Below are 112829 nucleotides of genomic sequence, written 5' to 3'. Positions count from 1 at the left end.
CATGCGCGCGCCAACGACACCGACGCGCGCACGATGAGCGCGCTGATCCTGGCGGTGGATGCCGCTCGCGCCGCGGTGGCGGATTGCCGGCGGGACGGGGCGCCGGTGCGGGAACGGGCGGGGCGGGTGCTGTCGTGGCATCCGGCAAGCGGAGCCTGAGAACCATGCGCTGAAGCCGAGCAGCCTGACCGGATGGAGGGCTGCCGAGGGGGTTTTTCCGCCTTTCGGCTTTCAAGGCAGGATGTGAGCATGCCGGACGTCGCCGGTCTTTCAGGAGCATGGCACCCGGCATGAGAGTTCTTCTCGTCACCCATCCCGAGGTCACGATCGACCCGGCTGTCCCGGTGCCCGACTGGGGCCTGTCGGCACGAGGCCGCGAGCGCATGGCGGCTTTCTGCGCCCGACCCGAGGCGGCGAGCATCGGCCATGTCTTCGTCAGCAGCGAGCGCAAGGCGCGAGACGGAGCCGATATGCTGCACGAGCGACACGGGTGCCCCGTCACGATCGACCCGCGGCTGGGAGAGAACGACCGCTCCGCGACCGGCTACGTCGCGCCGCCGCGCTTTTGGGAGATCGTGGATCGCTTCTTCGCCGAGCCGGAGACGAGCGTTCTTGGCTGGGAGCGGGCGGTGGATGCGCAGGCGCGGATCAAGGCGGCGGTGCGGGATTGCATCGCCGCCCATGGCGACCGGGTCGGCGACGTGTGCATCGTTTCGCATGGCGGGGTCGGCACGCTGCTTCTGTGCGACCTGCTGGGCGCGCCCATCTCGCGGGACCGGGATCAGCCGGTCGCCGGGGGCGGCTGTTTCTTCGCCTTCGACGGCTCGGCATGGGTGCTGGAGCATGGCTGGCGCGACATCGTGCCCTCAGCGAGTGACCGTTAGGGCGAGCGGCTGAACGCTCGCGATCGGTCGTGACAGGGTCGCAAGCGGCCCATCGCATGCCCCGAGCTGAAGTAGATCGCGACCCTGGACCCGGCACAGGCCTCACGTGATCAGATGGTCGCGCCGCCGGAGCGCCGGGAACAGCCGGCCCCACAAGGCCGCCACGGCCAGCGTCGCGACGCCGCCCACCACCACCGCCGGCACCGCCCCGATGAAGGCGGCGAGCGTGCCGGATTCGAACTCGCCGAGCTCGTTCGAGGCGCCGATGAACACGGTGTTGACCGCCGCGACCCGGCCGCGCATCGCGTCCGGCGTCTCGCCCTGCACGAGGCTCTGGCGGACGTAGACGCTGACCATGTCGGCCGCCCCCGTGACGAACAGGCAGGCCATCGAGAGCGGCAGGGAGGTCGAGAGGCCGAAGCCGATCGTGGCGAGGCCGAACACCCCGACGGCGATGAGGAGCCGCGGGCCGACGCCGCGGGTCAGCGGCCGGTGGGCGAGGAAGATCGCCATCAGGACCGAGCCGAGCGCCGGCATGCTGCGCAGGAGCCCGAGGCCGAGGGGGCCGACGAACAGCACCTCCTGGGCGAAGATCGGCAGCAACGCGGTGGCGCCGCCGAGCAGCACCGCCACGAGGTCGAGGGTGATGGCCCCGAGCACCACCGGCTGCGAGCGGATATAGGTCAGGCCCGCGAGCAGGGTGCTCCAGGTCACCGCCGGCCGGGTGGTGACGGCCGACGGCCGCGGCCGGATGCGGACGATGCTGATCGCCGCCAGCGCGAAGCAGGCGGCGGCGAGACCGAACACGACGGCCGGTCCCAGCGCGTAGAGCAGGCCGCCGAAGGCCGGGCCGGTGACCGACGCGCTCTGCCAGAGCGAGGAATTGAGCGCGATGGCGCTGCCGAAAAGCTCGCGCGGCACCAGGGTCGGCAGGAGCGCCTGGCTCGCCGGGTTGGCGAAGGCGCGGGCGATGCCCACCAGCACCATCAGGGCGTAGACCGGCCAGACCGGCGTGGCACGGGAGGCCGCCAGCGCCGTCAGGCCCAGGCCCGCCAGCGCCAGCAATCCGTAGGAGAGGGCGGCGATCCGGCGCCGGTCGTAGGTGTCGGCGACGTGGCCGGTGACGAGCGCGCCCAGCATCGCCGGGGCGAAGCTCGCCAGCCCGACGAAGCCGAGCGCCAGGGCGCTGCGGGTGAGGTCGTAGACGAACCAGCCCACCGCCACCGCCTGCATCTGGTAGGCCAGCCCGGTGAGGAAGCGGGCGCCGCCGAAGAGCCGGAAGTCGCGGTTGCGGAAGAGCGTCCAGCCGGACGGCGCGGGGGAGAGCATGGTGGTTCCGTGCGCCCGCCCGCGGCGCGCGCCTTCGAGGGGAGTCCGGCGAGGAATCAGGCCGACGGGATCAGGCGAGGACCTTGCGCATCAGCACCGAGAGGCCGAAGGCCAGGGCCGAGACGGCGATCGCGATGGTGATGTAGAGCAGGCGCCGCGGCTGCTGGGACGATTCCGCCCGCACCGGCTCGACGATCATGCTGAAGAACTCGATCTGCCGGTCGGCGATCATCCGCGAGCGCTCCCGCGCCGCGATCGTCGCGGAGTAGTATTTCTCGGCGCTCTTGCGCTCGGCCTCGAGCTCCTCGAACTTGGTCAGCGTGGCCGAGAGCACCCGGCGCTGCTCCGGATCCTGGTTGGCCGCCTCGCGCTCAATGCGGGCGATGGTCTCGTCGAGCTGGGCGATCTGCGCCTTGAGATCCTGGATGCTGCGGCTGTCGTCGCGCAGGTCGCGCTGGAGCAGGCTGAGCTTGACCGCCAGGTTGATCCGCTGGGTGCGGATCTCGGCGATCATCTTCAGGTTGGTGTCGTTGGACTTCTGGGCGTCGAGCACGCCGTCGCGGTTGCGCAGGTCGCGCACGGCGAGCATCACCTTGGTCAGGCGCGCCTCGGCCCGCTTCATCTCGCGCTCGCTCTCCGCCAGGGCGTCGGTGCGGGCCCGCTCCGTGAGCTGGTTCACCAGCCGCTCGCTCTCGGCCAGCACGGCCCGGTTCAGCGTCATGGAATCGTCCGGATCGAAGGCGTTGACCGTGACCTCGATCAGTCCGGACGTCTCGACGTTCACCTTCACCCGCTCGCCCCAGTAGCGGACGAGCTTCTCGATCGGCTTCTCGGGATCGAAGCGGGAGTAACGGTCGATGTCGTCGCGGGAGAACATCTGCCGCAGCGGCAGGGTGCGCTGGAGCGTCTCGACCATCGTCCGGCTCTTGATGTACTCGCCGATGATCATCGAGTCCTGGGCGATCATCTGGGCCGGAAGGCTCGAGGTGGTGCCGACCGAGTCCGGCGTCGCCTTCTCCGCGCCGCCGATCGCCGGCCGCAGGGCGAAGCGCGCCTCGGTCACGTAGCGGTCCGACAGGTAGAGGCCGAAGAACACGGCGCTGCTCACCGACGGGATCACGAACAGGAACAGGAACAGCAGCGGGGTGACGATGTCCCGGCGCCTTTGCGCCCGGATCGTCCGGATGCTCGACTTGTTCGGGTTCGAGAACCGCGACACCCGGGCCGCCTGCCGCAGGGCCTCGCCGATCAGCCGGGAGCGGTCGGCGGGGCTGAGAGCCTTGCCTTCCGGGTTGCGGGCATCGATCGTCATGACGGGAGGTTCCGGCTGCGGGCGGAGCCGGGGCGCGGGACGCGCCGGCCGGCAGGGATGTCGGAGTGGGGAGGGCGGGAGGGCGCGGCGCTCACTGGTTGAGTCGCTGATAGACCTCGATCGCGTCGTTGATGTCGGAATAGATCACGGCGCGGCCGTTCGCCAGCACGATCCCCTGCTGGGCGTAGTCCCGGATCGTGTCCATCGAGTGGGAGCACATGATGATGTCGGCGTTGGCGCGCCGCTGGCTCCAGACCTCCTCGCAGCGCTTGGCGAAGCGCGCGTCGCCGACGCCGGTGATCTCGTCGACGATGTAGCAGTCGAACGGGATCGCCATGCTCATGCCGAAGGCCAGCCGCGCGCCCATGCCCGAGGAGTAGTTGCGGATCGGCACGTTCATGTAGTCGCCGAGCTCGGCGAAATCCTCCACGAAGGCCAGCACCCGGCGCGGGTCCTCGCCGTGGATGCGGGCGACGAAGATCACGTTCTCGCGCCCGGTCATGAACGGGTGGAAGCCGCCGCCGAAGCCGAGCGGCCAGGAGATGCGCGTGGTGCGGATCACCCGGCCCTTGGTCGGCAGCTCGCAGCCGGCGAGCAGCCGCAGGGTGGTCGACTTGCCGGCGCCGTTGATGCCCAGGATGCCGTAGCTCACCCGGGCTTCAGGGTCATCGACGCCTGGTCGAGGATGGTGCGGCGGTATCCGTCCGTCTTGTAGATCTTGGTGACGTTGTCGAGGCGGATCATCGTCGGGGCAGCACGCTCGAGAGGGGTGCGGCCGCCCCGGGACATGCGGCGGGCGGGCCGAGGCCTGTCCGATCATGCGCCGAGCCGGCATCCGCACGGTTAACGAGACCGACCGTCGCGGCCGGCAGGCTCGGACCTAAGCGGAAAAAGCGGCGAATCTGAGAAAGGCCGCCCTCGGCGGACCGGTCATCGCTCCTTCGCGCACGCCGATGAAAGCGCGCCAGTTTCAAGTTATTATAAAGAAGAAGCGCGAGGCAGCGCTATGACGCCGGCAGTTTTTGGATTAAACCGCGGCTTCGTTCGTAAAGCTTCCGGAAAGACGCCCGTGCTGATTGCGTTCCTGATCATGCTGCGCGAGGGGATCGAGGCGGCCCTGATCGTCGGCATCATCGCCGGCTACCTCGCCCAGACCGGGCGGCGGGCCTGGATGCCGGCCGTGTGGGGCGGCGTCGTGCTCGCCGCCGCGCTCTGCCTGGCGCTCGGCCTCGGGTTGCAGGCGATCGGCGCCGAGTTCCCGCAGAAGCAGCAGGAACTGGCGGAGGGTGTGATCGCGCTGCTCGCCGCCGGCATGCTGTGCACGATGGTGTTCTGGATGCGCAAGGCCGCCCGCTCGGTGCGGGCCGAGCTGCACGGCGCCGTCGACCACGCGTTCGAACGCAAGGGCAGGAGCGGGTTCGCGCTGGCCGTGATGGCCTTCCTGGCGGTCGGCCGCGAGGGCCTCGAATCGGTGTTCTTCCTCCTCGCGACCGTGCAGCAGGATGTCGGCTGGGGCGTGCCGGTCGGCGCGGTGCTCGGCATCGCCCTGTCGGTCGTCATCGGCATCGCGCTGGCCAAGGGGGCGGTGCGCATCGACCTGCGCCGCTTCTTCCGCTGGACCGGGGTGTTTATCCTGTTCGTCGCCGCGGGCCTGCTCGCCGGCGCGCTCAAGGCCTTCCACGAGGCCGGCCTCTGGAACCACCTCCAGGCCACCGCCTTCGACCTCGGTCCCATCCTGCCGGCCGATACGGTGCTGGGCACCCTGCTCACCGGCCTCTTCGGCTACCAGGAGGCGCCGGCCTGGGGCGAGGTGCTGGTCTATCTCGGCTTCCTGGTCCCGGCCCTGTGGGCCTTCCTGGCGGGCGCCCGGCCGGCCTCCGCTCCCCAGCCGCGCCACGCCTGATCGGCGCCGAGGACAGTTCCGATGACCGCCCGCTGGCCCGCCCTCGCCGCCGCATTCCTGCTCTCCGCCGGGTCCGCCTCGGCGCAAGCGCCCGACCCCGTCGCCGTGACGGTGACCGACAAGGGCTGCGAGCCCGCCGCCCTCACGGTCCCGGCCGGCAAGTCGGTGTTCAAGATCAGCAACAAGAGCCGCCGCGTCCTGGAATGGGAGATCCTCCAGGGCACGATGATCGTCGAGGAGCGGGAGAACATCATCCCGGGCTTCGTGCAGTCGCTCTCGGCGACGCTCCAGCCCGGTTCCTACGAGATGACCTGCGGGCTGCTCAGCAACCCGAAGGGCACCCTGACGGTGACCGCGGCGACGGCCGCCGCACCCGGCGCCCCCGACCCGATGGCCCTCGTCGGCCCGCTCGCCGCCTACAAGCTCTACGTGATGGCCGAGGTCGAGGCCTTCCACGGACAGACCGCCGCCTTCGTCGCGGCGGTGAAGGCCGACCGGATCGCCGAGGCCAAGGCCCTCTACCCGCAAGCCCGCCGCCATTACGAGCGGATCGAGCCGGTGGCGTCCCTCTTCAACGACCTCGACAAGAGCATGGACGTGCGGGCCGACGACTTCGAGAGGAAGGACGCCGATCCGGGCTTCATCGGCTTCCACCGCCTCGAGAAGGGATTGTGGGCCGACAACAGCACCGAGGGCCTGGGCGCCCATGCCGACCGGCTCCTGGCCGACGCCACCGAGCTGAAGCGTCGCATCGCGGACCTCACCATCCCGCCAGCCAAGATGGTGGGCGGCGCCGCCGGCTTGATCGAGGAGGTCGCGGCGACCAAGATCTCCGGCGAGGAGGACCGCTACAGCCGCACCGACCTGTGGGACTTCCACGCCAATGTCGAGGGCTCGCGCAAGATCTTCGACCTCCTGCGTCCGCTGGTGGCGACCCGCGATCCCGACCTCGTCGCCCGCACCGAGACGAACTTTTCGCGCGTCGAGACGCTGCTGGCGAAGTACCGGACCGGAGACGGGGGCTTTGCACCCTACGACTCCCTGAGCGACCGCGACCGCAACGCCCTCAAGCGACCGATCACCGTGCTGGCCGAGGACCTCTCGACCCTGCGCGGCAAGCTCGGCCTGGATTGAGGCGAGCCCCATGGCCTCCTGCCCGTTCTCGACCTCCCGCCGCGCCCTGCTGCGCGGGCTCGCCGCCGGCACCGGTGCGGCCGCCGGCGGCGCCTTGGCCGTGGCGCCGACGCCGGTCCACGCCGCCGACGCGACGCCCTCGGCCGCCAGCGACGGCACCCTCGACCGCCAGCCGTTCCTTGGGGCCCATCAGGCCGGCATCGTCACGGCCCAGCCGGCCGCCGCGCTGTTCGTCGCCCTCGACGTGCTGGCCGAGGATCGCGGCGAACTCGCCAAGCTGTTCCGGATCCTGACCGAGCGCTTCGCCTTCCTGACCGAGGGCGGGCCGGTGCCGGTCCTCGACCCGCGCCTGCCGCCGGCCGATTCCGGCATCCTCGGGCCGCGGGTGCTGCCCGACAACCTCACCGCCACGCTCGCCGTCGGCGCCAGCCTGTTCGACGACCGCTACGGCCTCGCGGGCGCGGCGCCCCGGCACCTGCGGCCGATGGATCGCTTCCCCAACGATTCCCTCGACGGCAAGCTCTGCCACGGCGACCTGCTGCTGCAATTCTGCGCCAATACCGCAGAGACCACCCTGCACGCCCTGCGCGACGTGATCCGCCACACGCCGGGTCTGGTCTCCCTGCGCTGGAAGCTGGAGGGCATGCTGCCGCCCCACGTCGTCAAGCGCCAGGGGCAGGACACGGTGCGCAACTTCCTCGGCTTCAAGGACGGCACCGCCAACCTCGACGCCCGCGACGACGCCCTCATGCGCCGCCAGGTCTGGGTGCAGCCGGGCAGCGGGGAACCGAGCTGGGCGGCGGGCGGCTCCTACCAGGTGGTGCGGATCATCCGGAACTTCGTCGAGCGCTGGGACCGCACGCCCCTGCGCGAGCAGGAGCGGATCTTCGGCCGCCACAAGGACAGCGGCGCGCCCCTGGGCGCGAGCGACGAGCACGCCCTGCCGGACTACGCCGCCGACCCCGCCGGCACCCGCACGCCGATGGACGCCCATATCCGGCTCGCCAACCCGCGCACACCGGAGACCGCCTCCAGCCTGATCCTGCGCCGCGGCTACAACTACTCGGCCGGGATCACCCCGTCGGGCCAGCTCGACATGGGCCTGATCTTCGTCTGCTACCAGGCCGACCTCGATGCCGGCTTCGTGGCGGTGCAGAACCGGCTCAACGGCGAGCCGCTGGAGGAATACATCAAGCCCGTCGGCGGCGGGTATTTCTATGCCCTGCCGGGCCTGCCGGAGACGGGTGGATTCCTGGGGCAGGGGCTGCTGGTCGGGGCATAACCACCGGCCGTCGGCACACCGTCGTTCGCGACGTCGCCGCCCCGACGGCCTGAACCCGGGAGCGGTCGCGACATGGCGCGAGCGGACCGCGACGACGGATGCGCCGAAGTCACCCAGGACCACGGTTCCGCTAAAGGGCGCATGTGCCGGCCTTCGTGCCGGGCCTGGACCAAAGACCCCGGCCGTTTCCGAGCCCGGTCGACTGGCCCAGCCGTGGCGACACCCTCCTGGTCGTTCCGGGATCATGCACCGAGAGCGCTTCACGATCGCGCTGCAATCGCGAATCTCTCCAGGTCTTTGAATTGGCTGCACTTTCTACGACGGACTGGCATCCACTTCGTCGGAAGATGCTCTAATCGCCGTTCACCAGTCGCCGGCTGAGCGCATTGTGCCGCTCCGCCAGCCGCTCCGTCTCCAGCGTGAGCAACCGGCCGTCCCGCACCACGATCCTGCCGTTGATGACGCTCAGGCGCACGCCCTGCGGCGCGCAGAACACCAGAGCCGCGACCGGGTCGTGCAGGGCGCCCGCGACGCCGAGACCCCGCAGGTCGAAGGCGACGCAATCGGCGGCCATGCCGGGGCGAGCACCCCGATATCGTCGCGCCCGAGCACCTTCGCCCCGCCCAGGGTCGCGATCTCCAGGGCCTGCCGGGCATTCATCGCGGCGGGGCCGTGGCCGACCCGGGCCAGCAGCATCGCCTGGCGGGCCTCGCCCAGCAGGTGGCCGGCATCGTTCGAGGCCGAGCCGTCGACGCCGAGGCCGACCGGCACGCCCTCGCAGCGCATCCGCGGCACCGGGGCGATGCCGGAGGCCAGCCGCATGTTCGAGCACGGGCAATGCGCCACCCCGGTGCCGGTGCGGGCAAACAACCGGATGCCGTCCTCGTCGAGCTTGACGCAGTGGGCGTGCCAGACGTCCGGCCCGACCCAGCCGAGATCGGCGGCGTAGTCCGCCGGCGTCTTCCCGAATGTCTCGCGGCTATAGGCGACGTCGTCCTGGTTCTCGGCGAGGTGGGTGTGGAGCGAGACCCCGTAGGATCGGGCGAGCCGGGCCGCATCGCGCATCAGCCCCTCGCTGACCGAGAAGGGCGAGCACGGCGCCACCACGATCCGGCGCATCGCGTAACGGGACGGGTCGTGCCAGGTCTCGATCACGCGGCGGGTGTCGGCGAGGATGGCGGCCTCGTTCTCGACCAGCGAATCGGGCGGCAGGCCGCCGGCGCTCTCGCCGACGCTCATCGCCCCGCGGGCGGCGTGGAAGCGCAGGCCGATCGCGTCGGCCGCCTCGATGCTGTCGTCGAGGCGGCAGCCATTGGGATAGAGGTAGAGATGGTCGCTCGAGGTGGTGCAGCCCGACAGGATCAGCTCGGCCATCGCGGTCTGCGTCGAGACCCGCACCATCTCGGGCGTCAGCCGGGACCAGATCGGGTAGAGGGCCTTCAGCCAGCCGAACAGGTCGGCATCCTGCGCCGCCGGCACGGCGCGGGTGAGCGACTGGTACATGTGGTGATGGGTGTTGACGAGGCCGGGCAGCAGCACGTGGCCGGCGAGATCGATCACCGTATCGGCGGTGTCGGGCGCCGCCTCGGCTCCGCCGACCGCGACGATCCGGTTGTCCTCGACCAGCACGAAGCCGCCTTCGATCTCGCGCCGGCCTTCGTCCATGGTGACGACGCGGTCGGCATTGCGCAGGAGAAGCGTGGCCATGCGGGTGCTCCGGCGGATCGGAGCCGCCATGCTGGGCGCCCGGGCGGTCACGGGTCAAGCGCCGCTTGACCGGGCGGCAGGCCTCGGGCACCCCGACGCGGTCGAGACCGGAGATTCGCCATGTCGAGCCAACAGACGCCGCGCCTGACGACCCACGTGCTCGATACCGCTCATGGCCGTCCGGCCGCCGGGGTGGCCGTGCAGCTCTGGCGCCTGACCGGCGGCGCGCGGGAAGAGGTCGCCCGGACCCTCACCAATGCGGATGGACGCTGCGACGCGCCGCTGCTGTCGGGCGCGGCGCTGGTGCCGGGCATCTACGAGCTGGTCTTCGCGGTCGGGGCCTATTTCGCGAGCGCGGGCGATGACGGGGCCGGCGACTTCCTCGACGACGTACCGGTGCGCTTCGTGGTCCGGCCCGGGCTGAACCACTACCATGTGCCGCTGCTGATCGCGCCCTATTCCTACAGCACCTATCGCGGCAGCTGAGGGCTACCGGTGCCCGGCTTCTGCCAGCCGCGCCGGCGTTCGGACAGGCCGTGCTCGCGATAATGGAGCAGCGGGTTCACCCCCGCCCGCTCCACGTCGGGATTGGCCGTGAGATAGCCCCTGGTGCTGAACTCGGCGGAGGGATCGCGCCCCTCGCGCCAGCCGAAATGCAGGTAATGCTCCAGGGGGTCGCAGCCTTCCGCCGCGACGTCCGGATTCTTGCCGAGATAATAGATCGGATCGAACCCGCCGATGAGGGCGGGGCGGCGGCCTTGCGGCTCCATGGGGTGATGCGCCACAGCATCGGACGTCTCGAGGCTCCCTGGGGCGAGGCCGAGCGGCGCCGGTTTCTATGACCTGGCGTTCCATCGGTGGCCCAACGTCAGCAAAGCCCAATCCAGGTCCCCGCGCAAGTGGACGTTAGCCGACTCTTTAACGTTTGCGGCGCCCCCGTCCGCGGCGCGGGGCCTCGTCTCCCGCCGTGCGGCGGTCCCGCTGGGACAGGGCCTCGGGGAGCGTCGTCCGGGAGCCGATGGCGGGGCGATCCCCGATCGGGCGAACGCCGCGCGATCGGCATCGCATCCGCCGATCAGGGGACTGGTCGCGGAGGGACGAACAGGGCAGGTAGAGCCGATGCTCGGCCGGAAGGATTGCCCATGCCCCGATACTTCTTCAACACTCACATCGGCGAGGACGTGATCACAGATCTGAACGGTGAAGAGTTGCGTGATCCCGATCATGCCTGGGAGGCCTCGCGCGCGATCATCCGCGCGATGATGGAGGATCCGAAAAACCAGGGTCGGCTGCTCGCCGCGAGCCTGGTGGTGACCGACGAGGCCGGCGAGGTGGTGCTGGAATTCCCCTTCGCCGAGGCCCTGGCGGGGGACGTGCCCGCGGAGCCGCATCACGGGACGCCGACCGCCCATTGAGGCCGTCGCGACACCGGACCGCTTCCGTCCGCTGGCCGTCAGTGCATGACAATCCGCTGCCGCGCCCTACATGAGGAGAGGGCGCCGGGGGCGGGCCGCACTCGGCGGCCCGTTCGGCCCGGCGCCCTCCGAGGCCGTGGCTCGCCCGCGCCTCGCAAGAGGGATGACGTCATGGCGACCCAAGACAGCACCGCGCGCGGACAGGCCGAGACCCGCGCGGCGCGGGCCCAGATGCAGGCCGAGATGGCGGCGCAGGCCTGGTCCGACCTTGCCAATGCGGAGCGCAGCCGCGACGACAACACCGCCCGCCTCAGGGCCCTGCGCCTCGCCCGCGAGGCCGAGGCCGATGCCGAGGCAGCCTCCAAGGCCGCCGCGAAGGCCGCCCCCAAGACGGTTTCCAAGGCAGGCTCCAAGGCAGTGTCCAAGACGGGCACGAAGACCGCCGCCGCGAAGGCGGCGCCCAAGGCGCGGGCGAAGAAGATCTGAGAATTGTCCGGCAGGGGGGCCCGTCACGGGCCTTCCGCCTCCCGTGCTCGCTGTCGTCCCCTCGATCCTCCGACGCAGCCGGCCGGATCACCCGGCGCCTGTCTCGACGGCGCCGCCGTCGAACGCGATGCCGTGCCGGCTCGCGAAGGCAGGCGGTGGGGTGATCGCCGGGACGGGGTGTTTTCTCGATTTCGCGCAGGACGATGGCGTCGGTGTCCCGCCTGCGGCACGGCTTTGCCATGGCGATCGGCCTCACGGCCGAGGGGAGTGCTGCAACCGGATGATCGCGGCGCTCTCGACGGGCTACGATTGGCTCGCGATCGGCGGCGCGCTCCGGCCGCGCCTTTCCCGCCGGACCACCCGGGCGGCCCCCTGAATCGTCAGTCGAGGAAGCGGTTCGCGCGCAGCCGCGCCACGGCGAGATCGACGAAGGTCCGCACCTTGGCCGGCGCCTGCCGCCCGTCGGGATGGACGACGTGGATCGGAAGCGGCGCCTCCTCGTACCCGGCGAGAGCGACCTGCAACCGGCCATCGAGCAGGGCGGGGCCCACCTGGTAGGAGAGCGCCCGCGTCAGCCCCCAGCCGGCGAGCGCCGCGGCGATGGCGGCCTCGTTGGTGTTGCTCAGGAGGGCGGGCTGGACCGTCACGCGCTGGTCGTGTCCGAAGCGCCATTCCGGCGAGGCCCAGGCCCCGGTCGACATGGCGATGCGGTGGTGCTTCAGGTCCTGGGGCGTCGCCGGCATCCCGTGCTTCGCGAAGTAGGATGGCGCGCCGCAGATCACGCGGCGGACCGCGCCGACCCGTACCGCCTTGAGGCCGGAATCCGGCAGGTGGCCGATGCGGATCGCCACGTCGATGCCTTCCTCGACGATGTTGACCTGCCGGTCGACGAACAGGGTCCGGGCGGTCATGGTCGGGTAGAGGTCGAGATACTCGGTCACGATCGGCAGCGCGTGCAGCCGGCCGAACAGGACCGAGGCGGTGACGGCGAGCGCGCCGGAGGGCGTGGCGTAGGAGCCGGCGGCGGCGGCCTCCGCCTCGGCGATGTCGGCGAGGATCCGCCGGCAATCCTCGTCATAGCGCCGTCCCGCCTCGGTGAGCTTCACCGACCGGGTGGTGCGCACGAACAGCGGGCGCCGATCGCCTCCTCGAGCGCCGCCACCGCTCGCGTCACCGCCGGCGGGCTCATGTGCAGCCGCCGCGCGGCCTCGGCGAAGCTCGCCGTCTCCGCGACCGTCGCGACGATGCGCATGGCCTGCAGGCGATCCATGGTGCTCCCCCTGGCCCTCCGGACCGCGACCTGCCGCCGGTCGTAAGGCCCGGCACCGGCTCTCGGCCGTCCCTCGCGAACAGAACCCCTTCGCGATCCATGGCGGCGACTATCGCCCTGGATCGCGATTTTCTTATTCAGAACCCGAAATGGCTGAGTCCCGGATGGTCGTCCGGCCGGCGGCCGAGGGGCCAGCGGAACCGGCGGTCCTCCTCCCGGATCGGATGCTCGTTGATGCTCGAATGCCGGGTGCGCATCAGGCCGTCCTCGGCGAATTCCCAGTTCTCGTTGCCGTAGGCGCGGAACCACTGGCCGCTGTCGTCGTGATACTCGTAGGCGTAACGCACGGCGATGCGGTTGCCGGCGAACGCCCAGATCTCCTTGATCAGACGGTAGTCGAGTTCGCGGTTCCACTTGCGGGTCAGGAAGGCCTCGACCTCCTGGCGGCCGGCGAGGAACTCGGCGCGGTTCCGCCAGCGGGTATCCGGGGTGTAGGCGAGGGCGACCTTGGCCGGATCGCGGCCGTTCCAGCCGTCCTCGGCGAGGCGGACCTTCTCGATCGCGCTCGCCTCGGTGAAGGGGGGCAGCGGGGGACGGGACATCGGGCTCTCCTGATGGGGGTTCCGGGATCGGAGCAGGGTGGCGGAGGCAAAGTGGCGAGGGGAAGGTGACGGAGGATGGCGGCGCGGTCGATGGCCGCCGGACCGCGACTCACAGGGCGAGATGGACGGGCCCGCCGCCCATGGCCGGGACGGCCGAGCAGATCAGCACCTCGTCCGCCGCGACCGCCGCCGTGGGTTCCCCGGCATAGGTGACGGCGCCGGCGAGCAGCCTTGTCCGGCAGGACCCGCAGGAGCCCGTCCGGCAGCTGAATTCGGGGCTGAGGCCCCGGGTCTCGGCGAGCTCGAGCAGCGTCCCGGATTCCGGCGTCCAGCGCGCCTCCTTCCCGAATCCAGGAAGGCGACCGCGACCGGCTCCGCCGAGGCGGGCGGGCGCTCCGCCGCCGGGCCGCCGCGCACGAGCGAGGAGGGACCGAACGCCTCGGCATGGATGCGGTCGTCCGCGACGTTCAGGCCACGCAGTCCGTCATGGAGTCCTTGCGTGAAGGCGGGCGGGCCGCAGAGAAAGAAGTCGTAATCCCCGAACGGGAGGATGCGGGCGAGCAGCGCCATGTCGATCCGGCCGGCGACGTCGTAATCGAGGCCCGCGACGGCATCGTCCGGCTCGCTGAGCACCCGCACGAGCCGCACCGCGCCCTGCGCCTGCTCGACGAGGTCGGCCAGTTCGCGGGCGAAAGCGCGGTCCTCCCGCGACCGGGCGGCCTGGACCAGAACGGTCGGCCGGACGCGCCGGGTCCGCAATCCCTCGTAGACGACGTGGCGCAGCATCGCCAGCAGCGGCGTGATGCCGACGCCGCCGGCGAGCAACACGGCCGGGCGCCGGCCTCCCGCGTCGATGGTGAAGCCGCCGGCCGGGGCGCGGGCCTCGATCACGTCGCCGACCGTCACGCTCGCGTGGAGATGTCGGGACACCGTGCCGTCGCGCTTCACGCTGATCCGGTAGACCGCGTCCGAGGGCGCGACCGAGAGCGTGTAGGTGCGGATGACCGGCGTGTCGTCTCCGGGCAGCGTCACGCGGATCGGCAGATGCTGGCCGGCACGGTGCGGGACGAGCCCGGCCCCGTCCGCCGGCCGGAGGTGGAATGAGCGGATCGTCCGGCTCTCGTCGACGATCCGGGTGACCTTGAACGGGCGCCATCGCGCGGCGAGGTCGGCCGCCCGCCTCCGGTCGGCGGCCTCGCCCCAGTCGCCGGTCATCAGGGAATTGGGCGACCGGCCGTCCGGCCGGACGCTCCAGCGCAGGGGCAGCGCACCGCGCCGCCGCACGACCCGGCGCGGCCGGACCACCCAGAGCCGCTCGGCGCCCTGGAAGGCGGCGATCTCGGGCGAGGACAGGACGATTTCGGCGTCGCCGGTCAGTTGCAGCAGGTCGCCGGTCGCGAAATCGGGAAAGACCAGGCCGGCCTTGCCGTTCAGGAGGATGTTGCCCAGGGTCGCGAAGAAGAGGTTGCCGGCGAAATCCGGGATCGTCAGCGTGCCGTCGGCGGCGATCCGCACGAAGCCGGCCTTGCCGCCGCGATGCGAGACATCGACCTGACGACGCCCGGCGGGCTCGGCGTAGGACGCGACGAAGAACGTGTCGGCGGAGGCGATCGCGGCGCGGGCCGCCGCGTCGAGCTCGCCGCTCTCCTCGATGGCCCCGGCGACCGTCTGCCGTGGGTCGGGGAGGGCGGCGAGGTCGCGCAACTGGATGTATTGCGGGCAATTGCCGAAGCTCTGTTCGACCTCGACCCGCAGCACGCCGTCCGCCGCCCCGCGGATGACGCCGTTCACCCGGTTGCGGCGGCGGGTCTGCAGCTCGATTCCGAGGAGCCCGACGGCGTCGCCGTCGCGCAGGCCCGCGCTCGCCGGGTCGCCGGGATCGGGCCGCACGGCCAGGTCGAGCACCGTCGGGCTCGGCGAGGCGACGAAGCCCGGCGCACCGGCGATCAGCGTCGCCCATGCGTCACCCTGCCCGTCGACGCTGCCGGCGACGAGGACGGGGAGTTGCGCGAAGAAGGCGCGGTGCTGCTCGGGCAGGAAGTCCCGCACCACGCGCCGACCGACCTCCGCCATCCGCGCGGCGACGCCGACCTGTTCCTGGATGGCGATCTCCCCCGGGTGCCAGGGTGAGGCCGCCGTCATCGTCGAACCATCGTTCATGGTGCGTCTCCCGTCCGGTTCGGTCGGGCGCAGCCGGAAGGCGCGCCCGGACAGGCGAGGTCAGGCGGTGAGGCCGGCCGGCGTCTCGGCGAAGGGCAGGAAGCCCGGCAGGGCCTCGATCCGGCGCAGGTAGGCGACGACGGTCTCGTAGCCCGAGAGGTCGACATGGCCCTCGGGGGCCCGCGCCAGATAGCTGTAGAGCGCGACATCGGCGATCGTGGCATGCCCGCCCACCAGCCAGTCGCGCCCGGTCAGGTGCGCCTCGAGGCGCCGCAGCAGGGTATGCGCCCGGCCGATCACCTCCTCGGGGCGGAAATCGGCGCCGAACACCGTGACGAGCCGGGCCGCCGCGGGGCCGTAGGCCAGCTCGCCGGCCGCGACCGACAGCCAGCGCTGGACCGAGGCCGCACTCCCGGCCCCCTCCGGCAGCCAGTCGGTCCGGCCGAGCTTCTTCGCGATGTAGACCAGGATCGCATTCGAATCGGCGATGACCGTGCCGTCGTCGTCGAGCACCGGCACTTGGCCGAACGGGTTGAGAGCCAGGAATTCGGGCCGCTTGTGCGCTCCCGCCTTCAGGTCGACCTCGATCGCTTCGTGCGGCACGCCGAGCAGCGAGAGGAACAGGCGGGGCCGGTGGGCGTGGCCCGAGAGCGGGTGGTGATAGAGCTTCATCATGATCGCGGGTCCTCGTCGCCGTGGCCGGGCCGTCCCCGAACCGCCCATGAAGAATGCGGGTTTCGCCCGGCATCGAGAATGCCCGCCTTCGGCAGTTCATCGTTCCGGATTCCGGAATGATCGCCGGGCGGGCTCCGGATGCCGGCGGGGCTCTTCGCGCAGGCGCCCGTGACCGGTCGGGGCGCGGATTTCCGTGAATGGTCTCGGCCAGGCCGCTCCGCGGGCTTGTGCGTGACGGGGCCGGCATCAAGGACTAACGGCGATGTCCGCGCGGACTGGCATTCCCGGTTGGCCTCGGGCACCTTGTGCCGTGCCGGGCGCGCCCGCATCCGGACGTGACGAGCGATGGGGGCAGTGGACGTGAACCGCAGGGGCGTGACGGGCGGGGTTGACGGCGGATCTCGATCCGGACGGGTCCCGGCCGCCCCGCGGCCGGCATGACCGCCCCCGGCACCCCGAACGCCGAGGAGCTGCGGCAGACGCTCGACGAGGTCGGCATCTGCTTCTGGTCGCTCGATCCCGCCACCGGCCGCATCACCGTCTCGCCGAGCGGCGCCCGGCTGTTCGGCGTGCCCCCCGAGCGCCTCGCGACCTTCGAGGCGACGCAAGAGCTGGTCCATCCCGACGACCGCGAGGCACGGTCGCGCGTCATCCGGCGGGCCCTCGACCGGGGCGGCAGCTACGAGATCGATTACCGGGTCGTGCGGCCCGACGGCGAGACCGACTGGCTGCGCTCGCGCGGGACCGTCGAGATCGACCCGGAGGGCGGGCCCCTGCGCCACCGCGGGGTGGTGTTCAGCATCCGGGCGCAGCGCCAGGCCGAGACCGAGCTGCGCGCCCGCGAGGCGCATCTGCGCTCGATCCTCGAGACCGTGCCGGACGCCATGGTGGTGATCGACGAGGCCGCCCGCATCCAGTCCTTCAGCGCCGCCGCGGTGCGTCAGTTCGGCTACTCCCCCGAGGAGGTGGTGGGCCGCAACGTCAGCCTGCTGATGCCCGAGCCCTATCGCAGCCGGCACGACGCCTACATGGCCCGCTACCTCGCCACCGGCGAGCGGCGCATCATCGGCATCGGCCGCGTCGTGGTCGGCCAGCGCCGGGACGGCTCGACCTTCCCGATGGAGCTCGCCGTCGGCGAGATGCGCTCCTCGGGGGCGCGCTACTTCACGGGCTTCATCCGCGACCTCACCGAGCGCCAGCGCACCGAGACCCGGCTGCAGGAACTGCAATCCGAGCTCATCCACATGTCGCGCTTCACCGCCCTCGGCGAGATGGCCTCGACGCTCGCCCACGAGATCAACCAGCCGCTCACCGCCATCGCCAGCTACCTCAAGGGCTGCCGCCGCGTGCTCGACCGGATGCAGGGCGACGGCACGACGATGCCCGAGATCCCGATGCTCGCCGGCGCGGTCGACCAGGCCGCCGAGCAGGCCTTGCGGGCGGGCCAGGTGATCCGCCACCTGCGCGAATTCGTCACCCGCGGCGAGGGCGAGCGCCGCATCGAGGACCTGCCCAAGCTCATCGAGGAGGCGAGTGCCCTCGCGCTGGTCGGCGCCAAGGAGCGCGGCGTTCACGTCACCTTCGCCTTCGACCCGGCGGCGCCGCTGGTGCTGGCCGACCGGATCCAGGTACAGCAGGTCCTGCTCAACCTGATTCGCAACGCCATCGAGGCGATGCAGGATTCGGAGAGGCGCGAGCTGCGGGTGACCACGACGGCGCTGCCCGGGGAAGGCCTCGTCGAGGTCGGCGTCACGGATACCGGCCCGGGCCTCGCCCCGGAGGTGGCGTCGCGCCTGTTCGAGCCCTTCGTGACCACCAAGCCGCAGGGAATGGGAGTCGGGCTCTCGATCTGCCGCACCATCGTGGAGGCGCATGGCGGCAAGATCCGCGCCGAATCCCGGCAAGGGCAAGGGCACGGGCAAGGGCGAGGGACCGATTTCCGCTTCAGCCTGCGGGCGGTGGACAGGGAGGAGCTGGACGATGCCCGATGAGCCGCTGGTGCACGTGGTCGACGACGACCGGGCCGTCCGGCAGGCGCTCGCCTTCCTGCTCGCCTCGGACGGGATCCCGGTGCGCCTGCACGAATCGGCCGTCGCCTTCCTGGAGGCGGTCGCGCGGGTCTCGGGCTGCATCGTCACCGACGTGCGGATGCCGGGCCTCGACGGGATCGAGCTCCTGCGGCGTCTGAAGGCCCGCGGCGAGACGGCACCGGTGATCGTGATGACCGGTCACGCCGACGTGCCGCTCGCCGTCGCGGCGATGCGGGAGGGCGCCGCCGACTTCATCGAGAAGCCGTTCGACGACGAGGTCTTCCTCGCCGCGGTGCGCGCCGCCCTCGAAACCGGTCGCCGGAGCGCCGAGCGGGATGCCGCCGCGGCCGGGATCCGCCAGCGCGTCGCCTCGCTCTCGGACCGGGAGGTGCAGGTGCTCGACGAACTGGTGGCCGGCAAGCCCAACAAGATCATCGCCCGGGATCTCGGCATCAGCCCGCGGACGGTCGAGATCTACCGGGCCAACGTGATGGCGAAGATGCAGGCCGGGAGCCTGGCCGAACTGGTCCGCGCCGCCTTGGCGGTGGGGCGGGGGCGTGAGCGGCGTCACGGGTCGTCGCCGCCGGGCGACCTGCCTCATCGCGCATGTCTTCCGGAAGGGCGCGCGGCCACCATGAGGGTCGCGCCTTCCGCCACCGTCGGCTCGTCGGCTTCGGGACGGCGTCACGCCGCGCGCGACCCCGCCCGCAGCGCGCCGATCAGGAACGCGATCATCGCATCCAGCGCCGGCACGAAATCCTCCGGGCATTGCACCACCAGCACCGGATGGCAGAACCGGACGATGGCGGTGTGGACGCAGCGCGCCGCCACCGCCGGATCCTCGACGGCGAACTCGCCCCGCGCCACACCGTCGGCGACGACGCGCTCCAGCACCGCGGTGATCCGGTCGACGTGATGGCGGCAGACGTCCCAGCTCTCGGACATCGCTGCCTCGACCATCTCGTGCATGCGCGGATGGCCGGTGAACCGTTCGACGGCATCGCGGTGCAGGAAGACGATGATCTCGCGCAGGCGAGCCTCGGCGGTGACGCTCGGCCGGTCGGCGAGGGCCGCGATCCGCGCCTCGACCTCGCCGATGATGCGCGCCACCACGGCCTCGTTGATCGCCTTCTTCGAATCGAAGAACCGATACACGTTGGCCGGGCTCATCCGCAGGGTCTTGGCGATGTCGGCGACCGTGGTCTTCTGATAGCCGATCTCACGGAAGAAGCGCTCCGCGGTCGCCAGGATGCGGAACCGGGTATCGGACGACGGTTCCTCGACCGGAGGGGGAGCGGACAGGGCAGGGATCATCCGCGCAACCTATCGTGCCGATCGCCGGCTGGTCAAAAGGCATCGGCCGGCTCGGCGCGGTGTGTGACATCTGCGTCACCCGCGGCGCCGTACCGGGCTTGACGCGTCACGAGCCGAATTGCGAGCCCAGACGCTCCAGATACTCGGCGAGATCGATGCCGCCGACCTTCTTGCCGTAATCGAACCGCATGCCCGGACGGATCGCCACGCTCTCGCGGGGGGTGGTCAGGGTGACCGGCCGGGTACAGACCCAGGCCCCGTCGCGGCGATGCTCGAAGTAGTTCAGGATCTCGTGCCCGCCCATATCCGGCCTCCGGACCAATTCCGGCGAATAACGCGACACCCCGACGGAAGTTCACGGAAAGTTGCAGCCGATCACCCGACCTTCGGGCAAGCTCGAGCATGGCGAACCGCTTGCGCCGACGCCCGGGCGGGGAGACAATCGGACCGTTCATGTCCGAGGACGCATCCCGATGCCGATCGCCCGCCGCGAGGCCCTGTTCCTGATCGCCGGCGCCGTCAGCCTGCCGGCCCGGGCCGCATCGCTGCAGAACGGCATGACGGCCTCCGCCTTCAGCTTCGCGCGGCCCGAAGGCGGCAGCCTGGCCCTGGCCGATCTGGCACCCAAGCCGATCCTCGTCGTCAACACCGCGACCGCCTGCGGCTACGCCCCGCAATTCTCCGGCCTGCAGCATCTCTGGACCCGGTTCGGCCCGCGCGGGCTGACGGTGATCGCGGTGCCGTCCGCCGATTTCGGGCGCCAGGAACCGCTCGACGGGATGGCGATCGCCGAGGCCGCGCGCAAGAATTTCGGGGTCACCTTCCCGGTGATGGCCAAGACCGGGGTGACGGGACCGCAGGCGCATCCGTTCTACCGCTGGGCCGCGTCCGAGAAGCCGGCCGAGACCCCGCGCTGGAACTTTCACAAATACCTGGTCGGCCGCGACGGCCACGTCGCGGCGGCCTTCGCGACCCAGGTCGAGCCGACCGATCCGCGGGTGATCGCGGCGATCGCCAAGGAGCTGGAGGCGGTGGGGTAGGGGGCGCTTCGCGAGAGTGGAAGCCCGGAACGTCTCTCCTCTATCCCACACACGACCTCATCCTGAGGTGTTAGCCGATTAACAATCGGCTAACCTCGAAGGAGGGCTCCAGAAGTCTCGAGCTAACTGGAGCCCTCCTTCGAGGTCAGTCCATCTCCGATGGACTGACACCTCAGGATGAGGTGAGAGGGTGGGACGGGCGTGGGCTCGATCGCCTGAGGTGCGCGCAAGCCCACGCCGAACCGATCAGGCCACCGCCTTCTGCGCCCCCGTCTGCACGTGGAAGTCCGGCCCGTTGCCGGTCTTCGCCACGTAGCCGGCCCGGATCACGAAGTCGCCGAAGCGCTCGCCCGTCTGACGGTCCTTCGCATAGGCCGCGAAGAGCGGATCGAGCTTCGGACGGATGTCGGCGGCGGTGACGTCCTCGGCGTAGAGCTTGCTCAGCCGCGAGCCATCGAAGGCGGCCCCGAGATAGAGGTTGTAGCGCTCGGGGCCGCGGCCGACGAGGCCGATCTCGGCGATGAACGGCCGGGCGCAGCCGTTGGGGCAGCCGGTCATCCGGATGGTGATGTCGTCGTCGGACAGGCCGTGCGAGGCCAGGCTCTCCTCGAGCTCGTCGATCAGACTTGGCAGGTAGCGCTCGCTCTCGGCGAGAGCCAGGCCGCAGGTCGGCAGCGCCACGCAGGCGAGGCTGTTGCGGCGCAGAGCACCGGCGCCGGTGGTCAGGCCGTATTCCTGGACCAGCGCGTCGATCTCCGCCTTCTTGTCCGCCGGGACGTTGGCGATGATGACGTTCTGGTTGCCGGTGAGGCGGAAATCGCCCTCATGGATCTCGGCGATGCGGCGCAGGCCCGCCAGGAATTGCGGCCCGCCCTCGACGTCCTTGATCCGGCCCGACGGTACGTACAGCGTCAGGTGGTGCTTGCCGTCGTCGCCCGCGACCCAGCCGTAGCGGTCGCCGTTGCCCGAGAAGGTGAAGGGCTTGGGGTCCTGGAAGGCGCGGCCGACCCGCTTCTCGACCTCGGCGCGGAAGGCCTTCAGGCCGTAGCGCTCGATCGTGTACTTGAGGCGGGCGTTCTTGCGGACGTTGCGGTTGCCCCAGTCGCGCTGGACGGTCATCACCGCCTCGGCGACCTTGAGGGCGTATTCCGGTTCCGCAAACAGCATCACGTCGGCGGTGCGCGGGAAGGTGTCGGTCTCGCCATGGGTCATGCCCATACCGCCGCCGACGGTGACGTTCCAGCCCGTCACCTTGCCCTTCTTGTCGAGGATCGCGATGAAGCCGAGATCGTGGGCGTAGACGTCGACCTCGTTGGAGGGCGGCACCGCCACGATGGTCTTGAACTTCCGCGGCAGGTAGGTCTTGCCGTAGACCGGCTCGACCTCGCTCGCATCCTCGCCGCCGACCACGCGCTCGCCGTCGAGCCAGATCTCGCGCCAGGCATTGGTCTTCGGCAGCAGGCTGTCGGAGATGTCCTTGGCGAGCTTGTAGGCAGCCTCGTGGGCGCCCTTCTGGGCCGGGTTCGTCGCCGCCATCACGTTGCGGTTGACGTCGCCGCAGGCCGCGATCGTGTCGAGCAGGGCCGCATCGATCGCCGCCATCGTGCGCTTGAGGTTCGACTTGATGACGCCGTGATACTGGAACGTCTGGCGCGTCGTCGCCCGCAGGGTGCCGTTGGCGTAGGTGCGGGCGATCTCGTCGAGGATCAGCCACTGCTTCGGCGTCACGACGCCGCCGGCGATGCGCAGGCGGATCATGAAGGAATAGGCCTTGTCGAGCTTCTTCTTCGTCCGCTCGGCCCGCAGGTCGCGGTCGTCCTGCAGGTACATCCCGTGGAACTTCACGAGCTGCCCGTCATCGTCCGAGATCGCGCCGGTGGCGTTCTTCAGGAGCCCCTCGGCGAGGGTGCCGCGCAGGTAGCCGCTGGCGATCTTGATGTGCTCGTTGGCCGACAGCTTGGCGGCTCGCGCCGCTTCCGCCTCGGTGATCGGGCGCTCGGTCGGCGGCGTCTCGTAGACGCGCTCGGCGGTGGGGGTGTCGGCGGTCTTGTGGTCGGCCATGGGGTGTGTCCGTTCGGGCGCCGGGTACGGCGCATCATCTACCAGCGTCCCAGGCGCCTGACAGCACTGAATGAGACGCGGGAACCCCTCATCGGGTGGGAGGAGGGGCGAGGGTTGAGGGTATGACGCCTCGGAACTGGTTGCAGGCGGAAGAGCCGAACCGTTGCCGGATCTGTCTCCCTTCTCCTCTCCCCGCGGGCGGGGAGAGGCCTTCGCACCCCTCGTCGGGTGCGAAGGTAGCCCGAAGGGCGAGGGTGAGGGGGTATCTCCGGAGGAGGCTCACTCGTCGAGACCCCCTCACCCTCGGCTGCCGCCTCGCCGCGCCGACGACAAGGTCGTCGCGGCCCTCTCCCCGCCCGCGGGGAGAGGGGAAACACGCACCCGGCGGTGGCGGGTCCCTAGTACACGTCCTGCTGGTAGCGGTGGCTGCGCTCCAGGCCGGCCACCGCCGCTTCCGCAGCCGCGGCATCGAGGCCCTTCACGTCGGCGAAGGCCCTCACCAAAGCCGCCCGCACGTCCTTGGCCATCGCCTTGGCGTCGCCGCAGACGTAGAAATGGGCACCGCCATCGAGCCAGGACACCAGCTCGCGCCGCTGCTCCCAGATCCGGTCCTGGACGTAGATCTTTTCCGGCTGGTCGCGGGAGAAGGCGACGTCGATGCGGGCGAGCGAGCCGTCCTCCAGGGCTTCCTGCCATTCGAGCTGGTACAGGAAGTCGTGGGTGAAGTGGCGGTCGCCGAAGAACAGCCAGTTGCGGCCCGGCGCCTCGGTGGCGCGGCGCTCCTGCACGAAGGCGCGGAACGGCGCCACGCCGGTGCCGGGGCCGACCATGATCACGTCGGTGGCGGGGTCCTTCGGCAGGCGGAAATGCTTGTTCGGCTTCACCCGCACCTTGAGCTTGGCGCCGTTGCGGATCCGGTCCGCGACGTGGACCGAGGCGACGCCCGTGCGCGCCCGGTCGTGGGTGGTGTAGCGCACCGCCGCGATGGTCAGGTGGGCCTCGTCGCCGACCTCGGCCCGCGAGGAGGCGATCGAGTAGGCCCGCGGCGGCAGCGGCCGGGTGATGTCGGTGAGGTGTTGCGCCGACAGCTTGGCCGGGTAGGTCTCGATCAGGTCGATGAGGTGCCGGCCCTCGATCCAGGCCCGGACCTCGTTCGATTCCATCAGGCGGCGGGCCTCCTCGTGGCCGGTGGCCTTGACGAAGCGCTCGACCGTCGCGGCCGACAGGGTGGTGATGTCGCGCTCGGCCAGCAGCGCCTGGCGCAGGACCGAGTCGCCCTCGAGACCGGCGGCCTTCAGGATCTGCTCGACCAGGGCCGGGTCGTTCTCAGGGTAGAGTTCGAGGGAATCGCCGGGTTCGTAAGCAGGGGCACCGTCCTCGAAGGCGAGCGCGAGGTGGATCGTCTCCTTGTCGGAGCGCGACGAGTTGAGGTTGACGTGCTCGATGACCTCGACGGTGACCGGATCGCGGCTGACCTCGGCCTCTTCGTCGGCGCCGGCCGTGCGGGCGAAGTCCACCGCCACGACGTTGCCCGCGGCCTCGGCCGGGGCGAGCGCCTTGAGGGCGTCCTTGATCCAGGCGGCGGCCGGCTTGTCGAAGTCGAGGTCGCAATCGATCCGCGGGAGCACGCGCTTGGCGCCCAAAGCCTCGAACCGGTCGTCGAGGCGCTTTCCGATGGCGCAGAACTCGGCATACGAGGTGTCGCCGAGCGCCAGGACGCCGAACTCGACCCCGTCGAGGCGCGGCGCGCCCTCGCCCATGATCTCGCCATAGGCGCGCACGGCCCGGGCCGGCGGCTCGCCCTCGCCCCAGGTGGCGGCGATGACGACGACGCGCTTCTCCTTCCCCAGGGCGGCCACGTCGAGATCGGCGAAATCGACGACCTTCGGCTTGAAGCCGTTCTTGCGGGCGAGCTTGGAGACGTCGCCGGCGAGCTTCTCCGAGTTGCCGGATTCGCTGGCGAACAGGATCGTCAGCGGTTCGGCGGCGCGGGGCGGGGCGGCCGGGGCGGGGGCCTCGGCGGCGGCGGCACCGCCCGCGGCGTCGAGGCCGGCGAGGAAGCCGGCCAGCCACGCGCGCTGAAGCGCGGTGGTGGAGCCGAGGGCGGCATCGAGATGGGCCCGCTCGGCGTCGCCGAAGGGAGCCGTGCGGGGGAGAAGCGCGGGGCGAGACATGCCCGCACAGATGTGCCCGCGCCGCGCCGGAGTCAACCGAAATGTTCTTTTTGAAGAACGCGCTAACGGGAGATCATCGTTATCGTCCGATGGCGTCGGAAGAGAAGATTATTTCCCGCTGGCGACGACGGGCTGGACGAAGGGGGCCGTCGGAAGCGGCAGGGCGGTGGTGCTCTTCACCTTCTCCATGGCGAAGCGCGAGGTGACGTTCTTCAGCGGCAGCACCGCGATGAGGCGCTTGTAGAAGGCGTCGTAGGCCTGCATGTCGGCCACCACGACGCGGAGCATGTAATCCACGTCCCCGGCCATGCGGTAGAATTCCAGCACCTCGGGCATGGCCGAGACGGTGGCGGCGAAGCGTTCCAGCCATTCGCGGGAATGGTCGCTGGTCTCGATCGAGACGAAAACCGTTAACCCTAGCCCCAACTTGACCGGGTCGAGCACCGCCACCCGGCGGTCGATGACCCCGTCGGCCTCGAGGCGCTGGATGCGTTTCCAGCAGGGAGTCTGCGACAGGCCGACGCGCTCCCCGATCTGGGCGATCGACAGGGTCGCGTCGTTCTGGAGCAGGGCGAGGATCTTCAGGTCGATGGCATCCACTGCGCGGCTCCGGTTTTGGAGAAGATTCTTTCAAGACTGACCCTCGGGAAGGGAACGGATTTCCTATGCGAGGGTTGGCCGGATCCCGAATAGGGCGAGATGCGGCTGCGAGGAGAATGAAAAACTCCGGGACCGCAGCCCAGCCATGCCTTGACAGTGTTCGGTATAGCGAACAGTTACCTCCCCACACAAGCAGCCAATCCCGGGCTCTCCATGACCCTTCCCCTCGACCGCGCGGCGCTGGACGCCCTTGCGGAAGAACTGGCGACGCGTCTGCGTCCCCTCGCCCTACAGGCGCGTCTCGCGCTGATCGACGCGACGGTGGACGGCCGGCTGGTCTTCACCACGAGCTTCGGCCTGGAGGACCAGGCCCTCACCCACGCGTTGCGCATGGCGAAGTCGCGCGCCGAGATCGTGACCCTCGATACCGGCCGGCTCTTCCCCGAGACCTACGACACCTGGGCCGAGACGGAAGCCGCCTACGGCTTCCGCATCCGCGCCTACGCGCCGGAGCGCGAGGCCGAGGAACGCTTCGTCGCGCAGGAGGGCATCAACGGCTTTCGCCATTCGGTGGCGGCGCGCCAGGCCTGCTGCGGCTTCCGCAAGGTCGAGCCCCTCGGCCGCGCTCTTGCCGGCGCCGCCGGCTGGCTCACCGGTCTCCGGGCCGGCCAGTCGGCGAACCGCGCCGAGACGCCGCTCGCCGAGGCCGACCACGCCCGCGGGCTGATCAAGCTCAACCCGATCGCCGACTGGACCCGCGAGGCGTTGGCCGAGCTGATCCACGGGAACTACGTCCCCTACAACGTGCTGCACGACCGGGGCTTCCCGTCGATCGGCTGCGCGCCCTGTACCCGCGCCGTGAAGCTCGGCGAGCCCGAGCGCGCCGGCCGCTGGTGGTGGGAGCAGGCGGGCAAGCAGGAATGCGGCCTGCATGTTCCCGGAGCCTCGGCCGGTGCCCCCGGCAGCGAGATCAGGCCCGGGCAGGAGCCCGGCGCCTTCGAGCCCGCCACATCGTCGCAATCATCCAATCCGGAGCTGGTCGCATGAGCGCCGCCCTCAAGGCCCGTACCGACGGGCTCGACCGTCTGACCCACCTCCAGCGCCTGGAGGCCGAGAGCATCCACATCATGCGGGAGACGGTCGCCGAGACCGAGAATCCGGTGATGCTGTACTCGATCGGCAAGGATTCCTCGGTCCTGCTGCACCTGGCGCTCAAGGCCTTCGCGCCGGGCCGGCTGCCGTTCCCGCTGCTCCACGTCGACACGACCTGGAAGTTCCGCGAGATGATCGCCTTCCGCGACCGGCGCGCCAAGGAACTCGGCCTCGATCTCCTGGTCCACACCAACCCGGACGGGCTCGCCCGCGGCATCGGGCCGGTGAGCCACGGCTCCGAGGTCCATACCGACGTGATGAAGACCCAGGCCCTGCGCCAGGCACTCGACAAGCACAAGTTCGACGCGGCCTTCGGCGGGGCGCGCCGCGACGAGGAGGCCTCGCGGGCCAAGGAGCGCATCGTGTCGTTGCGCACCGCGCAGCACCGCTGGGACCCGAAGCGCCAGCGCGCCGAGCCCTGGCACCTCTACAACATGAGGAAGCAGCGCGGTGAGTCGTTGCGCGTCTTCCCGCTGTCGAACTGGACCGAGCTCGATATCTGGCTCTACATCGAGCAGGAGAACATCCCGATCGTGCCGCTCTATTACGCGGCCGAGCGCCCCGTCGTGCAGCGCGACGGGCAGTTGATCATGGTGGACGACGAGCGGCTGCCGCTGAACCCTGGCGAGACGCCCGAGATGCGTCTCGTGCGGTTCCGGACGCTCGGCTGCTACCCGCTGACCGGCGCGGTGGAGAGCGACGCCGCGACCCTGCCGGAGATCATCGGCGAGACGCTGGCCGCCCGCACCTCCGAGCGGCAGGGCCGGGTGATCGACAAGGATGGCGCCGGCGCCATGGAGCGCAAGAAGCAGGAAGGCTACTTCTGATGACCGTGCATCAATCCACCCGCGCTTTCGGCTACGAGGCCTTTCTCGCCGCCCATCAGCGGAAGGAAGTGCTGCGGTTCATCACCTGCGGCTCGGTCGATGACGGCAAGTCGACCCTGATCGGGCGCCTGCTGCACGACACCAAGCAGATCTTCGACGACCAGGTCAGCGCGCTGGAGCGCGATTCGCGCCGCCACGGCACGCGGGGCGGCGAGATCGACCTCGCCCTCCTCGTCGACGGCCTCCAGGCCGAGCGCGAGCAGGGCATCACCATCGACGTCGCCTACCGGTTCTTCTCGACCGAGCGGCGCTCGTTCATCGTCGCCGACACCCCCGGCCACGTCCAGTACACCCGCAACATGGCGACCGGCGCCTCGACCGCCGAGGTCGCGGTGCTGCTGGTGGATGCGAGGAAGGGCCTCAGCCCGCAGACAAGGCGCCACGCGCTCCTGGTCTCGATGCTCGGCATCCGCCGCGTCGTGCTGGCGGTCAACAAGATGGACCTGATCGGCTGGTCCGAGAGTCGGTTCGACGCCATCGTCGCCGAGTTCCAGGCCTTTGCGAAAGGCCTGCGCTTCTCCGACGTCACCGGCATCCCGCTCTCGGCGGCGAACGGCGACAACGTCGTGCTGCCGGGCACCGCCGCGCCCTGGTACACCGGCGCGCCGCTGCTGCAATACCTCGAGGAGGTGCCCGCGCATGTCGAGGAGGAGGCCGCTCCCTTCCGCATGGCGGTGCAGTGGGTCAACCGGCCAAATTCCGACTTCCGCGGCTTCTCGGGCCTGATCGCGTCGGGTGCGGTCGCGGTCGGCGACCAAGTGGTGGTGGCGCCCGCCGGCACGCCGTCGACGATCGCCCGGATCTACACCTATGACGGCGACCTGCCGCGGGCCATCGCGGGCCAGTCTGTGACCCTGGTGCTGGCCGACGAGGTCGATGCCTCCCGCGGCAGCGTGATCACGGCGGCCGCGCAGGCCCCGATCGTCGGCGATCGGCTCGAGGTGCGGCTGTTCTGGGCCAACGAGACCGAGCTGACCCCCGGCGCGACCTACCTCGCCAAGATCGGCACCGTCACGGCGAATGCCGTGGTCGAGGCGGTGCGGGCACGCATCGACACCGAGACCGGGCAGGGCGTGCCGGCCGGGTCCTTGAGCGCGAACGACATCGGCGACGTGACGCTCAGCCTCGACCGCAAGGTCGCGGTCGATGCCTACCGGCAGAACCGCGACACCGGCAGCCTGATCCTGATCGACCGGGCGACCACCGACACCGCGGCACTCGGCCTCGTCCAGGCCCTGCCCGTCGCTTCGCAGGGCGGGACCAAGGTCGAGGCTCCGAAAACGGAAGCGAAGACCGAGGCGGCTCCCGCCGGCGGCGGCCTCCTCGGCTCGTTGAAGCGGCTGTTCCGCGGTTCGTCCCTAGCGCTCGCCGCCGGAGCCTCGCTCCTGGCCCTGGCGGGAGCTCCGGCTCCCGTCCGCGCCCAGACCCTGCTCAACGTCTCCTACGATCCGACCCGGGAACTGTACCGGGCGATCGACGCGGCCTTCGCCAAGGAGTGGAAGGCCAAGACCGGCGAGACCGTGACGGTGCGCGCCTCGCATGGCGGCTCCGGCGCCCAGGCCCGCTCGGTGATCGACGGGCTGCCGGCCGACGTGGTGACGCTGGCGCTCGCCAGCGATATCGACGCCATCGCCGCCCGCTCGAAGAAGCTGCCGGCCGACTGGCAGAAGCGGCTGCCGAACAACTCGACGCCCTACACCTCGACCATCGTGTTCCTGGTCCGCAAGGGCAACCCGAAGGGGATCAAGGACTGGAACGACCTGGTGAAGCCGGGAATCCAGGTCATCACCCCGAATCCGAAGACCTCGGGCGGGGCGCGCTGGAACTATCTGGCGGCCTACGCCTACGCGCTGTCAAAGAACAACAACGACGACGCCAAGGCGAAGGACTTCGTCACCGCCCTGTTCAAGAACGTGCCGGTGCTCGACACCGGGGCGCGGGGCGCCACCACCACCTTCGTGCAGCGGGGCCTCGGCGACGTGCTGATCGCCTGGGAGAACGAGGCGTTCCTCGCCGACGAGGAATTCGGCAAGGGCAAGTTCGACATCGTCGTGCCCTCCCTGTCGATCCTGGCCGAGCCTCCGGTGGCCTTGATCGACGCCAACGTCGACCAGAAGGGCACCCGCAAGCAGGCCGAGGCCTACCTGCAATTCCTCTACACGCCTGAAGCGCAAGCGATCATCGCCAAGAACTTCTACCGCCCGCGCGACGAGTCGGCGGCGGCGAAGGAGGACCTGGCCCGCTTCCCCAAGCTGAAGCTCGTCACCATCGACGACACCTTCGGCGGCTGGCCCAAGGCCCAGAAGACCCATTTCGACGATGGCGGCGTGTTCGACGCCATCCTGAAGTCCCGCCAATGAGCGGCGCCGCGGTCCTGCCCGCGGGGCGGGGAGCGGCCCGCTTCCGGCGACCGAGCGCGCTGCCGGGTTTCCGCCTGACCTTCGGGATCACGCTCACCTACCTGACCCTGCTCGTCCTCCTGCCGCTCGCGGTGCTGCTCCTGCGCGCCGCCAGCGTCGGCCCCGCCGGCCTGTGGGCGCTGATCACCGATTCCCGCAACCTCGCGGCGCTCAAGACCTCGTTCGGCCTGTCGCTGGCCGCCGCCGCGATCGACGCGGTGTTCGGGCTCCTGATCGCCTGGGTGCTGACCCGCTACCGGTTTCCCGGCCGGCGGATCATCGACGCGCTGGTGGATCTGCCCTTCGCGCTGCCGACGGCTGTCGCCGGCATCGCGCTCGCCAGCCTCTACGCGCCGAACGGCTGGCTCGGCGAGCCCTTGATGGCTCTCGGCATCAAGGTCGCCTACACGCCGCTCGGTATCCTGGTGGCGCTCGTCTTCGTCGGCCTGCCGTTCTGCGTCCGCACGGTGCAGCCGCTGGTCGCCGAGATCGACAAGTCGAGCGAGGAGGCGGCCGCCATCCTCGGCGCCTCGCGCTTCCGAGCGCTGGTCACCGTGATCCTGCCGCCCCTGATCCCCGCGATGCTCACCGGCTTCGCGCTCGCCTTCGCACGCGCCGTCGGGGAATACGGCTCGGTGATCTTCGTCGCCGGCAACCTGCCTTACGTCTCCGAGATCGCGCCCCTGCTGATCGTGATCAAGCTCGAGGAGTTCAACTATGCGGGCGCCACGGCCATCGCCGCCGTGATGCTGCTGATGTCCTTCACCGCGCTTCTCGCCATCAACCTCTTGCAGGATTTCAGCCGCCGCAGGTTCGGTCATGTCTGAGACCACCGTTCCCTCCATTCGCCCCGCTGCACGCGGCCCACATGCGGCTTTGACCGAGCCCCGCCCGGTCCGCATCGCGCTCACCGTGCTGGCAGTGGCGTTCCTCGCGCTGTTCCTGCTGCTGCCGCTCGCGGTGGTGTTCGTCGAGGCGCTGAGCAAGGGACTGGGGCCCTATCTCGCCAGCTTCGCCGAGCCCGACGCCCTCGCGGCGGTCCGCCTGACGCTCCTCGTCGCGGTGATCGCCGTGCCGCTCAACGTCGTGTTCGGCCTGTGCGCTTCCTGGGCCATCGCCAAGTTCGACTTCCGCGGCCGTAACCTGCTCATCACCCTCATCGACCTGCCGTTCTCGGTCTCGCCGGTGGTCGCCGGCCTGATCTACGTGCTGATCTTCGGGGCGCAGGGGCTGTTCGGGCCGTTCCTGCAACGCCACGGGATCGAGATCGTCTTCGCGGTGCCGGGCATCGTGCTCGCCACGGTGTTCGTCACCTTCCCGTTCGTCGCCCGCGAACTGATCCCCTTGATGCAGGACCAGGGCACCACCGACGAGGAAGCCGCGTTGACCCTCGGCGCCAGCCCGTGGCGGGTGTTTCGCACCGTGACCCTGCCGAACGTGCGCTGGGCCTTGCTCTACGGCGTGCTGCTCTGCAACGCCCGGGCGATGGGCGAGTTCGGTGCCGTCTCGGTCGTGTCGGGCCGCATCCGGGGGCTCACCAACACCATGCCGCTCCACGTCGAGATCCTGTACAACGAGTACAACTACGTGGCGGCGTTCGGCATCGCCTCGCTGTTGGCGCTCCTCGCGCTCGTCACCCTGGCGGGTAAATCTTTCCTGGAATGGCGCCACGCCGATGCGCTGGCCGGACGCGGAGGCCACTGAGATGACGGCAGGATTCGCTCCCACCGCCCTATCCCTGCGCCGCGAGGCGTCCGCCCGCCCGGTCGAGACGGCCTCCGCCGAGCGCCTGCGCCAGGCCGGCACGTCGGTCCGGGTCGACGGCATCGTCAAGCGCTATGGCGGCCCGGGCCCCGCGGCGCTCGAAGGCGTCAGCCTGGCGATCGAGCCGGGCGAGCTTCTGGCCCTGCTCGGCCCCTCGGGCTCCGGCAAGACGACGCTGCTGCGCGTCATCGCCGGGCTCGAGATCCCGGATGGCGGCCGGGTGTTCTTCGGTTCGCAGGACACCACCGACATCCCGGTCCAGAGCCGCGGCGTCGGCTTCGTGTTCCAGCACTACGCCCTGTTCCGGCATCTCACGGTGTTCGAGAACATCGCCTACGGGCTGCGCTCGCGCCCCGGGCCCACCGTCCGAAGGAGGACGAGATCCGCCGCCGGGTCGAGCGCCTGCTCGAACTCGTGCAACTGCCCGACCTCGCCAGGCGCTATCCGGGCCAGCTCTCCGGCGGCCAGCGTCAGCGGGTGGCGCTCGCCCGGGCGCTCGCGGTCGAGCCCTCGGTGCTGCTCCTCGACGAGCCGTTCGGGGCGCTGGACGCCCAGGTCCGCAAGGACCTGCGCCGCTGGCTGCGGGAGATCCACCGCGAGACCGGCCAGACCACGATCTTCGTCACCCACGACCAGGACGAGGCGCTGGAACTCGCCGACCGGATCGCGATCCTCAACAAGGGCCGCATCGAGCAGGTCGGTGCGCCGCACGAGGTTCAGGACCATCCGGCCTCGCGCTTCGTGATGTCCTTCGTCGGCGAGACCGCCCGCCTGGCCGCGGAGGTCGTGGGCCGCGAGGTCCGGGTCGCCGGCCGCACCGTGATCGCCGCGGAGGCCGGCTGGCCGCAAGGGCCGGTCGATCTCTGCCTGCGTCCCTGGGACCTCACGGTCGGGCAGGGGCCCGGCACGCTGCCGGGCACCGTGCGCGAATGGCGCCGGACCGGCCGGGGCACCGTGGCGGAGATCCTGCTCGACGGCGCCGAGGCCCCGGTCGAGGTGAAGGTGACGGATGTCTACGAGCCGGGCGACCGGGTCGCCCTGGTGGTGGGCGCGGCGCGGGTGTTCCCGCGGGGGTAGGCGGCGTGTCTGCCCTGAACCGGTCGCGGAGCCTGTCGGCGTGATGCGACCGACTTGAAACCCTCGACGACATCCCGGGCCGCGCAGCGGAATCCGGGATGCATGACCGCTGGCGGTGCAGACCGAAGCGGACCGCTTCCGCTTCATCCTGGACGGTGAGCGATGATGGATCCCGGATTCTCGTCTTCGAGGAGCGCCGGGATGACGTCGGGAGACGTCAGCATCACCGTCAGGTCGTTCGAGGGACCCGCGCGAACAGGCGTTCCGATCGCGTCCGTGCCCACCGCTCCACGAGCCGGGGCGCCCTGCGCCGCCTGGAACAGGCGCTCGCTCGTCAGCTTCAGGAAATAGAACCCGAATTCCGGGTTCTGGTAGTAGAGCTGCTTCACGTCCGTGTAGGCGACCCCGAGCACGATGCCGGGTTCGGTGCAGACCAGGGTGCCGGTGCGCAGGTTCCCGGGCGAGAGCATGCCGAGTTCGCCCACGATGGCGCCGGGCCGGATCTCCAGGCCGAGTTCCTCGATGCGGAAGCGGCCGCCCTCGATCAGGAACATCTCGTCGGCCGGGTCGCCCTTGCGAAACAGCACCTCGCCGGCGGCGACGCGCCGGGATTCGCCGAAGGGCCGGAGCCAGTCGAGGGAAAGGTCGCCCTCGGCCGCGCGCTCGACGTCGCGGACCAGCCGGACCATCTGGTAGAGCCGCCAGAGGTTGAACGGGATCTGGATCGCCTCGGTGAGCACCACCGGCATGCTGCCGGTGAGGAGCCCGTAGGTGATCACCGCCATGCTGGCGAGGATCGACACGACCCGCAGCGGGATCATCGTGCTCATGGCGGTCGACGCGATGGTGAGCGCCGTCCCGAGATAGCCGATCGCCTCGACCCAGTTCGCCGCGACCCAGTCCAAGGCCGGCGCTCAGCGCCGCCCGGCTGCCGATCCGCCGACGCGGCCGGACCCGGGCGCTTCCTCGGCGCCGCCGGCCCGCAACCGGGTCCCGGGTGCGCCGGCGGTCGGGGTGCCGAGCTTGGGCCGCTGGATCAGGCGGGTGGCCGCGGCCTCGACCGCCGGAGCGGCCGCCGCGCTGAACAGGGCATTCAGCTGCGCCTTCTGCGGGGTGGGGGCCGGCACGGGAGCCGTCCGCGCGCGCAGGGGGAGGATGGCGCCCAGGGCTGCCGGATCCGCCGTGGCGATCTGGATCGAGGCCGGGCGGGCGGGCGGAAGCGGCACGGCGACCGGCGGCGGGCTCGCGACCAGCGCCTCCGCCAGGGCGGCGAATTCCGACGGGCGCCGCGGCGGCAGCGGAGCGGCGGACAGGGCGGGCTTGCCCGGCACGTCCGGGGCCGGCTCGGCCGCGCCGGCCTCCGGCTCGGGGGGCGCGACGGGCGCGGCCTCCGCCGGCTCCGGCAGGGCGGCCTGACGGGAGGCGGCCTGCGGCAGGAGGGCGGCGGGCGCGACCGGGGCGGCGGGTGCCGCGTAGGCGAGGGCGTCGCGTGCATCCTCCGGCTGGGCGCTCGCCAGCGCCACCGGGCGGACGCGGCCCGCGCGGCCCGACAGCACCACGGGGGCGGGCGGCGGGGCGGCGGCGGGCTTCGACCCGCCGAACAGCATGGCGAAGAACTGGCCGACGACGTTCGGGCTGTCCTCCTCGTCCGCGGCCGCGATCGCCTGGCTCACGCCCATCACGCTGCCGCCGCGGGCCAGGATCTCGGCCCGGGCGCTCTCGTAGCCCGCCAGCGGCCGGCCGTCGGCGGGCAGGTGGACGGTGCGCCCGTCGGGAAACAGCCGGGCGAGCTGGTCGTGGCTCATCCGCGGCCAGGACCGGACCGAGCCGACGTCGAGATGGACGAAGGGGCTGTTGGCCTGCGGGTACCAGCCGACGCCGCCGCGCTGCATCCGCATGCCGATCGACCGGATCTGGTCGATCGAGACATCGGCGAGATAGAAATCCATCGCCTTGCCGAGCATGTGCTGGCTGTGCTCGGCCACCGCGCGGGAGCGACGGCGCAAGGCGGCGTTGGTCTTGGGCGAGCGATAGGCCGAGACGACGTGGATCGCGTCCTGCGAGCCGACGGCGCGGTGGGCCTCCCACACCACGTCGAACAGGCGGGGATCCATCTTGGTCGGTTCGTCGAGGCGCCAGTCGCGCAGCAGCCAGTTCAACTGCTCGAGGGCGGCCCGGTCGTAGCGCCCGTCACGCTTGAACGTGATCGCGGCGCTCTCCTTGGTGTGCTCGTGGAAGATCGAGATCGTGCGGGTGTCGCCGTTGGCGACCGCGTCCTGGGTGCCGCTGGTCGAGCCGAACACCGCCGCCACGCAGGCGATCAGCGCCAGCACGCCGCGCCGGCAGGAGCGTGACGGGATGGAGGGAGAGTCCTGGGCCGGGTCGGCCGCCCTGCGGCCGGCACGCTTGAGCGCTCGCACGATCCCCTCATCCTCGCTCGGGCCGCGTGGGCGCCATGGTGAACGCAGGGTTGCCGAAAACCGTCAACAAACGGTTACCGGGTCCCCGCGACAGGATGGGTGGCAGGGTTAAGCCTCAACCGTGGCGAAAATCGGCCCGGCTTCACGATCCCGTGTGCGTGTACAGCCATCGTGACGAGCCCCTGAGCCGATGCTCAGAGGCGAGTCGAAAATAGTCCAGACGGTCGTCCTTCAGAGATTATCGCCATGCATCCCCCCTGTCCCGAAACGAGAGGGCGAAGGGCGGTGGCGAGACGATTCGCGTCTCTTCCAGAGTCTACGAGAATTTTCGGCGATGCAAAATATATTTCGCCGATTTTTTTCGCACTTGCGAGATGATGCCCGCCGTGATTTGGTTCATCGCGTTCCGGGATGGTTCGATGTTCCGGTACGACAAGGCCGATCGAGGGGCGGGGACATGGGCGACGCGAGCCAGCAGGCCGAGCGGCTGTCGGGATACAAGGTCGAGGAACGCCGGAACTCGATCTCCGGCCTGTCCTCCGGCGCCTTCATGACGGTGCAGCTGCATCTCGCCCATTCGCGCAAGTTCGTCGGCGCCGGCATCATCGCGGGCGGACCCTATCGCTGCGCCGAGTCGTTCCGGGGCGGGGCGGTCGTGGCGGCCGACGCCTACACGCTGGGGGCGCTCGCCATCGGGATGAACCCGCTCATCCCCGCCATGGCGCCGGACGTGGACGACCTCGTCGCGCTGACCCGGAGCACCGAGAGCGCCGGCGGCATCGACCGGCTCGAGAACCTGGCGGGCCAGCGGCTCTACATCTTCAGCGGCCAGTCCGACTGCGTCGTCTATCCCGACGTCGTCCGGCGCACCCGCGACTTCTACGAGGCGATCGGCGTCGATCCGCGGGACATCCGGTACGACGGCAGCGTCGATGCCGGCCACGCGATCATCACCGACAACCTCGAGGACTCGCCGCTGCCGGTGAACCGCCCGCCCTACATCAACAACGGCCGGTTCATGCAGTCGCACCGGATCCTCCGGCAGATCTACGGCGACCTGAAGCCGCCGGCGGAGCAGGCGACCGGGCGGCTGATCCGCTTCGACCAGGGCGAATTCTTCGAACGCGAGCCTCGCGCGAGCATGAGCGCCTTCGGCTACGCCTACGTGCCTTCCAGGGTCCTCGCGGGCGGGACGGCGGCCGGGGTCCATATCGCGCTGCACGGCTGCAAGCAGGGCTACAACTACGTCAACTACATCCGCGGCCTGCCCGACATCGCCAACCAGCCGCCCTACGGCAACCGCTACATCACCACCACGGGCTACAACCCGATCGCCGAGAGCAACGACCTCATCGTCCTCTACCCGCAGGCCGAGGGCAGCGACGGCGGCGTGATGCAGAACCCGGACGGGTGCTGGGACTGGTGGGGCTACAGCGCGGACGACCCGCACGCGCCCGACTATTATTCGAAGAACGCGATCCAGATCAGGGCCATCGACCGCATGCTCGATCGCCTCACCGGCCAGGACAGTTGAGGATTTTTCCGCGATGACGCGTCAGGCCACGCCTCCCGAAACCATCGCCGCCCTGCCCCTCACCGCCTTCGTGCGGACGGCGTTCAGCGCGGCCGAGTGCCTGCCGGCAAAGGCCGCCGCCGCGGCGCCGGCCGGCGCGGACGTGCCGCTGCGGCGCAGCGCGGCCGTCACCGAGATCGCGACGCTCTGCGCCACCAACGCGGTCGGCACGGCGGAACTCCTGTCGGTGCGCCCGACCCCGGACGTCCTCGACGACATCGTCGCGATGCAGGCGGCCTTCATGCGCCAGATCTGGAGCATCGACCTGGAGTGGCGCACCGGGCTGATGCGCATCGCCGAGGGCGCGCTGGCTCTGCGCAAGGCTAACACCGTGTCGAAGATCATGGAGCAGGATCTCAACCTCGTCGGCCAGTACGGCGACCTGATGACGGTCTACGCGACCAGGACGGCCGCCCTGATCGAGAATGCCAGCGTCGGCTACTCGTTCTGGCTGAGCAAGAAGGTCAAGGAGATGCAGGCCGGGACGGCTGCGTCGTAAGAGACGTGCCCTTCAGGGCATCAGGCTCGCCGTGCAGACTTCTCGAACCGCTCGATCATCGCAGACCCGATCCTTGCGATGCTTCGGTCATCGCAAGGGTTCGGCGGTTCCGGATTCCGGGCTCCGCTCTCGCGGCCTCGGAATGACGCGGAGAGGGTCGGAACTGTCGAGCGACCCAAACGGGCCGTGATGAGACCGCCGGGGGTATGCCCCCGGCGCCCCTCGTCTCAGGGGCTGAAGATTAGCGTGAGGTAGGTCAGGAACACCACCAGGTGGACGGCGCCCTCCAGCACCGTCGTGCCCTGGCGCGAGAAGGTGATGACGCTGAGCAGAAGCGTCATGGCGAGCACCGCCATCTCGGCCGGCGCCAGGCCGAGCACCACCCGCTGGCCCGAGACGAGGCCGATGACCAGCACCGCCGGCACGGTGAGGCCGACCGTCGAGGTCACGGCGCCGAGGCAGAGGTTGATCGCCCGCTGGAGCTGGTCGCGCCGGATCGCCTTGACGGCGCTGATGCCCTCCGGGGTGAACACGATGGCCGCGATGATGACGCCGCCGAGCGCCGAGGGGGCGCCGAGCGCCTTGATGCCGTGGTCGAGGATCGCCGCGAGGCTCTTCGACAGGAGCACGATCGGCAGGAGGCTGACGAGGAGCAGCCCGGCATGGCGCAGGATCGCCCCCCGTCCCGCATCCGGGTGGGGCGCCTTCTTCTCCACCACCGTGCCCGGCTGGACGAAATCGGTGAAGAAGTCGCTGTGCCGGCCGGTCTGGAGCAGCAGGAAGATGCCGTAGAGCACCACCGTCAGCACCGAGAACGCCACCGCCTGGAACGCCGTCAGCGAGCCGTCCGGGGTCGAGGTGGTAAAGTTCGGGATGATGAGCGCGATGGTGGTGAGCGGGATGATCGCCGCCAGATAGGCGCCGGCGCCGTCGAGGTTGTAGTTCTGGCGGTGGTGGCGCAGGCCGCCGAGGATCAGCCCGAGCCCGACGAGACCGTTCATCACGATCATGATGACGGCGAACATCGTGTCGCGTCCGAGGGTCGGGGCGGCCTTGGCCCCGAGCATCACGGCGGCGACGAGCGCCACCTCGATGATGACGATCGACAGGGTCAGGATCAGGGTGCCGTAGGGCTCGCCGAGGCGGTCGGCCAGTTCCTCGGCCTCGTGCACCACCCCGAAGGCCGACCACAGGATGACCAAGAACAGCCAGGCGAACAGGCCCGCCGCCACCAGCGGCGCATCGAGCCCCCCGAGCCAGCCTCCGCCGAACACCGCGAAGGCCGCCACCGTCGCCCACGCCACCGCCAACCGCACGACCATCATCTGACCCACGCCACTCCCTTGTTGCGTTGCCGCAACCGTAACGCAGGATGCGGGGTCGTAAAGGCGAATCAGCCCCGGTGGGCGAAGGTCCAGTACAGCTCGCGGGCCTTGCGGAACAGCGGGCCGGGCGCAAAGGTCCGCTCGTCGAGGGCGGTCACCGGCACGACCTTGGCGTAGTTGCCGACGGAAAACACCTCGTCGGCGCCCATCAGGTCGTCGACCGTGAGGGTCTTCTCCACCACCGTGACCCCGGCCTCGCGCAGGAGCGCGATCACCCGGCCGCGGGTGATGCCGGCGAGGAACGTGCCGTTCGGCACGGGCGTATAGACCACGCCGTCGCGGGCCATCAGCACGTTGGCGGTGGCGAACTCGGCGACGTTGCCGAGCGCGTCGCGCATCAGGGCGTTGCCGAAGCCGCGCGAGGCGGCCTCGGCGATCGCCCGCGAGCTGTTCGGGTAGAGGCAGCCGGCCTTGGCGTCGAGGGGGGCCATGTCCGGCGTCGGGCGCCGGAACGGCGACAGGGTGGCGGTGAAGCCGGTCGGCGGCGGCATCGGCGCCTCGTAGAGGCACAGGCACCAGGCGGTCGAGGCGGGATCGAGCCGCACCGCGCCGCCCAAGCCCCCTTCCGCCCAGTACATCGGCCGGATGTAGAGCGCGGCGTCGGCCGCGAACCGGGTCAGCCCGTCCCGCACCAGTTCGGCCCAGGTGCCCTCCGCCACTACCGGTTCGAGGCCGAAGGCGGCGGCCGAGCGGTTGATCCGGGCGAGATGCAGGTCGAGATCCGGGGTCACGCCCTCGAAGGCCCGGGCGCCGTCGAACACCGACGAGGCGAGCCAGGCGGCATGGGTGCGCGGCCCCATCATCCGCACGTTGCCCGGGTGCCAGGCGCCCTCGAAATAGGTCCAGGTGTCTTCCGTCATCTCGTCCGTCGCGGCCATCGCCCGCTCCCGCTCGTCCAGGCCCGCATGATGGCGCGGCCCGGCGCCGGCTGTCCATGCGGGGCGGCCCGCACGAGACGGGGGAGAGGGTTGCGGGGCGAGGGGGGAGAGGCAGGGCAGAAGAGAGGACAGGCGTCAGGCGACGTCGAAATCGCCCGGGCATCCGGCCAGCAATTCGAGGGTGCGCATCACCGCCATGCCGACGCGGTCGGCGTCGAACTTGCCGTCCGCGGTCGCCGGCTCGACGCCGACCGGGCCGATCTGGCCCTGGGGCGTGTCGATCACGACCTGGTACACGCCGCTCTGCGGCCCCGAGCGGGCACGCACCAGCGACACGGCGTGCCGGCCGACCTCGCCGTAGGTCTTGACGACTTGCACGGGACCGTCGGCGCGGGCCGTCCTCGCTTCGTCGGCCGGGGCCTTCACATGCGCCTTGGAAGAGGGGGCCTTGGAAGAGTGGGTTTTGGACGAATGGGCTTTGGAGGTGCGCTGGAAATCCGGACGGATGACGTTGTCCATCTGCCTCTCCCGCTGATTGCCGCTCAGTCTGTCATCGCAGGATTGCGTGCGGATTACGCGGATTGTTGCGTGCGGGCATACGGCAGCGCCGCCCGCGGCGGGAGCCGGGGCGGTGCGACGGGGAGAGGCGGTGATGCGGGCGCTTGCCCGGAGGCCGTCAGACGCTTTCCGATCGATCGATTCGCGATGCGGAAAGCGGCTTCGCTCAAGCGTGTGAAGCCTAAGGCTTCGCCGCGCGGGCTGGTGATGCGAGATCCGGAAGGGATCGTCCGGATGTCGCATCAATCGTCGCGGTGGTGCCGGTGCCTGCCCGGGTGGTGGCCTGCCCTCATCGGGCGGCTCAAGCTCGCGGCGCGCTGCTTCTGCGCCGGGTCGAGGGTGGCGTAGAGCGGCTGGGAGGCGTCGGCGAGCTTGCGCAGGGCGTCGGCGCGCGCCGCGAGCGCGTCGGCCCGGGCCCGGAGCGCGTCCGGCGCCGTCTCGGCCACGGGATCGCGGTCGCGCTCCCGCCGGGCCTCGCGCTGGTCGCGCCGGACCTTGGCGAGGTTGCGCATCGCGTCCTCGACCGGCGGCCACAGCTTCTCCTGGTCGGGCGCGAGCTTCAGGCCGGCATGCAGGGCCGCGACCCGCGCATCGGTGAAGGCCTGGGCATCCTCGGCGCTGAGGCGAGGCCGGCCCGCCCCGTCGCCGGCATGAGCGACCTGCATCGGCCGGGGCGTGTCCGTCGCCTGCGCCAGCGCGGTACCGAGCATCCCCGCGCCGAAGATCCCGGCCAGAATTCCGGTGGTGAGCGTGCGTCGCATGACACGGATCCTCGCGCGGCCGCCCATCGGGCCGCCGAGGAAGAGACTAAGCACGGCCTTGTGGCCCCGACCTCGCCGGAAGGTTACGGTTTCGTCACCCGGCGCCGGTCGACGAGGTGGCAGATCACGACCGCCGAGCAGCAGACGGATGCGACCGGCCTGGCGCTGCCCTTGCCGAGGCTGCCTTTCCCGAGGCCGCCTTGCCCGACGCCGCCTTGCCCGACGCCCGGAGCCGCCTGCGCCGCGCCGGGCGGTCCGAAGAAGATCGTGGTCACCCTCAACCTCCGTCTCTCGCGATCGTCCCGCCGGTCGCGGGCCTCGTCGCCACCAGACGACACCCTGGCGGCAGGCGGCGGAACCTCACCGATGGTCGTAGTCCGCGGGCGCGAACGGAGCGGGGCCGCAGCCTTTGCGGGCGCGATCACGAGCCTCGTGCGATTTCCGGAAGGCGACGCTGAAACCCTCTCTTTCGCCGGTTTGTTAGTGCTTGCTCCCGAGGGGCCCGGTCCGGGATCCCGCGACCGGGAGTCCCGCACGAAGAGTCAGGTGTCCCATGCATCGTCGTCTCGCACTGACCGCCATCGCCTCGGCGGTGGTCATTCCCTCCCTCGTCTCGGTGGCGGTCGCCCAGCCGCAGGGAGGCCCGACCGCGGCGGCGACGGGCAATACCGGCGCCCGGATGGGCGAGGCCGAGGCCAAGCATGCCGCCGACACCCTGGCGGCCGGCTCGGCCTCCCTGGCCGCGAGCCGCGTCGCGCTGCAGAAGGCCTCTGACGACGACGTGAAGCAGTTCGCGCGCTTCGAGGTCGCCGAGCAGGAGACCGTCGCCGACGTGCTCAAGGCGATGCGCGACCCGTCCCAGGCCGCGAGCGGCCAGGTGAAGCCGCCGGCCGAGCCCGAGGTCACCGGCCAGCTCGATCCGAAGGGCAAGGCGATGCTCGACAAGCTCGAACAGGCCAAGTCCGGCAAGGCCTTCGACATCGAGTATGTCCGGGGCCAGATCGAGGGCCACCAGGCGCTCCTGAAGATCCAGGAGGCCTATCTCGCCACCGGCAAGGACCGGGAGAACCTCGGTGTCGCCAAGCTCGCCCGCGGCCAGATCCGCGAGCACTTGGCGCTGCTGGCCGAGATCGAGAAGGATCTGAAGGACTGAGAACCCGCCCCGCTGGCCGAACGGTCCCGGCACCCCTCGCGTCGTTCCGGGCTCCGCCTGCACGGGCCCGCCATGACGCGGTGGTTGTCGGACGGGTCGAGGAAACGAAGGAGCGTCCCCGTCTGCAGGAAAGGGCGGCGGCCTCGACGGCCGCCGCCCACCTCACCTCAATGCGCGTGCGCGCCCGACGCCCCGATGCCGGTCTCGGAACGCACGTACTGCGCCTCGAACGCCGCCCGCTCGCGCTTTGCCCGGGCGGAGTTGTCGATCTTCGACACCGCCCAGATGCCGAGGAACGCCAGGGGCATCGAGAACAGGGCCGGGTTGTCGTAGGGGAAGAGCGCCGCCGGATGACCGAAGGTCGTGACCCACACCGCCTTCGACAGCACCACCATCACGACGGCGCTGACGAGGCCGATCAGGCCGCCGACGAGGGCGCCGAGCGTGGTCGTGCCCTTCCACAGGATCGACATGGCGAGAACCGGGAAGTTGCAGCTCGCCGCCACCGCGAAGGCGAGGCCGACCATGAAGGCGACGTTCTGGTTCTCGAACACGTAGCCGAGATAGATCGCCACGATGCCGATCACGACGGCCGCGATCTTCGACAGCCGCACCTCGCCGGCCTCGGTCGTGCGCCCGCGGGCGAAGACCTGGGCGTAGAGGTCGTGGCTGACCGCCGAGGCGCCGGCGAGCGTCAGGCCGGCCACCACGGCGAGGATGGTCGCGAAGGCCACCGCCGAGATGAAGCCGAGGAAGAGCGAGCCGCCGGTGGCGTTGGCCAGATGCACCGCCGCCATGTTGCTGCCGCCGATGAGCCCGGCGATCCGGTCGTAGCCGCCATTCGCCCCGGCCTTGAAGTAGCTCGGGTCGCTCATCAGGAAGGTGATGGCGCCGAAGCCGATGATGAAGGTCAGGATGTAGAAGTAGGCGATGAGCCCGGTGGCGTAGAACACCGACTTGCGGGCGGCTTGCGCGTCCGACACGGTGAAGAACCGCATCAGGATGTGGGGCAGGCCGGCGGTGCCGAACATCAGGCCGATGCCGAGCGAGAGCGACGAGATCGGATCGGCGACGAGGCCGCCCGGCGCCATGATCGCCTCGTGCTTGGGGTGCTCGGCGACCGCCGCGGCGAACAGGGCCTCCGGGTTGAAGCCGTAGCGCCACAGCACGGCGAGGGCCATGAAGGACGCGCCGGCCAGCAGCAGGCAGGCCTTGATGATCTGCACCCAGGTCGTCGCCTTCATGCCGCCGAAGGCGACGTAGACGATCATCAGGATGCCGACCGCGATGATGGCGGTGAGGTAGTCGAGGCCGAACAGGAGCTGGATCAGCTTCCCGGCGCCGACCATCTGGGCGATCAGGTAGAACGCCACCACCACGAGGGTGCCGGTCGCCGACAGGATGCGGATCCGGGTCTGGTCGAGGCGGAAGCTCGCCACGTCGGCGAAGGTGAACTTGCCGAGGTTGCGCAGGCGCTCGGCGATCAGGAACAGCACGATCGGCCAGCCGACCAGGAACCCGATCGAGTAGATCAGCCCGTCGAAGCCCGACGAGAACACCAGGCCCGAGATGCCGAGGAACGAGGCCGCCGACATGTAGTCGCCGGCGATCGCCAGCGCATTCTGGCCGGCCGAGATGCCACCGCCGGCGGCGTAGAAGTCCGCCGCCGACTTCGAGCCCGACGCGGCCTTGTAGGTGATGCCCAGCGTGGCGAGCACGAAGAGCAGGAACATGACGACGGCGGTCCAGTTCGTCGCCTGCTTCTGCACGGCGCCGAGATCCGGCCCGGCGGCCAAGGCCGCGCCGGCTCCGACGAGGGTGAGAAGCGCCACGATGGCGATGCGGCGCGCGTTCATCGGCCGAGCTCCCGGTTCAGGTCGCGGGTCAGGTCGTCGAAGCGGCCATTGGCCCGCGCGACGTAGATGCCGGTCAGCACGAAGGCCGAGACGATGACGACGAGGCCCAGCACGATGCCCAGCGAGGTCACGCCGGAGCCGACCTTCGTCGCCATCAATCCATGCGCGAAGGCGACGAGCAGGATGAAGACGAGGTAGATCGCCAGCATCGCACCGGACAGGATCCAGGCGAAGCGGGTGCGTTCCTGCACCAATCGGCGGAATGTCGGGCTCGCCTGAACCCGTGCGGTATCTGCCTCTGCCATCGGCGGGCCTCCCTTATGTTTCTGTTCTGTGATCGGGCACGGTTCCGCGGCGCGCCGGACGCGGCACGGGACGATGAAACCGGTGCTTCGATCTGTCTGGATGCCTGGTCTTGTCAGGCTTCAGCTTGCGCCGGGCGTGGTTGCTGCGGCGCAAAAATCCCGATGACGCGATTCTCTGGCGAATGCCAGCGCAAAGGGAGAGAAAATGCCCGCGATGCGACGAAGGTCTGAGACATGCGACCGTCTCCCGCGGGACTAAAGAGCCGGGGCCCGGCGTGAGGCCCCGGCGTCGCGATCACTTGGCGCGGTTCTGCCGGTTCTCGATCAGGTCGTCGACCACCGCCGGCTCGGCGAGCGTCGAGGTGTCGCCGAGGGAGGAGAACTCGTTCTCGGCGATCTTGCGCAGGATGCGGCGCATGATCTTGCCCGACCGGGTCTTGGGCAGGCCCGGCGCGAACTGGATCAGGTCGGGCGAGGCGATCGGCCCGATATCCTTGCGCACCCAGGCGACCAGCTCCTTGCGGAGTGCGTCGGTCGGCTCCTCGCCCTGCATCAGGGTCACGTAGGCGTAGATGCCCTGGCCCTTGATGTCGTGGGGATAGCCGACCACCGCGGCCTCGGAGACCTTCGGGTGGGCGACGAGCGAGGATTCGACCTCCGCCGTGCCCATCCGGTGGCCAGAGACGTTGATGACGTCGTCGACCCGGCCGGTGATCCAGTAATAGCCATCAGCATCGCGCCGGCAGCCGTCGCCCGAGAAGTAGCGGCCCGGGAAGGTCGAGAAGTAGGTCTGGACGAAGCGCTCGTGGTCGCCCCACACGGTCCGCATCTGGCCCGGCCACGAATCGTCGATGCAGAGGTTGCCCTCGCAGGCGCCCTCCTGGACGACGTTGTCGCCGTCCACCACCACCGGCTTGACGCCGAAGAACGGCCGGGTCGCCGAGCCGGGCTTGAGCGGGGTCGCGCCGGGCAGGGGGGTGATGAGGATGCCGCCGGTCTCGGTCTGCCACCAGGTATCGACGATCGGGCAGCGCTCGTCGCCGACGACCCGGTAGTACCATTCCCAGGCCTCGGGATTGATCGGCTCGCCGACCGAGCCGAGCACGCGCAAGGTCTTCCGCGAGGTCTTCTTCACCGGCTCCTCGCCGGCGCCCATCAGCGAGCGGATCGCCGTCGGGGCGGTGTAGAAGATGTTGACCTTGTGCTTGTCGACCACCTCCCAGAACCGCGAGATCGACGGATAGGTCGGGATGCCCTCGAACATCAGGGTGGTGGCGCCGTTCGCCAGCGGCCCGTACAGGATGTAGGAGTGCCCGGTGACCCAGCCGACATCGGCGGTGCACCAGTAGATGTCACCCTCGTGGTAGTCGAAGACGTATTGGTGCGTCATCGACGCATAGACGAGGTAGCCGCCGGTGGTGTGGACGACGCCCTTCGGCTGGCCCGTCGAGCCCGAGGTATAGAGCAGGAACAGCGGGTGCTCGGCCTCGACATGGGTGACCGGGCACTCGTCGGTGACCTGGGCAGCGGCGGCGTCGTAATAGACGTCGCGGACCGGATCCATCTCGACGGCGCCGCCGGTGCGGCGCACCACGACCACGTGGTCGACGCTGTCGGCGGGAAGGCGCTGGATCGCCGCGTCGACATTGGCCTTCAGCGGCACCTTGCGGCCGCCGCGCAGGCCCTCGTCGGCAGTGATGACGAGCTTCGAGTCGCAGCCCTGGATGCGTCCGGCGAGGGAATCCGGCGAGAAGCCGCCGAACACCACCGAGTGGATCGCGCCGAGGCGGGCGCAGGCCAGCATCGCGTAGGCGGCTTCCGGGATCATCGGCAGGTAGATGGTGACCCGGTCGCCCTTGGAGACGCCGCGGTTGCGCAGGACGTTGGCCATCCGGCACACCTCCGCGTGCAACTCGCGGTAGGTGATGTGTCGCGATTCCGACGGGTCGTCGCCTTCCCAGATGATCGCGACCTGATCGCCGCGGGTCTCGAGGTGGCGGTCTATGCAATTGTAGGCGGCGTTGGTGACGCCGTCGGAGAACCACTTGATCGAGACGTCGCCGGGGCCGAACGTCGTCTCCTTCACCTTGGCATAGGGCGTGAACCAGTCGATCCGCTTGCCGTGCTCGCGCCAGAACGCCTCGGGATCCCGGATCGAGGCGTCGTACCAGGCCTGATACTTGGCCTCGTCGATATGCGCCCGCGCGCGCGCATCCTGGCTGACCTCGACGACCCGCTGGCTCATGGCGCTCTCCCTGCTGTGCCGCGCCCGGTTGGAAGCGGGCTGGTTGCGGCCGGTTTAGTCACCCGCCCGCCGCGCCCGCAACCGCTCATTCCGTCTAATGCAGAGCGGATTAATGCGTCGGAGTCCGACGTAACGGCTACTCGGTGCAGCCGGTGCAGATGCCGATATCGATGTGGCGCTGGAGCGCGCGGTCGCGCTCGCGCAGTTCCGGGGTCAGGCCGGCATCGGGGCCGAGCGCCGCGCCCGGGGCTTGGTCTGGCCGACGCCGGTGGTCTCGCGGGGGGCGATGGAGCCGGTGACGGCGGGATCGCGCATCGGCGGCTCGGTCTGCGCCAGCAGCGGGCCGGGGGCGAGGGCCACCGTGAACAGGGCGGCGACGAGATGCGGGTAACGCATGTGAGGCCTCCTTCGATCGTCCGAAGCACCTGGAGGTGATCTCCAGGTTCTGCCCAAGGACAACGTCAGGGCATCGCCCGGGTTCACGATCGATATGTGCGCCCGAGCACTTGCCTGCCGGTACGGCAGCGGGTGCTCCTCCGCCTCGTGAATTCGGGGCGATCGCGCGAGGCGCAAGGCTGTCCCCGATCGAGAAATGGCGCTGGATTCCCCTCTCCCCGCCCGCGGAGAGAGGGGATGTCCCGCGCCATTTCTTTTGCCCGGATCAGCCCCCTGCCCAAAGCGGGAAGGCCGTTGCCCGCTCAATACGTCCAGCGCTGCGCCTTGGCGACGAGGAAGTCCCGAAAAGCCTGGACGCGGGCGACCGTCCGCATCTCCTCGGCATAGACGAGGTAGCTCTCGAGGTTCGGCATCTCGTAGTCGCGCAGCACCTGCACCAGCTGCTCGTTCCCGTCGGCGACGTAGTCCGGCAGGATGCCGATGCCGGCGCCGGTCTCGACCGCGAGCTGGAGCGCCGAGATGTTGTTGACCGTGAAGTGGATGGTGCGGTGCTCGCGCCCCTCGCGGCCGACGGTGGCGAGCCAGTGGGTCGCCATCAGGTAGGACGGCTGGTCGCCGCCGAACGAGACCAGGCGATGCTTGTCGAGGTCGTCGATCGTCTTCGGCTCGCCGAAGCGCTTCACGTATTCGAGCGAGGCGAAGACGTGGTAATGCACGGTGAACAGACGGCGCTGGATCAGGTCCGGCTGGGCCGGGCGGCGCAGCCGGATCGCCACGTCGGCCTCGCGCATGGCAAGGTCCAGTTCCTCGTTGGTCAGGATCAGCTCGACGCGGACATCCGGGTGGAGGTCGAGGAACTCGGCGACCCGCTGGGCGAGCCAGGCGGTGCCCAGACCCACCGTTGTCGTCACCTTGAGGTCGCCCGAGGGGCGCTCGCTCGTCTCGACGAGGCGGGCCCGGGTGGTTTCCAGCCGCATCTTCATGTCCCGGGCGGCCCGGAACAGGAGGTCGCCCTGCTCGGTCAGGATCAGCCCGCGGGCATGGCGATGGAACAGCGGCGCCTTCAGCTCGCGCTCCAGGGCGCTGATCTGGCGGCTGACCGCCGACTGGCTGAGGCCGATATCGTCGCCCGCCTTGGTGAAGCTGCCGGCTTCGGCGACGTTGAGGAAAATCCGGATCTTGTCCCAGTCCACGGCCGTCAACCCCTCGCCAGAGCCCCGGCCGGCGCGAGGAGCCGGTGGGACCAGAGCGAATCCTCCACAGGGCCGGGACCGGGCTCATCCCCGGCCCCGGTACACGCTTCCTACTCGGCCGCGGCCTGGCGCGGCTGTTCGCCGATCGCCAGGTTGGCCAGGTACTTCTCCGCCTCGAGGGCGGCCATGCAGCCCATCCCGGCGGCGGTGATCGCCTGCCGGTAGACGTCGTCGGTCACGTCGCCGGCCGCGAACACGCCGGGGATTGCCGTCATGGCGGTGCCGGGCGTCACCTCCAGGTAGCCGCCGGCCCGGAACGGCAACTGCCCCTCGAAGACGGACGTCGCCGGCTGGTGGCCGATGGCGATGAACACGCCGTCGGCCTTGCGCTCGGTGATCGCGCCCGTGACCGTGTCGCGCAGGCGCAGGTGGGTGACCGAGGGGGCCGGCTTGTCGCGGCCGCAGATCTCCTCCACCGCGTGGTTCCACACCACCTCGACGTTCGGATGCTTGAACAGGCGCTCCTGCAGGATGCGCTCGGCCCGGAAGCTGTCGCGGCGATGGACCACCGTGACCTTCGAGGCGAGATTGGCGAGGTACAGAGCCTCCTCGACCGCGGTGTTGCCGCCGCCGACCACCACGACCTCCTTGCCCCGGAAGAAGAAGCCGTCGCAGGTGGCGCAGGCCGAGACGCCGAAGCCCTGGAACTTCGCCTCGGAGGGCAGGCCGAGCCACTTCGCCTGGGCGCCGGTGGCGATGATCAGCGCGTCGCAGGTGAAGACCGCGCCGGAATCCGCCTCGAGCCGGAAGGGCCTCTGCGACAGGTCGACCTTGGCGATGTATTCCGAGACGATCCGCGTGCCGACATGCTCGGCCTGGGCGCGCATCTGCTCCATCAGCCACGGGCCCTGGACGGCTTGCGCGAAGCCCGGATAGTTCTCGACGTCGGTGGTGATCATCAGCTGGCCGCCGGGCTGGAAGCCCGAGATCAGCAGCGGCTCGACCATGGCGCGGGCGGCGTAGATCGCGGCGGTGTATCCGGCCGGGCCGGAGCCGACGATCACGAGCTTCTCGTGCTGGGGAGCCTGCTTCATCGTGGACATAGGGATCTCCGGGGCTGCCGCCGACCAAGCCCTCAGCGGGCCGTCCGGCGGGCGAGCGCATCGCGATGCCCGATATAGGCATTCGCCACAGCCTGCGCGATCGCGAGTGTCATGTCTAAGGGCTTGGACCGTAACGGTTCAACCCGTCCGGTGAAAGGATGCACAGTTCCATGCCGTTTCAGCGCCTCGTACAGCGTGTGATGGCGCCGATAGAGGTTGTGCGGCTCGAACAACTGGACGGGTACGCCGGCGGCGCAGGCCTCCGTCACCATGTTGGCCGAATCGGCCGTCGCCACGATCGTGTCGGCGAGCGCCAGCAGGGCGAGATAGGGGTTCTCGCCGCTGCCGTCCCAGAAGAAGCCGCCATGCCGGCCGGCGAGATCGGCCAAGGCCGCCCGCACCGGGTCGGGCGTGCGGCGCGAGGCGGTGATCATCAGGCTCGCCGCGCCGGCCAGGCGCTCCAGTCCGGCGAGCAGGGCCTTCGCGTCCTCGTCCGAGAAGCGCCCGTGCCTGCTGTCGCCGCCGACCAGCACCGCGGCGCGAGGGCGGGGGAGGGCGGAGAGACGCGGATCGGGATCGCGCCGCGCGGCGGCGAGGCGGTCGGGCGAGACCGGGTGCGGGCCGGTCTCGGTGACGATGACGTTCGTGCCGCGCAAGGAATCGTGCGCCGGCACCCAGATCAGGTCGGCCGCCCGGGGGCCGATGCGCGGATCGCGCAGGAAGACCGTGAAGGTTCTGCCCCCGGAGCGCTGCTTGACCGCCCGGAGCGCCGGCACCGCCCGGCGGCCGGTGGCGATGGCGAGATCGGGGAAGGGCGGCTCGAGCGCCCGCTCGCGCGGGTCCGCCGGCCCCCGCGGGGCCAGCCAGGAAAACGGCGGGCGCGGCGTCACCACCCGTTCCTGCGCCGCCACGCCCAACGCCGCGGCGAGACCGCGGCAGGGCGCGAGGTCGCCGGCCTTGCCGTCGGTGATCAGCCAGACCGTGGTGCCGGGCGGCAGAAGGGGGGAGGAGGAGGCCACGGGCGTCGCGATGCGGTGGCGGGGCAAGCTCTGTCAAGGCTCGGGCGAAAGCGGATCCGGCAAAGCAATTCCGCCAAGGGATCTCCGTTCAAGCTTTGGGCAGGACGCTCAACCATCGATCAGCGCCGTGCGTCCCCCCCGGCGCCGCGGGTGCCGCAGGCTTGAGCTTGACGCGCCGAATCGGCTGGGCCACCCTCGTTCCGGTCAAGCACACGACAGGCTCCTCGCGGCCCCCGCGGGGAGCCTTCTCCGTTGAAGGACGGCGCGGCCGCATGACCAGTTCAAACCGCTCGACGCATATCCGGCTCACCTCGCATCCGGAGCCGGGCGCCGCCCGCTGGCCGATCCGCTGGGGCGCCGCCGACCCGCGCGAGCGCGGCCCGATCATCGGCACCGTGACCAACCCGGCCGACCGCAACGTGATCGGGGCCAATGGCGGCGCCTATTCGCTCTACCGGGCGCTCGCCATCGCCGGCCGGGCGATGAACCCGCTGGCGCGGCCGGACCTCACCAACACCCATCCGGTGGTGCCGATCGGCCCGCACCCGCAATGGGCGGACCCGGAAAAGATCGTCTCGCTCGATCCCTGGGGCCACATGCCCGGCGAGGTGTTTCGCGAGGCGATCGGCACCGGCACCGACATCCGGCCGACCATCGCGGTCACCAAGGCGCGGTTGAGCCTGCCGGAGATCCTGGCGGCGATGGGCGCCCACCGGCTCGCCGCCGACGGCACGGTGCTGCACGCGACCGGCGACATTTCGGTCACCAAGATCGCGGTCGATCCGGTCTGGTACCTGCCGGGCATCGCCGCCCGCTTCGGCACCAGCGAGACGGCTCTGCGCCGCACGCTGTTCGAGCAGACCGGCGGCATGTTCCCGGAACTGGTCACCCGGCCCGACCTCCAGGTGTTCCTGCCGCCGATCGGCGGCTGCACCGTCTACGTCATGGGCGAGGTCGCGGGCCTCACCGATCCGCGCCGGCGCATCGCCTGCCGGGTCCACGACGAGTGCAACGGCTCGGACGTGTTCGGCTCCGACATCTGCACCTGCCGGCCCTACCTCACCCACGGCATCGAGGAATGCGTGCGCGAGGCGCAAGCCGGCGGCACCGGCGTCATCGTCTACAACCGCAAGGAGGGACGGGCGCTCGGCGAGGTGACGAAGTTCCTGGTCTACAACGCCCGCAAGCGCCAGGAGGGGGGTGATTCCGCCGCCACCTATTTCGAGCGCACCGAATGTGTCGCCGGCGTCCAGGATGCCCGCTTCCAGCAATTGATGCCGGACGTGCTGCACTGGCTCGGCATCCGCCGCATCGACCGGCTGATGTCGATGTCGAACATGAAGTACGACGCGATCACCGGCTCGGGCATCGAGGTCGGCGAGCGGGTGCCGATCCCGCCGGAGCTGATCCCACCCGACGCCTCGGTGGAGATGGAAGCCAAGAAGGCGGCGGGCTACTACGCGCCGGACGGCGTCACCGAGTCCCTCGATGCCGTGAAGGGCCGCGACCTCGAGCGGTTCTAATGTCCCCTCTTGGCGCCCGCGCGACATACCCCTGGAGATGATGCCCGTGCCTGAGTTTTCGACCGCCCGCAGCCTGCTCTCGGCCCGGGCGGTGCGCGCCCGCGCCGAGACCCTGCTCAAGGCCGGGCTCGACGGGCGGCTCGACCATTTCGTCGTCGACCTCGACCGTCTCGGCGCATGCGCCGATGCGGTGGTCGAGACCATCCGCGAGGCCTATCCGGACCTCGCCATCCCGTATCACGCCCGCTGGCGCCACTTCTCGGTCGGCGGCTTCGAGCGCTGGGGCTCCCTGGTCCACGCCGCCCCCTTCGACGACCCGGCCGATCAGGCCCGCGCCGCCTTCGACCTCGTGGTGGTGAGCGTGCTGCTCGACGCCGGCGCCGGCCCGACCTGGCGCTACGAGGAGGGCCGCACCGGCGAGACCTATGGCCGCTCCGAGGGGCTGGCGGTGGCGAGCTTCGACATGTTCGTGTCCGGGCTCTTTTCCTCAGCTCCCGAAGATCCGTTCCGGGCCGACGCCCGGGCGCTGGCGACCCTGACCGAGGCGGAGCTCGCCGACGGCTTCCAGGTCTCGCCGACCAATCCGCTCGTCGGCCTGTCCGGCCGCACCGCGCTCCTCAACCGCCTCGGCCAGGTCGCGGCGGCCGATCCGGACGGCTTCGGGCCGGATGCCCGTCCCGGCTACCTGTTCGACCGCATCAAGGCCAAGGCGCAGGACGGCGCGGTTGCCGCCGAGGCGGTGCTGGAGGTGCTGCTGACCCATCTCGGGCCGATCTGGCCCGGCCGCATCGTCCTCGACGGCGTCGATCTCGGCGACACCTGGCGGCATCCGCTCGCCGGCGGCACCGGGACGACGGAAGGGCTGGTGCCGTTCCACAAGCTGTCGCAGTGGCTGGCCTACTCGCTGCTGGAGCCGCTGGAGGAGGCGGGCCTGAGCGTCACCGGCCTCGACGCCCTGACCGGCCTGCCCGAATACCGCAACGGCGGCCTCTTCCTCGATACCGGCGTGCTGGCTCTGCGCCGGCCGGAAGAAGCGAAGATGGCCCACCCGGTCGACTCGCGCCTCGTCGTCGAGTGGCGGGCGCTGACCGTGGCGCTCCTCGACCGGCTGGCGCCCCTGGTGCGCGAGCGGCTCGAGATCGAGGACCCGGCCGACCTGCCGCTTGCCAAGGTGCTGGAGGGCGGCACCTGGGCCACCGGCCGGCGGCTCGCCCGATCCTTGCGGCCGGAAGGTGCGCCGCCGCTGGCGATCGCGAGCGACGGCACCGTATTCTGAATGACCGATATCCCGGCCCCCTCGGACGAATTCGTTCGAGGGGGCCGGGCAAGCCCGAACGGGCGCCGGCGCCGATGCGCCGGACACCCTGCCATCGACGTGTCGATGACACGGCACGATGGTATGAACGTTATCGTGAACGGAGAGACGGCGATGCAGGGTGCGGGTGCGCGCGGGGAGACGGGGGTGGCGCCGGTCACGGTGGTCGACCACCCGCTGGTGCAGCACAAGCTGACCCTGATGCGGGACAAGGCGCGCTCGACCAAGGGCTTCCGCCAGCTCCTGAACGAGATCGGGATGCTGCTGGCCTACGAGGTCACCCGCGACCTGCCGCTGGAGCCGGTCGAGATCGAGACCCCGCTGGTCACGATGCAGGGCGCGCAGATCGCCGGCAAGAAGCTCGTCCTGGCGCCGATCCTGCGCGCCGGCGTCGGCTTCCTCGACGGGATGCTGTCGCTCCTGCCCTCGGCCCGTGTCGCCCATGTCGGCCTCTACCGCGATCCGGATTCGCTGGAGGCGGTGGAATACTACTTCAAGGCCCCGTCCGACCTCGCCGACCGCACCGTGCTGGTCCTCGACCCGATGCTGGCGACGGCGAACTCGGCGGTGGCCGCGGTCGACCGGCTGAAGGAGCGCGGCGCCCGCGACCTGCGCTTCGTCTGCCTGCTCGCCGCGCCCGAGGGGATCGCCAAGTTCCAGGGCTCGCATCCGGACGTGCCGGTCTGGACCGCCTCGATCGACAGCCACCTGAACGAGCACGGCTACATCCTGCCGGGCCTGGGCGATGCCGGCGACCGGATGTATGGGACGCGCTGAGTACCATTCGCCGGAGCGGTCACCGGTTCGGTGATAAACATGATGCAAATCAAGGGACTGGGCAGAGTTGCAGTCGCGGCTTCACAGTGCACGACAGTGGCGTGAAGCCTGCCGATCATGGGGATCTCCCACCCTTCACCTCATCCTGAGGTGTTAGTCCATCACTGATGGACTAACCTCGAAGGAGGGCTCCAGAAGTCTCGGTGCTCTCTGGAGCCCTCCTTCGAGGCTCACTTCGTTCACACCTCAGGATGAGGTCGCGGGTGGGAAGGGGCGGAGCCTCAGGTGAACGGTCCTGTCGTGTATCGTCGGCAGCGTCGCTGAGCCCCTTGCCGGCCGGCGGCCCGCGCGGCAGGTAAGGGCGCACATCCCGTCAATGCGGAGCCGCCCCATGCCGTCGATCCCCACCACCATGCGCCAGGTCCGCTTCAACGGGGCCGGCGGTCCGGAGGTGATCGGGATCGAGACCGTGCCGGTGCCGCGCCCGGGGCCGGGCCAGGTGCTGGTCGAGGTCGTGGCGGCGGGCGTGAACCGGCCCGATTGCCAGCAGCGCGCCGGCAAGTACCCGCCGCCGCCCGGCGCCACCGAGGTGCCGGGGCTGGAGATCGCCGGCCGCGTCGCCGCGCTCGGTGACGGCGTCACCGGTCTCGCCGAGGGCCAGGAGGTCTGCGCGCTGACGATCAGCGGCGGCTATGCCGAATATTGCGTCGCGGAGGCCGCGCTCTGCCTGCCGAGGCCCGGCCCGCTCTCGCTCGTCGAGGCGGCGGGCCTGCCGGAGAACTATTGGACGGTCTGGACGAACGTGTTCGAGCGCGGGCGCCTGCAACCGGGCGAGCGCTTCCTGGTCCATGGCGGCTCGAGCGGCATCGGCTCGACGGCGATCCAGCTCGCGAAAAAGTTCGGCGCCACGGTCTACGCCACCGCCGGCTCGGCCGAAAAGTGCGCCTTCTGCGAGTCGCTCGGGGCCGACCACGCGATCAACTATCGCGAGGCGGATTTCGCCGCCGAGGTGAAAAGCCTGACCGACGGCAAGGGGGTCGACGTGATCCTCGACATGGTCGGCGCCGCCTATCTGGAGCGCAACGTGAAGTCGCTGGCGCTGGAGGGCCGGCTCGTCATCATCGCCTTCCTGCAGGGGTTCCAGGCCGAGAACCTCAACCTGACGCCGATCATGATCCGGCGCCTGACCGTCACCGGCTCGACCCTGCGCCCGCGCACCGTGGCACAGAAGGCCGCCATCGCCGAGGGCCTGCGCAAGGAGGTCTGGCCGCTGCTCGAATCCGGCACCGTCAAGCCGGTCATCCACGCCACCTTCCCGCTCGACGAGGCGCGGGCGGCGCACGAGCTGATGGAATCGAGCGCCCATCTCGGCAAGATCATGCTGCTGACCGGCAAGTAGAGCGACGGGCCGAACGCCCGCGGCATCCGGGCCATGCGAGGAACCTCGGCCGATCGGTGACGTTGCCCGGACACACCGATCACCGCTCGGCGCCTCGCCCGCCGAGCCTCGAGCCCGAGGTTCCATCATGGACAACAACCGCACCGTCGAGACCCCGACCGCGGCCCGCCAGGGCGCGAAGGGCCGCCCCGTCCTCTACGTGCTGCTCGGCAGCCTCGCCCTCCTGGCGGTCGCCATGGTGGCCCTGCTCGGCTGGAACGGCGCCAACGCCCCGAAGGACTACGCCAGCCAGAGCCAGGACGCCTCGCGCCAGCAGATCACCGGCTCGCCGAACGGCAGCGGCGGCGTCTCGTCGTCGAACAGCGCCGGCGTCCCGGCCGGCAACCCGGCCTATCCGGTGCCGGCCGAGCCGAAGTCGACGGGCTCGACCACCACCAAGTAAGCAGGACCTGCGAAGCCGGTCGCGGTGCGATCGGTCTTCGATGCTGTAAAACACACTGCCCGGCGAAGCGGCCGCTTCGCCGGGCAGTGCTGTTTGAACGTACAGGCAGGCTCACATCAGAGCTGTTTCGAGCGAGATCGCCGGCCGACTCGTTCCGGGGCCTGTTCGACGTTCTCGATAATTTTGACACCCTCTTCGTCATTCCGGGCTCCGCTTTCGCGGCCCCGGACTGACGCGGTGAGTTCGAGTTCTGTCGAGACCAATCGGCAAAGCCGTCACGCCCCCGGCCAGGCCGGCCGCGCGATCCCGAGATGATCGCGCAGGGTGGTGCCCTCGTACTCGGTGCGGAACAGGCCGCGCTCCTGCAGGATCGGCACGACCTGGGTCACGAAGTCGTCGAGGCCGGCCGGGAAGTAGGGGGGCATCACGTTGAAGCCGTCGGCCGCCCCGCTCGCGAACCACTCCTGCATCCGGTCGGCGACGTCGCTGGCGGTGCCGAGCACGATGTGGTGGCCGCGGCCGGCCGCGACGCGCAGGGCGAGCTGGCGGATCGTCAGGCCCTCGCGGCGGGCGAGCTCCGTCAGCAATTCGGCGCGGCTGCGCAGCTGGTCGGAGATCGGCAGGTCGGGCAGCGGTCCGTCGAGGTCGTAAGCGGAGAGGGAATGGCCGATGCGCTCCTCGAGCAGCGGCATCGCGCTGGCGATCGGGGTCCAGCGGTCGAGCTCGCTCAGCTTCTCGCTCGCCTCCTTGAGGCTGCGCCCGACCACCGGCAGGAAGCCCGGCATTACCGCGACCGAGGCGGGATCGCGGCCGAACCCGGCGACCCGGGCCTTCAGGCTGCGGTAGAAGGCCTGCGCCTCGGGCAGGCTCGCCTGGGCGGTGAACACGATGTCGGCCGCCCGCGCCGCGAGATCCTGACCGGGCCCCGAGGAGCCGGCCTGGATCAGCACCGGGTGGCCCTGCGGCGAGCGCGGGATGTTGAGCGGGCCCTTCACCGAATAGTATTTTCCGGCGTGGTCGAGCACCCGCACCTTGGCCGGATCGGCATAGACGCCGCGGTCCTTGTCCTTCGGGAAGGCGTCGTCGGCCCAGCTGTCCCACAGGCCGCGCACCACCTCGACGAACTCTTCCGCGATGGCGTAGCGGGCGTCGTGCTCGGGATGGCTCTTGGAAAAGTTGTTGGCCGAGCGGGCGTAGGAGGTGGTCACGATGTTCCAGGCCGCGCGGCCGTGGCTCAGGTGATCGATCGACGCGAAGGCGCGGGCGAGGTGGTAGGGCTCGCCGTAGGTGGTGGAGGCGGTGGCCGCGAGGCCGATCCGCTCGGTCACCATGGCGAGGGCGCCGAGCAGGGTCAGCGGCTCGAACCGGGCGATCATCGAGGGGTGGGCGTCGACGCCGCTGGTCAGGCCGTCGGCGAGGAACACCATGTCGAACTTCGCGGCCTCGGCCGCCTTCACCACCCGGAGCAGCAGGTCGAGATTCTCGCTGCCCGATTCGGCGTCGGCGTGACGCCAGCCGGAGACGTGGTGGCCGGCGCCCTGGAGGAAGAGACCGAGATGCATGCGGCGGGGAGCGGTCATGGCGGCGACTTTCAGGTGATCAGGAACGGCTCTGGCCGAGCAAGGTGAGGAGGCGGGCGAGGTCGGCTTCGTCGTGCATCCGGGCGACGAGGTCCGGGATCCCGGCGTAAGCTTCGGCGCCCCCGGTCGCGTCGCGGAATTTTCCCCGGGCATCGGTCAGGCCCGGCAGGCCCTCGATCCGCCGGCTCATCCGCCCGCCATCCCTGAGGGTGACGTCGAGGACCACGAACCGCGTCGCCGGGTCGGCCGAGAGGCGCGGCGCCGTCTCGTCGTGGCGGCGCGAGACGCGGGCGGCGAGCGCCGCGAGGTCCGGCCGCACCGGCCGCTCGTCGAAGTGAGCGATGCCGAGCGCGCCGTCGGTGAGCGCGGCGGCGAAGATGTATTCCGGGCTGAACCGGGCCTCGATCCCGGTGGTGGGGCGCGACACGACGAGGGCCGCATCGCCGCCGGGCGGGAAGGTGAGACCGACGGACTCGACCGCCTCCGCCCGCAAGGCATCGGCCTCGCGAAGCGCCAGCGCCCCGACCGCCACCGGGTGGGCCGCCGTGCAGCACGGGAATGCCTTGAGGGTGAGACCGGGCTTCAGGATCTGCCACGGCGCGCCCCAGCCGGCGAGCAGGCGCTCGGGTGCCGTCGCGCCGAAGCCGAAGGCATCGAGGAAGCCGATCGGGCCGTCGAGGAAGTCCGGCGCGCCGGAGAGGCCGCCTTGCGCGAGGCGCGCCGCCGTCAGGCCCGCGCGGGCGGCGAGGCCCGCATGGAGCGGCTTGGCGTCATAGCCGAATTGCAGCCGCAGGCCCGCTGATTGCGTCGCGGCAAGGCCGAGCGCCACCGCGATCGTCTCCGGCTGAAATCGCAGCAGATGCGCCACCGCCGCCGCGGCGCCGACGGGCCCGAGGGTCGCGGTGGCATGAAAGCCGGTCTCGTAGTGGCGCGCGCCGAGCGCCAGTCCGAGCCGCGCCATCGCCTCCAGGCCGACGATATAGGCGGCGATCAGGTCCCGGGCGGCGACCGGGCGCGTGCCGGCGATGGCGAGCAGGGCCGGCAGGATCACCACCGTCGGATGGCCGCGCACGCTGGCATGGACGTCGTCGTAATCGAGGACGTGGCCGGCATGGCCGTTGACCAGGGCGGCGGTGAAGGGATCGGCGCGCCCGGACCGGCCGATCAGCACCGACGGGCCGGGGCCGGTCCCCAGGGTCTCGACCAGGATCCCGGTCGAGCGGTCGTCGGCGCCGCCGAGCGCGCAGGCGAGGAGATCGAGGATCGCGAGCCGCCCTGCCGCGATGGCCTCCTCCGAGGGTGTCGAGCCGGCGATGGCGGCGGCGAGACCGTGGGTGAGCGCGGTTTTCATCGGGTCAGATCCCTTCGCCGGGCTGCACCGCCTCGCGGTCGCCGAGCCCGCGCACGAATTGCCGGATGCGCGGGTTCTGCGAGCGGTGAAAAATCTGCTCGGGCGGGCCGTCCTCGACGATGCGGCCGTTCTCGGTGAACACGATCCGGTCGCTGATCTCCTCGGCGAAGCGCATCTCGTGGGTGACGAGGAGGCTGGTCATGCCCTCGCGCACGAGGCCGCGGATCACCGCCAGCACCTCGCCGACCGTCTCGGGGTCGAGGGCCGAGGTCACCTCGTCGAACAGCACCAGGTCCGGCCGCATGGCGAGCGCGCGGGCGATCGCGACGCGCTGCTGCTGCCCGCCGGAGAGCTGGCCCGGATAGGCTGCGACCTTGTCGGCGAGGCGCACCCGCTCCAGCAATTCGCGGGCATGTCGCTCGGCCGCCGCCCGCTTCTCCTTGAGGATGCGGACCGGCGCGATGGTGATGTTGTCGAGCACCGTGAGATGCGGGAACAGGTTGTATTGCTGGAACACGATGCCGATGCGCTTGCGCAGGCCGATGCGCTCGGCTTCGGTCCGCAGCGTATCGACCCGCACGCCGTTGACGGTGATCCGGCCCGAGCTCGGCGCGAGCAGGGCGTTGATGCAGCGCAGGATCGTCGACTTGCCGGAGCCCGACGGGCCGATGATCGACACCGCCTCGCCGCGGGCGACAGTCAGGTCGATGCCCTTCAGCACCTCGTTGTCCCCGAAGCTCAGATGCACGTCCTCGAGGGCGACGAGGGGAGCGGGCGACGCGGTCATGATGTCGGGACTCATCGGGCAAATCTTAGCGAGCAAGCCGCCGCTCGAGCCGCTGCGTGAGGCGCGAGACCGGGTAGCAGAACAGGAAGAAGGCGAAGAGCACCGTCACGTAGGTGAGCACCGTGAAGTCGGTGCGGCTCACCGCCGTGCTGGCATCGGTCGCGGCATGCAGCAGCTCGTGGACGCCGACGAGCGAGGCCAGCGCCGTGCCCATGCAGATCGAGGCATAGAGGTTCATCCACGGCGGCAGGGCGCGACGCAGGCACTGGGGCAGGATGATGAAGCGCAGGGCCTCGATCCGCGAGAAGCCGAGGCCCCTGGCGGCGTCCCATTGCGGCGTCGGGATCGATTGCAGGGCGCCGCGGGTGATCTCGGCGGTGTGCGCGCTCGCCGGGATCGCGAGGCCGATCACCGCCTTCACCCAGTCGGGGAACGGGATGTAATGGCCGAACGCCACGATCTCGAACGGGAAGATGTAGGTGGTGGCAAAGATCAGCACGAGGTGCGGGGCGTTGCGGAAGACCTGCACGTAGGCGACGGCCGGGGCCCGCACGAGCCGCATCCGGCTGAGTTCCATCGCCCCGAGCGCCACGCCGGCGAGCGTGCCGCCCGCCATAGCGAGGACGCTGATCAGGATGTTCATCGCGAAGCCGCGGGCGAGGTAGGGCAACCACTCGACCAGAAGCCGGGCCAGCGACGGATCGAGGACGAGCCAGAGCGCGACCGCGGCGCAGAACCCGGCGACCATGACGAGCGGCGCAGCGGATGGCCGCGCGGACGAGGAGGTGGCCGTCACTGTCCGTATCCCGGCACCGCCAGCCGCCGCTCGACCGCGGACCCGATCCGCGCCACCGCGAGGTTGATGGCGCTGAAGAACAGGAGCAGCACGATCATCAGTTCGACGACGTTGTCGCGCTGGGTCCAGATCATCAGCGAGGCGTAGGTGATCTCGTTGACGGCGACGGCGTAGCCGATGGTCGTCAGCTTCACGAGGTTGACGAGGTTGTTGACGATCGCCGGCAAGGCCGTGCGGAGCGCCAGCGGCAGCTCGACCACCCGCAGCACCTCCAGCCGCGAGAAGCCGAGGCCCCTGGCCGCCTCGACGGTGGCCGCCGGCACCGCCTCGATTCCGCCGCGCAGGGCCTCGGCGTGGAGGGCCGCGACGTGCAGGCTCACCACCGCGACGAGCCAGAAATAGGCGCCGAGCGGGTTGTTCTGCGCCCCGCCGACCGCCTGCGAGATCAGCATGTTGACCACGAGCACCGTGAACATCAGCTGGACCAGCGTCGGGGTGTTGCGGGTGAGTTCCACGTAGGCCCGGGCCGGCCCGGCGAGCCAGAGCCGGTCCGAGGTCAGCGCCGCCGCCAGCACGACGCCGCCCGCGAGGCTGAGCGGGATGGTCAGCGCGACGAGGACGAGCGTCGTCGTCATCCCGTCGAGCCACATCCGCAGCTCGAACGGGCTCGCCAGGAAGTCGAAATTGAGCCCGACCTGGGAAGCCAGGGCGATGAAGCCCCGGACCGCGTCCTGCATCCTGGTATCGCCTTGACCGTTCAGCGCGCCGCCGAGAGCGCCTTCTGCTGCTCTTCGATGAAGGCCGTGTTGAGGAGCCGGTTGGCCTTGGCGATCTCCAGGAGCTTGCCGGAGGCGATCAGCTCGCGCAGGGCCTTGTCGAGGGCGGCCGCCGTGTCCTTCTCGCCCTTGCGGATCCACACCACCGAATCGGCCGGCACGATCTCGGTCGGGATCAGGATGCCGTAATCCCTCCACTCGTCGGCGCGGTCCTCGAGCATCAGGCCCAGAGTGGCGCCGGTATGGATCGCGACCACGCAGGTGCCGCCCTTCAGCGCCAGCAGCGATTCCGGCTGGCTCGGCAGGCCCTTCACCACCGCGCCGTATTGCTCGATCAGGGGCTGGGTGAAGTTCGAGCCCTGCGAGACGCAGACCGGCTTGCCCTTCAGGTCGGCCCAGTCCTTGATCCCGCTATCCTTGCGGCCGATCGCGGCGCCGCCGGCGCGGTCGAACACCGTGGGCGGGAAGTCCATGATCTTCGCCCGGTCCTCGGTGACCTGCATGTTGGCGAGCAGCGCATCGACCTTGCCCTGCTGCAGGAACTGCACCCGGTTCGGCGGCGTCACCGTGACGGTCTCGAGCGCGACGCCGAGCTTGTCCGCCAGCGCCCGGGCGAGGTCGATGTTGAAGCCCTTCTGCTCCTGGGTCTTCGGATCGATGAAGCCGAACGGCGCCCCCGACAGGATGACCCCGACGGTGAACTTGCCCTTGGCCTTGATGCGGTCGAGCGTGGCATCGGCGCTTGCCCCCGAGAGGCCGGCGAGCAGGGCCGCGAGGAATGCGGCGGCGCGCAACGGGGTCTTCCTGCCGGTCGTCTTGCGGATCATGGACGGGTCTCGCGGTGTCTCGGCGTCGGGCGCCACCCTGGCGGGTGGGGGCGCCCGGGCTCGGTCTCCCGCGCGGCATACCCGAATGCCGTTAGAGTTTGTAGGGTCCAGCCTGTGATTCCCCCGCGCGGGCGCCTCAGGCCGGCGGCGCCGTCCACACCGCGTCGCGCACGGTGATCGCCCGCGGGATCAGGCCGAGGCGGTGGAAGCGGTCGGCGGTGGCCTGCTGGCCGGCGAGGATCTGGTCGCTCAGCGGGCGCACGGCGAACTGCGTGCGGTCGGCCGCCGCCTTCTGGATCGGGAAGGGGATGCCGGTGACCTCGGCGAGCGCCTGCGCCACCCGATCGCGGTGCGCCTCCGCCCAGGCTGCGCCCTGTTCCAGCGCCCGCAGGGCCGCGCGCACCACCGCCGGATGGGCCTGCGCGAAGGTCTTGTTCGCCAGGAAGTAGCCGGACACGTCGAGGGTCTGGCCGGAGGTGGTGAGCACCCGGGTGGCGTCGCGAGCCTGGGCGATGGCGAAGTACGGATCCCAGATCGCCCAGGCGTCGACGCTGCCGCCGGTGAAGGCCGATCCGGCATCGGCCGGGGAGAGGTAGACCGGCGTGATGTCGGTGAAGCGCAGGCCGGCCTTCTCCAGGGCCGCGACGAGCAGGTTGTGCGAGGAGGTGCCGCGGGCCACCGCCACCTTGCGGCCCTTGAGGTCGGCGACCGTGCGGATCGGCGACGCCGCCTTGACGAGGATCGCCTCGCCCTCGCCGGAGGGGGCGGCGGCGGCCGTATAGACGAGGTTGCCGCCCGCGGCCTGGGAGAAGATCGGCGGGGCGTCGCCGGTATAGCCGAAATCGATGCTGCCGGCGTTCAGCGCTTCGAGGAGCGGCGGGCCGGCCTGGAACTCGAACCAGCGTACCTTGACGCCGCGATCGGCGAGCTGCGTCTCGATCAGCTGCTGCTGGCGGGTGACGACGATCAGGCCGATCTTCTGGTAGCCGATGCGAAACTCGCTCGGAGCGGCCTCGCCGGCGGCCCGGGCCCGACCCGCCGCGAGGGCGCCGGCCGTCATCAGCCCCGTGAGAACGGAACGGCGTGTCGGAAGCATTGTCGTCGACTCCAGCAGAAGTGGTCCGCCGCCGCGGCGATCGTCGCGGCCATCCGGCGGCCATGGGAAGTTCTCATTCCTCCTTGCCGTGGTCAACGAAGTAAGAAACCAAATTAGCCTGCGGCAATGGGCGTGATTTCTACGAGAATAGGCCGTGGAAGAATTTCATTCCAGGCGGCCCTGGGGCTGTTCGGGACAAGGAAAAGGCGCGGACTCCCTCCTCTCCCCGCGGGCGGAGGTGAAGCCGGAGCGAGGATGAGGGGGGCCGGAGGAGCCTCACGCGTCGACCCCCCCACCCCCGCCCTTCGGGCTCGCCGTGCCCCCTGAACGGCGGCACGGCCCTCTCCCCGCCCGCGGGGAGAGGGGAGAACCCGCGCCTCACCTTGCGCCGGACGTCCCAGCCGAAAAGGGGAGGGGACCGCACGCGATGACAGCGAAATGCCTTCGGTACGCCAAGTCGCGAAGCGTCATCCGAATGACGGATGACGGCAAGACAAATCGTCTTTACGCCGAGCAGGAATAAAGAAGCGGGATCGTTCGTAGTTTGCCGAGCCGTTGCTTGGGCAGATCCCTGGCCGCGCGCGACCGGCCGGCAGCCAGGTCTGATGCGAACGCCGACAGACCCATCCGGCCCGCGGGCCGCAGGAGGCCGACATGCGTGTTCTGACCGCTCTCAGCGCCCTCGCCCTCGCCACCGGGCTGTTCTGGGCCACGATGCTGACCCGCCCGCCGACCAGCGAAGCCGGGCCGGGAATCGGCATCGACACGCGCGCGCTCACCTTGCGCGCGCATCTCCGGGATGCCGACCCTTGCGACGCCTCTTGAGCGGAGATACCCGAGGGATGTCGGCGCTCAATGATCCTTGGCGGCGGCGGTGACGGCGACGACCGGCTCCGGCATCGCCGAGGAATGGTGATGCGCGATCAGCCACTCGCCGTCCTTCAGCACGTAGACGAAGCTGTAGCGCGCCGGCACCACCACGTGCTCGCCTGGATTCTTGCCGTCGATCAGGAAGGTGTAGGTGCCGACATCGGTCGCCAGGTTGCAGCCGATCCTGATCGTGTGGGTGTTGACGACGCCCTGCGGGTGCTTCTCCAGGAAGTGGACGAAGTAGTCCTGGATCATCGCCCGGTCGGTGCGCGGGGTATTGGACACCGTCGGCAGCAGCACGGCGTCGGGCGCGTAGTTCGCCGTGACCTTCGCCGGGTCGAGCGTCGCCAGCGATGTGTTCCAGCGGTCGAACAGGCCCTCGATCTGGCGCTCGGTCACCGCGGCGCACTCCATCGCCTCGGCCCGCCCCGGTGCGGCGGCGAGTAGCATCGTCCCGGCGGCCAGGGCCGCCAGCATCGTCGTCTTCATGATTCGGTTGTCCCCGTGCCGTGATCGGCCGCGGGACAATAGTACGGCGATGCGAAGTATTCGACGAGAATGCGCCCGGTTCCAGCCATTCGGACAATTCTTGCGATCTATATCGAAATATATAGAACTAACAAGTTTTTACTTTGCGTCTCACCGATCAGTCGATTCGTCTCACGCGGAACCACGCACGCTCCGGCATACGAAGATCGTATCGACACGTTCGATACCCACCTCGTCATTCCGTGCTCCGCTTTTGCGGCCCCGGAATGACGCAGCGGGTTCGATATCGGTAGCGGCCAGTCGAGCAGGCCCTCAAACGAAGGCGGCGAGCGGCCGCGTCGCCGCGACCAGCCAGTCGCGGGTCTCCGGATCGACCAGATCGGCGAGCGTCTCGCGCACCCGGGCATGGTAGGCGTCGAGCCAGGCGGTCTCGTCCGGGGTGAGCAGGTCCGGCATCACGAGCGCGAGGTCGAAGGGCGCGAGCGTCAGGGTCTCGAAGCCGAGCATCGGGCGCTCGGCGCCCGCCAGCGCCCGCTCCTCGACCAGGACCAGGTTCTCGATCCGGATGCCGAAGGCGCGGGTCTTGTAGTAGCCCGGCTCGTTCGAGACGATCATCCCGGGCTGGAGCGCCGCCGTGCCGGTCTTGGCGATGCGCTGCGGCCCCTCGTGCACCGACAGGAAGGCGCCGACGCCGTGGCCGGTGCCGTGATCGAAATCGAGGCCCGCCTCCCAGAGCGGGCGGCGGGCGAAGGCGTCGATCTGCGCGCCCGTGGTGCCGCGGGGAAACACCGCGGTCGCGATGGCGATGTGGCCCTTGAGCACCCGGGTGAAGCGGTCGCGCATCTCCTCGCTCGGGGGGCCGACCGCCACCGTGCGGGTGATGTCGGTGGTGCCGTCGCCGTATTGCGCGCCGGAATCGATCAGGAACAGCTCGCCGGGCTGCACCCGCCGGTCGGTGCCGCGGGTGACGCGGTAATGTACGATGGCGCCGTTCGGCCCCGACCCGGAGATGGTCGGGAAGGAGATTTCCCGCAAGGAATTGGTCTCGGCCCGGAAGGCTTCGAGCCGGATTGCCGCGTCGATCTCCGACACCGCGCCGCCGGGGCCTCGCGGGCGAGCCAGGCGAGGAAGCGGGTCACCGCGGCGCCGTCGCGGCGATGGGCGGCGCGGGAGCCGTCGATCTCGGCGGCGTTCTTCACCGCCTTCATGGCGGTGATCGGGTCGGGCCCGACATCGAGGCTGCCGCCCGCCGCGGTGATCCGCCGGCCGAGCGCCACGGCGCCGGTGGCGGCATCGACCCGCACCCGGGCCTTGGCGGCGCCGAGGGCGTCGAGGGCCGCCGGCAGCGCGCCGGGCTCGTCGCGCTCGGCGAGGCCGTCGAGGGCCCGGGCCGCTTCGTCCGTGATCTTCTCGGGGTCGAGGAAGAGCCGCGCCGCGCCGTCCCGCGGGATCACCGCGTAGCCCAGCGCGATCGGGGTATGCGCCACGTCGCCACCGCGCAGGTTGAAGGCCCAGGCGAGGTTGTGCGGATCGGAGACGACGAGGGCGTCGAGCCGCGCCCTGGCCAGGGCCTCGCGGACGCGCCCGAGCTTCGCGGAGGCCGCCTCGCCGGCCAGGGTCTCGGGATGCGGCACCACCGGCGCCCGGGGCGCGGCCGGCCGGTCGATCCACACGAGGTCGACGAGGTTGAGCGGCGTGGCCTCGACCCGGCCGCCCGCGGCCGTGGCGGCGCGCTCCAGCCGGGACAGGCCGTCCGGCGTATGCAGCCAGGGATCGTAGGCCAGCACCCCGCCCGCCGGCAGGTTCGCCTCGATCCAGGCATCCACGCTGGTCTCGGCGAGCGGCACCGGGGTGACGACGCCCGTGTCGACCTGCTCCTCGGCCTGGAGGGTGTAGCGCCCGTCCACCACCAGGGCGGCCTTGTCGGCCAGCACGACCGCCGTCCCGGCCGAGCCGGTGAAGCCGGTGAGCCAGGCCAGCCGCTCGGCGTTGGGCGGCACGTATTCCGACTGGTGCTCGTCGGCCCGCGGCACGACGAATCCGGAAAGACCCCGTTGCGCCATCGCGGCCCGGAGCGCGGCGATCCGCGCCGCGCCCTCCCGGTGGCTGGGATCCTCGAAGCTCTGGAAGCGGGCGGTCTGGCTCATGCCCCAGGCGTACGATGCCGGGGGCAGGGCGGCAACCGCCTCGCCCCTTCAATACAGCGGTTGCAGCCGCACGTTCGGCACCGCGAAGGGGCCGACGATCACCCGCCCGCCGGTGAGGCGCACGGTCGGCAGCACCTTGAGCGGCGGCTCGCCGGGGCGATCCTGGCCATCCTGTCCTTGGACTTGCGCCGGCTCCTTGCGGCGCCCGCCGAGGAACTGGCCGACGATGTTGCCGATCAGCGCCGCGCCGTCGCCGCCGAGCCGCGCGCCGATCTGCTCGCTGATCAGCGGGGCGATCACCTGCTCCAGGCCGGCGGTGCGGACGTCGAACTGGCCGGTCGGGCGGTGCTGGTCGTCGAGGGAGAGCACCCCTTGCGCCCGCAGGCGCCGGCTGCCCTTCTCGGCGGCGAGGCTGGCGATCTCCACCGTGCCGCCGGCCTCGCGCCAGCGCTCGAGCTCCTGCGCGATCGGCCGGGTGCGGAAGCCCGCGGCCCGGGTCACGGTGGCGTCGAGCGCGATGTCGGCCGGCTCGGGTCCGCCGAGCACCGGATCGAGGAGCGGCAACCCGGCCCGCTGCACCCGGGCGCTGAGGTCGACGGCGCCGTCGGCGGCAAAGCGCCCCGGGGTCGGCCGGGCATGCAGCTCGAGATGCCCGACGGTGAAGTCGATCGGCGAGGGATCGGCGCCGGTGACGGCGCCCTTCAGCCCGTCCGCCACCACGGAGGCGCGCTGGAAGCCGTCGCTCGTGGCGTGCAGGCTGGCGTCCAGCCGGGTCCAGGCCACGTCGGCATCGAGCCCGCCCTGCTGCACCCGGAACGGCCCGGTCGCCTCCAGGATCACGTGGCGCGGCTGGTAGACCTGCGCCACCGCCACCAGCGGGCCGGTGGTGAAGCGCACGTCGGAGCGGGCAAAGCCGAGCGAGGCGCAACGCAGCTCGAACCGGAACGGGAAGCCGGTCAGCGAGCGGTCCTGGCAGGTCCATTGCCGTCCGGCCTGCGCCTCGCGGGCGAACCACCCGTCGATCTCGCCCTCGGCCTTGCCCCGCAGCCAGAACCAGCCCGCGCTCCAGGCCAGGGCCAGGAGGACGAGCAGCGCGAACGGCGCGAACAGGCCGAGGCGCAGGCCCGGCCCGCGGCCCGGATTCCGGCTCGGCGGCGTCGCGTCGGTCGGCCCAAGAGTGGTCGGCCTGTTCATCGGCATGATCCCGGCTCTGCGGCGGCCCGGCACGGGCCGCCCGGATTGAACCGCGTCCCCGTAGCTGCTACCGGCCGCGCCCGGCAAGTCGGTCGAATAAGCCGGGCGATGCGGGGAGCGAGGCGATGGAGGCGGGCGAGCCGTCGGATCTCTGGGTGTTCGGCTACGGCTCGCTGATGTGGCGGCCGGGCTTTTCCTTCGTGGAGAGCCTGCCCGGACGCCTGCGCGGCTATCACCGCTCGCTCTGTGTGCTGTCGCACGTCCATCGCGGCACGCCGGAGCGGCCGGGCCTGGTGCTCGGGCTCGATCGCGGCGGCTCCTGCCGCGGCATGGCCTTCCGGGTCGCGGGCCCGGAGGCCGCGGCGACGCTGGCCTACCTGCGCGAGCGCGAGCAGGTGACGGCGGTCTATGTCGAGCGCGTGCTCGGCGTCACCCTCGACGACGGGCGCCGGATCGAGGCGGTGACCTACCTCGTCGACCGCCGCCACCCGCAATATGCCGGCCGCCTGCCCGAGGCCGAGCTGGTGCGGCTGGTGCGCCAGGGCCTCGGCCGCTCGGGCGCCAACCCGGATTACGTCCGCCACACCCACGACCAGCTCGTCGCCATGGGGATCCCCGACCCGATGCTCGCCCGCCTCGCGGCGGCCTGCGCGGTGCCGAGCCCGTGACGGGGCGCCCGGCCGTCCGCGCGATCATGTCCGGTTCAGGCGCGTTGGGTCGTTAGGGCCAGTCACAGACCTGAACGACGGCCCGAACGGGCGAGCCGGAGCGCCTCCGCCTTGATGAACCCTACCTCCCACCTCGCCCTGATCAACCTGTTCGTCGGCGACATCCAGGGCGGGCTCGGGCCCTTCCTCGGCACCTGGCTGGCTCAGGCGGCGCAATGGGGGCCGAGCGAGGTCGGCCTCGTCACCACCATCGTGGGCTTCGCCACCCTGGGGTTGAGCGGCCCGCTCGGCGCCCTCGTCGACCGGCTCGGCCGGCCCCGGATGCTGATCGCGGCGGCCTGCGCGGCGATCCTCGTCGGCACCCTGCTGCTGCTGCCCGCCCGCTCGTTCATGACCGTGCTCGCCGCCCAGTTCATCGCGGCGGCCGGCGGCACCCTGGTGGTGCCGGCGGTGACGGCGCTGACGCTCGGCATGGTCGGCAAGCAGGCCTTCCCCAAGCAGCAGGGCCGCAACCAGGCCTGGAACCACGTCGGCATCCTGGGGGCGGCGCTGGCGATCAGCTTCGGCACGCCGCTCATGGGGCCGAGCATCGCCTTCTGGGTGCTCGGCGGCCTCTCGGCCTGCGCCATCGCCGCCGCGCTGACGACGCCGAAGAAAGCTTATAATGGCCGCCGTGCCGTCGGCTGGAAGGAGGACGACCCGGACGACACGCCCGAGCGCTCCGGCATCCTCAAGGTCCTGTCCGACCGGCGCCTGCTGATCCTCTCGGCGGCGCTCGCCCTGTTCAACCTCGCCAACGGCTCGATGCTGAGCCTGCTCGGCCAGAAGCTGGTCGCCGCGGGCCAGGACGGTACCGGCTGGACCGCCCGCTACGTCATCGTCGCGCAAGCCGTGATGATCCCGGTGGCGCTGTTTGCCGGCTCGCTCGCCGACCGGCGCGGCCGGCGCCAGCTCCTCCTCGTCGCCTGCGCGGTGCTGCCGGTCCGCGCGCTCCTCTCCGCCTTCCTGTCCGATCCCTACTGGCTGATCCTGGCGGAGGTGCTCGACGGCGTCGCCTCCGGGGTGATCGGCGTCGCGGTGCCGGTGGTGGTGGCCGACCTGACCTGGGGCTCGGGCCGCACCCAGACGGCGCTCGGCACCGTCGCGGCGGTGCAGGGCGTGGGCGGGGCGCTCTCGGGCTGGGTCGGAGGACTGCTCGCGCTCCATCTCGGCTGGACCTGGGCCTTCCTGGCGCTGGTCGCGCCCGCCGGCCTCGCCCTGGTCCTGGCGCTCTGGCTCGAGGAGACCTGCGCCCCCGGCGGCCAGGACGGCGCCGGTGCCGCCTGCAGCCAGTCGAAGCCGCCCGAAGATGCCGAGCCGCGCCGCGGGACGGCGGAGGCCTCGGCCGGGCCGTGATCCCCGTTCCGGCGGGGCGGACGCGGCTCGGCCGGCTGAGGAACGCGCCGGGGATTGCCCCGGGGGCCCACTGGACAGGCCGGAGGCCGCCGTGATGCTATCGCGGGATCGATCCCCGAGGCTCCTGCGGTGAGTGCGCCATCATGAAGACGCTTCTCGTTCCGGTCGCCCGCCATACCCTGCTCGATTCGGTGCTCGACACCGCGATCCTCACCGCCCGCCGCTTCGAGGCCGGCATCGAGGGGTTCGGCCTGCGCCCGGCGCTGGCCGAATACGTCCCCGTCGACATGGTCGGGGGCATGACATGGGTGCGCGACGAGGAGACCGACCTCGTCGAGGCCCGCGATTGCGGCGCCCTGTTCACCGCCGCGATGGAGCGGGCGGGCCTTGCCCGCGACAGCGCCGACACGAACCGCAACGGCCCGCGCTGGCGCTGGCGGCCCGATGCGCCTCCCGGCGACGGCTTCCTGGCCCAGCATGCGCGGCTGTTCTGCGCCACCGTGGTCGGCCGGCCCGGCAGCGGGGAGGGGGCGCCGCGCATGACCACCCTGGAGGCGGTCCTGTTCGAGAGCGGCCGCCCCCTCGTCATCGCGCCGCCGACCTCGCCCGCCAGCATCGGCGAGACCGTGGTGATCGCCTGGAACGGCTCGACCGAGACCGCCCGCGCGGTCGCCTTCGCGGCGCCGTTCCTGCGCGCCGCGTCCCGGATCGAGGTCCTGGGGGTCGATGCCGGCATGGTGCCGGGCCCGAGCGCCGAGGAGATGGCCGCCGCCCTCAACCGCGAGGGTCTGTCGGCGCAGGGCCGCACGATCGCCGCCGGCCGCCGCACCGTCGGCGAGATCTTTCTGACCGAGGCCGAGGCGATCGGCTGCGATCTCCTGATCAAGGGCGCCTACACCCAGAGCCGCCTGCGCCAGATGATCTTCGGCGGCGCCACCAGCCACATCCTCGCCCACGCCGCCATGCCGGTGCTGATGGCGCATTGACGGAACCAGCGACGGACCTCGATGAGCGACTTCACCCTCGACCCGCGGCTTTCCGCCGACACCGTCCTGCTCGGCGACCTCGCCCTGTCGCGCGTACTGCTCCTGAACGACAAGCGCTTCCCGTGGTTCGTCCTGGTGCCGCGGCTCCCCGACGTGTCGGAACTCACCGACCTCTCGCCGGAGGACGCCGCCCGGCTGATGGAGGAGACCCGTCTGGCGGTGGGGGTGATGCAGGCGCTCGCCAAGCCGGACAAGGTCAATGTCGGCGCGCTCGGCAACGTGGTGGCGCAGCTCCACGTCCACGTGGTCGGGCGCTTCCTGTCGGATCCGGCCTGGCCGGGACCGGTCTGGGGCACGGCACGCGGGAGCCCTACCCGGCGCATGCGGCGGCGCAGCTGGTGGAGCGGGCGCAGGGGTTGTTCGCGGCGGCGTGAGACGGGCTCAATATTCTCCTCGTTCCTCCGCGGGCCAGGTGAAAATCTCCCGCACTCAAAAATTCGACTGTCAAAGCGGTAATGACAGCCGCGCCTGAACCCTCCCCCCTCCGCGCAGGGCTGTCCGGGGAAAGATTGAGGCGCGAGTTTTCCCCTCTCCCCGCGGGCGGGGAGAGGCCTTCACCCCCCTCGTCGGGGGTGAAGGGAGCCCGCAGGGCGAGGGTGAGGGGGTGTCTCAGGATGAGGCTCTTCCGGAACCTCCCCCTTACCCTCGCTCCGGCTGCGCCTTCGCTCACTTCATCGACGACAAGGTCGATGAAGTCCTCTCCCCGCGGGCGGCAGGGCTGTCCGGGGAAGTTAGGAGGCATGGGCCGTCCTCCTTCTGCGCCTGGTTGCGGTCGGTCTTGGCGATAGCAGGGCCCGGACCTCGGCCCAGGTCTGCGGCTCGAACAAGCCCTGTCGCAGCAGGTCGACGAAGCGCAGGATCGGCACGCGCGGGCAGTGGCGGCGCAGCGCCAGGCGCAGCAGCGCGAAGGTGATCATCGCCGCCACCAACTGCAGGCGCACGGCTTCCTCGCTGTGGCCCAGGAAGCGGCGGATCGCCAGGTGCTGCTTGAGCCAGCGGAACAACAGCTCGATCTGCCAGCGCGTCTTGTAGAGGGCGGCGATCTGGGTGGCGGGACGGGTCAGGTCGTTGGTCACCAGCGTCAGGCGTGCTCCGCCCTCGTGGCGGCGCAACTGGATCCGGCGCAGGCCCATGCCCAGGCGCGAGTCGCCCTTGCTGGCCAGGGCGACCTCGTGATCGGCCAGCAGCGTGAAGCCGTCGCCCTCCCGCTCGGGCTCGGGCGGCAGGGGACGGCCGGTGCGCACGCGCAGGCGCATGTTGGTCTTGGGTCGGGTGACGAACGTCGCCTGGGCCTCGGCGATGGCGCTCCACCAGCCGTAGTGGCAATAGCCCTTGTCGAAGACGTATGTGGCGCCGCGCTCCAGCGGGATCCGGCGGCCGATCTCGGCATCGTTGCGGGTGGCGGGGGTGAGGTCGAGCAGGCGGGGCTGGTGGGTTTCGGGTGTGTAGGCCAGGTGCAGCTTCATCCCGCGGATGCGGCCGTTCGAGCGGGCCCAGCCGTGCAGGGCGCCGAGCGGGATCGGGGTGGCATCGATCAGGCGCAGCAAGGTGCGTCCGTCGCGGCGCAGGCGACGGTCGAGTTGGCCGACCAGGCGGGCGAAGGTCTCGGTGAACACCGCCAGGGGGCGGCGCTGGTTGGCATCCGAGAGGGTCGAGCGATGCAGCCGCCCGGTGCCGAGCTGGGGATGGGCCGCGGCGTGAGCGTTCCAGGCGACCTCCAGGGCGCGCAAGCTGGCGGCGGGGCTGAGCTGGGCGAAGATCAGGGCCAGCAGGTGATCCCAGGAGGAGAAGCACTTGTCGTAGGCGTCGGCGCCGTGGCGCGCGACGCTTTGGGCGATCTGCTGGCGATCGAGGCCTTCCAGCAGCTGGGCGAAGCGGGTATCGCTGGGGTGCATGTCCTGCCCGGATGTTCGTGTCTCGACAACCGGACAACTCCCGGATCACCTCCGGCGTGGCAGGGCATGCACCCAGACCCAAATTTTCCCCGGACAGCCCTGCCCACAAGGGGGAGGGGAAAGCGCCCACTCTTACAATGGGTTAGACTTCGTCGCCGTTATCTGAACCCGATAGACCGGACGGGAGAGGGGAGGCGCGCGTGATCCGGATCACCCAGCCGCGATCGCGAGCCGCGCTCCATGGGTCAGCCGCGGGTCGAGGTCGCCCGCGTCCCGGCCGGCCCGGAACACCGCCGCCACCGGGCCTTCGCCCCGCGCCGCCAGGGCTTCGGATAACGGTCCGCCATCTCCCGCTGGGCTCGCCAGGGTGACGGTCGTGGCGGGGCCGAGCGGCAGGGTGACGGCGCGGGCCGGTTCGCCCAGGATCTCGGCCTCGACCACCGGCGCGTCGGCCCCGGTGCCGAGGAGGGCGCCGTAGCGGGCGCGGGTGGCCGCGACGTCGCGGACCGCCACCGTGAGCGACCGGATCCCGGTGACGCCGTTGGCGTGACGGCGCACGTCGCCCTCCTGCACGCGCAAGCCCCTGGGCGTGACGTCGCCGCACAGGAACGGCACGTCCGAGCCCGGCGCCCGGGCGGTCTTCCAGTCGAGGCGGGCGCCGTCCGGGCGGAAACGGCCGCCGGGCACCGGATCGGCGATGTCGAGCCCGCGCCGTTGCGCCGCCGCCACGTCGGCGTCGATGTCGCCGGGCAGGAGCGCGTGGTCGAGGAACCCCTCGCCGGCCCGGTGATAGACCTCGGACCAGCGGTTGCCGGGCGCCGGCCTGCGGAAGGCGATCAACTCGAGATAGGCGCCGTCCTCCAGCACCACCAGCACGTTGTGGGTGATGCCGTCCTGGTGCTCGCCGCCGCGGATCACCGTGAAGCCGAGGCTCGCGTAATCCGCGAAGGCCGCGTCGAGATCGGCGACGGCGATGACGAGATGGTCGAGGGTGAGCATGGGCGATCCTCTTCGGGCAGGTCCCGTTCCGGGTCGAGCCCAGCTATAGGCGCCCCGCGGGCCGGGGGCGACCTCGGGCATCGGGTCGCGGTGGGGCGGAGGAGGAAACATCGGGCGCAACCTGGCGTTCTGGCCTCGACCTCGCTGCACCCTCACGAGAGGAACCTCCGATGCCGATTCCCGCCCGCATTGCTGCGGCCGCCGCCTTCCTCGCCGTCGCCCTGTCGGGCGGGGCCCGCGCCGCCAACGACCTGCCGCCGCCCAAGACCGACGCGATGCCGCCGGTCGAGGTGACGATCACCGCCGAGAACGGCGTGCCCAAATGCGCCCCGGCCGAGCTGCGCCTGCCGGCCCAGACCAACGTCGACCTGCAGGTGACCAACCAGTCGAACCTGCAGGTCTCGCTGACGGCGCCGCAGATCTTCCAGAACAAGAACGTGCTCCACCACGACGGCGACGTGGTCCACGTGGCGAGCAACGACGCCTACCTGGTCAAGGCCAACGGCAAGGGCGCGATCCGCCTGCGCACCATCGCGCCGGGCGAGTACACCTATGGCTGCACCGCGACGTCGAAGCAGGACCAGCCGTTCACCGGCAAGCTGACGCTGATCGATCCGGCGAAGTAGGGGATTTCGGGGGAGACGATGGTCTCCCCCGGTTCTGCGATCCTCCGCGTCATCCCGGGGCCGTGCAGCGGCACCCGGGATCCGGAATCGCTGACGGTTCGGAGGATGGCGGGCAGAGTTCCGCGCTCTCCGTCCTCAACGGACGATCTGGATTCCGGGCTCCGCTTTCGCGGCCCCGGACTGACGCGGTGGGTGTCGGTTTCCCCCGCGGACGGACTCCCTCCGTCAACCAACCTTCACCGGAACGTCTTCCTCGGATCGAACGCATCCCGCACCGCTTCACCGGCAAAGATCAGCAGGCTCAGCGTGACGGCGATCACCGCGAAGCCCGTCAGCCCGAGCCACGGCGCCTGCAGGTTGGTCTTTCCCTGCGCCAGCATCTCGCCGAGCGACGGCGAACCGGGGGGAGGCCGAAGCCGAGGAAGTCGAGAGAGGTGAGGGTGGTGATCGAGCCGTTCAGCACGAAGGGCAGGAAGGTCAGCGTCGCCACCATGGCGTTGGGCAGGAGGTGGCGGAACATGATGCGGGCGTTGGAGAGCCCGAGCGCCCGCGCGGCCCGCACGTATTCGAAGTTGCGCGCCCGCAGGAATTCCGCCCGGACCACCCCGACCAGCGAGACCCAGGAGAACAGCAGGAGGATCCCGAGGAGGACGAAGAAGCTCGGCGTGATGATCGACGAGATGATGATGAGCAGGTAGAGCGACGGGATCGCCGTCCAGATCTCGATGACGCGCTGGAACACGAGGTCGACCCAGCCGCCGAAATAGCCCTGCACCGCGCCGGCGAGCACCCCGATCACCGAGGAGACCAGCGCCAGGGTGAGGCCGAACAGCACCGAGAGGCGGAAGCCGTAGATCAGCCGGGCGACCACGTCGCGACCCTGGTCGTCGGTGCCGAGCCAGTTCCACTCGATGTCGCGGCAGGTCGCGCCGCCGGACTTCTCGGCCACCGCCTTGCACTGGGCGTCGGTGAGCATCCAGGTCGGCGGGGCAGGCGCCGGCACCGGAAGGTCGAGGTTGTGGGTGTCGTAGGAGAAGCGGATCGGCGGCCAGATCGCCCAGCCGTTCGCGGCGATCTCCTTGCCGATCACCGGGTCGCGATAATCGGTGCGGGCGAGGAAGCCGCCGAACTTCTCCTCCGGATAATCGACCACGATGGGGAACAGGATCTCGCCCTTGTAAGAGGCGACGATCGGCCGGTCGTTGGCGATGAACTCGGCGCACAGGCTCGTCACGAACATCAGGCAGAACAGCAGGAACGACCAGTAGCCGCGCCGGTTGGCCTTGAAGTTCGCGAGCCGCCGCCGGTTGAGCGGCGACAGGCGTCCGGTGCCGGCGGACCCCGGGAGCGGCAGGCTCACCGGGCCCGTTGCCGGGGAGGTCACGGGGATCGCGTCGAGTTCCGGGGCAGGGGGGCGCTGGTTCATGCGGCGTCCCCCGGCCGGGTGGTCACAATCAGTCGAGGCGCGTGGCGGTGACGTCGATCACGCTGGGCTTCAGCGCGCCGCTGCGCTCCAGGTGCCGGCGCAGCAACTGGACGTTGCGGCGATTGGCCTTGAAGGCGGCGTCGAACAGGTCGCCCACCAGCGGCACCGCACCTACCAAGCCGTCGATCGCCACGTTCGCCGCCATGCGGGCGATGAGCCAGCGCGGCGCGCCGAGGCGACGCGCCTCCCAGACGATGTAGGAGGAGATCGCCGTGGTGACCACGTCGCCGATCACCGGGATCAGGCCGACGATCGCGTCGAGGCCGATGCGCCGGTTGCCCGGCAGCAGGATCGCCGTGTCGAGGACATGCGCCAGCAGGTCCAGCCGCGCCATGACCTGCTCGGGCGTCGAGCCCTCGAGCGCCTTGCCGGCCTTGGCCCGCAGGCCGAACGGGTCGTCCTGCGGGGAAGGGCCGTTCGTGGGGCCGCCCGACTGGAACTCGGCTCCGGCGCCGAAGGACCCCGCCCCGAAGGGCGGAACGCGGCCGGCCGTCTGCGAAGAGGTCATCCCGGGGCTCCGGAGCGGGTGCGTGGTGCTCATGAGCCGGGATGTGGCCCCGGCGCCCCGGCTCGACAAGGAGGGCCCGCATCAGGCCGCGCGTCCCGGTGCGAGCCCGCGCAGCCGCTCCAAGGCACGGTCGAGGGTGTCGTCGCGCTTGGCGAAGCAGAACCGCACGATGGTGCGTACCGGGCGGTGAGCGTAGAAGGCGCTGACGGGGATGGCCGCGACGCCGTGTCGCCGCACCAGCCGCTCGCAGAAGGCGACGTCGTCGCTCTCGCCCAGGGGCGCGATGTCGAGGTTGAGGAAGTAGGTGCCGGCCGACGGTAGCACGCTGAATCCGAGATCCGTCAGGCCGCTCGCAAAGCGGTCCCGGGCCCGGGCGAAGTCGGCGCGCATGCCCTCGAAATAGGCGTCGTCCTTGGCGAGCCCGTAGGCCACCGCCGCCTGGAGGTTCGGCGGCGTGGTGAAGGTGAGGAACTGGTGCGCCTTGGCGAGCCCCCGCATCAGAGAAGGGGCCGCCATCACGAAGCCGACCTTCCAACCGGTGAGCGAGAAGATCTTGCCGGCCGAGCCGATCTTCACCGTGCGCTCGCGCATGCCCGGAAACGCCATCAGCGGCCGATGGCGCCGCCCGTCGAACACGACGTGCTCCCAGACCTCGTCGCAGAGCGCGATGGCATCGTATCTCCGGCAGAAGCCGGCGAGCCGTTCCAGGTCCTCGTCCGGGAAGACCGTGGCGGCGGGATTGAGCGGATTGTTGAGGAGCACGACCTTCGTGCGCGGCGAGAAGGCGGCGGAGAGCGCCTCCTCGGTCAGCCGGAAATGCGGCGGCGTCAGGGTGACGAAGCGCGGCACGCCGCCGGCCCGGCGCACCAGCGGCAGGTAGGCGTCGTACATCGGCTCGAACAGCACGACCTCGTCGCCGGGCTCGATCAACGCCATGAGCGCCCCGGCCAGGGCCTCGGTGGCACCCGAGGTCACCATCACCTCGGTGTCGGGATCGAGGTCGAGCCCCTGCCAGCGGGCGTAGTGATGGGCGATCCCCCGGCGCAGCTCCGGCAGCCCCATCATCGGCGGGTACTGGTTCCAGCCCTCGACCACCGCCTCGGCGGCCTTGGCGCGCACATCCGCCGGGCCCGGATCGTCCGGAAACCCCTGGCCGAGATTGACGGCGCCGGTCTCGCGGGCGAGCGCCGACATCACCTCGAACACGGTGGTCGGCAGGTCGGCGAAGATGGGATTCATGCGGGGAACGGGCTTGCGTGCGAGAATGGACGCGGCCTCGCTACCATGCCGGGGGGCAGGACGGAACCGAGGCGGCGGAACCGAGGCGGCCGCGCGGCTGCGCCGGCGGGCATGGACGCCGCCCCCGCCGCGCCGTACTCCCGTGCGGCAGGCCGCTCCGAAGGCCTTGCGACCGCCAGGACGGTGCGTGACGTGCAGCTGCGGGCCCTGATCTACTTCAACGAGCTCGCCCGGCACGGCTCGATGCGGCGGGCGGCGGAGAAGCTCGGCATCGCGCCGACGGCGATCAGCCGGCAGATCGAGAACCTCGAATACCATTTCGGCGCGCCGCTGGTGGAGCGCGATCCGACCGGGATCCGGCTCACCGCCGCCGGCGAGCTGCTGGCCGCCCGCTCGGCCCGCTCGCTGCGCGAGCTCGACCACGTCCGCACCCTGATCGACGACCTGAAGGGCCTGCGGGCCGGGCGGGTGACGGTCTATGCCAGCGGGGCGGCGGCCTCGGGGCTGCTGGTGCCGGCGCTGGCGGAGTTCTCCGCGACCTATCCGGACGTGCGCTTCGAGGTCGTGGTCGCGAGCGTCGGGCGCAGCATGCAGGCGCTCGCCGACGGGGAGGCGGACCTCGCCGTCACCCTGTTCACGCCGCCGCGCACCGAGACCTTCGTGCGCGTCCGCGTCCCGGTCGACCACGCCGCCGTGATGGCGCCGGACCACCCCCTCGCCGACCGCCTGCAGGTCGGCCCGCGCGACCTGCTCGCCCATCCGGTGGCGGTGCCGGACGCCGCCTTCGGGGTGCGCCAGGCCCTCGACGCGCAGATGCGGGAGGCGGGCCTGCCCGCCCTCGATCCGGTCTTCACCACCAGCGCCCTCGAGGTGCAGCTGGAACTGGCCCGAACCGGCCGGGCGGTGCTGGTCCTGCCGCCCTTCAGCGTGCGGCGCGACGCGGCCGCCGGAACGCTGGTGGCGCGGCCGTTCCGGGAGCTGAGCATCCGCACCCATCTCGACCTGTCGCACCTGCGCGACCGGCCGCTCTCCTTCGCCGCCGAGAAGCTGGTGGCGGTTCTGGAGCATCACATGCCGGATTTCTGCGCAGAGGCCGAGGTGTAGCGGTTTCGGCTACGGGGTGCGCACCAGATCGCTGTTGCGGCCACACCAAAAATCCTGATCTCCTGGCGGCAGCATCGAGCCGCACGACACAAGACGGCCGGTTCCACGCCAATCCGAGGGGTTCCATGGTTCTTCGCACGCGCTCCTCACGCCGCCACGTCCTGGCAGGGGCCCTGATGGCGGCCCTCGCGCTGCCGGGCTTCGCCCAGGCGGCGCCGCGCACCGACCTCGTCCTCGGCATGCCGGTGGAGCCCCCGGGCCTCGACCCGACCAGCGCCGCCCCGACGGTGATCGGCCAAGTGGTGTGGCAGAACGTGTTCCAGGGCCTGACCCGGATCGACCGCGACGGCAAGGTGCAGCCGCAGCTGGCGAAGAGCTGGACCGTCTCGCCCGACGGCCTGACCTACACCTTCGCGCTCCAGACCGGGGTGACGTTCCACAACGGCGAGGCGTTCGACGCCGGCACCGCGAAGTTCTCCCTCGACGCGATCCGGGCGCCGGGCTCGGTCAACCCGCAGAAGGCGCTCTACGCGGTCATCGCCGAGGCGGCGGCGCCGGACCCGCAGACCCTGGTCCTCACCCTGTCGAAATCCTCCGGCAACCTGCTGTTCTGGCTCGGCCAGCCGGCGGCGGTGATGGTCGAGCCGAAATCGCGCGACGGACTGAAGAGCAATCCGGTCGGCACCGGGCCGTTCCGCTTCGCCTCCTGGCGCAAGGGCGACCGGGTCGAGCTGGCCCGCAATCCCGACTATTGGGACAAGGCCCGCCCGGTCCATCTCGACAAGGTGACCTTCCGCTTCATCGGCGATCCCCAGGCCGCCGCGGCGGCGCTTCGCGCCGGCGACGTCGATGCCTACCCGCTGCTGCCGGCGCCGGAGCTTTATAGTGCCTTCCAGAAGGACAAGGCCTTCACCGCCGAGCCGGGCCTGACCGAGATGAAGGTCGTGGCCGGCATGAACAACGCCGAAAAGCCCTTTAGCGACAAGCGCGTGCGCCAGGCGCTGATGATGGCGGTGGACCGCAAGCTCCTGATCGAGGGCGCCTATTCGGGCTACGGCGCGGCCATCGGCAGCCACTACACGCCCAACGATCCGGGCTACAGGGACCTGACGGGAATCTACCCCTACGATCCCAAGAAGGCGAAGGCGCTGCTGGCCGAGGCCGGCTACGCCAAGGGCCTGACCTTCAGCTTCAAGTCGCCGCAGATGGCCTACGCCACCCGCACGGCGGAAATCCTCCAGGCGATGTTCTCGGAGGTCGGCGTGACGATGACCATCGTTCCCACCGAGTTCCCGGCCAAGTGGGTGCAGGAGGTGATGCGCGACCGCAAGTTCGACATGACGGTCATCGCGCACGCCGAGCCGATGGACATCGCGATCTATTCCAACGACCCGTATTACTTCGGCTACAGGAACCCGGCCTTCAACGACGTGGTGGCGAAGGCCGCCGCCTCCACCGACGAGGCGGCGCGGCTGAAGCTCTACGGCGAGGCGCAAGAGATCCTGGCCGAGGACGTGCCGGCCCTGTTCCTGTTCGTGCTGCCGAAGCTCAGCGTGTGGCGGGCCAAGCTGACGGGGTTCTGGAAGAACGAGCCGGTGCCGTCGAACGACCTGACCGAGGTGCGGTGGACGGAGTAGGGCACTCTCTCCTCCCCCTTGTGGGGAGGAGCCGGAGGTGGGGGTGGCGCCGGATAAACCGCTAAGCTTTACGCGGCACCACCCCCACCCCTGACCCCTCCCCACAAGGGGGAGGGGAAAAGCGCGCCACATCACGTCCGAGACCCCCACTTCATGCTGAGGCACCTCCTCCGCCGCGCCGCCGGCTTCGCGATCACCTTCCTGCTGATCTCCATCCTGGTCTTCTGCATGATGGAGATCGTGCCGGGAGACCCGGCCTCGGCGATGCTCGGCACCTCGGCGACACCGGAGACGCTGGCGGCGCTCCGCGCCCAGATGGGGCTCGATGCCCCGGCCGTGCTCCGCTACCTGCGCTGGCTCGGCGGGCTCCTCACCGGCGACATGGGGATGTCCTATACCTACGGCGTGCCGGTGGGCGGGCTGATCCGGGAGCGGCTGGCGGTGACGCTGCCGCTCACCGGGCTCGCGGTGCTGCTCGCCGTCGGCATCGCGCTGCCGCTCGGGGTCACCGCGGCGGCCCGGCCCGGCGGCGTGGCGGACGGCGCCGCCACCCTCTATGCGCAAGCGGGCATCGCGGTGCCGAATTTCTGGATCGGGCTCCTGCTCGTCATGGTGGTGGCGCTCGGCCTCGGCTGGCTGCCGGCCGGAGGCTTTCCGGGCTGGGGCGTCCCCGGCGCAGGCTTACGCGCCCTGCTGCTGCCCGCTCTGGCGCTCGCCATCCCGCAATCGGCGGTGCTGACCCGGGTGACGCGGGCCTCGGTGGTCGAGGTGATGAACGAGGATTTCGTCCGCACCGCCCGGGCCAAGGGCGCCTCGGTCTCCCGCGCCCTGTGGCGCCACGCGGTGCCGAACGCGCTCGTTCCGGTCATCACCATGCTGGGCCTCCAGATCTCGTTCCTGATCGGCGGCGCGGTGCTGGTCGAGAACGTGTTCACCCTGCCCGGCATGGGCCGGCTCGCTTGGCAGGCGCTGGCGCAGCGCGACCTGATCGTGATCCAGAACGTCGTGATGGTCTTCGCCACCATCGTCATCGTGGTCAATCTCGGGGTCGACCTGCTCTACACGGTCGTCGATCCCCGCCTGCGGAGGCACGCATGACGGTTCTTGCGTTGCGGGCCCGGCGCGGCTGGCGCCCCGGCAGCCTCGCGCTCACCGTCGGCGGAATCCTGACCGCCTGCCTGATCGGGATCGCGCTCCTCTCCCTGGCCTGGACCCCCGAGGACCCGGCCCGGATGCGCATCCTCCAGAAGCTGAAGGGGCCCCTGGTCTCCGGGCTCCTCGGCACCGACCATCTCGGGCGCGACGTCGCGTCGATGCTGATGCGCGGCGCCTTCAACTCGCTCACCACCGCGTTCGCGGCGGTGGCGGTCGGGGCGGTGCTCGGCACGCTGGCGGGGGTCGCCGCGGCGGCGAACCACACGCTCGACGCGGTCCTGATGCGGATCTGCGACGCGCTCTTCGCCCTGCCGCCGATCCTGTCGGCGATCATGCTCGGCGCGCTGCTCGGGCCCGGGGCCCTCACGGCCATCGTCGCCATCGGGGTGTTCATGATCCCGGTCTTCGCCCGGGTCACCCGCGGCGCGGCGATGCAGATCTGGGCGCGGGACTACATCATGGCCGCCCGCATGGCCGGCAAGGGCACGGCGCGGATCACGGGCGAGCACGTCCTGCCGAACATCTCGGGCCAGGTCATCGTCCAGGTGACGATCCAGCTCGCCATGGCGATCCTGACCGAGGCGGGCCTGAGCTTCCTCGGGCTCGGCCTGCCGCCGCCGGCCCCGACCTGGGGGCGGATGCTGGCGGAGTCCCAGACCTACCTCGTCCAGGCGCCGCATCTCGCCCTCGCCCCCGGCCTCGCCATCGCGGCGGCGGTGCTCGGCCTCAACCTCCTGGGCGACGGGCTCGCCGCCCGCCTCGATCCGCGCCGCCGGCAAGCCTCCTGATGCAAATTTCCTGATGCTCGCGATCCGCAACCTCTCCATCGCCTTTCCGGGACGCGACGGCCCGGTCCGCGTCGTCGACGACGTCTCGGTCGCGGTCGCCCGCGGCGAAAGCCTCGGCATCGTCGGCGAATCGGGCTCCGGCAAGTCGATGCTGTCGCTCGCCACCATCGGGCTCCTGCCGAAGAGCGCCCGCACCTCCGGCGAGATCCTGCTGGAGGGCAAGGATATCCTCGCCATGGGCGAGAGGGAGCTGTGCGCCTTGCGGGGCCGGCGCATCGGCATGATCTTCCAGGAGCCGATGACGGCGCTGAACCCCGCGATGACGGCGGGCCAGCAGATCGCGGAAGGCCTCCGCCTGCACCGCGGCATCGGCCGCGCCGAGGCGCGGGCCGAGTCCCTTCGCCTCCTCGACCGGGTGCGGATCCCCGATTCCACGCGGCGCATCGACAGCTATCCCCACGAGATGTCCGGCGGCCAGCGCCAGCGCGTCGGCATCGCCATCGCCCTGGCCCTCGAGCCGGACCTCCTGATCGCCGACGAGCCGACCACGGCGCTGGACGTGACGGTGCAGAAGGAAATCCTGGACATCCTCGACGAGCTGGTGGCCGATCTCGGCCTGTCGCTGATCCTCATCAGCCACGATCTCGGGGTGATCGCCCGCAGCACCGACAGGACCCTGGTGATGTGCCGCGGCCGGGCCGTCGAGGAGGGGCCGACCGAGGCGGTGTTGCGCCGCCCGGGCGCGCAGTACACCCGCGACCTGATCGCGGCCCTGCCGCGCCGGGCCCGGGCCGGCCTGACCGAGCCACCCCCTCTCGCCGCGGGAGGGCCCCGATGAGCGGCCCGCTCCTGTCGATCGAGAACCTGACCCGCGACTACGCGCTCCGGGGCAAGGGCGGCACGACGCGGACTCTGCGCGCGGTCGACGGCGTCAGCCTCGCGGTCGAGGCCGGCAGCATCGTCGCGGTGGTCGGCGAATCGGGCTGCGGCAAGTCCACCCTGGCGCGGATCGTCATGGCCCTCGACCGGCCGACCGGCGGCACCGTGCGGCTGTGCGGCGACGACCTGTTCGCCCTGTCGCCGAAGGCGCTCGCGCGCAAGCGCCGCGACTTCCAGATGGTGTTCCAGGACCCCTACGGCTCGCTCAACCCGCGCCACTCGGTCGGCCGCATCGTCGCCGAGCCGCTGCACCTCCTCGACGACGCGCCGCGGGGCCGCGACCGCCAGTCCCTGGTCGCCCGGGCGCTCGAGGATGTCGGGCTGCCGGCACAGGCCGCCGAGCGCTATCCGCACGAATTCTCCGGCGGCCAGCGCCAGCGCATCGCCATCGCCCGGGCACTCATCACCAACCCCAAGCTCGTCGTCGCCGACGAGGCGGTCTCGGCCCTCGACCTGTCGATCCAGGCCCAGATCCTGCGCCTGATCCTCTCCCTGCGCGACCGCCACGGCCTGACCGTCCTGTTCATCACCCACAATATCGGGGTCGTCGACGAGATCGCCGACCGGGTCGGGGTGATGCAGGCCGGGCGCCTGGTCGAGACCGGGACGGTGCGGGAAGTCCTCGACCATCCGCGCCAGGACTACACCCGCACCCTGCTCGCCGCGGAGCCGACACTCGCCGCGCTCGGCCAGCGCAAGCGGCGGGCCTGACGGGGAGGGACCGTCCGCGTCATGTAGCCGGCGCATGGCGGCCCCGTCACCGACCCGCTTGCTCCCTGCGCCGCCGCGTGTGAAAACGATTTCACGCACCGCGGCGATGGCGTCGCGGCGGTGCTGCCCTTCTTGGGCGTTTCCTCCCTAGACTTCGGGCCGCCTCGCAAGGGCGGCCTTTTTTCTGTCCGCCGCCGGGGCCGTCCCGGACAGGCATGCGGAGAGGCGGGAGCCGGGTCGGTCGAAGCCCGGCTTGCCATTGCACCCTCGCACATCCCGCGTATCGTGGCCGCGTCCCGTCAGGGCGCGACGGGACCGGACATCCTCCACACTCCCGAGGCGGTGAGAGCTTTGCGCAGCGCGATCGTTCTGGGTGCCGGCATGGCCGGCATGGGCACCGCCCTCCACCTGCAGCAGCGCGGCTGGTCGGTCGTCCTCGTCGACCGGGGCGAGCCGGGGCGCGAGACGAGCTACGGCAATGCCGGCATCATCCAGAGCGAGGCGGTCGAGCCCTACGCCATGCCCCGCGACCGGGCGACGCTCTGGGCGATCGCCACCGGCCGCAGCAACGACGTCCATTACGAGCTGCGCCACCTGCCCCGCCATCTCGGGCCGCTCCTGCGCTACTGGTGGCACTCGTCCCCCCGCCGCCACGCGGCGGCCTCGCGCGCCTACGCGACGCTGATCGCGCAGGCTGCCCCCGAGCACGCGGCGCTGATCGAGGCGGCGGGCACCGCCGACCTCGTCCGCCGGACCGGCTTTCGCATCCTCCATCGCGGGCAACGGGCGATGGATGCGGCCGCGGCGGACGCCGAGCGGCTGGGCGCGCGCCACGGCCTGCGCGTGCGGACGCTCTCGCCGGCGGAGCTGGCCGCGGCCGAGCCGGCGCTGAAGCAGGCCGGCGCGGGCGCGATCCACTGGGAGGATCCGTGGTCCGTGCGGGATCCCGGCGCCCTCGTCTCGGCCTATGCCGCCCTGTTCGTCCGGCGCGGCGGGACCCTGCTCCGGGGCGAGGCGGACAGCCTGGCGCCCACCAGGCGGGGGTGGAGCGTGCGGAGTGCGGACGGGACGGTCGAGGCCGAGGCCGGGGTGGTGGCGCTGGGCCCCTGGTCGCCCGCTGCCTTACGCCGGTTCGGCTACCGGATCGCGATGGTGGAGAAACGCGGCTACCACCGGCACTGGCGCAGCGCCCGGACGCTGGAGGCCCCGCTGCTCGACGCCGAGAACGGATATGTCCTCGCCCCGATGGCCGCGGGCCTGCGCGTCACCACCGGCGCAGAGCTGGCGTCGCCCGAGGCGGCGACCGGTCCGGTCCAGCTCGCCCGCGCCGAGGCCGCGGCGCGCGACCTTCTCGATCTCGGCGCGCCGCGCGAGAACGCGCCCTGGTCCGGTATCCGGCCCTGCATGCCCGACATGCTGCCGGTCGTCGGGCCGGCGCCGCGCCATCGGGGCCTGTGGTTCCAGTTCGGCCACGGTCACCAGGGCTTCACCCTCGGCCCAGCGAGCGGCCGCCTCCTGGCCGAGGCGATGTCGGGCGAGACCCCGTTCGTGCCGGAGGCACCGTTCGGCCCGGCTCGCCTCGCGGCGGCGTGAGGCGTCCTCGGCGCGAGAACGCAGCGACACGATATGTCCGGGGAAAGCTGTTTCGCTGCATTGATACGAGACAGCAAACGCAGCACCTTTAAAAGGTGAAGGTGAGGCGCAAGATCCCTGAACTTCAGCTTATTACCGCCTATCCTATGGCATCGGCCACAGGTGGCGGAGACGGAGGGATTCGAACCCTCGAAGCCCCTTTCGGGGCTTGCTCATTTAGCAAACGAGTGCCTTCAGCCGCTCGGCCACGTCTCCGGTGGCCAACGATCTACGGATTTGGCGGGGCGCGGTCAACCGGTTTCGTCGAAGCGCGGCCGTCATCCTGCGGCTCGCGATCGCGCGGCTTGACCCCCGGGCCTCGCCGGTTGTCAGATGACCTCGCAGGCGGGGAGACCGGAATGGCGAAAGAGATCTTCGTGTCCTACGGCGTCGACGTCGACGCGGTGGCGGGTTGGCTCGGGTCGTATGGCGGCGAGGACAGTCCCTGCGACATTTCCCGCGGCGTGTTCGCCGGCAAGGTCGGGGCGCCACGGCTCCTGCGGATGTTCGCCCGCTGGGGCATCCAGACGACCTGGTTCATCCCCGGCCACTCGATCGAGACGTTTCCCGAGGAGATGAAGGCCGTGGCGGCGGCCGGCCACGAGATCGGGATGCACGGCTACAGCCACGAGAACCCGATCGCGATGACGCCCGAGCAGGAGGAGGCGATCTTCGACAAGTGCGTCGGGCTGATCACCGACCTCGCCGGGAAGCCGCCGCGGGGCTACGTCGCGCCCTGGTGGGAATTCGGCCAGAAGACCAACGAGCTCCTGCAGAAGAAGGGCATCCGCTACGATCACTCGCTGATGCACAACGACCACCACCCCTACTACGTGCGGGTCGGCGAAGCCTGGACCAAGATCGACTACGCGCAACATCCCTCGACCTGGATGCGGCCGTTCGAGCACGGCACCGAGACCCGGCTGATCGAGATCCCCGCCTCCTGGAACCTCGACGACCTGCCGCCGATGATGTTCGTCAAGGCGGCGCCCAACAGCCACGGCTTCGTCAACCCGCGCGACATCGAGCAGATGTGGCGCGACCAGTTCGACTGGGTCTACGCCAACTACGACTATGCCGTCTTTCCGATCACCATCCATCCGGACGTCTCGGGCAAGCCGCACGTGCTCCAGATGCACGAGCGGCTGTTCGCGCACTTCAAGGCCCATGACGGCGTGCGCTTCGTGACGATGGAGACGATCGCCGAGGACTTTGCCAAGCGCTTCCCGTTCGAGGGCACGGCGCGGCCGGAATCCTGAGCCCCGGGAGCCCGGTCCGATGTGCGGCCTGTGCGGCGCCTTCGGGGCGCCCGACCATTGGAGCGACGGCGTCCGGCGGGGCACCCCGCAGGCCGAGCGGCGGGCGAGGGCGTCGGCCGCCAACCGGGTGCTCGGCCTCTACTCCTTGCGCCTCGCGGCCTGGGCCGACCGCTACACGCTCTCGGGCCGTACCGGGCGCAGCACCGTGGTCGACCATCTCGGCGCGCTGTGGCCGGCGGCGGAGCGCCTGGCCGGTCGCGCCTGCGATCCCCTCGATCCGGCGGTGATCGCGGCGCTCGAGGAGACGGCGTGACCCCCGTCACCCTGCTCACCGGCTTCCTCGGCGCCGGCAAGACCGCGCTGCTTGCCCGCCTGCTGCGCTGGCCGGCCTTGCGCGACTCCGCGGTGCTGATCAACGAGTTCGGCGAGGTCGGGCTCGATCATCTCCTGGTCGAGCCGCTGGAGGGCGAGGTCGCGCTCCTGCGCGGCGGCTGCGTCTGCTGCAGCATCCGCGGCGACCTGAAGGCGGCGCTCGTCGACCTGCACGACCGCCGCCGGCGCGGCCTGGTGCCGGATTTCCGCCGGGTGGTGATCGAGACCACCGGCCTCGCCGATCCGGGCCCGGCCGTCGCCACCCTGGTGGCCGATCCGATCCTGCGCCACGCCTTCGCGGTGGGGAGCATCGTCACGGTGGTCGATGCGGTGAACGGTGCCCGCACCCTCGACGCCCACGAGGAGGCGATCCGGCAGGCGGCCTGCGCCGACCGGCTGGTCCTGTCGAAGACCGACCTGGCGGAGCCCGCGGTCGTCGCGTCCCTGCGCGCGCGGCTAGCCGCCCTCAATCCCGTCGCGCCGGTCACGGATCTCACCCTCGACGACGAGCCGGAGGCGGCCCTGCTCACCGACGACCCGACGGGCGAGGGGAGCGCCCGGCGCTGGCTCTGCGCCGAGGTCACGGCGCCGCCGCACGGCCCGGTCGGGGCGGTGCTGATCGAGAGCGGGCCGGTGGACTGGACCCGGTTCGGGCTCTGGCTCGGGATGCTGCTCCACCGGCACGGCGAGCGGATCCTGCGCCTCAAGGGCCTGGTGGCGGTCGAGGGCGCGGACACGCCGGTGGTGATCCAGGGCGTGCAGCACCTCGTCCATCCGCCCCGGCACCTGCCCGCCTGGCCCGACGGCACCGCCCGCACCCGCCTGGTGCTGATCGGCCACGACCTCGACGGCGACCTCCTGCGCCGCTCCTACGGCGCCTTCACGGGCGCCCGAGCCTTCACGGGTGCTCCCGTCCCGGGTCCAGACGCCGCTCAGAGCCGGGCGGCAGCCGATCGTTAACCCTGCGGGTCCTACATCTCTCCCTGTCCGGCCGATGGGAGGGTGAGGCGTGAACGCACTGGTGCCGAAGGAACTCGCCGCGAAGCTGAGCGCCCTGCCGCGCCGCCCCTGCGCGCTGGGCGAGGCCGGGCACGAGCCGCACAAGCCCGTCTTCGCCGAGATCCTCGACCGGTCCGGCCACGGCACCGGCCATTTCGTCCGCCTGCCGCAGAGCATGGTGGAGATGATCACCCGCGAGGCGCGCGGCCCCGAGCCGATGCGCGAGCCGGAGCCCACCCCCGACCCCGAGCCGGCCGCCAGCCCCGCCGCAAGCCCGCCGCCAGGAGTGCTGCCAAGCGCGGTTCCCCCAAGGCGGAGTGACGCGCGGGCTTCTCGTGCGCCCCGCCGATCGGCTAGGCTCGCCGCATGACGATGTCGGCGTCCTCCGGTCCCATCATCCTGTTCGATGCCGAATGCGTGCTGTGTTCGGCCAATGCCCGCTTCGTGATCGAGCGGGATCGCGACGCGACCTTCCGCCTGGCCTCGATGCAGAGCGAGGTCGGCCGGTCGCTCTACCGGCGGCACGGCCTGGACCCGGACGACCCGGCGAGCCTCCTCGTCGTCGACGGCGACCGGATGCGCCGGGACAGCGATGCCGTCCTCGCCATCTACGAGACCCTCGGGTTTCCCTGGAGCCTGGCACGGGTCTTCCGGATCGTCCCGGCCGCCTTGCGCGATCCCGTCTATCGTCTCGTCGCGCGCAACCGCTACCGCCTGTTCGGCCGGCGGGACACCTGCTGGGTGGCGCCCGAGCGCTACCGGGATCGGATCGTGTAAAGCGAAGGCCGGCGCCCCGTCACGGACGGTCGCGTCAGCTGTCTTCGATGGAGGGCGGAGCGACGCGCCTACCGCCCGCGTCCGCCCTCCGGCCCGCCCAGGCTCCAGCGCTCCAGCAGCGCCGCGGCGACGAAGCTCAGCACCGTCGCGGAGGTCCGCACCAGGCGGCTCATGGTCAGGATGCCGTGGGTCTGGTCGGAGAGGTGGAGCGCCGTGACCGGCACGCCCTCGCGCTCCAGGCGGTGGGCGTAGGCTTTGCCCTCCTCGCAGAGCGGGTCGTGGCCGCAGGTCACCACCAGGGCCGGCGCCGTGCCGGCGAGGCTCGCGGCACGGGCCGGGGAGGCGCGCCAGTCCGTCCGGTCGCGCGGCTCGGGCGCGTAATGGTCGACGAAGTAGCGCATCGTGCCGGCGGTGAGGGGCTGGCCCTCGGTGATGCGCTCGAATCCCTCGCTGGTCAGGCCGAGATCGACAGAGGGGTAGAGCAGCACCTGCATCGCCGTCTGCGGCAAGGTGCCGTCCCGGCCCATCAGCGCCAGAACCGCCGCGAGGTTGCCGCCGGCACTGTCGCCGCCGACCGCGAGGCGGCCCGGATCGATGCCCAGACCCTCCGCCCGCTCGGCCACGAAGGCGAGCGCGACGCCTGCATCCTCGACTGCCGCCGGGAAGGGGTGCTCGGGGGCGAGCCGGTAATCGACCGAGACCACGCAGGCGCGGGTCAGGTTGGCGAGCCGCCGGCAGATCCAGTCATGCGAATCGATGTTGCCGAGCACCCAGCCGCCGCCATGCAGGTAGAGGAGGCAGGGGAGCGGCGTGCCCGGCTCCGTGCCCTCGCCGCGATAGAGCCGGAGCGGCACCGGCCCGGTCGGCGAGGGCGCGGCGAGGTCGCGGATCTCGGCGACCGGGTCCGGCGGCGGTTGCAGCGCCCGGCGCCCGGCCAGGTAGCCGCGCCGGGCCGCCTCGGGCGGCAAAGCCTCGAGGGGCTGCGCGTTGGCGGCGCGCAGCATCGCCAGCAGGGCCTGGACGTCGGGATGGAGGGCGGGCATCGGGCGACTCGGACCGGAATGAAGGAGCGGAGAGCCTTAGCAGGTCCCCGCTTCGGGGAGTTCTCAGACCTTGGGCGTCACGCCTCGGCGGTCGGCCAGGCGAAGAAGCCGCGCCCCTCCGATTCGAGGTGGCGGTTCAGCACCATGCGGTGGACCTCGTCGGCGCCGTCGACCAGCCGCGCCTGGCGGGCGTAGCGGTAGATCCATTCCAGCACCGTGTCCTTGGAATAGCCGCGGGCGCCGTTGATCTGGATACCGATATCGGCGGCCCGGTGCAGGGTGTTGGCGACGTGGACCTTCGCCATCGACACCTCCTTCCGGGCGAATCGGCCCTGTTCGAGTTCCCAGGCGGCGCGCATCACCAGGAGGCGGCCGATCTCGATGTCCATCGCGAGCCCGCCGAGCATCAGTTGCACGCTCTCGCGGTCGGCGAGCCGGATGCCGAACCCCTCGCGGACCGCCGCATAGTTCTGCGCGATCTCGACGCAGCGGCCGGCCAGCCCGAGCCAGCGCATGCAGTGCGTCAGGCGGGCGGGCCCGAGGCGGACCTGCGTCACCTTCAGGCCCTTGCCCTCGCCGCCGAGCACGTCCTCGGGCTTGATGGTGAGGCCGTCGAAGGCGAGCTCGCAATGGCCGCCATGCTCCTCCGGTCCCATGATCGGGATGCGGCGGACGATCTCCCAGCCCGGCTGGTCGCGGTGGAACAGGAAGGCGGTGAGGCCGTAGCGCGGATCGTCCGAGGTGCGGGCGATCAGGATGAAGTGGGCCGCGTCCTCGGCGCCGGTGATGTACCACTTGCGCCCGGTGATCCGCCAGGAACCGTCCGGCTGGCGCTCGGCGCGGGTCCTGATCATCGACGGGTCGGAGCCGCCGCCGGGATGCGGCTCGGTCATCGCGAAGGCCGAGCGGACCTTGCCCGAGACGATGGGCTCGAGCCAGCGCGCCTTCTGCTCCGGGGTCCCGAGCGCCTCAAGCACCATCATGTTGCCGTCGTCGGGGGCGGCGGAGTTGAACACCACCGGCCCGAAGATCGAGCGGTTCATCTCGGTGTAGCAGGCCGCCATCCCGACCTTGCCGAGGCCCTGGCCGCCGGTCTCGGGCTTCAGCTGGAGGCACCACAGGCCGGCGGCCTTGGCCTTGGCGCGCAACGCCGAGAGCGCCTCGGGACCGATATTCTCGTGCTCGTCCCAGGTGCTGCGGTCGGCCTCGACGGGCAGGATCTCGCTCTCGACGAAGGCCGCGATGCGGGCGCGGTACTCCTCGATGCGCGGGGAGAGCGTGAAGTCCATCGGTGAATCCTCCGGCGTGGAACTATATTTCCATACGCTTGCGCCGCCGGGAGGCCCGCGGTCAAGGGCCGCCTCTGTCGTCGGCGCGAAAGCCGCTGTCGCCATTCGTGTCGCGTCGTCATCCTGGACGATGCGACGCGTCACTGTCCCCCGACCGCTCCTTCGATCCTTTGGGGCCTCCGGCGGAACGTGGCGACTTGTGCCTTCAGGCGATCCCGTTTTAGGAAATTGATCTTCCGGACGGATTTTGCGTAGGGCAAGTCGTAAGACTTTGTGGCACCGCGGAGACATGGGATGACCCAGTATCCGCGCATTTACCCAGGGTTAAATCCTTCGTCGTACCGTCGGTAAAATCTCGTCATAATAAGCTTTCGGGGCCTGTTCCAGCCATGAAATCGATCCGTGCCCGTCTCCTGGCAGCCCTCACGGCGTTGTTCGCCGCCATCGGTTTGATGGCCGCGATCGGCTGGTACGCATCGAGCGTCGCCAACCAGGCCACGAACGAGATGTACAGGGACCGTGTCGTCCCGGCCCGCGATCTCAAGGTCATCGCCGACATGTATGCGGTGAACATCGTCGATACGGCGCACAAGGTCCGGAACGGGAACATCTCCTGGCAGGCCGGCATCGCCTCGGTGGTGGAGGCGGAGGCGCGCGTCGCCAAGACCTGGCCGCGCTACATGCTCACCGCCATGCCCGACAGCGAGCGACGCCTCGCCGAACAGGCGCAGGGCACCATGGCGGCCGCCGACGGGAGCGTCTCCGATCTCCTGGCGATCCTGCGATCGGGCGACCAGGCGGCGCTCGATGCCTTCGTCAGGACGCGCCTGTACCAGTCAATCGACCCCGTCAGCGATCGCATCTCGCAGCTCGTCGACATCCAGATCAGCGAGGCGGGCAAGCTCTACGACAGGTTCGCCGAGACCTACCGGCTGAACCGGATGATCGGCGCCGGCATCCTGGCCATCGGGCTCGCGGCGGTCGTGTTCGCCCTCGTCACGACCTTGCGCGGCGTCCTCGCCCCGCTCTCGGCGATCACCGCGACGATGCGGGAACTCGCGTCGGGCGATACAAGCCATGCCGTCCCGGGCCTCGGCCGGAGGGACGAGATCGGCTCCATGGCGGCCTCGGTCCAGGTGTTCAAGGAGAACCTGATCCGCACGCGCCAGCTCGAGGAGGAGACCGCGCTCGCCCGCGCCTCGGCCGAGGAGCAGCGCCGGTTCACCATGCGCGAGATGGCCGACCGCTTCGAGGCCGCGATCGGCGGCGTGGTCGGCGTCGTCTCGTCCTCGTCCACCCAGCTGCAGGCGACTGCCCAATCGATGACGGCGGCGGCGGCGCAGACGGCCGGACAATCGACGGCCGCCGCCGCGGCCGCCGAGCAGGCGGCGGCGAACGTCGCCACGGTGTCGGTCGCCGCCGAGGAACTCGGCGCCTCGATCCGGGAGATCGGCCGTCAGGTTCATCATTCCGCGAGCCAGGCGCAGGGCGCCGTCCGCGAGGCCGACCAGACCGCCCGCCTCGTCCAGGCGATGAGCGCCGCCTCGAGCCGGATCGGCGACATGGTCGGGCTCATCTCGACCATCGCCGCTCAGACCAACCTGCTCGCGCTCAACGCCACGATCGAGGCGGCCCGGGCGGGCGAGGCCGGCCGCGGCTTCGCGGTCGTCGCGGCGGAAGTCAAGGAACTCGCCAACCAGACCGCCAGGGCGACCGACGAGATCGGCGGCCAGATCGGCGAGATCCGGGACGTCACCCTCCAGGCCGCCGCGGCCATCGAGGCGATCACCGATCGCATCCGGGAGATCGATGCCGGCGCGACGGCCGTCGCCGCCGCGGTCGAGGAGCAGAGCGCGGCGACCCAGGAGATCGCCCGCAACGTCGTGCAGGCCGCGGCCGGCACCGGGGAGGTCACGGCCAACATCGCCGGCGTGGCGCAGGCCTCGGGCGAGACCGGCGCGGCCGCCGCGCAGGTGCTCGCCTCGGCGTCCGACCTGTCGCGCCAGTCCGACCAGCTCTCGGCCGAGGTCGACCGCTTCCTCGCCACCGTGCGGGCCGCCTGAGGGTCGGCCCGGCCCTCCGCCCCCGACACCGGCGCCCCGCCGCCGAGACGGGTCGGCGGCGGGGCGTGTCGTTCGGGCCTCTCCCGTATCCCCCCGAGCGGGCACCGCCGTCCGGTTCGGTGGTCCGGCGCCTCACTTGCCGCGCGGCGGCCCGGTCGGAACCAGGAGGGCGATGCGGTAGGCGCCGGCCTCGCGGCCGACCAGGAACACGCTGGTGGGCGCGGCGTCGCCTTCCACCGGGGGCTCGTCGAACACCACGCGCAGCCGCTCGGTGACCGCCATGTTGGCCTTGAGCGTGCCGCGGGACGTCGCCTCCGCCAGGCCGTCCGCCGGCATCGGCTCCAGGATCGCCGTCTTGATCGGCCGGCCGAAGCCGGAGCGGATCTGGTAGAGCGTCAGGCGCTTCCGCTGCGCCCGGGTGCCGGTCCAGTTCACCAGCCGCTCGAAGGCGGTGACGTCGTGGTCGGTCATGGCCTTCGTCACGTAGGCGACGAGGGCGTCCGCTTGGGCGGGGAGGGGGCTTGTCGCCCCCTGCGGTGTGGCGCTCGCCGGCGCCGGGCCCTGCGCCCGCGCCGCGCCGGGCAGGGACGCCGCCGCGAGGGCGGCGGCGAGACCGAGAGCGGCCAGGCGGAGCCTCATTTGGCCGCCGCCTCCTCGCCCATGACCCGGAAGACCCAGATCACCCCGCCCTGCGGCAGGACGCTGACCCGGCGCTCCTCGGGGATGAGCGCGTTGATGCCGGTCAGCATGCGCTCGGCATCGACGCCCCAGCCGGCCTGGACCGCGACGTACTGGATCCCGTCGACCATGTAGCTCGACGGCACGCCGGTCACGCCGGAATTGAGCCGGGTCTCCCACAGCACCTTGCCGGTGGTGCCGTCCAGCGCCCGAAACTTGCGGTCGCTGGTGCCGCCGGCGAAGATCAGCCCGCTGCCGGTGGTGAGCAGCGGCCCCCAATTGGCCGAATCCTGGAAGTCGTGCTGCCAGGCCTTCTTGCCGGTCTTCGGGTCCCAGGCCTGGATCGCCCCGATGGCGAAGGGCTTCGACTTGTCGACGCCGTCGCGCAGGCGCAGCGAGTTCAGCACCTCGTCGATCGGGATGCCGATATAGAGCTCGCCGGGCTTGCGCGTCCCGGCCTGGGCGCCGGCGAGTTCCGAGCACAGGTTGTCGTTCGAGGGAATGTAGAACAGCCCGGTCTTCGGGTTGTAGGCCTCCGGCGGCCAGTCCTTGCCGCCCCACAGGCCGGGGCAGAAGGCGGCGCGCCTGTTGATGCCCGGGATCTTCGACTGGTCGTAAGCGGGACGGCCCGTCTTCGGATCGAGGGACGAGAAGACGTTCTGGTAGACGAACGGCTTAGCCTCGACGAAGCTCAGCGGGCCGTCCTTGCTGCGCTCGAGCGTCCAGAGATAGCCGTTGCGGCCGGCATGGATCGCGGCCGGGATCTTCTTGCCGTCGCGCTCGATGTCGATCAGCACCGGCGCCGAGACCTCGTCCCAGTCCCAGGCGTCGTTCCAGTGATACTGGTGGTGGCCCTTGATCTTACCGCTGTCGAGATCGAGCGCCACGACCGACGAGGTGTAGAGGTTGTCGCCCGGCCGCGCATCCGGCGTCCACGGGCCGCCGTTGCCGGTGCCGAAATAGGCGAGGTTGGCCGCCGGATCGTAGCTGCCCTGAATCCAGACCGAGCCGCCGCCGGTCTTCCAGGAATCGCCCTTCCAGGTATCGGCCGCCGGGTCGCCGGGGCCGGCCACGGTGTAGGTCTTCCAGGCCTCGTTGCCGGTTTCGGCATCGAGCGCGGTGATGAAGCCGCGCACGCCGTACTCGCCGCCGGAGACGCCGACCACGACCTTGCCCTTCGCCACCAGCGGCGAGAGCGTCATGTAGTAGCCGTCCTGCCACGGGGCGACGCATTTCTCCCACTTCACCTTGCCGGTGGTGGCGCCGAGCGCGACCACGCAGGCATCGGTGGTGGTCATGTAGACGCTGTCGCCGTAGAGGCCGACGCCGCGGTTGGTCGGGTGCAGTTGCGACAGTTCCGGCGGCAATTCCTTCTGGTAGCGCCACAGGATCTCGCCGGTGCGGGCATTGATCGCCATCACCTGGGCCTGCGGCGTGGTGACGAACATCACGCCGTTGTTGACGATCGGCGGGGCCTGGTGGCCCTCGCTCACGCCGGTCGACAGGCTCCAGGCCGGAACGAGCTTGGTGACGTTCTTCGCGGTGATCTGGTCGAGGGGGGAATAGCCCCAGCTCTGGTAGTTGCCCCGGTATTGCAGCCAGTTCTCCGGCTCGGGGTTGGCCAGCCGCTGGTCGGTAACCGGCTTGTAGTCGACCTTGCCGGTTGGGTCGGCCTTCGCCGGCGCGGCGGCGAGCGCGAGGGCCACGGCGCAGGGCGCGACCGCGGCGAGCCAGCCCCTGGCCCGAACGAGACGTGTCATGCTGCTCTCCTCAAAGCCAGGGGCAGGCGGGGGCCGGCCCGGCGTTTCCTCGATCCCGGTTGATTGTCCGGACCCGCGTCGTTGCTGCACGGGTCTCTGTCGTCGTCTTGTGAGGACAGGCGGCGCGTGCGCCGCCCTGCTTCCGGTCAGGCGGGGCCCGGCCCCGGCTTGCCGATGAAGCCGCCGGCCACCATCAGCGTGCCGCCCTCGCCCTTGGCGAGCGGCAGCACCGGCAGGCGCTTGCGCGCCGGCCCCTTGGCGACCCGGCCGCCCTGGGCCGGCAGGAACTCGGAATGGTGGCAGAAGCAGCTCAGGCGCTGCGTCTCATGGCTCCAGCCGGAGATGGTGCAGCCCTGATGGGTGCAGATGGCCGAGAGCGCCACGACCCCGTCGACCGCGTGGGCGCGCTGGTCCTCGGCGACCTGGTCGGGCGCCACCCGCACCAGGATGATCTTGGCAAAGCGCGACCCCTCGCGCCGGACCCCTTGCGGATCGACCGCCACCGCCTCGACGAGGTCGCCGCCGACCGGCAGGGCATCCAGCGTGACCGGCTCACCGGCCTTGGCGCCGTCGCCGAGCACGAGGCGATCGCCCTTCTGCGGCAGCGTCTCCTCCGGTCCCGCCCAGGCGGCGCCCCCCGCCGCACAGCATGCCACGACTCCCAACACCACGCTGCGCCGGTCAAGCCCATGCTCGACGCTCTGCGCGCGCCGTTTCGCGCGATCCATCGTTCCTCCCGGAGGACTCGTTCTTATGTTCTTATGATTTTCACTATGAGTAGCCGAGACCGTGGTCGCGTCAACCCGCTTTGCTCCCGTTCACGGGTTCATGATCGCCTGTCTGCTTGGTGCGGTGCGAAGACCTTCTGTGCAATGCAGCGCAGCAGGGCGACGCGATCTTACCGGGCGAGCCCGTGCCGGACCACATCCTGGCGGGCGAGCGCGATCCGGAGGGTCTCGGCCAGCGCATCCGGGGCGGTCGTGGTCGGGATCCGCGCCATCACCCCTCCCGTCGGGCCGACGAGGAAGAACTCGACCGGGTGATCGACCACCCCGTCGTGGCGCCGGATCGGCGGTGCGGCATAGGCGGCGGCGAGGCCGTCGACGAAGGCTACCGGGCCGGTCACCGCCACGATGGCGGGGTGGAACGTGTCGAGATAGGCCGCGAGCACGGCCGGGCCGTCATGGTCCGGATCGGCGGCGACCAGGATCGGCGCCAGCCGGGCGAGCAGGGCCGGCGACAATTCATCGAGGGCCTGCGTCACCGTCATCAGGGCGGTCGGGCAGAGGTCGGGGCAGCGTGTATAGCCGAAATAGACCAGGCGCAGCCGGCCGGCGAAACGGGCCTCGTCCACGGCTGCCCCGTTCTGGTCGACGGGGCCGTACCCGGTGGGCCAGGCCATGGCGGGCGCGGGCGGGGCCATGCCCGCGCTGGCGGACATAAGGACCGCAACGAGCGCTCCCCGCCCGAGGCGCCGCAGCCATGACGAGACCGCACCCATCACAAAAGACCTCACACCGCCCCGCGATCTACGCGCATCTGTCGCGAAGTGCCATCGGACAGCGACGATGATCCCCACATCTCGCAGGCTTTTGACCGACAATGCTGCGTCTTGGCGGCCGTTTTTCGAAAAGTCGTCGATCCCGGCGAGGGTCGCTTAACCGTCCCCGGCCGACATCGCGGCATGCCGACGGATTCGCGCCGTCTGCGCAGCCCTCCATTAACGGCATACGGGTGGTATGGCCCGGTCGGCGAACGGAATGCGACGGTCACCGCGGGGGACATCATGGCGATCATCAAGCAGCTCATCACCTCGTCCGGGCCGCTCCTGGCCTATATGGGCGCCGTGCCCCTGCAGCGCCTGATGCCGTTCCTGCAGCGACCGGCGCCGCCGCTCCTCGACGGGCCGGTGCAGACCACCGTCGACTTCCCGGCCGTGCAGCCCCCGGCCGAGCCCTATGCCTGGCCGCGCTCGCACATCCTGTCGGGCAATCCGGTCCAGACCGCGACCTACATCTATACCAGCCCCGACAGCCTGTTCGCCGCCGGCATCTGGACCTGCCAGATCGGCAAGTTCCGCATCGATTTCGGCCGGGCCGAGTTCATCCAGATCCTGGAGGGCGTGGTGATCGTCACCGATGCCGAAGGTCATGCGAAGACCTACCGGGCCGGCGACGCCTTCGTGACGCCGAAGGGCTTCTCCGGCACCTGGGACGTGATCGAGCCGATCAAGAAGCACTTCGCGTGGTATGGGTCGGGGGAGTGATACAGGTTTCCGCGAGGAACTTTCCGGAGACGCATATCGTTTTTTCCGATGGATTCGCTGTGTCTCGCGAATGAAACAACGGCATCCTCGATCTAATCTTTGCGGTGACAGGCTCCGCTCGTCACCGTTCCTCGGGAGCGCAGGGCTGTCCGGGGCAAAGGTAAAGGCGCAGGTCTCTCCTCTCCCCGCCCGCGGCAGGTTTGTCCGGGGAAAATCGCTATGACAATCAAGCGCGGGATCCCCTCTCCCATACGGGAGGGGGGAGACGCGCTTGATCTTCATCGAGACTGAGCGAACGGAAGCCGGGTCAAACAGCCTGCCCGATCTCAAAACCCGCCGCGCCCTCGATCGCCGCCTCATACTGCGCCAGGCTCGGCGCCGTCGCGGGCAGGTTCGGGATCGCCACCTCCGCCAACTGGCCGCGGGCCTCCACCAGGGCGTCGAGCAGGAGCGCCGTGTCGCGGGTGAAGGGCAGCAGGAGCCCGCCGCCCTCGGCCCGGATCCGCTCCGCCGGGGCGCCGATGTCGAGGGCGACGACCGGGTAGCCCGCCGACCAGACCTCCGACAGCACGTAGGAATAGGTCTCGGGCCAGACGCTCGACAGGAAGACGTAATCCGGATCGGCCTCGTCCAGGAGGCGCGGCAGGTCCTCCGGGTCGTAGGCGCCGGTCACGGTCAGGTTCGCAAGATCGGCGACCCGCTTGTCGTCGGCGACGTTGCCGATCACCGTGAAGGCGATCGGCCGGCGCTCCCGCGCCGCGCGCTCGGCGAGCGCCACCGCCAGCTCGAACCCCTTGTGGTGGCCGATCCCGCCGACGAGGGCGACCCGCACCGGGCCGAGAGGCGCCCGGCGCGGCCGCACGGGGGCGGGAGGGGCCGCCTCGGGATGCGGCACCACCGCGATGCCGGACAGGCCGAGGCGGCGCGCATAGCGCTCGGCGGTGTCGCGGGAAGGCGCCACCAGGCGCTTCGCCCCGCGCAGGATCCGCTCGTTCGTCGCCAGCCAGCCGTCGAGGCCGCCGCCCATCAGGGCGTTCTGGTCGGCGTAATCGTAGGCGACGCCGCGCACGGTGCAGTGGCGGCAGACGTCCGGGGGCGGCTCCTCGCAGTAGAAATCGCGCCCGTCGACGAGATGGACCTTCGGGCAGTACCACTGGAAGTCGTGCAGCGTGACTGCGTAGGGCCAGCGGCCCGAGAGCAGCCGGTCGAGAACCGTCGACTCGTAGCCGAAGCGGGCATTGAGGTGGAGGTCGATGGCGAGGCCGGCCGCCTCCAGGGCGTCGAGCAGGCCGAACAGGTCGTCCGGCCGCAGGGTCACCGAGGCGCCGGCCGCGTCGAGGGTCAGGGCGAGGTATCGGCCCATCGGCGCCAGGTGGCCGATCTCGTGATCCTTCGCCCGGGCGAGCCCCCGGACCTGGTCGACGTAGCGCGTCGCCCCGCCGCCGAACCCGTGGCCGACATGCAGGGTCAGCCGCCGGATGCGTCCGGCGAGCAGGGTCCCGAGCACGGAGAGCCGCAGGGGCTGGAGCGGGTCGGCGGCGATGAAGGCGTCGACCTCGTCCTGGTACTCGGGATAGAGGGCGACGAGCCGGGCGTGGTTGCGCTCCAGGATCGCCAGCCGCTCGCCCTTGCCGAACGAGACCGAGCCCTCGTGCTCGACGTAAGTATCGGTGGCGGCGACGTGAATCCAGCCGAGGTCGCGGGCGGTGAGGCACCAGTCGACCTCCTCGCAATAACCCCGGCCCCAATCGGGTGAGAGGCCGCCGACCTCGTCGAGGGCCTGCCGGTTGAGGTAGAGGCAGAAGCCGACCCCCGTCGGGACCACCACCGGCTGGGGCGAGGCCGCCTCCAGAGCGGCGTCGATCTCCGCCGGCCCGAGGCCCATGAGCGGGCCTTGCGCCTCGGGCATCCCCGGGAAGCCCAGGATCGTGGCGTTGTTCGACAGCGGGGTGGCGCTGGCGATGCCGGGCGCGCGGTGGCAGGCGCGCGCCAGCTTCTCCAGCGCGCGGGGCGCCAGCACCGTGTCGGCGTTGACGAGGATGCCGTCCTCGCCCGGCTCCAGCAGCGCGAGGCCGCCATTGACCGTGCCGATGAAGCCGAGATTCTCGCGGTTGCGCAGGACCGTCAGGCCCGGACGCTGCTCTGCTGCGAGATCGTCGAGGTAGCGCGTCGCCTCCGGGTCGGGCGAGGCGTCGTCGATGACCAGCGCGCGGAAGCGGCCGGGGGCGAGCTGCGGCAGCAGCGAGGCGAGGCAGGCCTTGAGGTCGGACAGGCCGTTATAGGCCGGCACGATCGCGCAGGCCGGCGGCGGCGTGCGGCCGGTCTCCGGCCACACCTCCGGCACGGCCGGCTCGGCGAGGACGAGGCGCGCCCCGCCGCCGGGCCGGACCGCCGCCGCCAGACGGTCGCGCACCGCGCGGCGCTCCTGGAGCGTGGTCGCGGGCTCGTTCGGCAGCAGCAGCGCCCGCGCCTCGGCCCGGGCGAGCTCGATCGTGCCGCGCAGGTGGCCGATCACCTCGCCCGCGCCGATCGGGCCGACCGCGATGTCGGTGCCGGGCTTGAGCATCCCGGGCGGGAAGGCGAAGGCGGCAGAGTGCCGGCCGAACCGCTCGAGCAGGTCGGCCCGCGGATGGGTCTCGACCTGCGCCACCTCCTCGCCGTCGCGGACCGCCCGCACCAGGCTCGGCCGGTCGGGTCCGGCCTCGTCGAACACCCAGCCGGTGACGCGGCTCGGCGCCTCGACGTGGAGGCTCGACCGCAGCCGCGGCGCGTAAGATCCCAGAATTTCCAGGGTGTCGCCGGCCCGGACGGCGACGGTGTGCGGCTGCCCGTCGAGGGCCCAGGCCGGGAGGACGAAGCGAAAGCCGTTCCAGCCGCCCTCGCGCCCCCGAAGCGCAGCTCCGGCCGGTAGATCCCGGGCCGGACCGGCTCGCCCTCGACGCCGTCGATCACGAGATGCACGGACGGGAGCGGATCGGTCGACAGCGACGAGACCCAGCCGGAGAGCACGCCGCCCACCACCCCGTCGAGGTGGAGCGTGTGGTGGCCCGGCCCGGTCGCGACCCGCTGCTGGTCGGCACGGCCCGGCTCGGTCACGGTGAACCGCAGGGTCGCGGGGGCGGCGAGCAGGACCGGATCGAGGGCCGCGTGCAGGTAGGTGGTGCCGCCCTCGGCGAAGCGGCGCGTGACCGGCAGTTCGTGCTCGTGCTCGCCGGATCGCGCCAGGGTGAGCCCGACCGCGTCCGGATCGGCATCCGGGTTCAGGGCGACCAGGATTCCGCAATTGTAGAGCCGGCCCCAGGCGACCGGGCCGGGGGCCGGCACGAACCACTGGCGCCCCGTCTCGGCGAGGCGCCGCGCGCGTTTCAGGATCGTCACGTCGCAAGAGTCCGCACAAAAGAGGGAGCCGCCGGCCCGAGGCCGGCGGAGAGCGACTCTCCTCCTAGCCGAGACCGGGGCCGTTCGCGACTTGCCGCCGCGTCACAGAACGGTCAAGTCGTTCGACGCCATCCGGTTTCAACGGCTCGTGCGAGGACCTGTGCAAGGATCTGCCCGTGCGCTGGCCACGGCAGCGAGAACCCGGTCGGGGGCGATGTGGTGCAGCATGTGGCCGGCGCCGTCGACCGCGACGAGGCGGCTTCCGGGAATCTCGCGATGCAGGGTCACCGCCTGGTCGGCATGCGAGACCAGGCGGTCGCCGGTGCCGGACAGGATCGTCACCGGCATCCGCAAGCGCGCGTAATGCGACCGAAGCGCGAAGGCGTCCGGCACCATCAGCGCGGATTCCGCCGCGGCGCTGCGCAGCTGCGAGGGGCGCAAAACCATCTCGACCGGGAAGTCGCGGGCGAAGCGCTCCGGCACCGGGCTCGGCCCGAACAGGCGGGCGAGGATGCGCGGCCAGAGCAGGCGGCTCGCCGCAGGGGCGACCGTATGGCTGATGAGGTCGCCGAGGCCCGGCAGCCCCTGCGGGGCGAAGAGCAGGCCGTCGATCCGCGGCGTCGGGAGGTAATATCCGGATTCGAGCACCAGGGCCCGCACCCGGGCCGGATCCTGGAGCGCCAGCGCGATCGCCACCTGGGCTCCCCAGGAATGGCCGAGCACGATGGCGTCCTCCACGCCCAAGGAGTGGAGGGCGCCGCGGATCAGCCCGGCCTGCATCAGCGGCGTCCAGATCCGGCTGCGCGGCCGCTCGCTGTAGCCGAAGCCGGGCCGGTCGAACGCGATCACCCGGTGCGTTTCCGCCGCCCGGTCGACGAGGCCGGCGACGAGCCAGTCCTGGATCAGGCTGCCATTGCCGTGCAGCAGGACGAGGGCGGGGCCCCGCCCGCGCTCCAGCACGTGCAGCCGGGTGCCGCCGACCTCGACGAACCGCCCGACCGGCGGGGTCTCGCGCTCCGCCGCGCGGGCGCGACGGCCATTCTCGACCGCACCGGCCCCGAGGAGGGCCGCTCCCGCCAGGGCAAGGCCGGCGACGGGGGACAGGGCGGGAGAATGGGGAGGTGGGGAGGCGTGCGGGTGTGTGGACATGCTGGCACAACCGCGGGCGCCTGGGTTGGTTCGTCGCCGACCCGGGACCGCACGAGATGACCGCCGATCCCCGTTCAGGCGCTCAGGCGCTTCTCCGGATAGGCCTCGGCGGCGACGAGGGAGCGGGCCATCGCGTCGTTCTCGGCATCGAGGATCGCCTGGGCGATCCGGCTGACGAGATCGCAGCTCGCGGCGTCGAGGGCGGCGTCGTTCCCGGCCCGCGCGGCCGCGGCGAGGGCCGAGCCCTCCTGCATCACGATGGCGCGGGCGGTGCGGATCGCGTCCGCGACGGCTTCGTAGGGGCGGGGCATCGGCCAAATCCACGGGTTGCGGGGCAGGACGGCAGGCTGGCGGACGCTGCCGCCGGCCTGCCGTCGGGTCATCGAAACCGCGGAGCCCGGGAAACCGTTCCAGGGGTGCGGCGTCCCGGCCCAGGAGACGGTCACGGATGTCCCATGGCCGCCAGGGTGGCGCCGTCGCTGCCGATGTCGTCGGGGCCGGTCATGCCGAGCAGCTCGATCAGCCGGACGCGCGCCCGGCTGACCCGGCTCTTGATGGTCCCGACGGCGACGCCGCAGATCTCGGCCGCCTCCTCGTAGGTGAAGTTCTGGGCCCCCACCAGCACCAGCGCCTCGCGCTGGCTCGCCGGCAGGGTGTTCAGGGCGGCCTGAAAGGCCGAGAGCTCCACCCGCGCCTCCTGGTCGGGCAGGGCGGTCAGGCGCCCTGCCATCACCCCGTCGGCATCCTCGACCTCGCGCCGGCGCTTGCGCTGCTCGGAATAGAACAGGTTGCGCAGGATGGTGAACAGCCAGGCATAGAGATTGGTGCCGGGCGTGAAGCTGTCGGCCTTGGTCCAGGCCCGCACCAGGGTTTCCTGCACCAGGTCGTCGCTGCGGTCGAAGTCGCGGGTCAGCGAGAACGCGAAGGCCCGCAAGGCCGGGATCGACCCGAGGAGCAGCGCCCGCATCTCCGGATCGACGGGGGCCGACACGATGGGCTTGGGGGTGGGGTTGGGGGCGTTCATCGCGCGTCCTCCTCGCCGGGATCCGTAGCCGGAGGTTCGGCCGCAGGGTCGACCCGCCTGGCGGCCGGCGGCGTGCCGGCATCGAGCCCGGCGATGAGCGCCGCGAAGCGATCCGGCACCGGGGCGCTGAGAAGGTCGGCGTAATGGGCGCGCAGGGCGCGGCCGAGCCGGCGCCGGGTGACGGCGTCGAGCTCCCCTTGGCCCTGCCCGCCCCGGGATCGCGGCTCCGGCCCGGCCGGGGCGTCTGTCTCGGTCTCGTCGTCGCGCATCGCCGCTCAAGCCTCGCGGCTGCCGGGACCGGGCCGCCGGGCGAGGCGGGATGCCTGCCGGAGCCGCGGCGCGCCGATCGAGAGCCGCCTCACACTTCGTTGGGCGCCGCAATAAAGCCGTGGATTTTAATGCGATCTGAAAACGTCGTTCACCCAATTTTAATCCAAGCTTGGCGGCAAAGCGTCAGCTTGTCCGTGGGATCATCGGGCTTTCAACTCGATGTTCTGCCGCGGTGACATGGCTTCGATTGGCGATCGCAGGGTTTGACCTGGCACGGCCCGGCCCCTCGGGGCAGGACGGTTTCCGGGCGACGGCCCTCGGCCCGGAGGGAACGCCGGAGCCCTTCACAATCGCGTAGATCTCCAGGCATTTGATATCGCGGGGTTTTCTGCGACGGACCGGAATCCGCTCCCTCGGCGGACGCTCGGGCTCGGACCGGCCGTCGCAAGGAACGACGCGCATCCCCGCACCGGTGTGACCTGGCTGCGCTTGTCCGGCGGCCCGGGGCACCTACCCTAGGGGTTCGGATTCTCCAGCGGGAATGACACCTTGAACCCGATGTCGCTTCGTGCGCCCGCCGCCACCGCGGCCTTCCTGACGCTCATGGTCCTGACGCCCCTGGCGGCGACGCCGGCCCTCGCCCAGCGGGACGACCAGGGCCTGCAGATGAATTGTGCCGGCGACTACTTCAAGCTCTGCGCCGGGGCCGATCCGGACAGCCCGGAGGTGGAGCGCTGCTTTGCCCGCAACCGTGCCCGGCTCTCGCCCCAGTGCCGGGCGGCGATCACCGCCTATGACCGCAAGACCGGCGGCAAGGGGGCCGAGGAGCAATAGGCCGGGGAGGGGGACGCCGAGGCCCCCATCCCTCGACGTCCCCCATCCCTCTCCTTGCCCCTGCTACAGGCCCCGGTCGAGCCGCAGGATGCGGCAGGGATCGCCGGCCCGGGCGGCCGGCGCGTGGGGCGTGCGGATCAGCAGGGCCTCGGAGCGGGCGAGCACCGAGAGCATCGAGGAATCCTGGCGCTCGGCCGGGTGGACCACCGGCAGCCGGTCCGGCGCGGTGTCGAGGGCGGCGCGCATGTAGTCCTGGCGCCCGTCATTGGCCGGCAGGTCGCGCCCGAGGAGCGCCGGCTCGCTGCGGTCGGCCCCGGCTTCCGGGTCGCCGAGGAGCGCGCGGATCAGCGGGTGGACGAAGAGCAGCCCGCACACCACCGACGAGACCGGGTTGCCGGGCAGCCCCAGCACCGCCATCGCCCCGAGGCGGCCGTGCATCAGCGGCTTGCCGGGGCGCAGCGCCACCCGCCAGAAGCCGAGATCGAGCCCCTGGCGGGTGAGCGCCGACTGGACGAGGTCGTGGTCGCCGACCGAGGCGCCGCCCAACGTCACCAGGAGGTCGGCCTCCGCGTCCCGCGCGCGGCCGATCGCGTGTTCCAGATCGGAGAAGGTGTCGCCGGCGATGCCGAGATCGATCGCCTCGGCCCCGGCGGCCTCCGCCATCGCCGCCAGCGCCAGCCCGTTCGAGGCAACGATCTGGTCCCATTCCGCCGGCTCGCCCGGCCGCACCAGTTCGTCGCCGGTGGCGAGCACCGCGACGCGGGGCCGGCGCCGGACGCGCAAGGTCGGGTGCCCGCCCGCCGCGGCGAGGGCCACCCGCCAGCCGTCGAGGCGCTCGCCGGCGCCGAGCAGCCGGTCGCCCTCGCGAAAATCGAGCCCGCTGCCGCGGATGTGTCGCCCGGGCGGGTTGCCGGCCCGCGCCAGCACCGTCTCGCCCTCGGCTTGCGTATCCTCCTGGATTACCACCGTGTCGGCGCCCGCCGGCAGCGGCGCGCCGGTGAAGATGCGGATCGCCTCGCCCTCGCCTACCGGCCCGCGGGCGCCGTGGCCGGCGGCGCTGGTGGCGGTAAGGCGCAACCGCACCGGCGCCTCGGGCGAGGCCCCGGCGACGTCGGCGGCGCGCACGGCGTAGCCGTCCATCGCCGAGGTCGCGAAGGGCGGCTGGGTGCGCAGGGCCCTGACATCCTCCGCCAGGGTGCGGCCGGCGGCGGACGTGATCGCGACGGTCTCGGGCGCGACCGGGCGGGCATCGGCGAGGATGCGCGCCAGCGCCTCCGAAACGGGAAGCAGCGCGCTCATGCCTGCACCTCCCAGACGCCCGAGCGGCCGCCGCTCTTGTGCAGGAGCCGGATGCCCTCGACCCGCATGGCCCGGTCGGCGGCCTTCACCATGTCGTAGACCGTCAGGCAGGCCACCGAGACGGCGGTCAGCGCCTCCATCTCGACCCCGGTCGGGCCCTGCACCCGCACCTCCGCGGTGATGCGGATGCCCGGCAGGCTCTCGTCGGGCTCGCACTCGACCCGGACCTTGGTCAGCAGCAGCGGGTGGCAGAGCGGGATCAGCTCGTGGGTGCGCTTGGCCGCCATGATGCCGGCAAGCCGCGCAGTGCCGAGCACGTCGCCCTTCTTGGCGTCGCCCTCGCGGATCAGCCGCAGGGTCTCAGGGTTCATCACCACCAGGCCCTCGGCGCGGGCGGCGCGGTCGGTCGCGGCCTTGTCGGTGACGTCGACCATGTTGGCGGCGCCGGCGGCGTCGAGATGCGTCAGGGTCGGCATGGCCTGCTCCGGGGGGATTTTTCCGAGCCGCTTAGCACGCCGACGGCCTCGCCGTCCCGTCACCCGTTCAGGGCCGCGTTCTCCGCCTCGTCGAACACGCGGGAGCGCAGGAGGAAGCGCTGGCCCGACCCGTTCTCCAGCGAGAACATGCCACCGCGGCCCGGCACCACGTCGATGATGAGCTGGGTGTGCTTCCAGACGGCGTATTGCGGGCCGCTGATGTAGAACTCGGCGCCGCCGATCGCCCCGAGATGCACGTCGCCGTCGCCGATCAGGAAATCGCCGACGGCAAAGCACATTGGCGCCGAGCCGTCGCAGCAGCCGCCGGATTGATGGAACAGGACCGGGCCGTGCTCCCGGCGCAAGGTGTCGATCAGCGCGAGGGCGGCCGGGGTGGCGGTGACGCGGAGAGGGGGCGTGGTCATGCGGGCTCCTTGCCGAGGCAGGCGGGGCGAACGCCCCGCCTCCTGGTTCGAACGTCAGAAGAACCCGAGCTTCTTCGCCGAGTAGCTGACCAGCAGGTTCTTGGTCTGCTGGTAGTGGTCGAGCATCATCTTGTGGGTCTCGCGGCCGATGCCGGACTGCTTGTAGCCGCCGAAGGCCGCATGGGCCGGGTAGGCGTGGTAGCAGTTGGTCCAGACGCGGCCGGCCTGGATCGCCCGGCCGAAGCGGTAGGCGCGGGTGCCGTCGCGGGTCCAGACGCCGGCGCCGAGGCCGTAGAGGGTGTCGTTGGCGATCGAGAGCGCCTCTTCATCGTCCTTGAAGGTCGTGACCGACAGGACCGGCCCAAAAATCTCCTCCTGGAAGATGCGCATCTTGTTGTGGCCGCGGAACACCGTCGGCTTCATGTAGTAGCCGCCGGCGAACTCGCCGTCCTTCACGTTGCGCTCGCCGCCGGTGAGGCACTCGGCGCCCTCGTCCTTGCCGATCGCCACGTAGCTCAGGATCTTCTCCAGCTGCTCGGAGGAGGCCTGGGCGCCGATCATCGTCGCGGGGTCGAGGGGCGAGCCCTGGGCGATCGCCTCGACGCGCTTAATCGCCCGCTCCATGAAGCGGTCGTAGATCGATTCGTGGACCAGCGCCCGGCTCGGGCAGGTGCAGACCTCGCCCTGGTTGAGGGCGAACATCGTGAAGCCCTCGAGCGCCTTGTCGAGGAAGTCGTCGTCCTCCGCCGCCACGTCCGAGAAGAAGATGTTCGGCGACTTGCCGCCGAGTTCCAGCGTCACCGGGATCAGGTTCTGCGACGCGTACTGCATGATGAGGCGGCCGGTGGTCGTCTCGCCGGTGAACGCGATCTTGGCGATCCGCGGCGAGGAGGCGAGCGGCTTGCCGGCCTCGAGCCCGAACCCGTTGACGATGTTGAGCACGCCCGGCGGCAACAGGTCGCCGACGAGCTCGGCGAGCAGCAGCACCGAGGCCGGGGTCTGCTCGGCGGGCTTGAGCACCACGCAATTGCCGGCGGCGAGCGCAGGCGCCAGCTTCCAGACCGCCATCAGGATCGGGAAGTTCCACGGGATGATCTGGCCGACGACGCCCAGCGGCTCGTGGAAATGGTAGGCGACCGTGTCGTGGTCGATCTCGGAGAGCGAGCCCTCCTGCGCCCGGACGCAGCCGGCGAAATAGCGAAAGTGGTCGATGGCGAGCGGGATGTCGGCGTGGGTGGTCTCGCGGATCGGCTTGCCGTTGTCCCAGGTCTCGGCGAGCGCGATCAGGTCGAGGTTGTCCTCCATCCGGTCGGCGATCTTGAGCAGGATCCGGGCGCGCTCGGCCGGGGCGGTGCGGCCCCAGGCCTCCTTGGCGGCGTGCGCGGCGTCGAGGGCGCGCTCGATGTCCTGCGCGTCGGAACGCGCCACCTCGCAGATCACGCCGCCGGTGATCGGCGAGGTGTTCTCGAAGTAGCGGCCCGCCACCGGGGCAACCCACTGGCCGCCGATGAAGTTGTCGTAGCGGGCCGAGAACGGGGACTTCGTCTTGGCGTCGGCGAGGATCTTGGCGTCGGCGAAGAATTCCGGCTTGTTCATGTGTTCCTCCCATTCACCCCGAGGACGGGGCGTGGTGGACATCTCTCGGCAGCCGGCGTGCCAGACGGGGCCCGACTGCCCGGGCCATTCGGCAGGCTACGATTAAGCCTCTGATCGATCTCGTTTTTCTCGGTCGCTCGGCCGAGCTTTCGACCAAAATCCGGCCCCGTCCGGTCTGGACCGCGCGCGCGACACCTGCGACACCTGTCGCAAACGGCGACACCCCGCCCGAACGGGTTGGGCCACATGGGAGGAGGCCGCGCATGCAGAGCCGCGTGACCACGCCGCGCACCCTGCTGGCCGCGCGGCGGCAGGCCTTCGGGCCGGGGGTGGCGGAGCCGCCGCCGCCGATCCTGCGCTCCTGGGAGCGCTGCGCCGCCCTCGGGCTCGATTTCGGGCAGCGCCCCCGGGTCGAGCCGCTGACCGCTGCCGAGATGCGCGCCGCCTTCGACCGCAGCGAGGCCCTGCGCCAGAGCTGCCGGCCGGAGATCGAAGCGCTCCACGCCGAGGCGCAGGCGACCGGCAGCCTCGTCATCCTCACCGATGCCGACGGGCTGATCCTCGATACTCTCGGCAGCGATTCCTTCGCCGGCCGCGCCGCGCAGGTGGCGCTCCGCCCCGGCGTGCCCTGGAGCGAGAGCCTGACCGGCACCAACGCCATCGGCACGGCCTTGATCGAGCGCCGCCCGGTCGAGGTGCGGGGGCGGAGCATTATTTCGAGCCGCACCGGATCCTGAGCTGCGCCGCGATGCCGATCCTCGGGGCGGACGGCACGGTGCTGGGCGTCCTCGACCTGACGGGGCCGGCGGCGATCCACCAGGGCCATGCGCTGGGCCTCGTCGGGCTCGCGGTCGCCGCCATCGAGCACCGCCTGCTCGAGACGGTGCCGCCGGGCTGCGAGGTGTTGCGGCTGCACCGCGATCCGGGCCTGCTCGGCACCCCGCGCGAGGGCGTGCTGGTCTTCGAGGGCCGCCGCCTCATCGGTGCCAACCGGCACGGGCTGGCATTCCTCGGCCTGAGCTGGGGCGACATCGGGGCCGAACAGGCCGGCTTTCATGGCGGCGCCGCCGCGCCCGGATTGCTCGCCTTGCGGGACGCGACCGGGGCGCCGCTCTACGGCCGCCTCCAGGGCGTGCCGGCCCCGGCGAGGCGCCGGCCCACGGGCGAGACCGTGCGGCCGACCGCCGAGGCACCGAGCCCCGAAGGACCGAAATCCGAGGGGCCGATCCTCGATCCTGGCACGGAAAAGCTCCTGGCGCGGGCCATGCGCCTGATCGATGCCGGGATCCCGGTGGTGGTCGAGGGCGAGACCGGCACCGGCAAGGAGGTGTTTGCCCGCGCCGCCCACACGGCCTGCGCGCGGGCGCAAAAGCCCTTCGTAGCGGTGAACTGCGCGGCTCTGCCCGAGACGCTGATCGAGGCGGAGTTGTTCGGCTACGAGCCCGGCGCCTTCACGGGGGCTGCGCGCCACGGCGCCAAGGGCCTCTTGCGCCAGGCCGATGGCGGCCTGCTCTTCCTCGACGAGATCGGCGACATGCCGCTCGCCCTGCAATCGCGGCTGCTGCGGGCATTGCAGGAGCGCGAGGTGCTGCCCGTCGGCGGCACCCGCCCGGTCCCGGTCGATTTCGCCCTGATCTGCGCCACGCACCGCGACCTGTTGCGCATGGTCGAGGAGGGCGCCTTCCGGGCCGACCTGTTCTACCGCATCGCCCCCTACCGCGTGCGCCTGGCCCCGTTGCGCGACCGGCCGGACCGCCTCGCCCTGATACGCGCCCTGTGGGCCCGCTCCGAGGGTCCTGCCCGCAACGTGACCCTGTCGTCGTCCTGCGAGGCGGCGCTGGCCGAGGCGGAGTGGCCCGGCAACCTGCGCCAGCTCGCGGCCTGCCTGAAGGCGCTGGCGGTGCTGGCGGAGGCGGGGGAGGTGCTGGGGGTGGAGGACTTACCGGAGGGGGTGGCCCGGCCTGCTTCCCTGGCGCCCACTCCGCGGCAAGAGCGCGAGGCTGGCCGCCTCGACACGATCGCCTGCGACGCGATGTGGGCGGCCTTGGCGGAGAATGACGGTAATGTCAGCCGGGCGGCGCGCATCCTTGGGATCAGCCGTAGTACGCTGTATCGGCGGTGCCTGTCAGGGCGGACGAGATAGGGCTTGAGCCATGCGACGTGCGAATCGAAACTCGACCGAGTGGATTTCGTGACGAAGCGCTTACGACCCACTCCGCGTAAGAGTGCGATCATTTTCTTAAAATCATGAAGCGGTTTTTATTCATGAGACGCTCAATTGCACAATTACGCCGTCAACATATTAAAATTTATTTTCTAATTCGATTAAATTACGCATGATCATGCAACTTACTATGATTTTACATAGTTTCGATGTTTTTTAGCATCGCCAGGGTATCTACGTGGGCATTCTACCTAATTTTTGCGACCCTTTTCGTTCGATAGTTGACTGACGAATTTCGAGGAAGATGCAGGAATAATCCAGATTCGGATTGTTTGTGCCACACGACCGGTGCTCATTCCTTCCCTAGCGTGGCAGCGACAGAAGATCTTTGGCGACCGTGCGCCGTAACTTTTTAGTATTATGAAAAATCTATTCCGCTCGAACGAGTATTGAGAACCAACTTCATATCGTGAATCGGCTTGCAACTGCGTGAATAATGATGCTAAACTGTTAGGAATTCCGCGATTTATAGGGAGTGGGTGGCGTTGCGCACGATGGTTTACTTAGAGCCTCTCTGGTTTAGAGAATCAGCTGTTTTTCTTAGTGGGCACATCGAAATATTTATTAAGCCAATATTGAAGGCGCTTCATAATGATTCGCGCTCAGCGGAGATTTGTGTCGTTTCGAATCTTATATTGTCTCTACATGCGATCGAAGCAATTCGTGATCTTAATATTGATATTTCTGAAATTTCTGTCTTTACTATTGATAGCACGCATGCTTTGCGCGACTGCAACTTTAGAACTGACGTTTATTCCGCAGATTTATTCCGAGGTCCTGAAACGAAGAGAATATTGCCCTTTCCGCGGCCATTTCGAAATAACTCTTTACTCGCGAGAATGTCTGAAGCATTCCACGAATTTCGTCCCGATATCGTCGTGACGACCGCGCAGAACCGCTACCTTCGCCAACTCTGCGACAATGCTTCGATCCCCCTGCTGAGTTCCGAGTATGGCCCGCTGCCCAGGGTGCCGTATCCGTTGAACCGCTTTCTGTCGCTGGAGGGACATCTCTCTGACGGACCGTTCCATTCCGTCAAAACTCTCCGGCGCGCGCTCGAGCCGCATGCCGGAGAAGAGCGCAGCGGCTCTCACTTGGCCGCCTTTTTGGAGCGGTATCACGCGGCGACCTCAGCCCATTCGCAGTACGATGCATGTCGAGACTTCATCGAGCGGAACACGCACGGGGAAAGCGTCGCCATGCTCGCGCTACAGCCCCAAGATTGGTTGAGTTGGGAGGGGGCCCTGACTCATGCTCAGGGGCCAGCGCCGATCATCCTGCGAGCGCTCGACATAATGACCGCCGACAAGCTCATCGTTACACATCATCCGACGCCCCACGATCATGTTGTCGGTGATCAGTTCACGGAAATCTGGCTCTCGAATCCCGCCTTGGCTCGCTTGCCAGCCAGCCTCATCTCGAACACCTCGGAAATGTTTCTTCCTTTCGTCGACGAAGTCATAACTGTTTCGTCCAATGTTGCCATGTCGGCTTTCCTCCTTGGCAAAAAAATTAAGTCGCTAGGCAAGTCATACGTCAGAACTTTAGAAGAATTATCGGCCGACCGAGATGCCGCCTTGGATATGCGAGAGGACATCGCTCGATATCTGCAAGAGGATTACTGTATTTCGAACGAAACTTTTCAGTCGGCCCCAGCTCTCCAAGCTGTCATCTTGGAGAAAGTAGACAAGAAATTCGGTCCGCGAAAGCTGCCGGATGCCTCCCGATCAGGCGTGGATCACACCACCGCGCATCCGAAAGATTCGATCGAGCACATCCACGATAAAATAAAATCTTACCTCAGAGCTGTCGATCGCGCAACAAAGGCTGATCTGCTCAAGATGTTTGGCCGACATGCCATCGGATACTTGACTCGGCAAGACTCCGTTGGGATCGAACTTGGCGTTGCATCCGGAGTATTCTCGGACTCGCTTCTCATGTCGGGACATTTCAGTACACTTTATTCTGTGGATGTCTGGGGAGACCACCATGACGACAATGAGTTTCGCGCCGCCAGCGATCTTCTGTCGAAACATGGCGAGCGGTCGATCGTTCTGCGAAAGACCTTTGATGAGGCACTCGATCTGATCCCGGACGGGCATTTGGATTTCATGTATATCGATGCTTACGCCCATACCGGCGTGGCGGCACAGATCCTTGAAACATGGCTGCCGAAGCTGAAAGATGACGCTGTTGTTGCCGGCCATGATTTTTGCCGAATCAACTGGCCCGTCAACTATGTGCGATTGACGGAAACGTTGAAGAGCCTTAATTTCAAGGAAACAATTTTGGTTCCAGGTGTATTTACGAGCAAAACAGACGATATATTTCCTAGTTTTATTTCTTCAAAACATGAGATTCGGTTGAGTATCATGCCAGTCTGAATTATAGAGCAATTTTCCACGGAGCGGATACCGATTCTTTATAGAATCTTCAAGACTGAAGGGTGA

General features: G+C 70.4%; 99 protein-coding genes, 1 tRNA gene and 11 pseudogenes (1 of these 111 running past the window's edge). 50 read left to right on the top strand and 61 right to left on the bottom strand.

Features of this window, described 5'->3' with window-relative positions:
* Together F1D61_RS01790 and F1D61_RS01785 are read left to right on the top strand one after the other, a co-directional pair.
* A protein-coding gene (locus F1D61_RS01790; RefSeq protein WP_203156256.1) for a TAXI family TRAP transporter solute-binding subunit crosses the window boundary here: on the top strand, positions 1-159 show its final stretch. Its footprint begins 1263 nt before the window's first position; the window shows 159 of its 1422 coding nt (coding positions 1264-1422); its start codon lies off the left edge, out of view; it ends in the stop codon at positions 157-159.
* Positions 160-278: 119 nt separating this feature from the next.
* The gene (locus F1D61_RS01785; RefSeq protein ID WP_246775673.1) at positions 279-884 is read left to right on the top strand and encodes a histidine phosphatase family protein; all 606 of its coding nucleotides are present in this window, start codon (positions 279-281) and stop codon (positions 882-884) included.
* A 102-nt stretch (positions 885-986) separates the two neighbouring features.
* On the opposite strand, the gene F1D61_RS01780 is transcribed toward F1D61_RS01785, so the two are convergent.
* The 3 genes and pseudogenes from F1D61_RS01780 to F1D61_RS01770 form a co-directional block, all read right to left on the bottom strand.
* Complete coding sequence (locus F1D61_RS01780; RefSeq protein ID WP_203156255.1) at positions 987-2213, bottom strand: MFS transporter; 1227 nt, start codon at positions 2211-2213, stop codon at positions 987-989.
* 70 nt (positions 2214-2283) lie between these two features.
* The gene (locus tag F1D61_RS01775; RefSeq protein ID WP_203156253.1) at positions 2284-3525 is read right to left on the bottom strand and encodes a capsule biosynthesis protein; all 1242 of its coding nucleotides are present in this window, start codon (positions 3523-3525) and stop codon (positions 2284-2286) included.
* A gap of 91 nt (positions 3526-3616) precedes the next feature.
* Positions 3617-4269: pseudogene (locus F1D61_RS01770) on the bottom strand (ABC transporter ATP-binding protein).
* A gap of 325 nt (positions 4270-4594) precedes the next feature.
* On the opposite strand from F1D61_RS01770, the gene efeU reads away from it, so the two are divergent.
* The 3 genes from efeU to efeB are packed head-to-tail and all read left to right on the top strand — an operon-like array spanning position 4595 to position 7844.
* The gene (gene efeU, locus F1D61_RS01765) at positions 4595-5428 is read left to right on the top strand and encodes an iron uptake transporter permease EfeU (RefSeq protein WP_203156252.1); all 834 of its coding nucleotides are present in this window, start codon (positions 4595-4597) and stop codon (positions 5426-5428) included.
* 21 nt (positions 5429-5449) lie between these two features.
* A complete protein-coding gene (gene efeO, locus F1D61_RS01760; protein WP_203156250.1) occupies positions 5450-6562 on the top strand; it encodes an iron uptake system protein EfeO in 1113 nt (370 codons plus the stop codon).
* 10 nt (positions 6563-6572) lie between these two features.
* Positions 6573-7844: an iron uptake transporter deferrochelatase/peroxidase subunit gene (efeB, locus tag F1D61_RS01755; RefSeq protein ID WP_203156248.1), complete on the top strand. Its 1272-nt coding sequence runs from the start codon at positions 6573-6575 to the stop codon at positions 7842-7844.
* A gap of 352 nt (positions 7845-8196) precedes the next feature.
* Here efeB and F1D61_RS01750 read toward each other — a convergent pair.
* A pseudogene (locus tag F1D61_RS01750) lies at positions 8197-9551 on the bottom strand (8-oxoguanine deaminase).
* 120 nt (positions 9552-9671) lie between these two features.
* Here F1D61_RS01750 and uraH point away from each other — a divergent pair.
* Positions 9672-10037: a hydroxyisourate hydrolase gene (gene uraH, locus F1D61_RS01745; protein ID WP_203156247.1), complete on the top strand. Its 366-nt coding sequence runs from the start codon at positions 9672-9674 to the stop codon at positions 10035-10037.
* Here the strand turns inward: uraH and F1D61_RS01740 are convergent.
* A complete protein-coding gene (locus F1D61_RS01740) occupies positions 10022-10336 on the bottom strand; it encodes a hypothetical protein (protein WP_348649415.1) in 315 nt (104 codons plus the stop codon). The two genes, uraH and F1D61_RS01740, sit on opposite strands and share 16 nt — an antisense overlap.
* Positions 10337-10693: 357 nt before the next feature.
* Between F1D61_RS01740 and F1D61_RS01735 the strand changes: the two genes are divergently transcribed.
* Together F1D61_RS01735 and F1D61_RS33795 are read left to right on the top strand one after the other, a co-directional pair.
* Positions 10694-10966 (top strand): DUF6894 family protein, encoded by a 273-nt coding sequence (locus F1D61_RS01735; RefSeq protein WP_203156245.1) that lies wholly within the window; start codon positions 10694-10696, stop codon positions 10964-10966.
* A 171-nt stretch (positions 10967-11137) separates the two neighbouring features.
* A complete protein-coding gene (locus F1D61_RS33795) occupies positions 11138-11452 on the top strand; it encodes a transcriptional regulator (protein WP_246775672.1) in 315 nt (104 codons plus the stop codon).
* A gap of 380 nt (positions 11453-11832) precedes the next feature.
* Here F1D61_RS33795 and F1D61_RS01725 read toward each other — a convergent pair.
* The 4 genes and pseudogenes from F1D61_RS01725 to F1D61_RS01710 form a co-directional block, all read right to left on the bottom strand.
* Positions 11833-12722, bottom strand: a pseudogene (locus F1D61_RS01725) (LysR family transcriptional regulator).
* A 137-nt stretch (positions 12723-12859) separates the two neighbouring features.
* Complete coding sequence (locus F1D61_RS01720; protein ID WP_203156243.1) at positions 12860-13324, bottom strand: DUF1348 family protein; 465 nt, start codon at positions 13322-13324, stop codon at positions 12860-12862.
* 109 nt (positions 13325-13433) lie between these two features.
* Positions 13434-15484 (bottom strand): annotated as a pseudogene (locus F1D61_RS01715) (pyridoxamine 5'-phosphate oxidase family protein).
* Positions 15485-15544: 60 nt separating this feature from the next.
* Positions 15545-16156: a glutathione S-transferase family protein gene (locus F1D61_RS01710; protein ID WP_203158877.1), complete on the bottom strand. Its 612-nt coding sequence runs from the start codon at positions 16154-16156 to the stop codon at positions 15545-15547.
* Positions 16157-16596: 440 nt separating this feature from the next.
* Here F1D61_RS01710 and F1D61_RS01705 point away from each other — a divergent pair, with 440 nt between their 5' ends.
* Positions 16597-18150 (top strand): PAS domain-containing sensor histidine kinase, encoded by a 1554-nt coding sequence (locus F1D61_RS01705; RefSeq protein ID WP_203156242.1) that lies wholly within the window; start codon positions 16597-16599, stop codon positions 18148-18150.
* Positions 18140-18742: pseudogene (gene fixJ / locus F1D61_RS01700) on the top strand (response regulator FixJ); the annotation flags it as partial. The gene F1D61_RS01705 and the pseudogene fixJ, both read left to right, overlap by 11 nt.
* Positions 18743-18873: 131 nt before the next feature.
* On the opposite strand, the gene F1D61_RS01695 reads toward fixJ, so the two are convergent.
* The gene (locus tag F1D61_RS01695; protein ID WP_203156241.1) at positions 18874-19503 is read right to left on the bottom strand and encodes a TetR/AcrR family transcriptional regulator; all 630 of its coding nucleotides are present in this window, start codon (positions 19501-19503) and stop codon (positions 18874-18876) included.
* Positions 19504-19609: 106 nt separating this feature from the next.
* Positions 19610-19807, bottom strand: a complete 198-nt coding sequence (locus F1D61_RS01690; RefSeq protein WP_203156240.1) for a hypothetical protein — start codon at positions 19805-19807, stop codon at positions 19610-19612.
* A 169-nt stretch (positions 19808-19976) separates the two neighbouring features.
* Here F1D61_RS01690 and F1D61_RS01685 point away from each other — a divergent pair, with 169 nt between their 5' ends.
* Positions 19977-20543: a glutathione peroxidase gene (locus F1D61_RS01685; RefSeq protein WP_203156239.1), complete on the top strand. Its 567-nt coding sequence runs from the start codon at positions 19977-19979 to the stop codon at positions 20541-20543.
* A gap of 246 nt (positions 20544-20789) precedes the next feature.
* On the opposite strand, the gene F1D61_RS01680 is transcribed toward F1D61_RS01685, so the two are convergent.
* The 3 genes from F1D61_RS01680 to F1D61_RS01670 form a co-directional block, all read right to left on the bottom strand.
* Entirely contained in the window at positions 20790-22604 is a 1815-nt protein-coding gene (locus tag F1D61_RS01680) for an NADPH-dependent assimilatory sulfite reductase hemoprotein subunit (protein WP_203156238.1), read from the bottom strand.
* Between the two features lie 398 nt (positions 22605-23002).
* Complete coding sequence (locus F1D61_RS01675) at positions 23003-24778, bottom strand: diflavin oxidoreductase (protein WP_203156237.1); 1776 nt, start codon at positions 24776-24778, stop codon at positions 23003-23005.
* Positions 24779-24886: 108 nt separating this feature from the next.
* On the bottom strand, positions 24887-25378 hold the full coding sequence (locus tag F1D61_RS01670) for an Lrp/AsnC family transcriptional regulator (RefSeq protein ID WP_203156236.1): 492 nt from the start codon (positions 25376-25378) through the stop codon (positions 24887-24889).
* 213 nt (positions 25379-25591) lie between these two features.
* Between F1D61_RS01670 and F1D61_RS01665 the strand changes: the two genes are divergently transcribed.
* The 7 genes and pseudogenes from F1D61_RS01665 (at position 25592) to F1D61_RS33780 (ending at position 32657) form a co-directional block, all read left to right on the top strand.
* On the top strand, positions 25592-26425 hold the full coding sequence (locus F1D61_RS01665; protein WP_203156235.1) for a phosphoadenylyl-sulfate reductase: 834 nt from the start codon (positions 25592-25594) through the stop codon (positions 26423-26425).
* Positions 26422-27357, top strand: a complete 936-nt coding sequence (cysD, locus tag F1D61_RS01660; protein ID WP_203156234.1) for a sulfate adenylyltransferase subunit CysD — start codon at positions 26422-26424, stop codon at positions 27355-27357. Before F1D61_RS01665 ends, cysD begins: the two co-directional genes overlap by 4 nt.
* A pseudogene (gene cysN, locus F1D61_RS33790) lies at positions 27357-28656 on the top strand (sulfate adenylyltransferase subunit CysN); the annotation flags it as partial. The gene cysD and the pseudogene cysN, both read left to right, overlap by 1 nt.
* A gap of 92 nt (positions 28657-28748) precedes the next feature.
* Positions 28749-29777, top strand: coding sequence for a sulfate ABC transporter substrate-binding protein (locus F1D61_RS33785; protein WP_348649455.1), 1029 nt, complete (start codon positions 28749-28751; stop codon positions 29775-29777).
* On the top strand, positions 29774-30643 hold the full coding sequence (cysT, locus tag F1D61_RS01650) for a sulfate ABC transporter permease subunit CysT (protein ID WP_203156232.1): 870 nt from the start codon (positions 29774-29776) through the stop codon (positions 30641-30643). Before F1D61_RS33785 ends, cysT begins: the two co-directional genes overlap by 4 nt.
* Entirely contained in the window at positions 30636-31520 is an 885-nt protein-coding gene (cysW, locus tag F1D61_RS01645) for a sulfate ABC transporter permease subunit CysW (protein WP_203156231.1), read from the top strand. Before cysT ends, cysW begins: the two co-directional genes overlap by 8 nt.
* Position 31521: 1 nt before the next feature.
* Positions 31522-32657, top strand: a pseudogene (locus F1D61_RS33780) (sulfate/molybdate ABC transporter ATP-binding protein).
* Positions 32658-32911: 254 nt separating this feature from the next.
* On the opposite strand, the pseudogene F1D61_RS01630 reads toward F1D61_RS33780, so the two are convergent.
* Both F1D61_RS01630 and F1D61_RS01625 read right to left on the bottom strand, forming a co-directional pair.
* Positions 32912-33562: pseudogene (locus tag F1D61_RS01630) on the bottom strand (Crp/Fnr family transcriptional regulator); the annotation flags it as partial.
* A gap of 9 nt (positions 33563-33571) precedes the next feature.
* Positions 33572-35077: a DUF882 domain-containing protein gene (locus F1D61_RS01625; protein ID WP_203156230.1), complete on the bottom strand. Its 1506-nt coding sequence runs from the start codon at positions 35075-35077 to the stop codon at positions 33572-33574.
* Positions 35078-35534: 457 nt separating this feature from the next.
* Here F1D61_RS01625 and F1D61_RS01620 point away from each other — a divergent pair, with 457 nt between their 5' ends.
* Together F1D61_RS01620 and F1D61_RS01615 are read left to right on the top strand one after the other, a co-directional pair.
* Positions 35535-36611: an extracellular catalytic domain type 2 short-chain-length polyhydroxyalkanoate depolymerase gene (locus F1D61_RS01620; protein ID WP_203156229.1), complete on the top strand. Its 1077-nt coding sequence runs from the start codon at positions 35535-35537 to the stop codon at positions 36609-36611.
* 13 nt (positions 36612-36624) lie between these two features.
* Positions 36625-37149: a hypothetical protein gene (locus tag F1D61_RS01615; protein WP_203156228.1), complete on the top strand. Its 525-nt coding sequence runs from the start codon at positions 36625-36627 to the stop codon at positions 37147-37149.
* A gap of 227 nt (positions 37150-37376) precedes the next feature.
* On the opposite strand, the gene F1D61_RS01610 is transcribed toward F1D61_RS01615, so the two are convergent.
* The 5 genes from F1D61_RS01610 to F1D61_RS01590 all read right to left on the bottom strand — a co-directional run bounded on the left by F1D61_RS01610 (position 37377) and on the right by F1D61_RS01590 (position 41006).
* Positions 37377-38474 (bottom strand): calcium:proton antiporter, encoded by a 1098-nt coding sequence (locus F1D61_RS01610; protein ID WP_203158875.1) that lies wholly within the window; start codon positions 38472-38474, stop codon positions 37377-37379.
* A gap of 68 nt (positions 38475-38542) precedes the next feature.
* A complete protein-coding gene (locus F1D61_RS01605; RefSeq protein ID WP_432443197.1) occupies positions 38543-39412 on the bottom strand; it encodes a branched-chain amino acid aminotransferase in 870 nt (289 codons plus the stop codon).
* Positions 39413-39547: 135 nt separating this feature from the next.
* Positions 39548-39931: a hypothetical protein gene (locus F1D61_RS01600; RefSeq protein ID WP_203156227.1), complete on the bottom strand. Its 384-nt coding sequence runs from the start codon at positions 39929-39931 to the stop codon at positions 39548-39550.
* Between the two features lie 281 nt (positions 39932-40212).
* Positions 40213-40731 (bottom strand): Spy/CpxP family protein refolding chaperone, encoded by a 519-nt coding sequence (locus tag F1D61_RS01595; RefSeq protein WP_203156226.1) that lies wholly within the window; start codon positions 40729-40731, stop codon positions 40213-40215.
* Between the two features lie 83 nt (positions 40732-40814).
* A complete protein-coding gene (locus tag F1D61_RS01590; RefSeq protein ID WP_203156225.1) occupies positions 40815-41006 on the bottom strand; it encodes a hypothetical protein in 192 nt (63 codons plus the stop codon).
* 278 nt (positions 41007-41284) lie between these two features.
* Here F1D61_RS01590 and F1D61_RS01585 point away from each other — a divergent pair, with 278 nt between their 5' ends.
* Entirely contained in the window at positions 41285-41884 is a 600-nt protein-coding gene (locus F1D61_RS01585; RefSeq protein ID WP_203156224.1) for a DUF4142 domain-containing protein, read from the top strand.
* A gap of 167 nt (positions 41885-42051) precedes the next feature.
* On the opposite strand, the gene F1D61_RS01580 is transcribed toward F1D61_RS01585, so the two are convergent.
* The 8 genes from F1D61_RS01580 to F1D61_RS01550 all read right to left on the bottom strand — a co-directional run bounded on the left by F1D61_RS01580 (position 42052) and on the right by F1D61_RS01550 (position 50028).
* Positions 42052-43740, bottom strand: a complete 1689-nt coding sequence (locus F1D61_RS01580) for a cation acetate symporter (protein WP_203156223.1) — start codon at positions 43738-43740, stop codon at positions 42052-42054.
* The gene (locus F1D61_RS01575; RefSeq protein WP_203156222.1) at positions 43737-44045 is read right to left on the bottom strand and encodes a DUF485 domain-containing protein; all 309 of its coding nucleotides are present in this window, start codon (positions 44043-44045) and stop codon (positions 43737-43739) included. The genes F1D61_RS01580 and F1D61_RS01575 overlap by 4 nt, the downstream gene beginning before the upstream one ends.
* Before the next feature lie 113 nt (positions 44046-44158).
* A complete protein-coding gene (locus F1D61_RS34755) occupies positions 44159-44281 on the bottom strand; it encodes a hypothetical protein (protein ID WP_281437033.1) in 123 nt (40 codons plus the stop codon).
* A 59-nt stretch (positions 44282-44340) separates the two neighbouring features.
* Positions 44341-46290: an acetate--CoA ligase gene (gene acs / locus F1D61_RS01570; RefSeq protein ID WP_203156221.1), complete on the bottom strand. Its 1950-nt coding sequence runs from the start codon at positions 46288-46290 to the stop codon at positions 44341-44343.
* Between the two features lie 213 nt (positions 46291-46503).
* Positions 46504-46686: a hypothetical protein gene (locus tag F1D61_RS01565; RefSeq protein WP_203156220.1), complete on the bottom strand. Its 183-nt coding sequence runs from the start codon at positions 46684-46686 to the stop codon at positions 46504-46506.
* 302 nt (positions 46687-46988) lie between these two features.
* Entirely contained in the window at positions 46989-47879 is an 891-nt protein-coding gene (locus F1D61_RS01560) for a LysR family transcriptional regulator (RefSeq protein WP_203156219.1), read from the bottom strand.
* Positions 47880-47989: 110 nt separating this feature from the next.
* Positions 47990-48973: a thioredoxin-disulfide reductase gene (gene trxB, locus F1D61_RS01555; protein ID WP_203158873.1), complete on the bottom strand. Its 984-nt coding sequence runs from the start codon at positions 48971-48973 to the stop codon at positions 47990-47992.
* Positions 48974-49014: 41 nt separating this feature from the next.
* Positions 49015-50028, bottom strand: coding sequence for a mitochondrial fission ELM1 family protein (locus tag F1D61_RS01550; RefSeq protein ID WP_246775670.1), 1014 nt, complete (start codon positions 50026-50028; stop codon positions 49015-49017).
* 245 nt (positions 50029-50273) lie between these two features.
* On the opposite strand from F1D61_RS01550, the gene F1D61_RS01545 reads away from it, so the two are divergent.
* From F1D61_RS01545 to F1D61_RS01525, 5 genes are all read left to right on the top strand, one after another.
* The gene (locus tag F1D61_RS01545) at positions 50274-51524 is read left to right on the top strand and encodes a GTP cyclohydrolase II (protein WP_203156218.1); all 1251 of its coding nucleotides are present in this window, start codon (positions 50274-50276) and stop codon (positions 51522-51524) included.
* 40 nt (positions 51525-51564) lie between these two features.
* Positions 51565-52800 carry a URC4/urg3 family protein gene (locus F1D61_RS01540; protein ID WP_203156217.1) on the top strand — a complete coding sequence of 412 codons (1236 nt, stop codon included), beginning with the start codon at positions 51565-51567 and terminating at the stop codon, positions 52798-52800.
* Positions 52801-52953: 153 nt separating this feature from the next.
* Positions 52954-53616, top strand: a complete 663-nt coding sequence (upp, locus tag F1D61_RS01535; protein ID WP_203158871.1) for a uracil phosphoribosyltransferase — start codon at positions 52954-52956, stop codon at positions 53614-53616.
* A gap of 391 nt (positions 53617-54007) precedes the next feature.
* A complete protein-coding gene (locus F1D61_RS01530; RefSeq protein ID WP_203156216.1) occupies positions 54008-55015 on the top strand; it encodes an NAD(P)H-quinone oxidoreductase in 1008 nt (335 codons plus the stop codon).
* 127 nt (positions 55016-55142) lie between these two features.
* A complete protein-coding gene (locus F1D61_RS01525) occupies positions 55143-55457 on the top strand; it encodes a hypothetical protein (RefSeq protein WP_203156215.1) in 315 nt (104 codons plus the stop codon).
* A 275-nt stretch (positions 55458-55732) separates the two neighbouring features.
* On the opposite strand, the gene F1D61_RS01520 is transcribed toward F1D61_RS01525, so the two are convergent.
* The 7 genes from F1D61_RS01520 to F1D61_RS01490 form a co-directional block, all read right to left on the bottom strand.
* Complete coding sequence (locus tag F1D61_RS01520) at positions 55733-57037, bottom strand: LLM class flavin-dependent oxidoreductase (RefSeq protein WP_203156214.1); 1305 nt, start codon at positions 57035-57037, stop codon at positions 55733-55735.
* A gap of 19 nt (positions 57038-57056) precedes the next feature.
* A complete protein-coding gene (locus F1D61_RS01515) occupies positions 57057-58388 on the bottom strand; it encodes an MmgE/PrpD family protein (RefSeq protein WP_203156213.1) in 1332 nt (443 codons plus the stop codon).
* A gap of 4 nt (positions 58389-58392) precedes the next feature.
* A complete protein-coding gene (locus F1D61_RS01510; protein WP_281437032.1) occupies positions 58393-59190 on the bottom strand; it encodes an amino acid ABC transporter ATP-binding protein in 798 nt (265 codons plus the stop codon).
* Positions 59191-59200: 10 nt separating this feature from the next.
* Positions 59201-59923 carry an amino acid ABC transporter permease gene (locus F1D61_RS01505; protein ID WP_203158869.1) on the bottom strand — a complete coding sequence of 241 codons (723 nt, stop codon included), beginning with the start codon at positions 59921-59923 and terminating at the stop codon, positions 59201-59203.
* A 44-nt stretch (positions 59924-59967) separates the two neighbouring features.
* Complete coding sequence (locus F1D61_RS01500) at positions 59968-60708, bottom strand: amino acid ABC transporter permease (protein WP_203156212.1); 741 nt, start codon at positions 60706-60708, stop codon at positions 59968-59970.
* A 20-nt stretch (positions 60709-60728) separates the two neighbouring features.
* Positions 60729-61574 carry a transporter substrate-binding domain-containing protein gene (locus tag F1D61_RS01495; protein ID WP_203156211.1) on the bottom strand — a complete coding sequence of 282 codons (846 nt, stop codon included), beginning with the start codon at positions 61572-61574 and terminating at the stop codon, positions 60729-60731.
* Between the two features lie 136 nt (positions 61575-61710).
* Positions 61711-62670 carry a sulfonate ABC transporter substrate-binding protein gene (locus F1D61_RS01490; protein ID WP_203156210.1) on the bottom strand — a complete coding sequence of 320 codons (960 nt, stop codon included), beginning with the start codon at positions 62668-62670 and terminating at the stop codon, positions 61711-61713.
* Between the two features lie 654 nt (positions 62671-63324).
* On the opposite strand from F1D61_RS01490, the gene F1D61_RS01485 reads away from it, so the two are divergent.
* Positions 63325-63495, top strand: coding sequence for a hypothetical protein (locus F1D61_RS01485; RefSeq protein WP_203156209.1), 171 nt, complete (start codon positions 63325-63327; stop codon positions 63493-63495).
* A 27-nt stretch (positions 63496-63522) separates the two neighbouring features.
* Here the strand turns inward: F1D61_RS01485 and F1D61_RS01480 are convergent, their stop codons facing one another.
* The 3 genes and pseudogenes from F1D61_RS01480 to F1D61_RS01470 form a co-directional block, all read right to left on the bottom strand.
* Positions 63523-64029, bottom strand: coding sequence for an SgcJ/EcaC family oxidoreductase (locus F1D61_RS01480; protein WP_203156208.1), 507 nt, complete (start codon positions 64027-64029; stop codon positions 63523-63525).
* Positions 64030-64341: 312 nt separating this feature from the next.
* Positions 64342-66176 (bottom strand): annotated as a pseudogene (locus F1D61_RS01475) (aminopeptidase P family protein).
* 48 nt (positions 66177-66224) lie between these two features.
* A complete protein-coding gene (locus F1D61_RS01470) occupies positions 66225-67370 on the bottom strand; it encodes a DUF2125 domain-containing protein (protein WP_203156207.1) in 1146 nt (381 codons plus the stop codon).
* 125 nt (positions 67371-67495) lie between these two features.
* Between F1D61_RS01470 and F1D61_RS01465 the strand changes: the two genes are divergently transcribed.
* The 4 genes and pseudogenes from F1D61_RS01465 (at position 67496) to F1D61_RS01450 (ending at position 70853) form a co-directional block, all read left to right on the top strand.
* A complete protein-coding gene (locus F1D61_RS01465) occupies positions 67496-68038 on the top strand; it encodes a gamma-glutamylcyclotransferase (RefSeq protein ID WP_203156206.1) in 543 nt (180 codons plus the stop codon).
* A 114-nt stretch (positions 68039-68152) separates the two neighbouring features.
* The gene (locus F1D61_RS01460) at positions 68153-69433 is read left to right on the top strand and encodes an MFS transporter (RefSeq protein ID WP_203156205.1); all 1281 of its coding nucleotides are present in this window, start codon (positions 68153-68155) and stop codon (positions 69431-69433) included.
* A gap of 143 nt (positions 69434-69576) precedes the next feature.
* Complete coding sequence (locus F1D61_RS01455; protein WP_203156204.1) at positions 69577-70419, top strand: universal stress protein; 843 nt, start codon at positions 69577-69579, stop codon at positions 70417-70419.
* Between the two features lie 21 nt (positions 70420-70440).
* Positions 70441-70853, top strand: a pseudogene (locus F1D61_RS01450) (HIT domain-containing protein).
* Between the two features lie 357 nt (positions 70854-71210).
* Here the strand turns inward: F1D61_RS01450 and F1D61_RS01445 are convergent.
* Both F1D61_RS01445 and F1D61_RS01440 read right to left on the bottom strand, forming a co-directional pair.
* Positions 71211-72374, bottom strand: coding sequence for an IS4 family transposase (locus tag F1D61_RS01445; RefSeq protein WP_203153609.1), 1164 nt, complete (start codon positions 72372-72374; stop codon positions 71211-71213).
* Between the two features lie 210 nt (positions 72375-72584).
* Entirely contained in the window at positions 72585-73373 is a 789-nt protein-coding gene (locus F1D61_RS01440) for a VOC family protein (protein ID WP_203156203.1), read from the bottom strand.
* Positions 73374-73543: 170 nt separating this feature from the next.
* Here F1D61_RS01440 and F1D61_RS01435 point away from each other — a divergent pair, with 170 nt between their 5' ends.
* Positions 73544-73999, top strand: coding sequence for a hypothetical protein (locus tag F1D61_RS01435; protein ID WP_203156202.1), 456 nt, complete (start codon positions 73544-73546; stop codon positions 73997-73999).
* Between the two features lie 236 nt (positions 74000-74235).
* Here the strand turns inward: F1D61_RS01435 and F1D61_RS01430 are convergent.
* The 3 genes and pseudogenes from F1D61_RS01430 to F1D61_RS01420 all read right to left on the bottom strand — a co-directional run bounded on the left by F1D61_RS01430 (position 74236) and on the right by F1D61_RS01420 (position 77232).
* Positions 74236-75425: pseudogene (locus F1D61_RS01430) on the bottom strand (ABC transporter permease).
* Between the two features lie 28 nt (positions 75426-75453).
* Positions 75454-75993 carry a DUF4112 domain-containing protein gene (locus F1D61_RS01425; RefSeq protein ID WP_348649414.1) on the bottom strand — a complete coding sequence of 180 codons (540 nt, stop codon included), beginning with the start codon at positions 75991-75993 and terminating at the stop codon, positions 75454-75456.
* Between the two features lie 81 nt (positions 75994-76074).
* On the bottom strand, positions 76075-77232 hold the full coding sequence (locus F1D61_RS01420; protein ID WP_203156201.1) for an aminotransferase: 1158 nt from the start codon (positions 77230-77232) through the stop codon (positions 76075-76077).
* Positions 77233-77424: 192 nt separating this feature from the next.
* Between F1D61_RS01420 and F1D61_RS01415 the strand changes: the two genes are divergently transcribed.
* The 7 genes from F1D61_RS01415 to F1D61_RS01385 all read left to right on the top strand — a co-directional run bounded on the left by F1D61_RS01415 (position 77425) and on the right by F1D61_RS01385 (position 85159).
* Entirely contained in the window at positions 77425-78336 is a 912-nt protein-coding gene (locus tag F1D61_RS01415) for a LysR family transcriptional regulator (RefSeq protein ID WP_203156200.1), read from the top strand.
* Between the two features lie 125 nt (positions 78337-78461).
* Positions 78462-79973 (top strand): ABC transporter substrate-binding protein, encoded by a 1512-nt coding sequence (locus F1D61_RS01410; RefSeq protein WP_203156199.1) that lies wholly within the window; start codon positions 78462-78464, stop codon positions 79971-79973.
* A 153-nt stretch (positions 79974-80126) separates the two neighbouring features.
* Entirely contained in the window at positions 80127-81071 is a 945-nt protein-coding gene (locus F1D61_RS01405; RefSeq protein ID WP_203156198.1) for an ABC transporter permease, read from the top strand.
* Positions 81068-81916, top strand: coding sequence for an ABC transporter permease (locus F1D61_RS01400; protein ID WP_203156197.1), 849 nt, complete (start codon positions 81068-81070; stop codon positions 81914-81916). Before F1D61_RS01405 ends, F1D61_RS01400 begins: the two co-directional genes overlap by 4 nt.
* Positions 81917-81929: 13 nt before the next feature.
* Complete coding sequence (locus F1D61_RS01395) at positions 81930-82754, top strand: ATP-binding cassette domain-containing protein (protein ID WP_203156196.1); 825 nt, start codon at positions 81930-81932, stop codon at positions 82752-82754.
* Positions 82751-83566, top strand: a complete 816-nt coding sequence (locus F1D61_RS01390; RefSeq protein ID WP_203156195.1) for an ATP-binding cassette domain-containing protein — start codon at positions 82751-82753, stop codon at positions 83564-83566. The genes F1D61_RS01395 and F1D61_RS01390 overlap by 4 nt, the downstream gene beginning before the upstream one ends.
* A gap of 351 nt (positions 83567-83917) precedes the next feature.
* Positions 83918-85159: an NAD(P)/FAD-dependent oxidoreductase gene (locus F1D61_RS01385; RefSeq protein WP_203158867.1), complete on the top strand. Its 1242-nt coding sequence runs from the start codon at positions 83918-83920 to the stop codon at positions 85157-85159.
* A 163-nt stretch (positions 85160-85322) separates the two neighbouring features.
* On the opposite strand, the gene F1D61_RS01380 is transcribed toward F1D61_RS01385, so the two are convergent.
* Positions 85323-85414: transfer RNA gene (locus tag F1D61_RS01380), tRNA-Ser, on the bottom strand.
* Between the two features lie 143 nt (positions 85415-85557).
* Here F1D61_RS01380 and F1D61_RS01375 point away from each other — a divergent pair.
* From F1D61_RS01375 to F1D61_RS01355, 5 genes are read left to right on the top strand one after another with little or no spacing between them, the layout of a single operon-like run.
* Positions 85558-86457: a polysaccharide deacetylase family protein gene (locus tag F1D61_RS01375; RefSeq protein WP_203156194.1), complete on the top strand. Its 900-nt coding sequence runs from the start codon at positions 85558-85560 to the stop codon at positions 86455-86457.
* Positions 86458-86476: 19 nt separating this feature from the next.
* Positions 86477-86770, top strand: a complete 294-nt coding sequence (locus tag F1D61_RS01370; RefSeq protein ID WP_203156193.1) for a hypothetical protein — start codon at positions 86477-86479, stop codon at positions 86768-86770.
* Positions 86767-87789, top strand: a complete 1023-nt coding sequence (locus tag F1D61_RS01365; RefSeq protein ID WP_203156192.1) for a CobW family GTP-binding protein — start codon at positions 86767-86769, stop codon at positions 87787-87789. Before F1D61_RS01370 ends, F1D61_RS01365 begins: the two co-directional genes overlap by 4 nt.
* 49 nt (positions 87790-87838) lie before the next feature.
* On the top strand, positions 87839-88198 hold the full coding sequence (locus tag F1D61_RS33775) for a hypothetical protein (protein ID WP_246775668.1): 360 nt from the start codon (positions 87839-87841) through the stop codon (positions 88196-88198).
* Positions 88195-88605 (top strand): thiol-disulfide oxidoreductase DCC family protein, encoded by a 411-nt coding sequence (locus tag F1D61_RS01355; RefSeq protein ID WP_203156191.1) that lies wholly within the window; start codon positions 88195-88197, stop codon positions 88603-88605. The genes F1D61_RS33775 and F1D61_RS01355 overlap by 4 nt, the downstream gene beginning before the upstream one ends.
* A gap of 68 nt (positions 88606-88673) precedes the next feature.
* On the opposite strand, the gene F1D61_RS01350 is transcribed toward F1D61_RS01355, so the two are convergent.
* Both F1D61_RS01350 and F1D61_RS01345 read right to left on the bottom strand, forming a co-directional pair.
* Positions 88674-89648 carry an alpha/beta hydrolase gene (locus F1D61_RS01350; protein WP_203156190.1) on the bottom strand — a complete coding sequence of 325 codons (975 nt, stop codon included), beginning with the start codon at positions 89646-89648 and terminating at the stop codon, positions 88674-88676.
* Positions 89649-89725: 77 nt separating this feature from the next.
* Entirely contained in the window at positions 89726-90937 is a 1212-nt protein-coding gene (locus F1D61_RS01345; protein ID WP_203156189.1) for an acyl-CoA dehydrogenase family protein, read from the bottom strand.
* 389 nt (positions 90938-91326) lie between these two features.
* Here F1D61_RS01345 and F1D61_RS01340 point away from each other — a divergent pair, with 389 nt between their 5' ends.
* Positions 91327-93000: a methyl-accepting chemotaxis protein gene (locus tag F1D61_RS01340; RefSeq protein WP_203156188.1), complete on the top strand. Its 1674-nt coding sequence runs from the start codon at positions 91327-91329 to the stop codon at positions 92998-93000.
* 132 nt (positions 93001-93132) lie between these two features.
* Here F1D61_RS01340 and F1D61_RS01335 read toward each other — a convergent pair whose 3' ends face one another.
* The 4 genes from F1D61_RS01335 to F1D61_RS01320 form a co-directional block, all read right to left on the bottom strand.
* Positions 93133-93639, bottom strand: coding sequence for a hypothetical protein (locus F1D61_RS01335; protein WP_203156187.1), 507 nt, complete (start codon positions 93637-93639; stop codon positions 93133-93135).
* Complete coding sequence (locus F1D61_RS01330; RefSeq protein WP_203156186.1) at positions 93636-95438, bottom strand: PQQ-dependent dehydrogenase, methanol/ethanol family; 1803 nt, start codon at positions 95436-95438, stop codon at positions 93636-93638. Before F1D61_RS01330 ends, F1D61_RS01335 begins: the two co-directional genes overlap by 4 nt.
* Before the next feature lie 146 nt (positions 95439-95584).
* Positions 95585-96166: a ubiquinol-cytochrome c reductase iron-sulfur subunit gene (locus F1D61_RS01325; RefSeq protein WP_203156185.1), complete on the bottom strand. Its 582-nt coding sequence runs from the start codon at positions 96164-96166 to the stop codon at positions 95585-95587.
* 170 nt (positions 96167-96336) lie between these two features.
* A complete protein-coding gene (locus F1D61_RS01320; protein WP_203156184.1) occupies positions 96337-96861 on the bottom strand; it encodes an SCO family protein in 525 nt (174 codons plus the stop codon).
* A gap of 363 nt (positions 96862-97224) precedes the next feature.
* Here F1D61_RS01320 and F1D61_RS01315 point away from each other — a divergent pair, with 363 nt between their 5' ends.
* A complete protein-coding gene (locus tag F1D61_RS01315; protein ID WP_203156183.1) occupies positions 97225-97704 on the top strand; it encodes a cupin domain-containing protein in 480 nt (159 codons plus the stop codon).
* Between the two features lie 307 nt (positions 97705-98011).
* Here the strand turns inward: F1D61_RS01315 and F1D61_RS01310 are convergent, their stop codons facing one another.
* From F1D61_RS01310 to F1D61_RS01290, 6 genes are all read right to left on the bottom strand, one after another.
* Positions 98012-100270 (bottom strand): glycosyltransferase, encoded by a 2259-nt coding sequence (locus F1D61_RS01310; protein WP_246775911.1) that lies wholly within the window; start codon positions 100268-100270, stop codon positions 98012-98014.
* Positions 100216-101082 carry a hypothetical protein gene (locus F1D61_RS33770; protein WP_246775667.1) on the bottom strand — a complete coding sequence of 289 codons (867 nt, stop codon included), beginning with the start codon at positions 101080-101082 and terminating at the stop codon, positions 100216-100218. Before F1D61_RS33770 ends, F1D61_RS01310 begins: the two co-directional genes overlap by 55 nt.
* A gap of 138 nt (positions 101083-101220) precedes the next feature.
* Entirely contained in the window at positions 101221-102231 is a 1011-nt protein-coding gene (locus F1D61_RS01305) for an alpha/beta fold hydrolase (protein WP_203156181.1), read from the bottom strand.
* Between the two features lie 74 nt (positions 102232-102305).
* Positions 102306-102542, bottom strand: a complete 237-nt coding sequence (locus tag F1D61_RS01300) for a hypothetical protein (protein ID WP_203156180.1) — start codon at positions 102540-102542, stop codon at positions 102306-102308.
* A gap of 131 nt (positions 102543-102673) precedes the next feature.
* Positions 102674-103255 carry a sigma-70 family RNA polymerase sigma factor gene (locus F1D61_RS01295; protein ID WP_203156179.1) on the bottom strand — a complete coding sequence of 194 codons (582 nt, stop codon included), beginning with the start codon at positions 103253-103255 and terminating at the stop codon, positions 102674-102676.
* The gene (locus F1D61_RS01290; protein WP_203156178.1) at positions 103252-103524 is read right to left on the bottom strand and encodes a NepR family anti-sigma factor; all 273 of its coding nucleotides are present in this window, start codon (positions 103522-103524) and stop codon (positions 103252-103254) included. Before F1D61_RS01290 ends, F1D61_RS01295 begins: the two co-directional genes overlap by 4 nt.
* Before the next feature lie 559 nt (positions 103525-104083).
* Here F1D61_RS01290 and F1D61_RS01285 point away from each other — a divergent pair.
* The gene (locus tag F1D61_RS01285) at positions 104084-104359 is read left to right on the top strand and encodes a hypothetical protein (protein ID WP_246775666.1); all 276 of its coding nucleotides are present in this window, start codon (positions 104084-104086) and stop codon (positions 104357-104359) included.
* Between the two features lie 63 nt (positions 104360-104422).
* On the opposite strand, the gene F1D61_RS01280 is transcribed toward F1D61_RS01285, so the two are convergent.
* The 4 genes from F1D61_RS01280 to adh are packed head-to-tail and all read right to left on the bottom strand — an operon-like array spanning position 104423 to position 108155.
* Positions 104423-105658 (bottom strand): molybdopterin molybdotransferase MoeA, encoded by a 1236-nt coding sequence (locus tag F1D61_RS01280; RefSeq protein ID WP_203156177.1) that lies wholly within the window; start codon positions 105656-105658, stop codon positions 104423-104425.
* Entirely contained in the window at positions 105655-106134 is a 480-nt protein-coding gene (gene moaC / locus F1D61_RS01275) for a cyclic pyranopterin monophosphate synthase MoaC (RefSeq protein WP_203156176.1), read from the bottom strand. Before moaC ends, F1D61_RS01280 begins: the two co-directional genes overlap by 4 nt.
* A 59-nt stretch (positions 106135-106193) precedes the next feature.
* Positions 106194-106559, bottom strand: a complete 366-nt coding sequence (locus F1D61_RS01270) for a DUF779 domain-containing protein (RefSeq protein WP_203156175.1) — start codon at positions 106557-106559, stop codon at positions 106194-106196.
* Between the two features lie 54 nt (positions 106560-106613).
* Entirely contained in the window at positions 106614-108155 is a 1542-nt protein-coding gene (gene adh, locus F1D61_RS01265) for an aldehyde dehydrogenase (RefSeq protein ID WP_246775665.1), read from the bottom strand.
* Positions 108156-108418: 263 nt separating this feature from the next.
* On the opposite strand from adh, the gene F1D61_RS34940 reads away from it, so the two are divergent.
* The 3 genes from F1D61_RS34940 (at position 108419) to F1D61_RS01255 (ending at position 112763) form a co-directional block, all read left to right on the top strand.
* Positions 108419-108892, top strand: coding sequence for a hypothetical protein (locus tag F1D61_RS34940; RefSeq protein ID WP_348649413.1), 474 nt, complete (start codon positions 108419-108421; stop codon positions 108890-108892).
* Positions 108893-108903: 11 nt separating this feature from the next.
* Positions 108904-110298 (top strand): sigma-54-dependent Fis family transcriptional regulator, encoded by a 1395-nt coding sequence (locus F1D61_RS01260; RefSeq protein WP_348649412.1) that lies wholly within the window; start codon positions 108904-108906, stop codon positions 110296-110298.
* Positions 110299-110858: 560 nt separating this feature from the next.
* Positions 110859-112763 (top strand): class I SAM-dependent methyltransferase, encoded by a 1905-nt coding sequence (locus F1D61_RS01255; protein ID WP_203156174.1) that lies wholly within the window; start codon positions 110859-110861, stop codon positions 112761-112763.
* Positions 112764-112829: the final 66 nt, after the last annotated feature.

It is taken from the genome of Methylobacterium aquaticum (genome assembly GCF_016804325.1).
Lineage (GTDB): Bacteria > Pseudomonadota > Alphaproteobacteria > Rhizobiales > Beijerinckiaceae > Methylobacterium > Methylobacterium aquaticum_C.
The sequence above is the reverse complement of the archived record's forward strand: the minus strand, read 5'-3'. Positions and strand labels throughout refer to the sequence as shown.

Coding starts and splice junctions, on each gene's coding strand:
- F1D61_RS01420 (WP_203156201.1), bottom strand. CDS start 77,232: ATGAATCCCATCTTCGCCGACCTGCCGACCACCGTGTTCGAGGTGATG.
- F1D61_RS01520 (WP_203156214.1), bottom strand. CDS start 57,037: ATGACCGCTCCCCGCCGCATGCATCTCGGTCTCTTCCTCCAGGGCGCC.
- F1D61_RS01585 (WP_203156224.1), top strand. CDS start 41,285: ATGCATCGTCGTCTCGCACTGACCGCCATCGCCTCGGCGGTGGTCATT.
- F1D61_RS01685 (WP_203156239.1), top strand. CDS start 19,977: ATGCCGATCGCCCGCCGCGAGGCCCTGTTCCTGATCGCCGGCGCCGTC.
- F1D61_RS01525 (WP_203156215.1), top strand. CDS start 55,143: ATGGACAACAACCGCACCGTCGAGACCCCGACCGCGGCCCGCCAGGGC.
- F1D61_RS01785 (WP_246775673.1), top strand. CDS start 279: ATGGCACCCGGCATGAGAGTTCTTCTCGTCACCCATCCCGAGGTCACG.
- F1D61_RS01395 (WP_203156196.1), top strand. CDS start 81,930: ATGCTCGCGATCCGCAACCTCTCCATCGCCTTTCCGGGACGCGACGGC.
- F1D61_RS01600 (WP_203156227.1), bottom strand. CDS start 39,931: ATGGACAACGTCATCCGTCCGGATTTCCAGCGCACCTCCAAAGCCCAT.
- F1D61_RS01695 (WP_203156241.1), bottom strand. CDS start 19,503: ATGATCCCTGCCCTGTCCGCTCCCCCTCCGGTCGAGGAACCGTCGTCC.
- F1D61_RS34940 (WP_348649413.1), top strand. CDS start 108,419: ATGCAGAGCCGCGTGACCACGCCGCGCACCCTGCTGGCCGCGCGGCGG.
- F1D61_RS01565 (WP_203156220.1), bottom strand. CDS start 46,686: ATGCGTTACCCGCATCTCGTCGCCGCCCTGTTCACGGTGGCCCTCGCC.
- F1D61_RS01320 (WP_203156184.1), bottom strand. CDS start 96,861: ATGGCCCCGCCCGCGCCCGCCATGGCCTGGCCCACCGGGTACGGCCCC.
- F1D61_RS01615 (WP_203156228.1), top strand. CDS start 36,625: ATGACGCGTCAGGCCACGCCTCCCGAAACCATCGCCGCCCTGCCCCTC.
- F1D61_RS01580 (WP_203156223.1), bottom strand. CDS start 43,740: ATGAACGCGCGCCGCATCGCCATCGTGGCGCTTCTCACCCTCGTCGGA.
- cysT (WP_203156232.1), top strand. CDS start 29,774: ATGAGCGGCGCCGCGGTCCTGCCCGCGGGGCGGGGAGCGGCCCGCTTC.
- F1D61_RS01285 (WP_246775666.1), top strand. CDS start 104,084: ATGTCGCTTCGTGCGCCCGCCGCCACCGCGGCCTTCCTGACGCTCATG.
- F1D61_RS01325 (WP_203156185.1), bottom strand. CDS start 96,166: ATGGATCGCGCGAAACGGCGCGCGCAGAGCGTCGAGCATGGGCTTGAC.
- F1D61_RS01390 (WP_203156195.1), top strand. CDS start 82,751: ATGAGCGGCCCGCTCCTGTCGATCGAGAACCTGACCCGCGACTACGCG.
- F1D61_RS01295 (WP_203156179.1), bottom strand. CDS start 103,255: ATGAACGCCCCCAACCCCACCCCCAAGCCCATCGTGTCGGCCCCCGTC.
- F1D61_RS01680 (WP_203156238.1), bottom strand. CDS start 22,604: ATGGCCGACCACAAGACCGCCGACACCCCCACCGCCGAGCGCGTCTAC.
- F1D61_RS01440 (WP_203156203.1), bottom strand. CDS start 73,373: ATGCTCACCCTCGACCATCTCGTCATCGCCGTCGCCGATCTCGACGCG.
- F1D61_RS01405 (WP_203156198.1), top strand. CDS start 80,127: ATGCTGAGGCACCTCCTCCGCCGCGCCGCCGGCTTCGCGATCACCTTC.
- F1D61_RS34755 (WP_281437033.1), bottom strand. CDS start 44,281: ATGTCTCAGACCTTCGTCGCATCGCGGGCATTTTCTCTCCCTTTGCGC.
- F1D61_RS01270 (WP_203156175.1), bottom strand. CDS start 106,559: ATGACCACGCCCCCTCTCCGCGTCACCGCCACCCCGGCCGCCCTCGCG.
- F1D61_RS01290 (WP_203156178.1), bottom strand. CDS start 103,524: ATGCGCGACGACGAGACCGAGACAGACGCCCCGGCCGGGCCGGAGCCG.
- F1D61_RS01300 (WP_203156180.1), bottom strand. CDS start 102,542: ATGCCCCGCCCCTACGAAGCCGTCGCGGACGCGATCCGCACCGCCCGC.
- F1D61_RS01605 (WP_432443197.1), bottom strand. CDS start 39,412: ATGGCCGCGACGGACGAGATGACGGAAGACACCTGGACCTATTTCGAG.
- F1D61_RS01780 (WP_203156255.1), bottom strand. CDS start 2,213: ATGCTCTCCCCCGCGCCGTCCGGCTGGACGCTCTTCCGCAACCGCGAC.
- F1D61_RS01460 (WP_203156205.1), top strand. CDS start 68,153: ATGAACCCTACCTCCCACCTCGCCCTGATCAACCTGTTCGTCGGCGAC.
- F1D61_RS33795 (WP_246775672.1), top strand. CDS start 11,138: ATGGCGACCCAAGACAGCACCGCGCGCGGACAGGCCGAGACCCGCGCG.
- F1D61_RS01710 (WP_203158877.1), bottom strand. CDS start 16,156: ATGAAGCTCTATCACCACCCGCTCTCGGGCCACGCCCACCGGCCCCGC.
- F1D61_RS01610 (WP_203158875.1), bottom strand. CDS start 38,474: ATGATGGTCGTGCGGTTGGCGGTGGCGTGGGCGACGGTGGCGGCCTTC.
- F1D61_RS01345 (WP_203156189.1), bottom strand. CDS start 90,937: ATGGACTTCACGCTCTCCCCGCGCATCGAGGAGTACCGCGCCCGCATC.
- F1D61_RS01675 (WP_203156237.1), bottom strand. CDS start 24,778: ATGTCTCGCCCCGCGCTTCTCCCCCGCACGGCTCCCTTCGGCGACGCC.
- F1D61_RS01720 (WP_203156243.1), bottom strand. CDS start 13,324: ATGTCCCGTCCCCCGCTGCCCCCCTTCACCGAGGCGAGCGCGATCGAG.
- cysD (WP_203156234.1), top strand. CDS start 26,422: ATGAGCGCCGCCCTCAAGGCCCGTACCGACGGGCTCGACCGTCTGACC.
- F1D61_RS01335 (WP_203156187.1), bottom strand. CDS start 93,639: ATGAGGCTCCGCCTGGCCGCTCTCGGTCTCGCCGCCGCCCTCGCGGCG.
- F1D61_RS01400 (WP_203156197.1), top strand. CDS start 81,068: ATGACGGTTCTTGCGTTGCGGGCCCGGCGCGGCTGGCGCCCCGGCAGC.
- F1D61_RS01470 (WP_203156207.1), bottom strand. CDS start 67,370: ATGAACAGGCCGACCACTCTTGGGCCGACCGACGCGACGCCGCCGAGC.
- F1D61_RS01445 (WP_203153609.1), bottom strand. CDS start 72,374: ATGCACCCCAGCGATACCCGCTTCGCCCAGCTGCTGGAAGGCCTCGAT.
- uraH (WP_203156247.1), top strand. CDS start 9,672: ATGTCGAGCCAACAGACGCCGCGCCTGACGACCCACGTGCTCGATACC.
- F1D61_RS01260 (WP_348649412.1), top strand. CDS start 108,904: ATGCCGATCCTCGGGGCGGACGGCACGGTGCTGGGCGTCCTCGACCTG.
- F1D61_RS01575 (WP_203156222.1), bottom strand. CDS start 44,045: ATGGCAGAGGCAGATACCGCACGGGTTCAGGCGAGCCCGACATTCCGC.
- F1D61_RS01350 (WP_203156190.1), bottom strand. CDS start 89,648: ATGCCCGCCCTCCATCCCGACGTCCAGGCCCTGCTGGCGATGCTGCGC.
- F1D61_RS01505 (WP_203158869.1), bottom strand. CDS start 59,923: ATGGTCGCCGGGTTCTGCGCCGCGGTCGCGCTCTGGCTCGTCCTCGAT.
- moaC (WP_203156176.1), bottom strand. CDS start 106,134: ATGCCGACCCTGACGCATCTCGACGCCGCCGGCGCCGCCAACATGGTC.
- F1D61_RS01280 (WP_203156177.1), bottom strand. CDS start 105,658: ATGAGCGCGCTGCTTCCCGTTTCGGAGGCGCTGGCGCGCATCCTCGCC.
- F1D61_RS01500 (WP_203156212.1), bottom strand. CDS start 60,708: ATGCAGGACGCGGTCCGGGGCTTCATCGCCCTGGCTTCCCAGGTCGGG.
- F1D61_RS01540 (WP_203156217.1), top strand. CDS start 51,565: ATGCCCGTGCCTGAGTTTTCGACCGCCCGCAGCCTGCTCTCGGCCCGG.
- efeB (WP_203156248.1), top strand. CDS start 6,573: ATGGCCTCCTGCCCGTTCTCGACCTCCCGCCGCGCCCTGCTGCGCGGG.
- F1D61_RS01665 (WP_203156235.1), top strand. CDS start 25,592: ATGACCCTTCCCCTCGACCGCGCGGCGCTGGACGCCCTTGCGGAAGAA.
- F1D61_RS01375 (WP_203156194.1), top strand. CDS start 85,558: ATGGCGAAAGAGATCTTCGTGTCCTACGGCGTCGACGTCGACGCGGTG.
- F1D61_RS01620 (WP_203156229.1), top strand. CDS start 35,535: ATGGGCGACGCGAGCCAGCAGGCCGAGCGGCTGTCGGGATACAAGGTC.
- F1D61_RS01530 (WP_203156216.1), top strand. CDS start 54,008: ATGCCGTCGATCCCCACCACCATGCGCCAGGTCCGCTTCAACGGGGCC.
- F1D61_RS01735 (WP_203156245.1), top strand. CDS start 10,694: ATGCCCCGATACTTCTTCAACACTCACATCGGCGAGGACGTGATCACA.
- F1D61_RS01545 (WP_203156218.1), top strand. CDS start 50,274: ATGACCAGTTCAAACCGCTCGACGCATATCCGGCTCACCTCGCATCCG.
- F1D61_RS01370 (WP_203156193.1), top strand. CDS start 86,477: ATGTGCGGCCTGTGCGGCGCCTTCGGGGCGCCCGACCATTGGAGCGAC.
- F1D61_RS01705 (WP_203156242.1), top strand. CDS start 16,597: ATGACCGCCCCCGGCACCCCGAACGCCGAGGAGCTGCGGCAGACGCTC.
- F1D61_RS01435 (WP_203156202.1), top strand. CDS start 73,544: ATGCCGATTCCCGCCCGCATTGCTGCGGCCGCCGCCTTCCTCGCCGTC.
- F1D61_RS01330 (WP_203156186.1), bottom strand. CDS start 95,438: ATGACACGTCTCGTTCGGGCCAGGGGCTGGCTCGCCGCGGTCGCGCCC.
- F1D61_RS01455 (WP_203156204.1), top strand. CDS start 69,577: ATGAAGACGCTTCTCGTTCCGGTCGCCCGCCATACCCTGCTCGATTCG.
- F1D61_RS01510 (WP_281437032.1), bottom strand. CDS start 59,190: ATGAGTCCCGACATCATGACCGCGTCGCCCGCTCCCCTCGTCGCCCTC.
- F1D61_RS01310 (WP_246775911.1), bottom strand. CDS start 100,270: ATGCTCAAGCCCGGCACCGACATCGCGGTCGGCCCGATCGGCGCGGGC.
- F1D61_RS01490 (WP_203156210.1), bottom strand. CDS start 62,670: ATGCTTCCGACACGCCGTTCCGTTCTCACGGGGCTGATGACGGCCGGC.
- F1D61_RS01340 (WP_203156188.1), top strand. CDS start 91,327: ATGAAATCGATCCGTGCCCGTCTCCTGGCAGCCCTCACGGCGTTGTTC.
- F1D61_RS01465 (WP_203156206.1), top strand. CDS start 67,496: ATGGAGGCGGGCGAGCCGTCGGATCTCTGGGTGTTCGGCTACGGCTCG.
- adh (WP_246775665.1), bottom strand. CDS start 108,155: ATGAACAAGCCGGAATTCTTCGCCGACGCCAAGATCCTCGCCGACGCC.
- F1D61_RS01495 (WP_203156211.1), bottom strand. CDS start 61,574: ATGATCCGCAAGACGACCGGCAGGAAGACCCCGTTGCGCGCCGCCGCA.
- F1D61_RS01355 (WP_203156191.1), top strand. CDS start 88,195: ATGACGATGTCGGCGTCCTCCGGTCCCATCATCCTGTTCGATGCCGAA.
- F1D61_RS01305 (WP_203156181.1), bottom strand. CDS start 102,231: ATGTCCACACACCCGCACGCCTCCCCACCTCCCCATTCTCCCGCCCTG.
- efeO (WP_203156250.1), top strand. CDS start 5,450: ATGACCGCCCGCTGGCCCGCCCTCGCCGCCGCATTCCTGCTCTCCGCC.
- F1D61_RS01595 (WP_203156226.1), bottom strand. CDS start 40,731: ATGCGACGCACGCTCACCACCGGAATTCTGGCCGGGATCTTCGGCGCG.
- F1D61_RS01515 (WP_203156213.1), bottom strand. CDS start 58,388: ATGAAAACCGCGCTCACCCACGGTCTCGCCGCCGCCATCGCCGGCTCG.
- F1D61_RS01315 (WP_203156183.1), top strand. CDS start 97,225: ATGGCGATCATCAAGCAGCTCATCACCTCGTCCGGGCCGCTCCTGGCC.
- F1D61_RS01690 (WP_203156240.1), bottom strand. CDS start 19,807: ATGGGCGGGCACGAGATCCTGAACTACTTCGAGCATCGCCGCGACGGG.
- cysW (WP_203156231.1), top strand. CDS start 30,636: ATGTCTGAGACCACCGTTCCCTCCATTCGCCCCGCTGCACGCGGCCCA.
- F1D61_RS01425 (WP_348649414.1), bottom strand. CDS start 75,993: ATGACCTCTTCGCAGACGGCCGGCCGCGTTCCGCCCTTCGGGGCGGGG.
- F1D61_RS01485 (WP_203156209.1), top strand. CDS start 63,325: ATGCGTGTTCTGACCGCTCTCAGCGCCCTCGCCCTCGCCACCGGGCTG.
- F1D61_RS01410 (WP_203156199.1), top strand. CDS start 78,462: ATGGTTCTTCGCACGCGCTCCTCACGCCGCCACGTCCTGGCAGGGGCC.
- F1D61_RS01775 (WP_203156253.1), bottom strand. CDS start 3,525: ATGACGATCGATGCCCGCAACCCGGAAGGCAAGGCTCTCAGCCCCGCC.
- acs (WP_203156221.1), bottom strand. CDS start 46,290: ATGAGCCAGCGGGTCGTCGAGGTCAGCCAGGATGCGCGCGCGCGGGCG.
- F1D61_RS01480 (WP_203156208.1), bottom strand. CDS start 64,029: ATGAAGACGACGATGCTGGCGGCCCTGGCCGCCGGGACGATGCTACTC.
- trxB (WP_203158873.1), bottom strand. CDS start 48,973: ATGAAGCAGGCTCCCCAGCACGAGAAGCTCGTGATCGTCGGCTCCGGC.
- upp (WP_203158871.1), top strand. CDS start 52,954: ATGCAGGGTGCGGGTGCGCGCGGGGAGACGGGGGTGGCGCCGGTCACG.